Source organism: Mesorhizobium sp. M0815, from assembly GCF_040319995.1.
In the GTDB taxonomy this organism is placed as follows: domain Bacteria; phylum Pseudomonadota; class Alphaproteobacteria; order Rhizobiales; family Rhizobiaceae; genus Mesorhizobium.
In genome coordinates this window covers 335,292-445,151 of record NZ_JAMYOU010000002.1, presented here as the reverse complement: position 1 = coordinate 445,151, position 109,860 = coordinate 335,292, and the positions used below count along the sequence as shown (strand labels likewise).

The window sequence follows — 109,860 nt, the reverse complement described above, 5'->3', positions numbered from 1 at the left end:
AGAGGGCTTTGTCGAGGCGGGAGACTCATAACAACCGTCAGTTCTATCTGGCCCATGGCGGGATCGGCTCGTTCCCTGCAAGATATCCGCGACGATTTGCGGAGGACCCATGCGAAAACTGATCTCCACCGGTTCGCCCTTCGAAAAGACCGCCGGCTATTCGCGCGCCGTGGTGCAGGGCGACTGGTGTTTCGTGTCCGGAACGACCGGCTACGATTATGCGACCATGTCGATGCCGGAGACCGTGGAGGCACAAACGCGCAATTGCCTGACGACGATCGCCAAGGCGTTGCGAGATGGCGGCTTCGAAATGGCTGACGTGGTGCGGGCACATTACTACATCACCGATGCGGCTTTCGTAGATGTGGTGTTCCCGATCCTCGGCGAGGCGTTTGGCGAGATCAGGCCGGCAGCGACGATGATCGTGTGCCAGCTCAACAAGCCGGAAATGAAGATCGAGATCGAGGTGACGGCGCTGCGGCGCACAGCCTGATACCTGTCACGGTTGTGACAACGATACGGTTAGCACGAGGATCGGCCCATGGTGAAGGTCAGACGCATCGTTGCAAACATAGACACGCAGGATATCGCGGCGGCAAAACCCTTCTATCGGGATGTGCTCGGCCTCGATCTCAAGATGGATATGGGCTGGATCGCTACCTATGGCTCGCAAGAGACGATGTCCGTACAGGTCAGTTTCATGGCCGAAGGGGGATCAGGAACGCCGGTGCCGGACATCTCTATCGAAGTCGACGACGTCGATGCCGCGCTTGAAAGCATGAGGACGGCCGGCTTTGCCATCGAATACGGTCCGGCGGACGAACCCTGGGGCGTGCGGCGCTTCTTCGTGCGCGACCCGTTCGGCAGGCTGGTCAATATCCTTTCGCATCTGTAGGCGTTTTGTCTTGAGCATCGGATTTTCCCAAAACCGGTTTCCACTTTGAGTCCGATGCTCTGAACCGCAGGCTTGCGCGCCGGCTGCTTGGCGTTTAGCAAGGCCGCGGCTCACGACACAGGACGGTTCCACATGGCTTCGAAAAATCTTCTCCTGCTTGCCGGCGATGGCATCGGCCCCGAGGCGATGGCCGAGGTGAAGAAGCTGATCGCCGCTATGAACGACAAGCTCGGCAGCGATTTCGTCACCGATGAGGGCCTTGTCGGCGGCTGCGCTTACGACGCACATGGCGCGGCGATTTCCGATGCCGACATGGCCAAGGCAATGGCGGCGGACGCGGTGCTGTTTGGCGCCGTCGGCGGACCGAAATGGGATGCCGTGCCTTACGAGGTGCGCCCGGAGGCGGGTCTGCTGCGGCTGCGCAAGGACATGGAGCTGTTCGCCAATCTTCGACCCGCCATTTGCTATCCGGCGCTGGCGGCGTCCTCCTCGCTCAAGCAGGAGGTGGTCGAGGGGCTCGATATCCTCATCGTGCGCGAGCTCACCGGCGGCGTCTATTTCGGTGAGCCGAAGCAGATCATCGATCTCGGCAACGGCCAGAAGCGCGGTATCGACACCCAGGTCTACGATACTTTCGAGATCGAGCGCATTTCGGGCGTTGCCTTCGAATTGGCACGCACGCGCAAGAACCACGTCACCTCGATGGAAAAGCGCAATGTGATGAAATCGGGCGTGCTGTGGAACGAGGTCGTCAGCCAGACGCAAAAGGCCAGGTATGCCGACGTCAAGCTCGACCATATGCTCGCCGATGCCGGCGGCATGCAGCTGGTGCGCTGGCCCAAGCAGTTCGATGTCATCGTCACCGACAATCTGTTCGGCGACATGCTGTCCGACATCGCCGCCATGCTGACCGGCTCGATCGGCATGCTGCCGTCGGCCTCGCTCGGCGCGCCGGATGCCAAGACAAAAAAGCGCAAGGCGCTCTACGAGCCGGTGCATGGCTCGGCGCCCGACATCGCCGGCAAGGGCATCGCCAATCCGATCGCCATGATCGCCTCCTTCGCCATGTGCATGCGCTATTCCTTCGGCATGGTGACTGAAGCCGACAAGCTCGAAGGTGCGATCGCCGCCGTGCTCGACGACGGCCTGCGCACCAGGGATATTCATTCGCCGGGGATGACCGAGGTCGGCACCGCTGAGATGGGCGACGCGATCATCGCCAAGTTCCTGGGCTGATCCTGTGTAGGTCGACGTCCGCTGGGCGACTGCCGCCGATGCGGCGGCACTCCCGCGGTTAGATTTGGACACCCGCCGGCACCGGACCCCACTGGTTTTCACGCGGCTGGGTCGGGATCAGCGCAAAGATCAGGATGATCACGGTGCCGAAGGTCGGGATCAGGAAAAGCAGGAAGAGCCAGCCGGTCAGGCCGATATCGTGCAGGCGGCGCACGTTGAGCCCGAACCACGGCAGGGCTGTCGCCAGCAGGAAGAGGCCGCAAAGGCCGACCGTCACTGCCGGCAATTCACTGTTGTCGAGATTGCCCATGGCGTCGTCGATGAAGACGCCGAATCCTATCGCCACGATCAGCGCGATCGTCCAGAACAGGCAATAGCCCCAATATTCCTTGCGGCGGGCACGGCCGGCGAAGTTGAAATAATTTTCGGTCAGGCCACGCGAGAAGTAGCTCCACAGGCCGGTGGATTCGGCGGTTTGATTTTCAGCGGAACGGCCGAAATGTTGCGGCTGACGTGCCGCGGGCGCATTGCCGGCCTGAGATGGGGCGGCGGTTGCAGCGGAGGCACGGGCGGGTGCACTGGCAGGTTGGGCGTGGATCGAAAAAACATCGCGTGCCCGTCCGCCAGCCGGCTGGAATTCGACGGTCGTGCCTCCGGCAACCGACGCTTGGCGGCGCAAGTCCTCGCGCGCGAAGCTGTAGCGGTTGCCATCGGCCCCGGTAATGAAACCGAAGGCCTGGTCCTCGTCATAGTGAAGAACTTCGCCGCGCATGTCCTGCCCACCCCATTGCCCTGCCCCAGACTGTGCAAAGTTCCGGTAGACCGCAAGGGGCGTGCGCGAAATGGAAGGGGCAGGCTATTCACCCCGGCCGTTTCTTCGATTTCTTGTGTTTCGCCGGTCCGCCTTCGAATTTCGCCTTGGTCGGTTTGCCGGCCCAGGGCTTTGCCTCGAATGCCGGGCGCTGGTCAGCCGGTGCGCGCTTCTCGAATTTGGGCGCGTTCTGATCGAATGTCCGCTTGCCGCGGTGCGGCTTCTTGTCGGGGCGCGGCTCCTGATAGCCGGCCCGCGACAAATCCGGCGTGCCGTCCAGCCGCTTGACCGCGATGTTGCCCTGCAGCTTGCGGTCGGGGCCGATCGCGGCGAGGAAGCGCTCGGCCCAGTCCGCCGCGATCTGCACGAAGGTTTCTTCCGGCTGCATCTTGATGGCGCCGATCTCGCGCTTGGAGATGCCGCCTGTCCGGCACAGCATCGGGATCAGCCAGCGCGGCTCGGCATTCTGCCGGCGTCCGACCGACAGCGAGAACCAGACGCTGTCGCCGAAATCGTCGCGGCGGCTCGGTGCCTCGTCCCGGCGCGCAAATTTTTCGCCCGACGGCGTGAACGGTGCGACGTCGAGAAGATCCTCCGGCGCCGAGCGGCTGGAGCGGCACATCCGTACGAAGGCTGCGGCGACCTGTTCGGGTCCGTGCTGATCGAGAAGCGCCTGGACGAAGCCTCGCTCCTCATCCTTCATAGGCTCGCTGAGGACCGGGTCGGCGAGAATGCGCTCGTCATCGCGCCGGATCACGTCGTCGGCCGAGGGCGGGCTCGCCCAGGTCGCCGCAAGGCCGGCACTCTGCAGCAGCCGCTCGGTGCGTTTGCGGGCATTGTTGGGCACGATCAGCGCGCTGACGCCCTTGCGCCCCGCCCGTCCCGTTCGCCCGCTTCGGTGCAGAAGCGTCTCCGGGTTGGTCGGCAAGTCGGCATGGATCACCAGCTCGAGGTTGGGCAGGTCGATGCCACGCGCCGCGACGTCAGTGGCGATGCAGACCTTGGCGCGGCCGTCGCGCATCGCCTGCAGCGCGTGGCTGCGCTCGTTCTGGCTCAGCTCGCCGGACAGTGCCACGACGGAAAAGTTGCGGTTGTTGAAGCGCGCTGTCAGGTGATTGACGGCGGCACGCGTGTTGCAGAACACCAGCGCGTTCTTCGCCTCATAGTACCGCAGCACGTTGATGATGGCGTTTTCGCGGTCGGCCTGCGCGACGCCCAGCGCCCGGTATTCGATGTCGAGATGCTGCTTCTCCTCGCCCGAGGCCGAGATGCGCACGGCATCGCGCTGGTAGCCCTTGGCCAGCGTGGCGATGGAGCGCGGCACGGTCGCGGAAAACATCAACGTGCGGCGCTCGGCAGGGGCGGCGTCGAGGATGAATTCCAGGTCCTCGCGAAAGCCGAGATCGAGCATCTCGTCGGCCTCGTCGAGCACGACTGCCTTGAGCGCCGACATGTCGAGAGAATTGCGGGTGATGTGGTCGCGCAGGCGGCCGGGCGTGCCGACGACGATATGGGCGCCACGCTCCAGCGCGCGTCGCTCGGTGCGCATGTCCATGCCGCCGACGCAGGACGACACCGTGGCGCCTGTCAGCTCGTAGAGCCATTCCAGCTCGCGCGTCACCTGCAGGGCCAGCTCCCGTGTCGGCGCCACGGCCAGCGCCAGGGGTGCCGCCGCGTGGGAAAAGCGCTCGGCGCCGTCGAGCAGCGTCGGCGCCAAGGCCAGTCCGAAAGCGACGGTCTTGCCGGAGCCGGTCTGGGCTGAAACCAGCGCATCGGCCTGACCGAGCTCAAGAACCGCTTTCTGCACCGGTGTCAGCTCGACATAGCCGCGTTTTTCCAGCGCCTTTGCCAGCGCGGGGACAATAGCTTCGAAGTTGGACATATGCTTCTTTCGAAATTCGGATTCTTAAATGCCCGGCGACGGGTCTGATGTCGGCAAGCGCCACGACGGGCGCCACGAGCCAAACGATGCCCGTTCGTACTTCGTGCCGCCCTCATTGTACAGGGCGGGCGATCCGCCTGGTTGCGATTGACTCCTTACGCAAACCGCGTAAAAGCCGGCACCGAACGGGATAGTTTTCGATGCGCGGCCTTTTGATGGCGCTTCTTGCCTTCGACATCCCCGGCCCCAATGCGAACCATTGGGCCGGACGTCTCGGTGCGCCTTTCCGTTCCAGCAAAACCACGTTCTTGGTCAAAAAAACCGGTAAAACGACCACCAAAACGGTCTGATTCCCTTGGCCTAACCACCCTCTCCCGGGTCCGGCCCGGGGTGAAACCCGCATTGGCCGGCGGGTTTTCTCCAGAAACCGAGCGGAGAGGGACAGGAGATTTCGATGAGTTTCAAGGTTGCGATCGTCGGCGCCACGGGCAATGTGGGCCGGGAAATGCTCAACATACTGGAAGAGCGCGGCTTTCCGGTGAGCGAGGTGGTGGCGCTGGCCTCGCGGCGCAGCCAGGGCACGGAAGTGTCGTTCGGCGACCGCACGCTGAAGGTCCGGACGCTCGACCAATATGATTTTTCCGACACCGACATCTGCATCATGTCGGCCGGCGGCAACGTCTCCAAGGAATGGTCGCCGAAGATCGGCAAGCAGGGCTGCGTCGTCATCGATAATTCATCGGCCTTCCGCTACGACCAGGACGTGCCGCTGATCGTTCCCGAAGTGAACCCGGATGCGATTTCGCTGTTCACACGCAAGAACATCATTGCCAACCCGAACTGCTCGACGGCGCAGCTGGTCGTGGCGCTGAAGCCGCTGCATGACTTCGCCACCATAAAGCGCGTCGTCGTCGCCACCTACCAGTCGGTCTCCGGCGCCGGTAAGGAAGGCATGGACGAACTGTTCACGCAGACGCGGGCGGTGTTCGTCGCCGATTCCGTCGACGTCAAGAAGTTCACCAAGCGCATCGCCTTCAACGTCATCCCGCATATCGACGTCTTCCTCGACGACGGCTTCACCAAGGAAGAATGGAAGATGGTGGCCGAGACCAAGAAGATGCTCGATCCCAAGATCAAGCTGACGGCGACCTGCGTGCGGGTGCCGGTGTTCATCGGCCATTCGGAAGCGGTCAACATTGAGTTCGAGAAGCCGATCACCGCCGATGAGGCGCGCGAGATCCTGCGCGAGGCGCCGGGCTGCCAGGTCATCGACAAGCGCGAGGACGGCGGCTACATCACGCCGCTGGAATCGGCTGGCGAGGACGCCACCTTCATCTCGCGCATCCGCGAGGATTCGACCATCGACAACGGCCTGTCGATGTGGATCGTCTCCGACAATCTGCGCAAAGGCGCGGCACTCAACGCGGTTCAGATCGCGGAGCTGCTGGTCGAGCGCGGGCTGATCCAGCCAAAGAAGAAGGCGGCATAACTTCTCGCTCACGGGCCGCATCGCCGCTTCGCGGCTGGCCCTCCGCGGGGGCGCCGGACGGCCGGCGGCCCGCGGTCGCAGGCTTGTGAGATGAGCATTGCGACTAAAATCGCGCTGCGTCCGGCTAACGGGTCGGACGCAGGCGCAATTGCCAGGATCATGCGCGCAGCGCTTTCGTCGTTCGACTGGATGCCGGTCCTGCATACACCGGATGAGGAGATGGCCTTCATCAGCGGCACCGTGCTGGCGCAGCAGCACGTGACGGTCGCCGAAATCGACGCGGCCATTGTTGGCTTTGTCGCCGTTGCAGGAGAATGGGTCGAGCAGCTCTATCTGGATCCTGCCTGGACTGGCCAAGGCATCGGCGCCCGGCTGCTGACACAAGCAACCGCGAATTTGCCGGTTGTGAAATTGCATTGCTTTCAGTCGAACTCAGGCGCTCGGCGCTTCTACGAGCGCCATGGCTTTCGCGCGGAAGCTTTGGGCAACGGCACGAACAATGAAGAGCGATTGCCCGACATTTTGTACGTCCGAAGGCATTGATCCTTATCGTGCGGCGTCCGCAGCGAGTTTCTGCAAAACATCCAGCGCCTCCTCCGCCCGGTCGGCGGGCACGAACAGGTGATCGTGGTAGAAGGCCGAGACCGGATTGACGCCGATGCCGGCGGTGGCCAGCCGCGCGGTGATGGCGGCGAGGAAGCCGACCGCTTCCAGCGACGAATGGACGTTCAGCGTCAGCATCCGGCAGCGGAACACGGTTTTCAGGCCAGCGGTCTTGGCCTGGTCTTCAAGCACGATCAGCGTCATGCCCTCGTGCTCGCGAAACAGCATTACCGGATCGAGCTGGTCGGGAACGGCCGCATCAGGTGGCAACGTGGTGAAGACATGAACGCCGGCAAGCAACTCCGGCGTCATTGCCGCCAGCAACTTTTTCAGGTCGGTCTCTCCGGCCATCGCTTACTTTCGTTGTGCGATTAGGCGGCTGCTGCCGTCGAGCGCTCGGGAGATACCCTTACGGATTTCCAATAACGCCCTCCACCTCACCTCGCAAGGTGGACTTGGCCAGGTTGGTTGCTGGCTGAACTTGCACATCCAAGGTCGCCGTCCCCGGAGTGAAAAGCACTGGAGGCATGTCGGATGGCCGTCATGGGACGCGTCCTTGGTTCGAGCTGGCAGAAAAGCCAGTGCTCGCAACGACCGGAGGGAACATCAATGACCAAGTCTCAGGCAGCATCCGTCTCACCGCGCGCCCTCTGGGCCGGTCGCGTGCTCAGCGCCGTCATCGTGCTGTTCATGATCTTCGACGGCGTCATCAAGCTACCGCCGCTCGAAATCGTCACCCAGACCATGGTGCAGCTCGGCTGGCCAGCCGATGCCAATGTCTCGCGCATGCTCGGCATCATTGGATTGGTCTCGACAGCACTTTATGTACTGCCGCGCACCTCGGTGCTCGGCGCCATCCTGCTCACCGCCTATCTCGGCGGCGCCATCGCCACGCATGTGCGTATCGGCAGCCCTTTGTTCTCGCATATGCTGTTCGGCGTCTACCTCGGCGCCATCCTCTGGGGCGGCCTGTATCTGCGCGATCCAAGGGTGCGCGCGCTGATCCCGTTCAGCCAATAGCAGCGACTTCCAAAGCCGTTCGATGGCGGCCACGCCGCCAGAGAGGGCGCTGTCTGCCGCCGCCTTTCTTCTCTTTGGATCAAATCGAGCGCCGCCCGGTCTGCTGCCGATCTTCTTCTTTGGATCAAATTGGCTGGTTGCGAGTTAGGGGGCGCAGCGGCGAGGACGGCACCCTGTTGGAGAGGAACGACAATGAAAAAGGTGATGATCTTGATGGCCCTGCTGGTGCCGCTCGGTGCCTGCTCCCGTACTGAGCAAGGCGCGGCCGTTGGTGGCCTGGGCGGTGCGGCGGTCGGCGCCGCAGTGGCCGGCAACCCGACCAAGGGCGCGGTGATCGGCGGTGCGGCCGGCGCCTTGGCCGGTGCGCTGATCGGCCGTGCCAGCGAAAGCGGCCAGTGCCGTTATCGCGATCGCAATGGCCGTGTCTACGTTGCGAGTTGCCCGGAAGGCTATTGATCGGGCCGCATCATACGGATGGACAGCAAAACGGCGGGCAAAGGCCCGCCGTTTTGTGACTGGTCAGCCGTTTTGTGAAGGGCAATCGATGACTTATTCGGCGCTGGCGGCTTCCGCCTCGGCCGGCGCGGCGGAAGCGGCGGCAACAGCGGCTGCAGCTTCCTCCTGCGCCTTCTTCAGCAGGGCTGCGCGCTCTTGCGCCTTCTTGCCGGGCTCGGCCTTCTTCGGGTTGGCGCGGGCTTCGCGCTTGGCGAGGCCGGCCTCGTCGAGGAAGCGCAGCACGCGGTCGGTCGGCTGGGCGCCGTGCGACAGCCAATGCTTGACGCGCTCGGCGTCAACCTTGACGCGTTCGCCGTCCTTGGGCAGCAGCGGGTTCCACGAGCCAAGCGACTCGATGAAACGGCCGTCGCGCGGCGAACGGGCATCGGCGACGACGACGTGGTAATAGGGACGCTTCTTCGAGCCCGCACGGGCCAGTCGGATTTTCAGTGGCATTTCTTTTCTCCTAAAAAGCTCTGATTTGGTTGATCGGTTGGTGGCTGGTCCTCAGCCGTTTTTCGTTATGCCGTTGGATGCGGCGATCTGCTCGTGATGGCGGATCACTTCGCGGACGACGAAGTTCAGGAATTTTTCCGCGAAATCCGGGTCGAGATGGGCGTCCTTCGCCAGTTGGCGAAGACGGGCGATCTGCTGCTGCTCGCGTGCCGGATCGGCAGGCGGCAGGCCATGCTCCGCCTTCAGCACGCCGACCGCCTTGGTGCAGCGGAAGCGCTCGGCCAGCATGTGGATCAGCGCCGCGTCGATGTTGTCGATCGAGGCGCGATAATTGACCAGCGCCGCGCGCGCGTCAGCCATGTCCTTTTCTTCGTTCATGGCGCCCTCATTTCTTCTTGCCGAGGCCAGGCAGCCCGCCGCCGGATCCCGGCAAACCAGGGAGCTTCATGCCGCCGGGCAAGCCAGGCAGGCCACCGCCAGCGGGAAAGCCGCCGGGCAGGCCCTTCATGCCGCCGAGCCCGGCCGCCTGTGCCTGCTTCTGCAAGGCCTCGAGCTGCTTGGGGTCCATCTTGGACAGATCGGGCATGCCGCCGCCCATCATGCCGCCTTGGCCGCCCATGCCGGGCATCATGCCGCCGAGCCCCATCTTGGAAGCGAGGCCGCCCATCATGCCGCGCATCAGGCCGCTACCTTTGCCCTTGCCGCCCATCGCCTTCATCATGTCGGCCATGCCGCGATGCATCTTCAACAGCTTGTTGATTTCGGCCGCGTCGGTGCCCGAGCCGGCGGCGATGCGCTTCTTGCGCGAGTGCTTCAGAATATCGGGATTGGCGCGCTCGGCCTTGGTCATCGACGAGATGATGGCGAGCTGGCGGCCGAACATCTTGTCGTCGAGACCGGCGGCGGCCATCTGGTCCTTCATCTTGCCCATGCCCGGCATCATGCCCATGATGCCGCCCATGCCACCCATTTTCGACATTTGCTGAAGCTGGCCGGCGAGGTCGTTCAGGTCGAACTTGCCCGACTGCATCTTCTTGGCCATCGCCGCCGCCTGCTCGGCGTCGATGTTCTCGGCTGCCTTTTCGACGAGGCTGACGATGTCGCCCATGCCGAGGATGCGGTCGGCGATGCGCTTGGGGTGGAATTCCTCCAGCGCGTCCATTTTTTCGCCGATGCCGATCAGCTTGATCGGCTTGCCGGTGACGGCGCGCATCGAGAGTGCTGCGCCACCGCGACCGTCGCCGTCCATGCGGGTCAGCACGAGGCCGGTGATGCCAACACGCTCATCGAAGCTTTTCGCCAGATTGACGGCGTCCTGGCCGGTCAGCGAATCGGCAACCAGCAGGATCTCGTGCGGCGACGACACCTTCTTGATGTCGGCCATCTCGACCATCAACGGCTCGTCGATGTGCGTACGGCCGGCGGTGTCGAGGATGACGATGTCATGGCCGCCGAGCTTTGCCGCCTGCACGGCGCGGCGGGCGATGTCGACTGGCGTCTGGCCGGCGACGATCGGCAGCGTCGCGACCTTGACCTGCTCGCCGAGTTGACGGAGCTGCTCTTGCGCGGCGGGACGCCGCGTGTCGAGCGAGGCCATCAAGACCTTCTTGTTCTGGCGCTCGGCCAACCGCTTGGCGATCTTGGCCGAGGTCGTCGTCTTGCCGGAACCTTGCAGGCCGACCATCATGATGACGACCGGAGCCGGCGCATTGAGGTCGATGGCGACGCCCTCGGCGCCGAGCATCTCGACCAGCTCGTCATGGACGATCTTGACGACCATCTGGCCGGGCTTGATCGACTTGACCACGGCGGCGCCGACGGCCTTCTCGCGCACCTTGTCGGTGAAGGAACGCACCACTTCCAGCGCCACGTCGGCCTCGAGCAGCGCGCGGCGCACCTCGCGCAGCGCCGCCGAGACATCCGCCTCCGACAAGGCGCCGCGGCCGGTGAGGCCGTTCAGGATCGAACCAAGACGTTCCTGTAGCGATTCAAACATTCTTTTTCCTTTTCCCTGGCACCCGGATGATGCCCGAGAGGTAATGCGTTCGCGCCAGCTGTCCAAGCAAAAGCCGGTCCGGGCAAAAGCCCAAAGCCAAAAAGCACCCGGGGGCGCACAGCGCTGCCGGGTGTTGGCCTCCGGGATCGATTTACAGCACTTCACCTCAAAGAGGTTTCGGCGTCCCGGTCGGTTTGCTCGGAGGAATACTCGTCGCGGAATTTCGCGGCGTGTAGACAGGAAATCGGCCGCGGAGTCAAGCTTTGGTCAGGCTTTGCGCCAAATATGCTCAGGACAACCAGGCAAGGCGCATCAGCGCACGCTGCTGGCGCGCGCCATATCCGGCTCGACCTTCAGCGGGGAGCGCGGATGCAAAAGCAGCAGAACGGTCAACAGGCTGCTGACGATGCCGATCGCGGCGATGAGGACGGCGTCTGAAGTCGTCCAGCCGGCGGCTTCGAGCGGCTTGGCGTTGAACAGGGCGAAGGAATTATAGCTTTGCTGGTGCGAAATCAGCAGGAAGCCGGTCAGATTGTTGCCGAGATGGGCGCCGAAGCCGGCACCGAGATTGCCGGTTGCATAGACCAGAAGCGTCAGCAGCAGCGCAAAGGCGGCGATCGAGGCCAGCACGCAGGCATTGATCGCGGCGCTCGAGCCTGGGCTCCAATGTAGCGAGGTGAACAGCAATCCCGGCAGCAGCGCCCAGATGAAAGGGTTCTGGAACCGGCTCGCCAGGCCCCTGAGCAGATAACCGCGAAACAGCATCTCCTCCGACGAGGTCTGCAGAAAGGTCAGCGCAGCGATCGGGATCAGGAACAAAAGCCACGAAGACAGGCCGATCGTACCGCGCGCAATATCGGGCTGCAGGCCGTAAAGCAGGATCTCGGAAAGCAGCGAGGTGATCAGCACGGCGGCCAGCCCTTTCAGGAACCCCGACCATGAAATGCGCCGGCTGACGCCGATCAGGGCCGTCAACTTCTCGCGATGGATCCAGCGCATGGCAGCCCAAAGGCCGAGCCAGATTCCGGCAAACGAAGCCAGCGCCGCGAGGATGCCCGCTGGAGAGGCCATGAAATCCTGCACCGCTCCTCCACCTGGCGGGGCGGTGCCAGACGACGCCTGCCAAACGGCAAAGGCATAGGTGCCGCCGAACAGCACGGCGGCAGTGATTCCGAGCCAGAACAGGATGACGACGACCGTTCCAAGCAGAAGGCGCGGCAAAGTGGTCTTCTCGTAGGCGGTGTGCCGGTACTGTTGGAAGGCGGTCGGGTCGATCGTCACGCGGGCTCGCTGGCTGGTGCTTCGGCTCGCATGATCTAGAGCATCGGACGCAAAAGTGGAAACCGGTATTGCAGCGGCAATGCCGGCTTGTGGCAATGTCGGGGTGTGAGCGGCCGCCATTACAGGGCGACCGCCCTGTTTTGCGCGTCAGCGCACGACGTACACGATACGCCGGCTGCTCGGATCGACCAGCGCCGGCTGGCCGTTCACATAGACGTAGCGATAATCATAATCGGGTATCTCGCGCAGCTCGACGGTGTCGGGCAACATCGCGCCGGTAACCACCTCGCCTTCGAGATAGACGGGATCGAGCCGGTTCGTTTCGACATAGGTGCGGATTTCCGCCGGCGGCCGCCGGATGGGCTCGATCGCCTCGCCGGCAACGATCGCTCCGGTATAGCTGTCGGAATATTCGGCGCTATCGGCAGGCGGTGTCACGACGGCAATGTCGGCGCCGGCCGGACGCTGTGTCAGGACCACACGGCTGCCGCCGAAATCGGCCGTCACATAGTCGGAATAGACCCAGCCTTGGCCGTTGGCCTCGGCGATGGTGCACCATTTGCTGTTGGCGATGCAGCCGTCGAGCGTCGCCGACTGGCCGGCCGCGAGTACCCCGATGACCGGATATTGCGGGCCGGGGCCGGCGCGTACATTGAGATCGGTGATGGCCGAGACGGCGGTTTCGGCCAAAGCAGAGCCCGACATCGCTATGAGCGCTCCGGCCACCGCCGGAAACAATATGCGTTTCATGGTTTTCTCTCCGTTTCACAGTCCCTCGGGACCGAAAACGAAGCAAAGCGGCATGCGTTCCGGCTAAAAAGCCTCCGCCGGCTCACGATTTGTTCCAATAGTTTTCGGCAGGTCAGTCAAAAGCTCGTGAACAAAAGCAAGCTTTTGCGCCGCCACGTCGGAGATTACGAAGGGATACAGATCGGGCAGGCCCATGCAGCGGTTGATCGAGTTGGAAGCTTCCGACAGCACCAGCCAGCGGTCGAGGATCTTTTCGAAAGGCTCCGGCCTGGTGGCGGGTTCCGATGGTGCCGGCTGCAGCTCGCCGCCGGTATCGGCGCGCGGCAGCTCGTTGGCTTCGACGGTCTCCAGCCGGCCGAGCGGGAAATTCAGCGCATGCACCATCTCCAGCGTGTCGGTGATGTGCATGTGATGCGCCCATGTCTCGGCCCAGTCCTCCCACGGGTGCGACGTCGCATAGGCCGAGATATGGCGCTGCTGCCAGTCGGGCGGCGCGCCATCGGCGTAATAGGTCTTCAGCGCTTGTTCGTAGCCGGCGCGTTCGTCGCCGAACAAAGCGCGAAAACCGGCAAGCTTTTGCGGATCGTCACGGATCAGGCGGTCCCAATAGTAATGGCCGAGCTCATGGCGGAAATGGCCGAGCAGCGTGCGGTAGTTCTCGCCCATCTCGACGCGCCGCCGCTCGCGCTCAGCCGAGTCCGCCTCGGCGACGTTGAGCGTGATCAGGCCGTTGTCATGGCCGGTCAGGATACGCTCGCCACCGGGACCGCCACCGATAGGATCGGCAAGAAAATCGAAAGCGAGGCCGATCTCGTCGCCGGGATTCTGCTTGGATGCGACCGGCAGGCCGAAGGCGAGCAGCGAATAGACGGCACGCTTCTTTGCCGCCTCGACACGGATCCAGCGGCGGCGATTGCCGTCGACCGACAGATCCGGGATCAGCTGGTTCAGCGTGCAGGCGCGGCAGAAGGCGTGGCCAGGCTCCGCCATCCAGTTGCAGGCGCATTCGTCGGCGTTGGTGCATTGGAAGATGTCGTCGATGCCGGACAGCACAAAACGCGCATGCTCGGGATCATAGAGCACGAGGCTGGCGCAGTTCAGGCATTGCGCGTTCTCGAAATAGAGACGGTGGCCGCAATGCGGGCAGTCGAAAAGCTTCATTGGCGTCTCAAATCATTCGAAATGCGGAGGACGAGGCGAACAGGACAAGGCCAAACGCCTGTCACCGGCCCACGTTCCTGCCGGCCGATGCTATTTTGCCGCAAGCTGGGCCACGACCTCCCTGGCCACTGCCTCGCCCGACAATCTGGCGCCGCCGCAGGTCTGCATCAGCGGACCGGCCAAATGCTCGCCGGCGAAGAAGATCTTTTCCGCCACCGGCTGCATCAGCGTGGCGCGCGCTTGCGAGCGGCCGGGCCGCGCCGCCGCATAGGCGCCGCGCACAAACCGCTCAGCGCCCCAATTGGTCATCATTGCGCGTCCGACATGCTTTCGTACGTCGCCGCCAAAGATGCCGCAGAGCCGGTCGACGACGAAGTCGATGCCGGCCGCCTCGCCCGCCGCCGACATCTCCCAAGCGAAATCGCCGCCGACGAAACCGACCATCAAATCGAAGTCGAAGGGAAAGCAGAGGAAGTAGATGTCGTGCCGGGCCAGCCGCTCGATCAGCAAATCGTCGAACGGCTCCAAGCCAAGCCTCGTGCCGGATATTTCGACCGGCAGCTTGGTCAGCATGCCCATCGGCAGATCGAAGAAGGCAGCGAAATGCCCATCGGGGAGTGCGGGCGAGAACGCAATCTCCTCGAAGGCGAGCACTGCCGGCGAGGCGGTGACGATGACAGCCTTGGCGCGGATGGTACCGCGATCCGTGACGCAGGCTACGCCCGGCCCATCCCAGAGGATCTTGCGCACCGGCGTCGACAGCTCCACCGGCACGTCGGCGCCGAAGCGCGCAACCAGCGTGCCGAAGCCTTCCCTGGTGAAATAGTTCGGATCGAGATCGGCGGCGGCCTGAAAGTCGCGGATCGATATCTCGTCCTCGTCGGCGCCGAAATCCATCGGCCCCGCGAAGGTTGCGGCGGCGCGCGGCGCGTGGCCTTTGGCGAGCAATGCCGAAAGGCGGTCATCGTCGCCTTCCCTCACCTGACGTGCCGCCACCAGTTCGAGCAGTCTTGCGTCGGCCACCTTCATCGCGGCCTCTTCGGCTTCGCTTGCCTTTCGCTCGCGGTAGTAGAGATGATCGACATTCATGTCGTGGTGATGAAGCGTCCAGGCGGCGGCTTTCGCCTCGGGAAAGTAGGGATTGCGGTCTGCCGCATGCAGCCAGGCGCAGCCGATGTCGAACGGCACGCCGAAATGCTGGTCGCTGGTCCAGGCGCGGCCGCCGACGCGGTTCATCGCTTCTAACAATTTGAAGGAAAAACCGGCGGCGCGCAGGGTCTTGGCAGCCGAAAGTCCGGCCGAACCGGCGCCGACGATCACGACATCAACGTCTTTCATGCTTATTCTGTCCCCGCCACAATAATTACTTGATCGTAGGCAAATTCCCGGGCATCCGCCAGTGTGGTGGATTTGAAGTTCCTGCTGTATTGAGTGCATCGGCGCAGCGCCGGGACAGTGACAAGCAGGTGTTTCGCTGGCAAATTCGCAATTGGGAACGTGATTCAGGCAACCAGGAGAGCAGCATGGCATTTCTTGCCAAGGGGAAGATGTTTGTAGTGGCCACGGTGGTGGCGGTGCTTGCGCTGGCGACGGGCGCGCAGGCGGCGGCCAGTTGTGGCAAAAACGGCGCCGGCTTCGAGGCGTGGAAACCGGAGTTTGCCGCGGAGGCCAAGGCCGACGGTGTCGGCTCGAAGGGTCTGGCCGCTCTGGCTCGCGCAACCTACGCGACAAAGACGATCTCCGTCGACCGCGCCATCCATAAGGCTTTCAGCGGCTCGGTCGAAGCTTTCATGAAGCGCCGTGGCGCGTCCGCGATCATTGCCAGGGGCCGTGCGCTGAAGAAGGCCAATGCGGCGCTGTTCGACAAGATCGAACGGAATTACGGCGTGTCGCCGGGTGTGTTGATCGCCATCTGGGGTATGGAGACGGGCTTCGGTTCCGCCATGGGCAACCAGAATACGGTCTCTGCCATTTTAACGCTCGCCTATGATTGCCGCCGTCCGGAGTTCTTCTATCCCCATGCCATTGCAGCCCTGAAGCTGGTCGATCGCGGAGCGTTGAGCGCCTCGTCGGTCGGTGCCGCACATGGCGAGATCGGCCACACGCAGTTCCTGCCCGGAAATGTTTTGACGTATGGCGTCGGCAACAAAAATCTGCGCGACAAGAGCACTGCGTTGGCTTCCACGGCCAACTTCCTCAAGGGCCATGGTTGGCGGGCCGGAGCGAGCGCGCAGGCGAATATGGGCGCAATCGCTGGCTGGAATTCCGCTAGCGTCTATCAACAGGCCATCGCCCGCATGGCCACAGCCATCGATGCCGACTGACAGAAATCTCTATTCGATAGAATGATTCGACAGAAAGCCCGGCCATGCGCCGGGCTTTCTATTTCACGTCGAGCGCGTAGGAGCAGCCGGCGAGAACCTTGCCGGGATGTGAATTAACGGTTGAGACATTGAGCGCAATGTGCGTGGAAAATGTCATGCCGTCGGCTTCCTCGCTGCTTTCGACGAGCACCTTCTCGCCAAGGAATTTGTCCGGTGTCGAGATTTGCGCTGTGACGCCGAGCGCTCGAGCGAGATCGGGCGCGGAAACATCGTCAAACACCGCCATCGGCCCGGTCGCGGTAAGGACGACGGCCGCCGTTTCGCGCCCGAAGACGCCGACCGTGGCCGGCAGCTCGTATTGCCTGAGGAAAGGATTGCCGGCGGTGACTTCCTTCCAGCCAAGTTTTTCCGCCGCGCCGGGCTCACCGCTCAGCCACAAGGCGAATCCGTTATAGGCCGGCACGTCGGCCCTGCATTCAATCAGCGCGGCGAGGTCGAGCGAGGTGGGATCGAATTCCTCCGCTCCGGCTGCTGCCAGGCCCGCCAGCAACATCAGCGGAAGTCGCGTGGCGCGTCGCAAACTAACCATCGCCGACCTGTCACTTGCCTTTGATGACCTTCCAGATGTCGGTGGATTGGTCGAGCTGAAGGCTGTTTATGTCGGAGAAGCCAATTCGGCCGCTGCGCACCGCATCGCCCAAGCGCCGGCAGAAGAGGCTCGGCATGCGTTCCTGAGAAACGCCCATGAAGGCTGCGATCTCATGTTTGAACGTAATGGTCCATGTAGCGACAGCGGCGATGCATCCCGCCTGGGGATCCTTCTTCGTGATGTCCTGTCCGGTCTGGCAGCCCGCCAGAATGCCGATCATCGCCGTCAAAATCAAAAGACCAAGTCGCATTATTACAGCCCCATTGCCCAAAAAAACAATTGGACAATCCGGCCATGAGGTCAAGCAAGAAAAGCTCTGCAGCTGTCATTAGAAACAACTACATTAGCTCACTAAGAGTATGGATCCAGGCTAAGCAGGATTTTCATGAATATATACTTAGCCTTTACGACCACGCGCCGCCAGCGTGCGCAGCCTCAGCGCATTGAGGCGGATGAAACCTTCGGCATCTTTCTGGTCGTAGGCGCCGCGGTCGTCCTCGAAGGTGACCAGCGCGTCGGAATAGAGCGTCTTCCTCGACTTGCGGCCGGTGACAATGACGTTGCCCTTGTAGAGCTTCAGCCGCACGATGCCTTCGACGTCTTCCTGGCTGTTGTCGATCATCGCCTGCAGCATCAGCCGCTCGGGCGCGAACCAGAAGCCGTTATAGATCAGCTCGGCATAACGCGGCATGAACTCGTCCTTGAGATGGGCGGCACCGCGGTCCAGCGTGATCGATTCGATCGCCCGGTGGGCCGATATCAGGATGGTGCCGCCGGGGGTCTCGTAGACGCCGCGCGATTTCATGCCGACGAAACGGTTCTCGACCAGATCGAGCCGGCCGATGCCATTGTCGCGGCCGAGATCGTTCAGCGCCGCCAGCATCGTTGCCGGCGACAGTTTCTTGCCGTTGAGCGCGACGGGATCGCCCTTGAGGAATTCGATTTCGATCTCTGTGACCTCATCCGGCGCATCCATCGGCGAGATGGTGCGCTGGTGGACGAATTCCGGCGGCTCGCTCCACGGGTCTTCCAGCACCTTGCCCTCGGAGGAGGAATGCAGCAGGTTGGCGTCGACCGAGAACGGCGCATCGCCCTTCTTGTCCTTCGGCACCGGAATCTGGTGCTGCTCGGCGAAATTGATCAGATCGGTGCGCGACTTGAACGACCAGTCGCGCCAGGGCGCGATGACCTTGATGTCGGGGTTGAGCGCATAGGCCGAGAGTTCGAAACGCACCTGATCGTTGCCCTTGCCGGTGGCGCCATGGGCGATCGCATCGGCGCCGGTCTCCCTGGCGATCTCGACAAGATGTTTCGAGATCAGTGGCCGGGCGATCGAGGTGCCGAGCAGATAGGTGCCTTCATAGACAGCGTTGGCGCGGAACATCGGAAAGACGAAATCGGATACGAACTCCTCGCGGACATCGACGATGCGAATATCCTTGATGCCCATCATCTCGGCCTTGCGCCTAGCCGGCTCCAGTTCGCCACCCTGGCCTAGATCGGCGGTGAAGGTCACGACCTCGGCGCCGAGCTCGGTCTGCAGCCATTTCAGGATGATCGAGGTGTCAAGGCCGCCAGAATAGGCGAGCACGACTTTCTTGACGGCTTTTGCTTTCGACATGGTGGGCGGTTCCGCGACAGGATTCTTGCGGGCGAGGTATCACGGCGTTTCGGGGCTGCGCAAGGGAGGAACAGGCGCCTGGGAGCCGCAAGCGCTGGACCAGACGCCGTGGCGGCGAGATGCTGGCGTCGGCGAGGCGCCTGCGCTATAGGCTGCGCCTTCTTGTCCGAGGCCGCCAATGTCCTTCATTCCCGACAACGCTACGCTTATCCAATTCGCCATCGCGACGGTGATCCTGGCGATTACGCCTGGGCCGGACATGACGCTGTTCGTGTCGCGCACGCTGAGCCAGGGCCGCGCCACCGGCTTCGCCTCGATGGCCGGCGCGCTGTGCGGCACGCTGATCCACACCACGTTGGTGGTGGTCGGCGTCTCGGCGCTGATCGTCGCCTCGCCGATGGCGTTCTTCGTGCTGAAGATTTTCGGCGCCGGCTATCTGGTCTTCCTGGCCTGGCAGGCGATCACAAAAGGGTCGGCGTTTTCACCGGAGAAGAAGAGCGGGCCGCAGATATCGCTGGTTCGCAGCTGGGCGGCGGGGCTCGGCGTCAATCTGCTCAATCCGAAGATCATCCTGTTCTTCATGACCTTCCTGCCGCAATTCGTCTCCGCGCATGATCCCAATGCGCCGGGAAAGCTGTTCTTCCTCGGCGCGATGTTCGTCGTGCTGTCGGTCCCGGTGACAGCGCCGATGGTGCTGGCGGCGGAAAAATTCTCGGCGGCGATGAAAGCCAGCCCGCGCGTGACGCGCGTCGTCGACTATCTGTTTGCCGGAGTTTTTTCGGCCTTCGCGCTCAAGATCCTGACGGCCCAGGCGAAATAGGGCGTCCGATTTGACGCCAGCTCCCAGCCGAGCGGCCGGCGCTCAGCCAGTAGAAAATACCGCCGACCATGCCGCAGCCGATCACCGCCAGCATGACGCTTGTGTTGGTAACCTCGAAATTGGCGTCGTTCGTCTGGTGGACGAAGCCGAGGAAGACCGCCGCCACCGCCGCGCCCGCCAGTGCATAGAACAGCCAGTCGCGCCGGCCGAGGATTTCGGAAACCAGGATGGCGATCGCCGCCGGCATGAAAGCGAAATAGGCGACGAACAGCGCGACGAAGGGGACGGAAAAATAGAGGGAAGCCGTCGCCGCCGGCGGTGCCTGCTCCGGCGTGTAGCCCAGGGACGCCAGAAACATGATATTGAGAAATGCGCTGGCCGCCAGCGAGGCGACGCCATAACCGATCAGGATGACGGCGAAGCGGATCAGATAGGCGACGACGCGATTCACGCCTCGCCGTGCCCTGCGATCATCATCGCTTCCAGCGCCAGCCGGTCGACTTTGCGCATGCGCTCGGAGTCCGATTTGAGCTGGCCGCAGGCGGCGAGGATGTCGCGGCCGCGCGGCGTGCGGATCGGCGAGGCATAGCCGGCATTGTTGATGTAGTCGGCGAATTTCTCGATCGTCTCCCAGTGCGAGCACTGGTAGTTGGTGCCCGGCCACGGATTGAACGGGATCAGATTGATCTTGGCCGGGATGCCCTTGAGCAGCTTGATCAGCGCCTTGGCGTCCTCGATGGAATCATTGACGTCCTTTAGCATCACATATTCGAAGGTGATGCGCTTGGCGTTGGACAGGCCGGGATAGGCACGGCAGGCAGCGATCAGCTCGTTGAGCGGATACTTCTTGTTGATCGGTACCAAAAGGTCACGCAGATCGTCATTGGTAGCGTGCAGCGAGATTGCCAGCATGACGCCGATCTCTTCGCCGGTGCGGAAGATTTCGGGCACGACGCCCGAGGTCGACAGCGTGATGCGCCTCTTCGACAGGGAAAGCCCGTCGCCGTCGGATGCAATCAGCAGCGCCTTCTTCACCGCCTCGAAATTGTAGAGCGGCTCACCCATGCCCATCATGACGACGTTGGACACTTTCCGGCCCTCGGCCGGCACGATGGCGCCGTCGGGCGTGTCGCGGTCGGGGAAATCGCCGAGCCGGTCGCGAGCTGTCAAAAGCTGGGCGAGGATTTCTTCCGCCGTCAGGTTGCGCACCAGCTTTTGCGTGCCGGTGTGGCAGAAGGAGCAGGTCAGGGTGCAGCCGACCTGCGAGGAGATGCAGAGCGTGCCGCGGCCTTCTTCGGGAATGTAGACGGTCTCGATCTCGACCGGCCGGCCGGCGCCGCGCGGCGGAAAGCGGAACAGCCATTTGCGCGTGCCGTCGGAGGAAATCTGCTCCTCGACGATCTCGGGCCTGGCAACGGTGAAATGCCTGTCCAGTGCGGCGCGCAAATCCTTGGAGATGTTGAACATGCCGGCAAAATCGGAAACGCCGCGCACATAGATCCAGTGCCAGAGCTGCTGGGCGCGCATCTTCGCCTGGCGCTCCGGCACGATGCCGGCGGCGACGAGGGCGGCCCCGAGTTCGGCGCGCGTCAAGCCGATCAGCGACGGCTTTTCAGGCGTGCGGGTGCGCAACGCGTCACGCGCGCCTTCGGCGGTAAGATCGAATGAAAGGGTCATTGTTGCGCCAATATAAGCGATTTGCGGCCGATTACAGCATCGTGCCCGAAATGAAGCGCGGCGCATAGCACAGGTTGATGGCGGAGTCATGCAGGGGGTTCTTCCTTCTCCCCTTGTGGGAGAAGGTGGCCGAGCGAAGCTCGGTCGGATGAGGGGTGTTCCAGCTTGGCATCCCCTGCACTCCGTCCAGCACCCCTCAACCCTCTTGGCGCTGCGCGCCAATCCACCTTCTCCCACAAGGAGAGAAGGCAAGACCGCACGAACGCTGGTTCTTTACGTCGCTGTGTTAGGTGGTGAACGTCCCGGACGAGGACTTTACTTGCACTTGGCGATCGAGGCCAGCGCCGCCGAGATGCCCTTCAGCGAGAAGACGTAGGTGGTGGTATTGCCGCGGCCGGACTTGGCTGACACCTTCATGTCGGTGCCGGTCTTCATCGCGGCGATCAGCACCGGCTCCTCGGCGGCGTTCTCGACCCAGGCCGACTTGCCGCGCGTGAACATCGAAAAAGACTTCTTGTCGATGGTGACGGTGGCCTTGGAACCTTCCTGGAAGGTATAGCCGGCGATGAATTGCGGCTCGTAGGACACTTGCTGCCCCGGCCGCTGGCTGACGAAGAAGAACATGTCGCCATGATCGAGCGTCGGCGGCTGCTTGTCGGTTGGCACGGTCAGGACATAGCAGACCTTGCCGCCGCCCGACGCCTGGTAGCTGTAGGTGCCCCAGGCATTGTGCTGGCCGATCTTGGTTGCCGACTGCGCCAGCGCGGGCGCCGTCAAGGCCACCAGGGCCAGGCTGGAAACTATAGCAATCAATCCGCGCATCGCTTTTCCCGTATTCCACTGGTGCGGCGGCAGGCCGGCTCGGCGTCCTGCCCGTCGCTTCATTTTGATTTAATCTGGGTTACCAAACGGTGAATTTCCCCTGAGAAAAGGATGTTCACGCCAGGAAACCGCCGCCGTCTTCGCGCTGCCGCTTGAAAAAGCGGCTGGCGCAATGTCCCTGCCGCGACTTGGAGGCCACGAAAACGGCAAGAGTTTGACTTTTCAAGCAGCTAGGTCTTGCAGCGATTCTCGCTTTTCTGAGAGCTACGTGACGAATTTCCCGCCAGGCGGTATATGTCTGCGTTCGGCTCCACGGCACTCGGCCAGGGTGCCCTCCTTGGCGGCTTACGGGAGATTTGGCCATGGCCATTTCCGAGACAGTTCTGATCCTGGCGGGCGGCACAGTCGTCCTGGCGATCGTGTTCGGCATTCGTGTCGCCGTCCGCGCGGTGGCCAGCGGCGCGGTGCCCCGGTCGGATGGCGGAGAGGTGGCGGGCGGACCGGGCGCGCCCGACGTGGCGGGGGTCATTGCGCTGCCGCCTTTGATCTTCCTCGGCTTCCTGGCGGCGGCAACCGTGCTCGAGGTGCTCGCGCCGCTCTCGGTCATGGCCGGGCAGGCCCTCGCCCGCTATCTGGCCGGCGCCGTGCTCGCGGTGTGCGGCTTGGTGCTCATCTTTATGGCGGCGGGCCGCTTTCAGGCCGCTGGAACCAACATACCACCGACCTTGCCAACGACGGCGCTGGTCGTCGACGGTATCTATCGGTGGACCAGAAATCCGTTCTATCTGGGAGCGACCCTTATCTATCTGGGCCTCGGTGTCGCGGCCGGAAGTCTTTGGGGTATCGCGCTCGTCATTCCCTTGCTGTGGGTGATCAATACGGGCGTCATCGCGCCGGAAGAGCGTTATCTCGAGCGTAAGTTCGGAGACGCCTATCGCGCCTACAAGACGCGGGTGCGGCGGTGGCTTTGACGGCCGGAAAGTCGGATCCCGCGCGATTTTTTGCGCCGTACCGGCTCAGCTCTTGTCGGCGATGGCCTGCCTGGCGGCGAGCCGGTGCGCCGGCGTGATGTGGGCGCTGACGGTTGTGATCGCCGCGGTCAGCACAGCGATGTCGTCGGTGAAGCCAAGCCCAAAGATGAAATCGGGGATGACGTCCGTCGGCAGCACGAAATAGCCGAGCGCAGCCAGCAATGTGCCCTTGGCGCGCAGCGGCGTCTTCTTGTCCATGGCGCAGTAATAGGCGGCGACCACCTCCTCCATGAACGGGATCTGCCGGGCAGCCTTCTTCGCCGTACGCCAGAACTTTTCGCGTACTTCGCTCTCATTGCCCAGCTTGCTGCCGAGGCCGAAGAAATCAAAACCGGATTTTTGCGCCATCAACCTCTCCTTGCCGCCGTCGCGTGACTTCACGCGTGACCGCGAGGCAAAATGTGGTGAAAGCCGAACCTCGCTGCAAGGTGCAGATAACGTCAGGTGCCGAAATAGCGGTTCATCTTCCTGGCCAGATCGAAATCCAGCGCGGTCAGGCCGCCGACGTCGTGGGTGTTGAGGGTCACGTTTACCGTCTTGTAGACGTTCGACCAGTCGGGGTGGTGGTCCATCTTCTCCGCAGCCAGGGCAACGCGGGTCATGAAGGCAAAGGCTTCCGAGAAATTCTTGAAAGTGAAGCTGCGGCTGATCGAACCACCATCCTTGGCCAGCGACCAGCCGTCGAGGCCGGCAAGTTCGGCGCTGATCGCCTCTTTTGCTAGTTTCTCCCTGGCCATGTCCCGTCTACCGCATGATCCGCGAAGCGTCGGCGGCGCCGGCCAAACGGCTGGCGACGCGGTTGTCGGCACCTGAAAGCGGCCAAGCCTCCTCGACGACGTAAGGCCCGCCGCCGACCGAGTCGCGCGACGACATCAGCACGAAGCGGCCGACCCGGAACGGCAGCGTCGAAAAATTGCCGCGCGCCGACAGATACTGGGCGACGTCGAGCGGGCTCGCATTGCGCAGGCGGGCCAGCGTCACATGCGGCATGAACTTGCGCGGGTCGGCCGGGATGCCGAGCCGCTGGCAGATGCGCTCGATTTCGCTTTGCAGAGCGGAAAGATCGGGCGAAGCGGCGACCCCGGCCCACACCGCATGCGGCTTCTTCTGGCCGAAGGCGCCGACGCCGGACAGCGTCAGCGGGAAGGACGGGCGGTGAACGCGGTCGAGCGCGTTGGCGATTTCGTCGGCGACATGGCCCTCGACATCGCCAATGAAGCGCAGCGTCAGATGATAGTTTTCGACGTCGATCCAGCGGGCTCCGGGCAGGCCGCCCCTGAGCAGGGACAGCGAAAGAGCGGCATCACGCGGTATTTCGAGGGCGGTAAAAAGACGCGGCATGGCAAGCCTCCTGTCCTCGAATCGAACTCTTGCCCCTAGCGAATCATCGATATTCAAACGGGGCAAGGGGTTTGTTGGTCGCAGGCCTGCCTAAAAGCTTCCCCCGCGGAAGGTGTTGCGGCGGCGAACCCTCGCCTTCAGGAATTGCCCCGGATCGCTTCAATGGTCTTCTCCACGCTGGGCAGGATACCCTCGACGATGCGGTCGACGCCTCGGGCGTTTGGATGAAGACCGTCTTCGAGCTGCAGGACGGATTGGCCGGCGATGCCCTCGAGAAAGAAAGGATAGAGCGGCACGCCGTATTTTTCAGCCAGTCTCGGAAAGGTCGCGTCGAAGGCCCTCTGGTAATCGGCGCCGAGATTCGGCGCCGCGCGCATCCCGGCCAGCAACACGGCGATCTTGCGCTGCTTCAGCTTTGCCAGCATGGCGTCCAGGTTCTTTTCCGCTATGGCGGGCGAAACGCCGCGCAGCATGTCGTTGGCGCCGAGCTCCAGGATGACCAGCTGCGTGCCGTCCGGCACCGACCAGTCGAGCCGCGACAGGCCGCCGCTCGTCGTATCGCCGGAAACGCCGGCATTGGCGACCGTGACATCGTAGCCCTTGGCGCGAAGCGCGGCCTGCAGCTTTTCGGTGAACCCCTGACCCGGCCCAAGGCCATAACCCGCCATCAAGCTGTCGCCGAAGCCAACGATGGTGAAGGGCTCGGCGCGCGCCGACGAAATGGCGCTGCAGATCGCGAGGAAAAGGGCGAAGGCTGCGGCAAAAGTGTGTTTGAAAGCCATGCGGCAGGCCCCATATGACCAGGAACATCTGTTGGCGAAGGCAGGTTTTCGTCTTTGTCGAGCATCGGATGCTCTAGCCCTCTTTCCCCCATATAGGACGATTTGATTTTGGAAGAAGCCGTCATTTCGCTGAAAGACGTATCGCTGACGCTCGGCGAAGGCGCATCCTCGGTGCATGTGCTGAAGGGCGTCAGCCTTGATGTGGCGAGCGGCGAAGCGACAGGCATCGTTGGACCTTCGGGTTCGGGAAAGTCGACATTGCTGATGGTTTTGGCCGGGCTTGAAAGGGTCGATTCGGGTGCGGTACGAATTGCCGGCGAGCTGCTCAACGGCAAAAGCGAAGACCAGATCGCATCGTTTCGAGGGCGAAACATCGGCATCGTGTTCCAGTCGTTCCACCTCATCCCCAATATGACGGCGCTGGAAAACGTCGCCGTCCCGCTTGAGCTTGCCGGCCATGCCGATCCGTTCGGCGTGGCGGCGCGCGAACTGGCGGCGGTCGGCCTTAGCGATCGCATCACCCATTATCCCGGCGAATTGTCTGGCGGCGAGCAGCAGCGCGTGGCGATCGCCCGGGCGCTGGCGCCGTCGCCACGCATCCTGATCGCCGACGAGCCGACCGGCAATCTCGACCAGGCGACGGGACGGCACGTCGCCGACCTGCTGTTCGCCAAGGCGGCCGAACGCGGCATGACGCTGGTGCTGGTCACGCATGACCCGGTGCTCGCGGCGCGCTGCTCGCGCCAGGTGTCGATGCGGTCGGGGCTGATCGAGGACGCATCCAAGCCGGCCTCCAGGGCCGGCAAGGTGACCGCCTGATGCCGCTGTCGCAAACGCTGAGGCTGGCCTTCAAGTTCTCGCTGCGCGAAATGCGCGGCGGGCTGTCCGGTTTCCTGATCTTCCTTGCCTGCATTGCGCTCGGCGTCGCGGCAATCGGCGGCGTCAATTCGGTGGCGCAGGCGATTTCCGCCGGTGTTGCCGACCAGGGTCAGACGCTGCTCGGCGGCGATCTCCGCTTCCAGATCAACCAGCGCGATCCGACCAGAGCCGAACGCAGCTTCCTCGGCCGGCTTGGCACGGTTTCGCACAGCGCCAACATGCGCTCGATGGCGAGGCTCGAGGACGGCTCCGACCAGGCGCTGGTCGAGGCCAAGGCGGTCGACGGCGCCTATCCGCTCTATGGCGCGCTGGAGACCCAGCCGGTGCTGTCGCGAGAGGATTTGTTCGGCGAAAAATCCGGTGTCTTCGGCGCCGCCGCCCCGGACCTTCTGTTCGAGCGGCTGAACCTTGGCATCGGTGACCGGTTGAAGCTCGGCAGCGCGACATTCGAGCTGCGCGCCAAGCTGGTCAACGAGCCAGATGCGGTGTCGGATGGCTTCGGTTTTGCGCCGCGGCTGATGGTGTCGACCGACGGGCTTGCCGCTTCAGGCCTGATCCAGCCGGGCAGCCTGGTCGAGAACGCCTATAAGGTCCGCCTGCCCGGCGGCACCACTGAAGTACAGATCAAGGCGATCCAGGAGCAGGCCGCGAAAGAGTTCCCGCAGGCCGGCTGGTCGATCCGCACGCGCAGCAACGCAGCGCCGGCGCTGTCCTCGAACATCGAGCGGTTCTCGCAATTCCTGACGTTGGTCGGGCTGACGGCGCTGGTGGTCGGCGGCGTCGGCGTGGCCAATGCGGTGCGTGCCTATCTCGACGGCAAGCGCGGCGTCATCGCCACCTTCAAGAGCCTGGGGGCTTCGGGCGGGTTCGTCTTTGCCGTCTACCTGGTGCAGATCCTGATGATTGCCGCCCTCGGTATCACGCTGGGCCTTGTGCTTGGCGCGCTGATGCCGTTCGCGGCCAGCGCGGCACTCCAGTCGGTTATTCCGGTGCCGGCGGAAGGTGGGTTCTATCCCGGCGCCCTCGGCATGGCAGCGCTGTTCGGGCTGCTGGTGACGCTGGCCTTCGCCCTGCTGCCGCTCGGCCGTGCTCGCGACGTGCCAGCGACGGCGCTGTTTCGCGAAATGGGTTTTGAGGGCCGCGGTTTTCCCCGCCCGCTCTATGTCGCCGCGGCAATGGCCATCGCGCTGCTGCTCGCGGTGCTGGCGATCCTGTTTTCCGGCGACCGCCGTATTGCCTCGATCTTCGTCGGCGCCACGGTCTTTTCGTTCCTGGTGCTGCGTGTCGTCGGTACGCTGGTGCAGTGGGCGGCGAAGAGAAGTCCGCGTGTGCGCTCGACGGCGCTCAGGCTCGCCATCGGCAACATCCATCGGCCTGGCGCCTTGACGCCGTCCGTGGTGCTGTCGCTGGGTCTCGGGCTGACGCTCCTGGTGACGCTGGCGCTGATCGATGGCAATCTCAGGCGGCAGATTTCCGGCAGCCTGCCGGAACGGGCGCCGAACTTCTTCTTCGTCGATATCCAGAGCGGCGACGTCGATGCCTTCTCCGCGCTGGTCGGCAAAGAGGCGCCGCAGGGCACGCTGATCAAGGTGCCGATGCTGCGCGGCCGGGTGATGGCGCTCAACGGCGTCGATGTCGACAAGGTCAAGGTTCCGGCCGAAGGCGCCTGGGTGCTGCGCGGCGACCGTGGGCTGACCTATGACGCACAATTGCCGGAGAATGCAACGCTGACCGAGGGCAGCTGGTGGCCGGGGAATTATTCCGGCGAACCGCTGGTCTCGTTTTCCGCCGAGGAGGGCAAGGAGATCGGGCTGAAGCTCGGCGACACCATCACCGTCAACGTGCTCGGCCGCAATATCACGGCCAAGATCGCCAATTTCCGCCAGGTCGAATGGGAAACCATGGGCATCAATTTCGTCATGGTGTTCTCGCCCAGCACATTCGCCGGGGCGCCGCATGGCTGGTTGGCGACGCTGACCGAGACGAATGCGTCGGCGGCCGACGACGCGCATCTTCTCAATGCCGTCACCCGGGCTTTTCCCGCGGTGACGACGGTCAGGGTCAAGGACGCGCTCGACATCGTCAACCGGCTGGTGGTGCAGCTCGGCACCGCGATCAGGGCCGCGGCGGGCGTGGCGTTGATCGCCTCGGTGCTGGTGCTGGCCGGGGCGCTCGCCGCCGGCAACCGGGCCCGCATCCACGACGCGGTGGTGCTGAAGACCCTGGGTGCGACCAGGAAAACGCTGATCGCGGCCTTTTCGCTGGAATACATGCTGATCGGCCTTGCGACCGCGATCTTCGCGCTGGCGGCGGGCGGTGTGGCGGCGTGGTACGTCGTCGCGCGCATCATGACGCTGCCATCGCACTTCATGCCCGAGGTAGCGGTGGCGACCATCGGCTTTTCACTGGTGGTCACGGTGGGTATCGGCCTGGCCGGCACGTGGCGGGTGCTGGGCCACAAGGCGGCGCCGGTGCTGCGGAATCTTTGAGCCAGAGCCGGTTTTGATTAAATCTCGTTAATGTTTCGACCGGCAAGGCCAATAAAACCGGATCTCCGGCACTTCACGGAGCATTACGTCCGGTTACGGTCTTGTCCTTTACGCCAAGAACCATCATATTTCGGCGCAGGCATGCTGGAGCCCCGCCAGCGGCGCCTGGGTTCAAAAGGACCTGACACCGGACGGGGCAGAAGCAATATGAGGATTTCCATGGCTGATCCCGTTCGCAATTATCAGACGCGCGCCGTGCCCGGCGCCGGCGTCGATGCTGCCATCGACCAGGGCCTGCGCGCCTACATGATCAAAGTCTACAACCTGATGGGGCTTGGCCTCCTCATCACCGGCCTTGCCGCGGTCGGCACAATCATGCTGGCCACCACCAGCGATCCCGCCTCGGCGGTTGCCACGTTGCCAAGCGGCGAGATGCTGACCTCGTTCGGCTACGCGATCTTCGGCTCGCCGCTGAAATGGCTGGTGATCTTTGCCCCGCTGGCAGCGGTGATGTTCCTGTCGTTCCGGGTCCAATCGATGAGCGTTTCGGCGGCGCAGACGACGTTCTGGGTTTACGCCGGCCTTGTCGGCCTGTCGCTGTCGTCGATCTTCCTGGTCTACACCACCGCCAGTATCTCGCAGACCTTCTTCGCCACCGCCGCCGCGTTTGGCGGGCTGTCGCTCTACGGCTACACGACCAAGCGCGACCTTTCCGCGTTCGGCTCGTTCCTGGTCATGGGCCTGGTCGGCCTGATCATCGCGATGGTGATCAACATCTTCCTGCAGTCGTCGGCGCTTTCCTTCGCCGTTTCGGCGATCGGCGTGCTGATCTTCGCAGGCCTCACCGCCTATGACACGCAGAACATCAAGGAGATGTATTTCGAGGGTGACGAGACTGATGTCGCCGGCCGCAAGGCGATCATGGGCGCGCTGAGGCTCTATCTCGACTTCATCAACCTGTTCATGTTCCTGCTGCAGTTCATGGGCGACCGTCGCTAGTACGGCGTTCTTTGTTGACCATGATCTGTTCCGAAAACCGGTTTCCACTTTTCGGGATCATGGTCTGACTCCAGCGAGTTTGGAAAGGGCGGCCCAATGGCCGCCCTTTTCTTTTGTGCCGGCTTTTGCTGTGATATAGGGCAGATGAACGACGTGCATAAATTATGAGCAGCATCACCTTGCGGGCCGCGACGTCGGCCGATCTCGACCGGATCACGGAAATCTATGCCGACGCGGTGACAAACGGCACGGCGAGCTATGAACTCGACCCGCCAAGTCGTATCGAGATGGGAGCGCGCTTCGACAGTTTGGTAGCGGGTGGCTTTCCCTATCTCGTGGCGGAAAAAGGCGGCATTGTGCTCGGCTATGCCTATGCCGGCGCTTTCCGGCCGCGCCCGGCATACCGCTTCGTGGTTGAGGATTCCGTCTATGTCGCGCCCGACGCCAAGGGGCAGGGCGTCGGGCTGCTCCTGATGCAAAGGCTGATCGAGGCAGCCAAGGCGGCGGGCTTTCGCCAGATCATCGCGGTGATTGGCGATGGCCGGCCCGACAGCGCCTCGGTGCGGTTGCACGAGAAGCTCGGCTTTCACCATTCCGGCCGCCTGGAAGGCTCCGGCTACAAGCACGGACGCTGGCTGGACACGGTGTTCATGCAACTGCCGATCAACGGTGGAGCGTCGGTCCCGCCCGATCCGAAATCGCTGCCCGAGCGGAAGTTCCGCAAACAAAAATAAGGGGTTACGCCTCGACCAGCTTCAGCGTTCGGTCGAACACGCCAAGCACCCGGCCGAGTTCCTGGCCACGCTTGAGGATGCGTCCGCCGGCGGCGATGACGGCGAATGCGCCTTGCCGGCGCGCCAGCTTCGGATCCTTGACGATCTGGAAAAGCGGCACTTCGCTGGTGCGACGGAAGACGGAAAAAACGGCGCGGTCGGTGAGATGGTCAATAGCATAGTCGCGCCATTCATTGGCGGCGACCATACGGCCGTAGAGCCTGAGGATCTGGTCCAGTTCGCGGCGGTCGAACCGCACCGGCTGGTCGAGGCGTTCGTGTCTTGCCTCGTGCAGCGGGATCAATATTGCGGATGCGTCCCCATCCTCCGTCCCGCTGCTGCGATCAGTCATGCCTGGATCCTCGCAATGAATCGTACGCCGACCAAAGTTGGCGCTTTCGTTGCCGAATTGCAAGGCCCGGCCGGGCAACGGCAGCACCGCGCGGTTTCTCCAACGTCCAGTCACGTTTGCGAAACGCCTGTTGGAATTGGTGATGCTTCGCCACAATCCTGCCTTTTTTTATCCGTGCTCATGCCCCAATGTCCGACGAATTTACCGGCGTTGCCTGAGACGGTTCGGTCCGGCACCGGCTCGTAAACCCCAAGCCCCCCGCCCACGGGTCTGCGTCGGATCGAACCAACCTCGGTCTTTCCTTGGAAAGATCGGGTGCGACGATCCCAAAACCTAAATGACCGGCGTCAGAAGCAAGCTGACGCCGGTTTTTTATTGGCTGGAGCCGTGGCGGTGCGATCCATCCGGATAGGCTGTCGTCGGAGGCTTGAGCGCGGCTATCCCTTCTCCCCTCGTGGGAGAAGGTGGATCGGCGCGCAGCGCCGAGACAGATGAGGGGTGTTGGACGGAGTGAGGCGTTGGCGTTCCCTGGAACACCCTCATCCGTCGCCTTCGGCGACACCTTCTCCCACAAGGGAGAAGGGAGAGCGCTCCATCTAAGGCTTGCGGATAAAGGCTGCACCCAGGATCGGACCGGGCACGCCGTCCTTGCCGACCGACTGCAGCAGCACGGCGCAGCCGCCCTTCTTGGCGATCTCGCTCATCGGCAGTTCGTAGCGCTGCGCCTTGCCGTGCCACATGCCGGCGGTCTGGATGCTGGAGACGGCGTTCCAGTAGGTCATGCTGCGGCCGGTGTTTTCACCCTTGCCGATCTTGATCGTCTGCGGCGGGTTGAAATAGACGATGACGACATGCGCGTCGGCGGGGCCGGTCACGGCGTCGCCGGCATCGATCATGACGCGATCGCTGGTCCGGCTGACCTTGATGCCGACGCGCATGCCTTCGCCGACCCTCTCCATGCGGGCCAGCGCGCCGTCGACTTCCTTGCGGCTGGCGCCATTGACATGGCTGCGGCCGTTGATGACGGCTTGCGGGGTGTAGACGGAACGGCTGCCGAAGGCGCGCATATACTCATATTGCCGCTCGGTATTTTCCTTGCGGCTCAGCGTATCCTGCCAGCCGAGGTAATCCCAATAGTCGACATGATAGGCGAGCGCGACGATGTTCTCCTTGGCGGCGAGCTCGGCGAAGAATTCGTCGGCCGGCGGACAGGAATTACATCCCTGGCTGGTGAAGAGCTCGACGACGCCTAATGGCTTGTCGGCCTGCTCGGCGAAGGCGCTTCCGGCAAACGCCGAGAGAGCCAGCGCAACGGCCGCAAGCCGCAATGGTCTTCGAGATGACATGGCCGTTCCGATCCCGCCGGTGATGCCGGCTTTGTTCTGATTGTCGAAATATGTGGCAGAAGCGGCAGTCAACGGGAAGTCACGTTGCGGTGAAATTTTGCCGTTGCAACCGCTGGCAAGGGCGCAATAGGTGGACGCGCACTTCACGATGGAAGCGATTCGGGCGGCAATCAGCATGTGGCAATCTCTCCTGGCGCCGGTCGACCTCTATTGCGAACGGACGGGGCCGGAATTCTGGGCTGAACCGCTCAATGCGCTGAGCAATCTGGCTTTTTTTGCCGCCGGGCTATGGGGTGTCTGGCAGGTGCGCAAGCGCGGCACCGGCGCCTTCGCCGAAGTGCTGGCCTGGTGGGTGGTGGCGATCGGCGTCGGCTCGTCGCTGTTCCACACCTTTGCCACAAGGGGAATGATCCTGGCCGACGTGCTGCCGATTGCAGGGTTCACGCTGGCCTACACGCTGTTCAACCTGCGACGTTTTCTCGGCATGAAATGGGGCAAGGCGATCGTCATCTTCGTCGCCTTTTACGCCGTTGCCGGGCTGGTGACCTTTGCCGTGCCGGACTGGCTGCGCCAAGCGTCGAACGGCACGACCGGCTATCTGCCGCCCTTCCTGGCGCTTGCCTTCTTCGGCGCCTGGGTGGCGGCCAGCGGCAATCGTGCCGGCTGGTACAATCTGGCGGGTTCGGCGATCTTCGTCGTGTCGGTCGTCTGCCGGATGATCGATCCGCTGGTCTGCGGCGGCTTTCCGCTCGGCACGCATTTCCTGTGGCACATCCTCAACGGGCTGATGCTCGGCGTGCTGCTGGCGGCGACAGCGCGGTTTGGAAAGCCAAAGTAGGGCAGTTGGGCAGTAGGTGCTTGTCCTTGCTTCCCCTACTGCCCTACTCCCTTATTGCCCTACTCCCTTAAGCCGCAAGGTCGCGCAGCACGTATTGCAGGATGCCGCCATTCTTGAAGTAGTCGAGCTCGTCCAGCGTATCGATGCGGCAGATGATCGGAACCTCTTTGACGCTGTCGTCGCCATAGGTGATCCTGGCGATCATCTTCTGCCGCGGCTTGATGTTGCTCAGTCCGTCGATCTCGACCAGTTCGTCGCCCTTGAGGTTGAGCGAGGCCCACGAGGTGCCTTCCTCGAAGACGAAGGGGATTACGCCCATGCCGACCAGGTTGGAGCGGTGGATGCGCTCGAAGGACTGAGCGATGACCGCGCGGACACCGAGCAGATTCGTACCCTTGGCCGCCCAGTCGCGCGACGAGCCGTTGCCATATTCGACGCCGGCGAAGATGACCAGCGGCACGCCCTCCTTCTTGTAGTGCATGGCGGCGTCGTAGATCGATTCCTCTTCCTTCGACGGGTAATGGATGGTGTAGCCGCCCTCGCGGCCGTTCTCGCCCAGCATGTGGTTGCGGATGCGGATGTTGGCGAAGGTGCCGCGCATCATCACCTCGTGGTTGCCGCGGCGCGTGCCATACTGGTTGAAATCGGCGACGCCGACGCCGTGGTCGGTGAGGTACTTGCCGGCCGGGGAGGCCGCCTTGATCGAACCGGCCGGCGAAATGTGGTCGGTGGTGATCTTATCGCCGAACAGACCGAGCACACGCGCGCCCTTGATATCGCCGATCTTGCCGAAGCCTGATGTCATGCCGGCGAAATAGGGTGGGTTCTGCACATAGGTCGAATTGTCGTCCCAGGCATAGGTCTGGCCTTCCGGCGCCTTGACGTTCTGCCAGTACTCGTCGCCCTTGAAGACGTCGGCATATTTGCGGGCGAACAATTCGCGCGTGACATTCTTCTCGATGAATTCCTGGATCTCGACTGAACTCGGCCAGATGTCCTTGAGATAGACCGGATTGCCGTTGCGATCCTCGCCGAGCGGCTCGGTGGTCAGATCCTTGGTCACGGTCCCGGCCAGCGCGTGGGCGACGACCAGCGGCGGCGAGGCGAGATAGTTCGCCTGCACGTCGGGCGAGACGCGGCCTTCGAAATTGCGGTTGCCGGACAAGACTGCCGCAGCAATCAAGCCCTTATCGTTGATGGTCTTGGAGATCGGCGCCGGCAGCGGGCCGGAATTGCCGATACAGGTGGTGCAGCCGAAGCCGACCAGGTTGAAGCCGATCTGGTCGAGCTCCTTCTGCAGACCGGATTTCTCCAGATATTCGGCGACGACCTGGCTGCCCGGCGCCAGTGAGGTCTTGACCCACGGCTTCTGCTTGAGGCCGAGCCGGTTGGCGTTGCGCGCCAACAGCCCGGCGCCGATCAGCACGCTCGGGTTCGAGGTGTTGGTGCAGGAGGTAATGGCGGCGATGACGACATCGCCATGGCCAAGATCGTAGTCCGTGCCCTCGACGGCATAGCGCTTGTCGATTTCGGCGGCCTTCTTGTATTCGGTCTCCATGGCCTTGTCGAAGCCGGCCGGAATGTCTTCAAGTGCCACGCGGCCTTCCGGCCGCTTCGGGCCGGCCATCGACGGGACGACACTGCCGAGATCGAGCTCGAGCAGATCGGTGAAGACCGGATCGGCCGAGCCGACGTCGCGCCATAGGCCTTGCGCCTTCGAATAAGCCTCGACCAGGGCGATGCGGCTTTCGTCACGGCCGGACATGGTGAGGTAGCGGATGGTTTCGCTGTCGACCGGGAAGAAGCCGCAGGTGGCGCCATATTCCGGCGCCATGTTGCCGATGGTGGCACGATCGGCCAGCGTCATGTTGGACAGGCCCGGACCGAAGAATTCGACGAACTTGCCGACGACGCCCTTCTTGCGCAGCATCTGCGTGACGGTGAGCACCAGGTCGGTGGCGGTGACGCCCTCCCTCAGCCTGCCGGTGAGGCGAAAGCCGATCACTTCGGGCAACAGCATGGAGACGGGCTGGCCGAGCATCGCGGCCTCGGCCTCGATGCCACCGACGCCCCAGCCGAGAACACCAAGGCCGTTGATCATGGTGGTGTGCGAATCGGTGCCGACGCAGGTGTCGGGATAGGCGGTGGTCTCGCCATCTTCGCTGTTGGTCCACACGACCTGGCCGAGGTACTCAAGGTTGACCTGATGGCAGATGCCAGTGCCGGGCGGCACGACGCGGAAATTGCGGAACGCCTGCTGGCCCCATTTCAGGAATTTGTAGCGTTCCTCATTGCGCTCATACTCAAGCTCGACATTGCGGGCGAAAGCCAGCGGCGTGCCGAATTCGTCGACGATGACCGAATGGTCGATGACCAGATCGACCGGCACCAGCGGGTTGATCTTTTGCGGGTCGCCGCCGAGCGAGGCCATGGCGTCGCGCATGGCGGCAAGGTCGACCACAGCCGGAACGCCGGTGAAATCCTGCATCAGCACGCGGGCCGGGCGATAGGCGATCTCGACGCCGGCAGTGCCCCGGTCGGTCAGCCAGCCGGCGACCGCCTGGATGCTCTCCTTGGTGACGGAACGGCCGTCCTCGTTGCGCAGCAGGTTCTCCAGCAGCACCTTCATCGAATAGGGCAATTGAGCGATGCCGGTGAGGCCGTTCTTTTCGGCCTCGACAAGGTCATAGTAGATGTACTCGGTGCCGCCGGCGGTCAGCGTGCGGCGGCAATTGAAGCTGTCGAGTGATTTGGACACGTGCGATCCCTAACTGTCGGTTGCCGGGGAGGGAACGGACGCCAGTGGGCATGCAAATCACGCGCAAAGGTGCGGGTACGGCCATTTCCGCTATCCGTTCCCAAGCGTCCGGGCCGTTCAAGGCGGCACGCGCGCTGGTTCGGCGCAAATTCGGTTCCCGTGCCGACCGCTGGCACGGATGATGCGGATATAGAGAATTTTCTGGAATAGTTCTAGACACGGAATTGCCATTTTTGCTGCGGCGCACCGAAGCCGCGCTTGAACTTTCGGCGAAGGGGAACGGATGCGGCTGATCGCCGAAAATCTGGGCGGCGAACGCGGCGGCGAGACGGTATTTTCCGGCATCGAATTCGCGCTGGGGGATGGCCAGGCGCTGGTCGTCACCGGGGCGAACGGCGCCGGCAAATCGACGCTGCTCAGGATCATCGCCGGACTGTTGCCGGTGGCGGCAGGCCGTGTGCGGTTCGAAGGTGGTGGCGAAGACTTTCCGTCGGCCGCCTCGGCCTGTCACTATCTCGGCCACCTCGACGCAATGAAGAGCGCACTCACCGTTAAGGAGAATCTGTGCTTCTGGCGCGATTTTTCGGGCGCCGGTTCCAGGGGTGTTGAAGAGGCGCTGGAGACCGTCGGGTTGGGCGGCATCGGCCATCTGCCGTTCGGCTATCTCTCGACCGGCCAGCGCCGCCGCGCCGCGATCGCAAAACTGCTGGTCAGTCATCGGCCATTGTGGCTGCTCGATGAGCCGACGGCGGGACTGGACAAGGCTTCGGAGGAGAGATTCGGCGGGCTAATGCGGAAGCATCTCGATGGTGGGGGGATCGTGGTTGCGGCCACGCATTTGCCGCTGGGGCTGGAGGGAGCGAGGGAGCTTGTGATGGGGATGGTTGGGTGATGCCGGCGCTCTGTCGCACCCCCCTCTGTCCTGCCGGACATCTCCCCCGCAAGGGGGGAGATTGGCGGTTTCAACGACTCGCCCTCTCTTTCACGTTGAAGACTGACGAAAGCCGAGGCGACATCCAATCTCCCCCCTTGCGGGGGAGATGTCCGGCAGGACAGAGGGGGGTGCCTGGGCGAAAGCATCTCACATCATGCTAGCCCTCTTCCTGCGCGACATCCGCTTAAGTATCCGCGCCGGCGGCGGGGCGCTTACCGGCGTGATTTTCTTTCTCGCCGTTATCGCGACCATCCCCTTCGGCGTCGGTCCCGACCTGAAGCTGCTGGCCCGCATCGGCCCGGCGATCCTGTGGATCGCCGCCTTGCTGGCCTGCCTGCTCGGCCTCGACCGGCTGTTCCAGGCTGACCGCGAGGACGGCTCGCTCGATCTTCTGGTGCTTGGCAACGACCGGCACATGCTGGCCCTGACCGTGCTGACGAAATGCCTGGCGCATTGGGTGGGAAGCGTGCTGCCGCTGGTCGTCGCGGCTCCCCTGCTCGGCCTGTTCATGAACATGGAGCCGGCCGGCATCGGCGCCACGGCGCTGACGCTTCTGGTCGGCACGCCGGCGATCACCTTCATCGGTGCTGCCGGTGCCGCGGTGGCGGTAGCGTTGCCGCGCGGCGGACTGCTGATCTCGGTGCTGGTGCTGCCGCTGACCATTCCCGTACTGATCTTCGGCGTATCGGCAAGCTATGGCGCGGTGGCGGACCCCGATCCCTTCCTGCATCCCTTCCTCATTCTTACCGCGCTGACCCTGTTTCTTGCCGTGCTCGGGCCGGTGGCAGCGGCGCTGGCGCTGCGGCACGGAACGGATTGATGTGGCCGCTGCGCATAGAGAACCCGATCTTTCTCCAGACCATCTACGGCAACTACCCCGATCTGTCCTCCGTCGAGGTTACCGGGGCCAAGATGGACCGCAACGGGCCTAGCATGCACCTTTCCTTCATCTCGACCGTCCTTCCCTACCGGCCCCCCGCCAAATGGGCGGCGTTCAATGCCGTGTCTTTCGGGCTTGAGTTCATCGCGGTCGAATCCATTAGCCTTCGCAAGTTCCAGAGCCATGGCTCCAGTGCAATCAGGATGTGGGATGACGCCGGTAGAATCCTGCTTACCTGCGAAGGGGCTGTCAGGCTGTCCCTGACGTGCCAATACATGCGTATCAAAAACATATCAGGTGTTTTGCTTTCGCAGTGACCTTCGGCTTGCGATAACCGCAAATCTGCCGCAGACCCGTTCATTGCGACAAACAGCCGGTGAGGCTATGAATTTCGCCGTGAGAAGCCTTGGATCGGGAAAATGAGCATGCATGCCCTTTATGTCACCGCCGCCTATGCCATTACGGCCGTGGTGCTGGCCGGGCTGGTTGGCTGGATCCTGCTCGACCAGCGCGGCCGCAAGCGAGAGCTCGCCGAGCTGGAGGCGTCCGGCGTGCGCCGGCGCTCCGACAAGGCAGCAAAATCATGAGCACGGAAACGGAAACACCGGCGCGTCGCCGCCTGATCGTGCTGGTGCCGCTGCTGGTCTTTCTCGGGCTGGCGGGATTGTTCCTGGCGCAGCTGTTGTCCGGGCGCGACGTGTCGGAAGTGCCGTCGGCGCTGATCGGCTTGCCGGCGCCGCAGACCAACCTGCCGGCGCTCGAGGGCACCAATTTGCCGGGCCTCGATTCAAAACAGTTCGCCGGCAAAGTGACGCTGGTCAACGTCTTCGCGTCCTGGTGCGCGCCATGCCGCGACGAGCATCCGGTGCTGCTGGCGCTGTCGCAGGACAGACGCTTCGTCATGGCAGCGCTGAACTACAAGGACCAGCCGGAAAACGCCCGTCGGTTCCTTGGCGATCTCGGCAATCCGTTCCAGGCGATCGGCGTCGACCAGGCCGGGCGCACAGCGATCGACTGGGGTGTCTACGGCGTGCCGGAGACCTTCGTCATCGGCAAGGATGGCAAGATCGCCTACAAGCATGTCGGGCCGCTGACGCCGGACTCGGCGCAGACGCTGCTGCTGCCGGAGATCGAGAAGGCGCTGGCCGTGCCGGGCTGATGCCCGCCGATCGTGATAGGTCGACCGAAGACTCAGCCGTAGATCTGCTTGTGGACCTGATAGAGCATTTCTGAGCGGTCGGCGCGCATGTCGGCGAGGTCGCGGCTGCTGAAGCTGTCGATTTCGGCGACGAGGCGGTTGTAATGCCGGCGCTTGGCGATGCTGGCGCGAGCGCGGCTCATGAGGCTGTCGATGATCATAGCGAGTTTCCTTTTGCGCCGCATTTCGCGGCCAGTTGTTCCTCCCTTGATCGATACGAAGCATGACATAGTTATGGTGCGTTGCAAAAATAAGATGTTGCAATGCACCATTGCGCTGGGCGCATAGCCGGTTAACGGGATGTGACCTGCCGTCCGGCCCAGCATTCGCTCCCCTAATGCTTCTGACGCATCATCGATCTTGCCATATCGATCGCAGGCTGGCTTGATCGCGGCTCGCCAAGCGACTGATACCGGGAGGAACCATGACCAGCGAATTCTACGAAGTTCTCGATCCGCGCTTTTCGCGGCTGTTCAACGGCAACGCACAGGTCGACAGGCTGTTTACCGGCTGCCGATGGGCGGAGGGGCCGGCCTGGTTTGCGGCCGGGCGCTATGTGGTGTGGTCCGACATTCCGAACAATCGCATGCTGCGCTACGACGACACCGACGGCAGCGTCAGCGTGTTCCGTCAGCCGTCCGGCAATTCCAATGGCAACACCGTCGACCGGCAAGGCCGGATGGTCACTTGCGAGCACTCCGGCCGCCGCGTCAGCCGCACCGAGCATGACGGCTCGGTCATCACCATCGCCGACAAATGGCGCGGCAAGCGGCTGAACTCGCCCAATGACGCGGTGGTCACGTCCGACGGCTCGATCTGGTTCACCGACCCGAGCTACGGCATCGATACCGATTACGAGGGCGACAAGGCCGAAAGTGAGATCGGCGCCTGCCATGTCTACCGCGTCGATCCCGGCACCGGCGAGACCGAGGCGGTGATCACCGACATGGTCAGGCCCAACGGGCTCGCCTTCTCGCTCGACGAGAGCAAGCTCTACGTCGCCGACACCGGCCGCACGCATGGCGCCCAAAACCCGGCGCACATCCGGGTTTTCACTGTTGGCCAGGGCGGCAAGACGGTCTCCGGCGAAAAGGTCTTTGCCGACTGCACCGCCGGCCTGTTCGACGGTTTCAGGCTGGATGCGGACGGCCGCATCTGGACCAGTGCCGCCGACGGCATCCATTGCTACGATCCAGACGGGACGCTGATCGGCAAGGTCAAGGTACCGGAAGTCGTCGCCAATTGCGTGTTCGGCGGCAACAGGCTGAACTGCCTCTACATCGCCGGCACGACCTCGCTCTACATGGTCCGGCTCATGGTCAACGGCGCCAAAACCTATTGAACGGCCGCCAAGCATATCCAAGGGAGGGCACCATGCCATTCGTGAATATCCGCCTGGTCAAGGAGGTGATTGCCGATGACCCGGCCGGCAAAAAGGCCGCGATCGCCGCCCAGGTGACGGCGGCCATCACCGGCGCCACCGGCCTGACCAGCAACGATGTCTGGGTGGTGTTCGAGGAAGTCGCTGCACGCGACTGGTTCGTCGGCGAGACCGACGTCGAGACGCGGAGGGGCAAGGGCTGATTTCTCGACGAGCACAGCGGCAGTGCGGAAGTTTGCGAGAGACCTGCGGGACAGCGCCCCCCTCTGCCCTACCGGGCATCTCCCCCACTTGGGGGGAGATCGGCAGCTTCGCCGCATGGCCCTTCTTTCAACGTTGGAGATTGGCGAAAGCAGGGATGACGGCCAATCTCCCTCCTTGTGGGGGAGATGTCCGGCAGGACAGAGGGGGGCGCGAAGGATCGCCGACGCTCGCTTCGCGTTCGCTCTGCCCTGGGATACGACAGCACGATGGCCGCCACTTAACGCGAGCGGATGAAGCCCGCGAAGGCCGAAACGGCGCTGCGCATCGCCAGCCGGTTTTCCGGTTCCGCCAGGATTTTCTCCACCTCCGGCGGCTTCTTGCCGAGCAACGCGATTTCGAGCGCTGCTTCCTCATAGAGCGCGAAAGACATTGTCCGCATGATCTCGGCAAGTGCGGCGCGGGCAAACAGCGAGCGCGGCGAGGCATGTACCAGCATGGCCGGTTTGCCGACGGCTGCATCGCGCGACACCAGCCAGTCGAGCGCGTTCTTCAGGCCGCCTGGCACACCATGGGCATATTCCGGGCAGGAGACGATGACGCCGTCAGCGGCGGTGACCGCGTCGATCAGCGCCGCTGCTTGCGGTGGCGTTCGCTCGCCTTCGTCGTCGGGGTTGAAGATCGGCAGCCGCCCAAGCCCATCGTAGACGGCGACGTGACAGTCCGGCAGCGCGTTTTGCGCGAGTGCCGCGACCAGGGCCGAATTGGTCGAGGCGGCGCGCAGGCTGCCAGAGATGGCGAGGATGTTGAGCAAGGAAATGGAGACCGGCTCGAGCGATTCGTCGCCGGGCACACTACCACATGGTCTCTCTGTATTCCTCGTCCAGCCAGCGGTCGGTCGCCTCGGCCGAATCGGCGAGCGCCAACTGGTCGCGCAGGATCTGGCCGAGCGTCGGCAGCGTCGCGCGGTCGTACCAGCTCTCCGGCTTCCACAATTCGGAGCGCATGAAGGCCTTGGCGCAATGCATGTAGGCGGCCTTGACCGTCACCACGACGACGCTTTGCGGTGCCTTGCCGTCGACCGCCAGCCGCTCACGCAATGACGCATCGACGGTGATGCGGGCATCGCCATTGACACGCAGCGTTTCGTTCATGCCGGGAATGAGGAAGAGCAGCCCGATCGAGGGATTGAGAAGGATGTTCTCCAGCGTGTCGAGCCGGTTGTTGCCGGGCCGGTCGGGGATGGCGATGGTCTTCTCGTCAAGCACTGTTACGAAGCCCGGCCTGTCGCCCTTCGGCGTCACATCGGCATTGCCGGCGCCGTCGGACGAGCCGATCAGCACGAAGGGGCTCTTGCCGATGAAGGAACGGCAGTGGCCGTCCAATGCCTTCAGTTCCTTGCGGATCGAACCGTCGGTCGGCCGAGGCGTCTTGTAGATCGTCCTCAACTCGTCGCGCGTGGTGATGAATTCCATGCCCCTCTCCTCCTATTCTGACGCAATTCCCTAGGGAAAGCGCTACGCGCTTTTCCCCGGAAAACCGCTACACACTTTTCTTGGAATTGCTCTATTTGCCGGCTTTCTCTTCCTTGGCGGCCTTGTCCTCGAGCGAGTGGCGCAGGATCAACGGCATTTGGCTTAACGTGAAGACAAGGGTAATGGGAATCGTGCCCCAGACCTTGAAATAAAGCCAGGTTTCCTCAGAAAAATTGCGCCACACGACCTCGTTCAGCACAGCCAGAAAAAGGAAGAAAAGCCCCCATCGGAAAGTGAGCTTGCGCCAGCCTTCGGCGTCGAGATTGAAGGCGGAATCAAAGACATAGCCCAACAGCGATCTGCCAAACGCCAACCCGCCAAGCAGCGTGATGCCGAACAGGCTGTTGATGATTGTCGGCTTCATGAAAGCGAAGGTCTTGTCCTGCAGCCACAGCGCCAGCGCACCAAACACAAACACGACGATGGCCGAGACCAGCGGCATGATCGGCCAGCTGCGCGTCAAAATCCACGAAACGCTGAGCGACAGCGCCGTCGCCACCATAAAGAACGCTGTGGCAATCAGGATAGGCTCGCCGATATGGCTGAGGATCGGGAATTTCCCGACAAGCCACGCGCCGCGGATGGTGGTGAAAAAGAACACCAGACCAGGCCCGAGTTCGAGTAGGAATTTCAGGCCGGAGTTCAACGCCTTGCGTCGCGGATCGGACAGGTCGCGTTCGAGGATGGGTGGGTTCATGGGATCCTTCTTACGCACGATCCAATCCAAAAAGTCTGCAACTTTTCGGGATCATGCTCGTCAAGCCACGCCAGCGATCGCCCTGGCGAACTCGCTTGCGGAAAAGGGTTCGAGGTCGTCGACCTGTTCGCCGACGCCGATGAAGTAGACCGGCAATTTGTGCTTTGCCGCGATCGCCACCAGAATACCGCCGCGCGCCGTGCCGTCCAGCTTGGTCATCACCAGGCCGTTGACGCCGGCGACATTGCGGAAGATCTCGACCTGGTTGAGCGCATTCTGGCCGGTGGTGGCATCGACCGTCTGCAGCACGGTGTGCGGCGCTTCCGGATCGAGCTTGCCCAGCACGCGGACGATCTTTTCCAGTTCCGCCATCAGTTCGGTCTTGTTCTGCAGCCGCCCGGCGGTGTCGATGATCAGCACGTCGGAGCCGGCCTCCTTCGCCCGCTCGAAGGCGTCGTAAGCGAGGCCGGCGGCGTCGGCGCCGAGCTTCGAGGCAATGACCGGCGAGTTGGTGCGCTCGCCCCAGATCTTCAACTGCTCGATCGCGGCGGCGCGGAAAGTGTCGCCGGCGGCGAGCATCACCGAGAGGCCGCCATCGGTCAGCTTTGCGGCGAGCTTGCCGATGGTCGTGGTTTTCCCCGTGCCGTTGACGCCGACGACCAGGATGACATGCGGCTTGTGGCTGAGGTCGAGTTCCAGCGGCATGGCGACATGGGTCAGCACCTTCTCCACCTCCGCCGCCATGATGGCGCGGACTTCCGTCTCGGAGACATCCTTGCCGTAGCGGCTGGCGGAGAGCGCGTCGGTAACGCGCAAAGCCGTCTCCATGCCGAGATCGGCGCGGATCAGCACATCCTCCAGGTCCTGCAGCGTGTCCTCGTCGAGCTTGCGCTTGGTGAAGACGCCGGCGATGTTGCCGGACAACTCCCTGGAAGAGCGGGCAAGCCCGTCTCGCATGCGCTGGAACCAGGAGCGCCTCGGCGCCGGTTCGGGCGCTCTTTGCGGCTCGGCCTTCTGCTCGACCTTCTTGGTTACGGTCACCTTGCCGGGGGCAGGTTTTGGCTCCGGCGATGGTTGCGGAATGGCCTCTGGTTCGGGCGCAATCTCGGTCAAGACCGGTTTCGTTTCGACCGGGGCGGGCTGGCGGAGCGGAGGCGGGATTTCGGCCGGCGGCGCTTCGGGCGCTGCGGAGGGGCTCTCGGCGGGCGGTGCGGTATCTTGCAGAGGTTCGCGCTGCCCCTCACCCTTTCCCGTTCCGGGGCGAGCCGCTTGTCTCGCCGGTCCTCCGGACCCCCGTGAAGGACGGAGAGAGGGGGACGTCAGCGTTGCAGCTTCTTCTTCATCGCTTTCAAAAGGAGGCTCGGCCTGCCGATCAGCCCCCTTCTCCCCGTCACCATACGGGGAGAAGGTGCCGGCAGGCGGATGAGGGGCAGCGCCAGCTTCCGATGACCGAGGCTCAGTCTGGACAATCTCCGGCTGCTCCGGCTCGGGAATAACAAGCTCGGCCGGGATTTCTTCCGGCTCCTCAGCAGGCGTTTCCGACTCCGGCTGGATCTCTGGCTCGGGCGGAATGGTTGGTGCGGGTTCGAGCGGTGGCTGCGGCGCGGGCGGCGCTTCCGTCTCGACAGACGGCGGAGGCGCAGTGTCTGCCTCGGGCCGCGACTCTTCGCGTTTCAAAAACTCCGGGACGGCCTGCTCGGCCGCCGGCTTCAGCGCCTCCAGTTCGTCCCATTTGATCGGCGGCAGCGGTGCGGTCTCGTCGGGCCGCTCCTCGACAACTTCCTTCTTGCCGAACGAAAATATCTTCTTGAAAAACCCGGCCATGTCTTGCGCTCTCAGGCGGCGCGGGCGGCAAGCGGCGCGGCGATCAGTCTGATACCGTCATTGCCGGCGATATCAGCCTCGACGATGTCGCCCGGCGCCCCGGCTGACAACACGGCCAGCGTAAACCCTTCGGTGCGGCCGAGCCCATCGCGCTCGACCAGGATCGACTGGCGTGTGCCAGCGAGCGAGGAAAGGTGACGGCGGTAGGCGACCTCGCCGGCGGCGCGCAACCGTGCGGCGCGCTGCTTGACCATTTCGCGGCGAAGCTGCGGTATGCGCGCGGCGGGCGTGCCCTGGCGCGGCGAAAACGGGAAGACATGGAGATGCGTCAGGCCGCATTCCTCGACGATCTCCAGCGAGTTTTCGAACATGGCATCCGTCTCCGTCGGGAAGCCGGCGATGATGTCGGCGCCGAAAACGATGCCGTGGCGCAGTTTGCGCACATCCTCGCAAAAGCGGATCGACTGGTCGCGGCTGTGCCGGCGCTTCATCCGCTTCAGGATCATGTCGTCACCCGATTGCAGCGACAGGTGCAGATGCGGCATCAGCCTCGGCTCGGTGGCGATGGCGTCCAGCAGATCGTCGTCGGCCTCGATCGAATCGATGGAAGAAAGCCGCAGGCGTTTCACGTCTGGCACCTGCTTCAGGATGGTCTTGACCAATTTGCCGAGCTTCGGTGCGCCCGGCAGATCGGCGCCAAAACTGGTCATGTCGACGCCCGTCAGCACGATCTCGGCATAACCATTGCCGGCGAGTCGCTTGACCTGCTCAACCACGGCGCCCATCGGGACCGAGCGCGAATTTCCGCGACCGTAGGGAATGATGCAGAAGGTGCAGCGGTGGTCGCAGCCGTTCTGCACCTGGACAAAAGCGCGCGCCCGGCCCTCGATGGCGTCGACCATGTGGGTGGCCGTTTCGCGCACCGAAAAGATATCGTTGACGCGCGCCTTTTCGGTGTCGTTGACGCCGAAATCCGGCAGCGCGCGATATGAATGCGCCTTCAGCTTCTCCTCATTGCCGAGGACGAGATCGACCTCGTCCATGGCGACGAAATCCTTCGGGCCGGTCTGCGCGGCGCAGCCGGTGACGATGATGCGGGCGGCCGGGTTCTCACGGCGGGCTTTTCTGATCGACTGCTTGGCCTGGCGCACCGCCTCGCCGGTGACGGCGCAGGTGTTGAAGATGATAGCGCCGCCTTCGAGCCCGCCGAGGCCCGCACTTTCGGCTTCACGCCGCATCACCTCGGATTCATAGGTGTTCAGCCGGCAGCCGAAGGTGACGACGTCGATACCCCTGTTGCCACGAGGAGCCATCAGGCGGCGCTTTCGGTGTCGCGCGCCCACGCCCCGGTCGACGGATCGAAGCTGCCGGAAAATTCCCATTCGGCGGCACCGGTCAGGATGACGTGGTCGTCGTCGCGCCACAGGACGTGCAGCGAGCCGCCGCCGGGCGTCATCAGCGTGACGCTGCGGCCGGTGCGCCGGGTGCGGGCCGCGGCGACCACGGCGGCGCAAGCAGCCGAGCCGCAGGCCTTGGTCAGTCCGGCGCCGCGCTCCCAGGTGCGGATGGCCATGGTCTCCGGCGAAGTCACTTGCGCGATGGTGACGTTGGCGCGCTCAGGGAAGATCGGGTGGTTTTCGAGCAGCGGGCCGAAGCGCTCGAGTTCATAGGACCGGACGTCGCGGTCGACCCAGAAGATGGCGTGCGGATTGCCCATCGAGACGACCGACGGCGAATGCAGTACCGGCGCATCGATCGGGCCGATCTGCAGTTCGATCATGCGGGTGTCGCGAAACTCCTCGGCCAGCGGGATGTCCCGCCAGCCAAAGCGCGGCTTGCCCATGTCGACCGAGATCATTCCGTCGGCATGTTCCTCGGCATTGAGGATGCCGGCGACTGTTTCAAAGGCAAATGTCTTCTGGCCCGTCTCGGCGGCGAGCGCCTGGACGACACAGCGCATGCCGTTGCCGCAGGCTTGCGCACTGGTTCCGTCGGAATTCAAGATGTCGATGAAAAAGGCGGTGCCCGGCGTCCTGGGATCGTGGATCGCCATGATCTGGTCGAACCTGGTCGCGGCGTCGGCATTAAGCGCGACGGCTGCCGCAGGCGTTACGCGATCGGCACGGCCACGCATATCGGCAACGATGATTTCGTTGCCGATACCGTTCATCTTGGCGAAAGGGGCCGCGCTTGCCATGGATCGAAAGGTCTCTTGCCGATTTGGCGCCTATATGGCGGATACCGGCCGAAATTACCAGTGCGGCATGCTTTTCAGGTCACCGCGAATACGCCAAGCACGATCAGCAGGAAGATGATCAGCACGATGCCGATGAGGATGCGGGCGCCGGTTGCGGCGGCTCCAGCCAGTGCCGGCATGCCGAGCAGGCTTGCCGCGGCCGCGATAATCAAAAGAATGATGATCCACCTGATCATGAGAGACACCTCGCAGCCGGCAGGTTTGAACACCTACAAACGCTTCTGCGAGGGCTTGGGTTCCCTGCGGTGGCTGGGCGGGTCGAGGACCTGGCTGTGATATGCAGCTACGGATGCAATGTTGTCATGGTGTTGAATGAACGCTACCGTTGTGTCGATTTGACGTCCGGGAATGGATATTTCGCTGCTAAGCAATCTTGGATCCGTTTTTTCGTCTTACCCATGATCTTCACCGCACCGAGACCGTAAGCTGACGACGTGTTTGGCGGGCCGGCGATAGAGTTTTCCAATGACTGAGCGTTGGGACACGATCATTATTGGTGGCGGCCAGGCGGGGCTCGCCATGAGTTACTATCTTCACCAACATGAACGTGAGCATGTCGTGTTGGAACGCGCGCGTATTGCCGGACGCTGGCGGACTGAGCGTTGGGATTCGCTTCGGTTTCAATTCATCAACCAGGCAATAGAGCTTCCTGGGGTTTCTTATCAGGACCCTGAACCGGAAGGATTCGCCCACCACACCGCCATCACGCGGTTCATCGAGCACTATGCGGCAAAAATTGCAGCTCCGGTTCGCGAGGGTGTGGAGGTCACGAAGCTCCGACACAGGGATACCGGCGATTATGCGTTGGAGACAAACGCCGGCAGCATGACGGCCCGCAATGTCGTTGTGGCGACGGGCCCTTTCCAGCGTTCGATGGTACCGGCGGCGGCCAAGGATTTGCCTCGATCCGTTTACCAGGTTTACGCTTCGAGGTACCGCAACCCCGACGAGCTTCCCCCCGGAGTGGTGCTGGTGGTGGGCAGTGGTGCATCCGGCAGCCAGATTGCGGATGAACTCCAGCAATCCGGGCGCGATGTCTATCTTTCGGTCAGTCCGCATCGTCGGGTGCCGCGGCGCTATCGCGGCCAGGATGTTTTGTGGTGGTTCGACAAAATGGGACGTTTCGAGATCACTATCGATAGTTTCCCGGAGCGGCGGTATCCCCCCTCGACCGTCGTAACCGGTGTCAACGGCGGTTACGATATGAACGTCCGCCGTTTTGCACGCGATGGTGGAGTGGTGCTGGGACGTGTGCTCGGATGCGCCGATGGAAAACTGTTGGTGGCCGGGGATGCCTCGCAGATATTGGCTGAAGCCGATAGGTCCTATGACGATTTTGTCTCCGCGGCAGAGGCGCTGGCAGAGAAACCTGAAGTCGCGGACCACATCAGCGATGGCAATGAACGCTCAGCAACGCCAATCCTGGCGGAAGTCGGCGGCGCCCGGTCAGTGGATATCTCCGGCGAGAACGTCGGCTCGGTCATCTGGGGAACGGGATATCGCTTCGACTATAACTGGATCGATTTACCAATTTTCGATTCGCGCAACGCACCTATTCAACAGCGTGGCGTGACAGCCTTTCCCGGCCTGTACTTTCTTGGCCTTCATTGGATGCATACCTTCGGCTCCGGCCTTCTTTCATATGTGGGCCGCGACGCCGCCCATATAGCCAGGCATATGGAAGCTTTGCAGCCGCCTTCGCCGTCAGGCCAGCCGCCGCGCTAAACCTCTGGCACGTCCCAGACTTCGCCCGGCTGCAAGGCACGGAAACGATCCCGCGGCAGACCGGCGGCTCCAAGCGCTTCGCCGAGCTTTCTGGCCGGCTCGTCGATCGGCTCGTTGGTGAGCCGGAATGTGCCCCAGTGGCAGCCGGCGGCATAGCCAGCGTTGCACAAAAGCATGCCTTGCACCGCCTCCTCCGGATCCTGGTGATGCGGCGCCATGAACCAGCGCGGCTCGTAGGCGCCGATCGGCAGGATGGCGAGGCGGAAGCCGCCATGCTTTTCAGCCATCAGCCGGTAGTTGATACCGCCGTGGAAGCCGGTATCGCCGGCAAAATAGATCTTTGCACTTGGCGTTTCGACGACGAAACCCGCCCACAGCGCCATGCGCCGGTCGCGAGTACCGCGGGCCGACCAGTGGTGCACCGGCTCGACATGCACGGCGACGTCATCGCCGATATCGACCCGATCGCCCCAGTCATGCGCGGAAAGCCGCATACCGGGAACGGCAGCGCCGATGATGGCGTCGTTGCCGAGCGGCGTCAGCAGTAGCGGGTCGTGCGTTGCCTTCAGGCGCTTCAGCGTGGCGAGGTCGAGATGGTCGTAATGGTTGTGGCTGACCAGCACGAGGTCGATCGGCGGCAGATGGGAAAAGGCGATGCCCGGCGGATTGACGCGTTTCGGCCCGGCGAACGAGATTGGCGAGACACGCCGCGACCAGACCGGATCGGTAAGGATGTTCAGGCCGGCTGTCTGGACGAGCAGCGAGGAATGGCCGACCATGGTGAGGCGGAGCGCTGCACCATCGATCCGCTCGACCGGTCTTGCCGGTGGAAACGGACTCGGATTCGCCGCCGGCCATTTCGAGCGCTCGCCGCTCAATTGCCATTTCAACAGATCGGCAAAGCGACCCGGCGGCCGGCCGTCGGGATTGAAGAACAAGGTGCCGTCGAAATGATCGCTGGGCGGGCCGCTGTAATAGCGGTTGGCGGCTCTCTTTCTCGCGGCCAAGAAATCGGCTCCCTGCAGTTTGCTGATCGCCAAGAGATAATGCCGGAGCCAGCTGGCGCAAGCATTTGAGGTGAACGTCAAGGATTTGGAGCCGGCGCGCCGTATCGCACCGACCCGGAGGTATCAGCCAGGCAATGTGCATTTTGCGATAAATTTGCAACATTAGCGGCGCAAACCGTATTTTAACCATATCGGGTTGAAATTTCGCCACCTTCTCCATCTTGGTGAGAGGGACATTGCGCGGACGGCACCCCCCAGCCGGATCCGACGGAGGTTGAAGAATGAGATTTTCGAAAACCGGCCTGCTGGCCGTATCGCTGGCCGCGCTCGTTGCGAGCGGCTGTTCAACCTCGCGGTTCTCATCAATGGACGAGCAGCAGCCGGCGCCGCTGGAAGCTGCGCCCGCCGGCAAGGTGACTGCAAACCAGCTGCCGCCCCCGGCGACACCCGGCCCGGCCGATCCGTCGAAATTTCCAACCGCGCCGCAGAACACCCAGGTCGCCTCGTTGCCGCCCGACGGGACGGCGCCGGCCGGCGCGGCCGACCTGACCGCCTCCAGCGTCGCCGGCGTGTGGAAGGCAAGCGTGTCCGGCCAGAGCTGTCAGGTGGCGACGCCGCAGACCAAATTCGGCTCGGGCTATCGCGCCGGACCGCTGCATTGCCCGGCGCCGCTCGACGGCATCAAATCCTGGAACGTCGCCGGCAAACAGCTGACGCTCTTTGACGAGAACGGCGGCACGCTGGCACGGCTGTATTCCTCGGGCGGCGAGAAATTCGACGGCCAGACTTCCAACGGCCTGCCGATCTCGCTAACAAGGTAATCGAACCGCCCCTATTGTTACGCAAATTCCGGACGGAAAACCGTTATACACTTTCCTGGAATTGCCCTCTTTTGTTTTTTACGCAATTCCGGACAGAAAACCGCTACACACTTTTCTTGGAATTGCTCCGGAACGACGTGACCGATGCATCTGCGTGACGGCCTCCAGACCCATGCGACCGTCAAGCAGCGCTACGACCATCTGGTCGAGACGGGCGCCATCGGGCGCGACCCGGCGCAGGAGCGGATCGCCGCTGCGCTCGACCGGATGATCGACGAAATATCGGCAAAGCGGCTGGCGCATAAATCAAGCGCACTTGGGTGGCTGTTCGCCCGCAAGCGCGAAGTGCACGAGGCAGTCAAGGGCCTCTACATCCATGGCGGCGTCGGCCGCGGCAAAACCATGCTGATGGATATGTTCTTCGAGCTGCTGCCGGTGCGGCGCAAGCGCCGCGTGCATTTCAACGATTTCATGGCCGACGTGCAGGATCGCATCCAGAAGCACCGGCAGGCTCGCAAGAACGGCACGGCCAAGGAGGACGATCCGATCCCACCGGTGGCGCGCGCGCTGGCCGAGGAAGCCTGGGTGCTGTGCTTCGACGAGTTTTCGGTCACCGACATCGCCGATGCGATGATCCTGTCCAGGTTGTTTTCGGCGTTGTTTGCCAATGGCGTGGTGCTGGTCGCCACTTCCAATGTCGCGCCGCAGGAGCTCTACCGTGACGGCCTGAACCGTCAGTTGTTCTTGCCGTTTGTTGCTATCTTGGAGCGCCACGCGCAGGTGCTGGCGCTGGACGCCGACAAGGATTACCGCCTCGACAAGCTCAGCCGCATGCCGGTCTACGTCACCCCGGCCGATGCCGCCGCCGACCATGCGCTCGACGACGCCTGGGCGGTGATGACGCATGGCAGGCCGACGGCCGAGACGATGCTGATGGTGAAGGGCCGGCATGTCGTAGTGCCGCGTGCTGCCGGCGAGGCGGCGCGGTTTTCCTTCGCTGATCTCTGCGAGAGGCCGCTCGGCGCCCGTGACTATCTTGCCATCGCCGGCCGTTTCTCGACCATCTTCATCGACCATGTGCCGGTGCTCGGCGAAGGCAAGCGCAACGAAGCCAAGCGCTTCATCCTGCTGGTCGATACGCTCTACGATCATCATGTGCGGCTGGTGATGAGCGCCGCAGCACCGCCGCCGCAGCTCTATACGGCCAAGCGCGGCAACGAGGTCTTCGAGTTCGAGCGCACCGCATCGCGGCTGATCGAGATGCAGAGCCACGACTGGCTGGAGGATTGGGTGGAAAGGCAGAAGGCGCGGGGATCATCGACAGAGGCGCGGCAGGCTTAGGGCTAGGAGCCCGATGCCCAGCAGGCTGATCTGCAGCGCTCCTTCACACCTGTCCAGCCATCGTTAAAAGGGTCCGGCCCGCCGCGTCTATAATCGATAAACATACATCACAAAATCCTCCGCCGGCCCATGCGGCACCTTTCGCGACTCGTAAAGTGCGCGAGCAGCAACATTGTCCGGCTCGGTGCCGACCCAGGCCTCCTCACAACCATGCTCGCGACCGAGTGCGAACATGGCGTCGAGCATCCTCGTCGCAATGCCCTGGCGTTGAAAGGCCGGCGCCACGCCGACCTCGTCTATGTAGAGTTCGCTCACCTTGTCCGGGTGCCGGTGGACGATCGCGGCGCATTGGCCGATAACGACGCCGTCGGCGAGGGCCACGATCATGAAATGGCCGGGCGCCGCGAGATAGGCAGAGAGTCGATCCGGCCTGACCGGCTCATCGAAAACCTCGTCGGCAACCCACATCACAAGGGCGTCATCGCCCGGAAATAGCCTTCTGATTTCAGATGCCATTGTGTAGAATTCCTCTAGCCGGCTTCAGAACTTTTACGTTTACGTAAGTCCCATTGTTTCTAACCGATTGAAATTACTCACTCCAAAATAATCGTTTGAATTTTTGCACGGCCGGGGCTATTGCGTGCGGCGAATTTCGCGGTTCCGCAGCATTCCGGCCTCTTCCTCCGACGCCGTCATCAAATCGCCAAGGATTTGGGCGCCGTCATAGTCAAAGGGAAAACATCCTGACATGGCACGCAACAAGATAGCGCTCATCGGCTCGGGCATGATCGGCGGCACCCTCGCCCACATGGTCGGCCTCAAGGATCTCGGCGACGTCGTGCTGTTCGATATCGCCGAAGGCATCCCGCAAGGCAAGGGGCTGGACATCGCGCAGTCGTCGCCGGTCGATGGGTTCGACTCCAGGCTGACCGGCGTCAACGACTATGCCGGCATCGAGGGCGCCGACGTCTGCATCGTCACCGCCGGCGTGCCGCGCAAGCCCGGCATGAGCCGCGACGATCTTCTGGGCATCAATCTGAAGGTGATGGAGCAGGTCGGCGCCGGCCTCAAGAAATACGCGCCGAAGGCCTTCGTCATCTGCATCACCAATCCGCTCGACGCCATGGTCTGGGCGCTGCAGAAGTTTTCCGGCCTGCCGAAGAGCCATGTCGTCGGCATGGCCGGCGTGCTCGACAGTTCGCGCTTCCGTTATTTCCTGGCCGAGGAATTCAAGGTCTCGGTCGAGGATGTCACCGCCTTCGTGCTCGGTGGCCACGGCGATTCCATGGTGCCGATGATCCGCTATTCCACCGTTGCCGGCATCCCGCTGCCCGACCTCATCAAGATGGGCTGGACCTCGAAGGAGCGGCTCGACCAGATCGTGCAGCGCACCCGCGACGGCGGCGCCGAGATCGTCGGCCTGCTCAAGACCGGTTCGGCCTTCTACGCGCCCGCCGCCTCGGCCATCGCCATGGCCGAAGCCTATCTCAAGGACAAGAAGCGGGTGCTGCCCTGTGCTGCCTTTCTTTCCGGCCAATATGGCGTCAAGAACACCTATGTCGGCGTTCCCGTGGTGATCGGCGCCGGCGGCGTCGAGCGTATCATCGAGATCGAACTGGCGAAAAGCGAACAGAAGATGTTCGACAGTTCGGTCGCCGCGGTGCAGGGTCTGTGCGACGCCTGCGTCAAGATCGCTCCGCATCTCGCGGCCAAATAAGCCGGCAACCAAGCCCGCCAAACAGCTGGAGACATAGCGCATGAACATCCATGAGTATCAGGGCAAGGCGCTGCTGAAAGGTTTTGGCGCACCGGTGGCCGAGGGCGTGCCGGTGTTCAAGGCGAGCGAGGCGGAAGCCGCCGCCAAGGCGCTGCCCGGCCCGCTCTATGTGGTCAAGAGCCAGATCCATGCCGGCGGCCGCGGCAAGGGCAAGTTCACGGAGCTCGGCGCCGATGCGAAGGGCGGCGTCAGGCTGGCGAAGTCGGTGGCCGAGGTCGTCGCCAACGCCAAGGAGATGCTCGGCCATACGCTGGTCACCAAGCAGACCGGCCCGGCCGGCAAGCAGGTCAACCGGCTCTACATCGAGGACGGCGCTGACATCGAGCGCGAGCTCTATCTGTCGATCCTGGTCGACCGCTCGGTCGGGCGCGTCGCCTTCGTCGTCTCGACCGAGGGCGGCATGGACATCGAGGCGGTCGCCCACGACACGCCGGAAAAGATCATCACCGTCGCCATCGACCCGGAAAAGGGCGTGACGGCCGACGATGTGAACACGCTCAACGCCGCACTGAGGCTCGACGGCGACGCCGCCAAAGATGGTGGCACGCTGTTTCCGATCCTCTACAAGGCATTTGTCGAGAAGGACATGAGCCTGCTCGAGATCAACCCGCTGATCGTCATGAAGAGCGGCCGGCTGCGCGTGCTCGACGCAAAAGTGTCGTTCGACAACAATGCGCTGTTCCGCCACCCGGACGTGCTCGAATTGCGCGACACCACCGAAGAGGACGAGAAGGAGATCGAGGCGTCGAAATACGACCTCGCCTATGTCGCGCTCGACGGCAATATCGGCTGCATGGTCAACGGCGCCGGCCTTGCCATGGCGACGATGGACATCATCAAGCTCTACGGCGCCGAGCCGGCCAACTTCCTCGATGTCGGCGGCGGCGCGTCTAAGGAAAAAGTGACGGCGGCGTTCAAGATCATCACCAAGGATCCAGCGGTCAAAGGCATTCTGATCAATATCTTCGGCGGCATCATGAAGTGCGACATCATCGCTGAGGGCGTCATCGCCGCGGTCAAGGAGGTCGGCCTGCAAGTGCCGCTGGTTGTGCGGCTGGAAGGAACCAATGCCGAGCTCGGCAAGAAGATCATCAACGACAGCGGGCTGAACGTAGTGTCGGCCGATGATCTCGACGATGCGGCCAAGAAGATCGTGGCGGCGGTGAAACACTGAGAAACTAGGAGCGTTGCGTTGGGTAGCTTCCCCATTCACTGGGAAGAAGAGGTTCAGAGCTTGGACCAGCTGCCCGACCGCAGCCCCTATTCGGTCGAGGAAATCGAACAATACCTTTGGGAGTGCCACTATCATTGGAAGCTGGACGAAAAACCGATGCACTACAAAGTGCGGGGCGTAGTCGCTGAGGAGACCGATAATTATCGACGTTTCTGGCTTTATCAGGTGTCAGATGAGATTGGGCGCGAGTGGTACGTCGTCGTCGGAGCAGGAAAGAGCCCGTTCAAACCTACGATGAAAATGAGAGCCTGGATGTATGGCAAAGAGAATGATCTCGGACATGCACCTGACCGTTTCCTGCGGGATGAGATTGATGAACAGCACGCTGCCGATGCCCGATGACGGAAAAGGAATGAGCCTGTGCCTCCGCACAAGATAAACCTCGTCGAGGCGGCGGATACGAAGATCAAGAAGGTCTTCGATCCGCATATTGCCGGCGACGTGAACGACAGCCAGGTCAAGATCGCCAAGTTCGGCGACGTCTTCGACTGGCACGCGCACGACAATGAAGACGAGGCCTTCCTGGTGCTGCGCGGCCGCATCGCCATCGATTTCCGCGACGGCACGGTGGAGCTTTCCAGCGGCGAGTTCATCGTCGTGCCGCGCGCCGTCGAGCACCGGCCGCGCTCGCTGAGCGAAGAACCTGTGGTGCTGATGTTCGAGCCGGCGACGACGCTCAACACCGGCAACGCCAAGAGCGACCTGACCGTCGCCGAGCTGAAGCGGTTGTGACGATGAGCGCGCGGCCTTCCCCGATCAACGGTTTTTGAAAAGGACCACCATGTCCATTCTCGTCGACAAGAACACCAAGGTGCTGGTGCAGGGCCTGACCGGCAAGACCGGCACGTTCCACACCGAACAGGCGCTGGCCTATCACGGCACGAAAATGGTCGGCGGCATCCATCCCAAGAAGGGCGGCGAGATCTGGACCGGCGCCAAGGGCGAGGCACTGCCGATCTTCGCCACCGTAGCCGAAGGCAAGGCGAAGACCGGCGCCAACGCTTCGGTCGTCTACGTGCCGCCGGCGGGTGCCGCCGAAGCGATCCTGGAAGCGATCCAGGCCGAGATCCCGCTGATCGTCTGCATCACCGAGGGCATACCGGTGATGGACATGATCAAGGTCAAGGCGAGGCTCGACCGCTCGAAATCGCGGCTGATCGGGCCGAACTGCCCCGGCGTGCTGACCCCCGACCAATGCAAGATCGGTATCATGCCCGGCAACATCTTCCGCAAGGGCTCGGTCGGCGTTGTTTCGCGCTCGGGAACGCTTACCTATGAGGCGGTGTTCCAGACCACCAATGTCGGTCTCGGCCAGACCACCGCCGTCGGCATTGGCGGCGATCCGGTCAAAGGCACGGAGTTCATCGACGTGCTGGAGATGTTCCTTGCCGACGATGAGACCAAGTCGATCATCATGATCGGTGAGATCGGCGGCTCGGCCGAGGAAGACGCCGCGCAGTTCCTCAAGGATGAGGCAAAGCGTGGCCGCAGCAAGCCGATGGCGGGCTTCATCGCCGGGCGCACGGCGCCGGCGGGCCGCACCATGGGCCATGCGGGCGCGGTCATCTCGGGCGGCAAGGGCGGCGCGGAAGACAAGATCGCGGCGATGGAATCGGCCGGCATCAAGGTATCGCCGTCGCCAGCACGGCTCGGTACGACGCTGGTCGAGGCGATCAAGGGTTAAGAAAGTGAGCAGTCGAGCTTTCGAATGTCGATGAGCAGGACATGGAAGACGAGAAGCGCATCATCCTATGCATACCCGGCCCTTGGGAAGGCAGGTCGGCCTTTGTGCGCGCCGTTGCAGAGGCGTCGATGCCTTCAGCTGATTATGTGGCTGCGGGGATGATCGTGATGCACGGCCCGAGCAAAGCTGCGTTCGAGTTTGATTTCTGCGACCGCGACGAGGACATGACGAGAGCCTTCGCTAGCGCTGGCCTCGTCAACGAGCTCGGTAAGGATGTCATCGACAAAATCGCCTCGCATAGGAGCGTCGTCTACCTGCTTTCCACATCCCCACAAACGAAGGAAACGTCGATTTCCGTCGCAAAAGCGGCAGCCCATCTGATCAAGGCCGGCGGTCTTGGCGTGAAGGTCGAAACGGCCGGCAAGGCATTCTCAGCCGATCAATGGCTTGAACGCACAAGCGGTGATTTTGTTGAGATCTATGGACTGATGGTTCTGGATTCTGTCTCGGATGGCACGACGACCTACAGCTGCGGCATGCGTAATTTGGGGCTTTGGGATTCTATCGTTTCAGGTGACGAATTTCAGTCTGCCGTCAAGCTGCTTCGCGGCTTCAACATGTATCAACTTTACGAAAGCCCCGAGCTTTTGGCCGGTCAGACGTTTGGACTGGAAGCAGGCGCACCGCGATATCGTTTGAGTGTGGAGACGCAGCAGCCAGACGGGGAACACAATCTGTATACGAACCCTTTTGGCATGTGGCGGCTTAGCCGCGTGGTAGCGCATTAGGGATAGGGAGAACGGAGTAGCACTCCGCTAGGCAAAATGGCACGACAAGATCAAACCAACGACCAGTTTTCGCTTACCTCGTTTCTCTATGGCGGCAATGCCGACTATATCGACGCGCTTTATGCCGCTTATGAGGACGATCCCGCGTCGGTCGATCCCGAATGGCAGGACTTTTTCGCGGCGCTGAAGGACGACGCTGGCGACGTGCGCAAGAATGCCAAGGGCGCCTCATGGGCCAAGCCCTCCTGGCCGATGCAGGCCAATGGCGAGCTTGTCTCGGCGCTGGACGGCAATTGGGGCCTGGTCGAAAAGCACATCGAAAAGAAGGTGAAGGACCGAGCAGCCGGCAACGGCGCAGCGCTTTCCGACGCCGACGTGCATCAGGCGACGCGCGATTCCGTCCGCGCCATCATGATGATCCGCGCCTTTCGCATGCGCGGCCACCTGCATGCCAATCTCGATCCGCTCGGCATTGCCAAGCCGCTCGAGGATTATAACGAGCTGTCGCCGGAGAATTACGGCTTCACCGAAGCCGATTACGACCGGCCGATCTTCCTCGACAATGTGCTCGGGCTGGAATTCGGCACCATCCGGCAGATGCTCGACATCCTGACCCGGACCTATTGCTCGACGCTCGGCGTCGAATTCATGCATATCTCCGATCCCGAGGAGAAGGCCTGGATCCAGGCGCGCATCGAGGGCGCCGACAAGGAGATCTCCTTCACCGCCACCGGCAAGAAGGCGATCCTGCAAAAGCTGGTCGAGGCCGAAGGCTTCGAGCAGTTCATCGACGTCAAGTACAAGGGAACCAAGCGCTTCGGCCTCGATGGCGGCGAGTCGCTGATCCCGGCGCTGGAGCAGATCGTCAAGCGCGGCGGCCAGCTCGGCATGAAGGAGATCGTGCTCGGCATGGCGCATCGCGGCCGGCTGAACGTTTTGTCGCAGGTGATGGCCAAGCCGCACCGCGCCATTTTCCACGAGTTCAAGGGCGGCTCGGCCGCGCCCGACGAGGTCGAAGGCTCGGGCGACGTGAAGTACCATCTCGGTGCCTCATCCGACCGCGAGTTCGACGGCAACAAGGTGCATCTGTCGCTGACCGCCAACCCATCGCATCTGGAAATCGTCGATCCGGTGGTTATGGGCAAGGCGCGCGCCAAGCAGGACTATCTGTTTGGCCGCAGCCGCGAGGAGATCGTGCCGCTGGAAGAGCGCGCCAAGGTGCTGCCGCTGCTGCTGCATGGCGATGCGGCCTTTGCCGGCCAGGGCGTGATTGCCGAAATCCTCGGCCTGTCTGGCCTGCGTGGCCACCGCGTCGCCGGCACGCTGCATTTCATCATCAACAACCAGATCGGCTTCACCACCAACCCGCGCTTTTCGCGTTCGTCGCCCTATCCGTCCGACGTGGCCAAGATGATCGAGGCGCCGATCTTCCACGTCAATGGCGACGATCCGGAAGCTGTGGTCCATGCCACCAAGGTGGCGATCGAATTCCGCATGAAGTTCCACAAGCCGGTGGTGGTGGACATGTTCTGCTATCGCCGCTTCGGCCATAACGAGGGCGACGAGCCGGCCTTCACCCAGCCGATCATGTATCGCAAGATCCGCAACCAGAAGACGACCATGCAGATCTATGCCGACCGGCTGATCGCCGAAGGCCACATCAGCCAGGCCGAGCTCGAAAAGATGAAGGCCGACTGGCGGGCGCATCTCGAGCAGGAATTCGAGGTCGGCCAGCACTATAAGCCGAACAAGGCGGACTGGCTGGACGGCGCCTGGTCCGGCCTGCGCTCGGCCGACAACCAGGACGAACAGCGGCGCGGCAAGACCGCGGTACCGGTCAAGACGCTGAAGGAGATCGGCAAGAAGCTGACCGAGGTGCCGAAGGATTTCGAGGCACACAAGACGATCATCCGCTTCCTCGACAACCGCCGCCAGGCGATCGAGTCGGGCGAAGGCATCGACTGGTCGACGGCCGAGGCGCTGGCCTTCGGCGCCATCCTGCTCGACGGCAATCCGATCCGGCTGTCCGGACAGGATTCGGAGCGCGGTACCTTCTCGCAGCGCCATTCAGTGCTCTACGACCAGCGCGATGAGACCCGCTACATCCCACTCAACAATCTGTCGGCGGCGCAGGCCGGCTTCGAGGTCATCAACTCGATGCTGTCGGAAGAGGCCGTGCTCGGCTTCGAATATGGCTACTCGCTGGCTGAGCCGAAGGCGCTGACGCTGTGGGAAGCGCAGTTCGGCGACTTCGCCAATGGCGCCCAAGTGGTGTTCGACCAGTTCATCTCGTCGGGCGAGCGCAAGTGGCTCAGAATGTCGGGCCTCGTCTGCCTGCTGCCGCACGGCTATGAAGGCCAGGGGCCGGAGCATTCGTCGGCCCGGCTCGAGCGCTTCCTGCAGCTTTGCGCGGAAGACAACATGCAGGTCGCCAACGTCACGACGCCGGCCAACTACTTCCACATCTTGCGCCGGCAATTGAAGCGGGACTTCCGCAAGCCGCTGATCCTGATGACGCCGAAGTCGCTGCTGCGCCACAAGCGGGCGGTGTCGACGCTGCCGGAAATGTCGGGCGAAAGCGCCTTTCACCGGCTGTTGTGGGACGACGCCCAGCTGCTGTCGGGCCAGGCCATCAAGCTCACCAAGGATTCGAAGATCCGCCGTGTCGTGCTCTGTTCGGGCAAGGTCTACTACGACCTCTACGAAGAGCGCGAGAAGCGCGGCATCAACGACATCTACCTGCTGCGCGTCGAGCAGCTCTATCCGTTCCCGGCCAAGGCGCTGATCACCGAACTGTCGCGCTTCCGCAATGCCGAGATGGTGTGGTGCCAGGAGGAGCCCAAGAACATGGGCGCCTGGTCGTTCATCGATCCGTATCTCGAATGGGTGCTGGCGCATATCGACGCCAAGCACCAGCGGGTGCGCTATACCGGCCGGCCGGCCGCCGCCTCGCCGGCGACCGGATTGATGTCGAAGCATCTCGCCCAGCTTGCCGCCTTGCTCGACGACGCGCTTGGTGAATAGAACAGAACTGGGCGGATAAAATAGAACCGAAAGAAACGGACAGGCACAATGGCAACCGAAATCCGCGTCCCGACACTTGGTGAATCCGTCACCGAGGCGACCATCGGCAAATGGTTCAAGAAGGTCGGCGACGCGATCGCCGCCGATGAGCCGCTGGTCGAACTCGAAACCGACAAGGTGACGGTGGAAGTGCCGGCCGCCGCCGCGGGCACGCTCAGCGAGATCGCCGTCAAGGAAGGCGAGACGGTTGGCGTCGGGGCGCTGCTCGGCACGATTTCGGCAGGCGCCGGCGCAGCAGCCAATGCTGCCGCCGCTCCGGCAGCGAAGCCGGACGCGGTGTCGCAGGCCTCGGCTCCGACCGCGGCCTCGAGCGTCCAGCAGGCCGCGGCCGAGACGGCCAAGATCGCCGGCGACGCCGGCGCGATTGAGACACGCACAATGCCGCCGGCGCCGTCGGCGGCAAAGCTGCTGGCCGAGCACAATCTTGCGGTCGACCAGGTCTCGGGCTCGGGCAAGCGCGGCCAGGTGCTGAAAGGCGACGTGCTCGACCTGATCGCCAGGGGCGCGCCGTCGCAGCCGGCCGAAATGCCAAAGGCAGCACCTGTGTCGGCACCTGTCGCCGCGCGCGCGCCGTCCTCGGCCGACGATGCGTCGCGCGAGGAGCGCGTGCGCATGACCAAGCTGCGCCAGACCATCGCGCGCCGCCTCAAGGAAGCGCAATCGACCGCCGCGATGCTGACCACCTTCAACGAGGTCGACATGAGCGCGGTGATGGCGCTGAGGAGCAAATACAAGGACGTGTTCGAGAAGAAGCACGGCGTGAAGCTCGGCTTCATGGGTTTCTTCACCAAGGCCGTCACCCATGCGCTGAAGGAGATCCCGTCCGTCAACGCCGAGATCGACGGCACCGACATCATCTTCAAGAACTACGCCCATATCGGCGTCGCCGTTGGTACCGAAAAAGGCCTTGTCGTGCCGGTCGTGCGCAATGCCGACCAGATGTCCATCGCCGAAATCGAGAAGGACATCGGCAGGCTCGGGCTTGCGGCGCGCGACGGCAAGCTATCGGTTGCGGATATGCAAGGCGGCACGTTTACGATTTCCAACGGTGGCGTTTACGGGTCGCTGATGTCGACGCCGATCCTCAATGCGCCGCAGTCGGGCATTTTGGGCATGCACAAGATCCAGGAGCGGCCGGTGGTGGTCGGCGGCCAGATCGTCATCCGGCCGATGATGTATCTGGCGCTGTCCTACGATCACCGCATCGTCGACGGCAAGGAAGCGGTGACGTTCCTGGTGCGGGTCAAGGAAAGCCTGGAGGATCCCGAGCGGCTGGTGCTCGACCTCTAGGGGCGGCCCGAGTGAGCCGGAGAATGGATCTGCGCCACCGGATTGGTTCCTCTCGTTTCCGGTCCGGTTTGTTTGTCACGATCTCCGCACTCGGCGTGCAGACGGTCTCCGCTGCGCTTGCCGCCTGCCCGCTCGAACTGGCCGTCTACGGCGACACTGAAAACGCAGCCGAGATCGATTTCAGGCCAACCGGCGAATCGGCCGCCGTCACCAACAGTTTCAAGATGGTGCTCGACAAGGGCGTCGTTCTCGACGGAATCGTCATGTGGACGGAGGGCGTGGCGCGGCCGCATGGCTCACTGATGTACAAATGCCCGGCCGGCGACGTCACCGGCGACGAGCTCGCCGCCTGCACTGTGTGGGAGGGGGTCATCTATACGGCCGACGACCAGGGCAATATCGCGTTGCTGCCGGGCGAAGGAAAGGATGCGCCGAAGAAGCTGATCCTGCCCGATCTGGGGGCGTCGTTGCAGATGTCGGCGGCCTATGGCGCCAACGGCTTTTCCAAGGTGCCCTGGGACGTCTTTGCCCTGAAAGGATGTCAGGAATGAGCGGAAAAATCCTGCTGGTGACCGGCGGCAGCCGCGGCATTGGCGCCGCTACATGCAGGCTTGCCGCCGAGGCCGGCTGCCGCGTTGCGGTCAATTACGCGTCGAATGCAAAAGCGGCCGAAACGGTGGTCGCCGACATCGAGGCCGGCGGCGGAGAAGCCTTTGCCCTCAAGGCCGATGTCGGCAGCGAGACGGATGTGCTGGCCATGTTCGAGGCGGTCGAAGACCGCTTCGGCGGGCTTGATGCGCTGGTCAACAATGCCGGTGTCGTCGACAGCCTGTCACGGGTCGACGAGATGTCGTTCGCGCGGCTCGAGCGCATGATGCGGATCAATGTGATTGGGCCGATGCTTTGCGCACGCGAAGCGGTGAAGCGCATGTCGACCAGAAATGGCGGCAAGGGCGGCGCCATCGTCAATTTGTCTTCGATCGCGGCAAGGCTTGGCGGGGCAGGTCAATATATCGACTACGCAGCCTCCAAGAACGCGATCAACGCCTTCACTGTCGGCCTGGCGCGGGAAGTGGCCGAGGAAGGCGTCCGTGTCAACGCGGTCAGCCCGGGCATCATCGACACGGAAATTCATGCCTCCGGCGGGCAGCCGGATCGCGCCGAGAAAATGGGCCGGGTGGTGCCGATGCAGCGCGCAGGCACTGCCGAGGAAGTCGCGGCCGCAATTCTCTGGCTGCTGTCGGACGAGGCCTCCTATACGACAGGCGCCAATCTGGAAGTCGGCGGCGGCCGCTAAAGCAAAGGGACAGTATCATGGCCTATGACGTCGTTATCATCGGATCGGGACCGGGCGGCTATGTCTGCGCCATCAAGGCGGCACAGCTCGGCCTGAAGACGGCGGTGGTCGAAAAGAACCCGACCTTCGGCGGTACCTGCCTCAACATCGGCTGCATCCCGTCAAAGGCGCTGCTGCATGCGTCCGAGATGTTTGCCGAGGCCGGCCATTCCTTCGACGCGCTCGGCGTCGAGATCGGCGCGCCCAAGCTCAATCTCGGCAAGATGATGGCACACAAGGATGCGACGGTGACGGCCAACGTCAATGGCGTCGCCTTCCTGTTCAAGAAGAACAAGATCGACAGTTTTCGTGGCACCGGCAAGGTAGTTGCGGCCGGCAAGGTGTCGGTGACCTCCGATGACGGCAAGGTCGAGGAGATCGAGACCAAGAACATCGTCATCGCCACCGGCTCCGACGTCGCCGGCATTCCCGGCGTCAAGGTCGATTTCGACGAGAAGGTGATCATCTCGTCGACCGGCGCGCTGTCGCTGGACAAGGTGCCGGGCCATCTGGTGGTGGTCGGCGGCGGTGTCATCGGGCTGGAGCTCGGCTCGGTATGGGCGCGGCTCGGCGCCAAGGTCACCGTGGTCGAGTTCCTCGACACCATCCTGGGCGGCATGGATGGCGAGGTCTCCAAGCAGTTCCAGCGCCTGCTGTCGAAGCAGGGCTTTGAGTTCAGGCTGGGCGCCAAGGTGACCGGCGTCGCCAAGGCCAAGAAGGGAGCGACGGTCACCTTCGAGCCAGTCAAAGGCGGGGCGGCCGAGACGATCGAGGCCGACGCCGTGCTGATCGCGACGGGACGACGGGCCTATTCGGACGCTCTCGGGCTTAAGGAGGCAGGCGTCGACGTCGACGAGCGCGGCTGGGTCAAGACCGACGGCCATCTCAGGACCAACGTCCCCGGTATCTACGCCATCGGCGATGTCATCGCCGGCCCGATGCTCGCCCACAAGGCCGAGGACGAGGGCGTGGCGGTGGCCGAAACCATTGCCGGCCAGGCCGGGCATGTGAACTATGACGTGATTCCGAGCGTCGTCTACACCACGCCGGAAATCGCTTCGGTCGGCAAGACCGAAGAAGAATTGAAGAAGGCCGGCGTCGACTACAAGGCGGGAAAATTCCCGTTCAGCGCCAATGGCCGGGCGCGCGCCATGCTGCACACCGACGGCTTTGTGAAAATCCTGGCCGACAAGGCCAGCGACCGCGTGCTCGGCGTCCACATCGTCGGCTTCGGCGCCGGCGAGATGATCCACGAGGCGGCGGTGCTGATGGAATTTGGCGGCTCGTCGGAAGACCTAGCCCGCACCTGTCACGCCCATCCGACAATGTCGGAGGCGGTCAAGGAGGCGGCATTGGCGACGTTCTTCAAGCCCATCCATATCTGAGCAAACGCGGTGAATCGCAAAGCTTAGAGATTGGCTGAAACATCCGCGATTCGTCATCCCAGGGCGGAGCAGGAGCGGAGCGATGTCGCGGAGACCCTGGGATCCATGCCGTTACCTAAGCGGCAGTGTTCCGGCGAACCAGAATCGAGTGCCTCTTCGCATCGGCTGGTAACCGGTGATTCTGCACCACCGCATTCTTCGGCGGATGTCACGGCATGGATCCCAGGGTCTGCGCTCCGCTTCGCGTTCGCTCCGCCCTGGGATGACGAAGCCATCGACGGCTGTTCCCAAAAACAAAACGGCCCGCCTTTCAGCGGGCCGTTCATATATTAAGTCGGCAGTCTGATTACTGAGGGGCCGGTGCTGGTGCCGGGGCCGGGGCTGGGGCTGGCGCGGGTGCAGGTTCTGCCGGAGCGGGAGCCGGAGCGGGTGTTGCCGGAGCTGGCGCAGGAGCCGGTTCGGCTGGCTTCATCGGCTCGGCAGGTGCTGGAGCCGGAGCCGGTGTGCTGGCTGCGGGCGGTTCGGCAGGCGCAGGTGCCTCGCTACGTCTTCCAAAAACATAATAGGCGACAATTGCCAGGATAACGACGACCAGGGCAATCAGCCAGCCGCTGCCGCCGCCGCGTGGCCGTGCGGTACCCGGTGAGGTGAATGGGTCGTTCGGATTGGGTGTGTTCGCCATAAAAGTGTCCTCCGTGGATGAAAAACATCAAGTAATAGCCATCAACGTACAATCGTTGAATCGGTTTCACATTAGGCGTTGAAAACGCCGAAAACAGGGCAATTCTGATCCGGAATCGCTTGCAGGCATGCATTTCCACCGCAAAATGGGTTCGATCGAGCCAAACCGAACCTTTTTCAGTTTCTTGGCACGAAGCGCGGGTGGTCCGCCGTCGCGCCACAGCAATGATTCGGTGTGCAACTCCGCCGTGTTGTTCAGTTGACGGCGGTCACCGTGTAGCCGGTCTTGCGGAAACCCTCGACCAAGCCTTGCGCTCCGGGAAGGTGCATGGCGCCTACCGCCATGAAGACATTGCCGTGGGCGAGGATCGGCGCTGCCCGATCGACCATCACCTTGTTGCGGCTGGTGATCATGGTCTGCTCGAATTCGGCGTAACCCGATTGGTCGTCGACCTGTTCGGGAATGACGGTCCGAAACAGCGGTACGTACATGCCAGTGTCGCCACGCCGGTAAAGCACGATCATGGTTTCGTTGACGTCGTTCACCTTGTCGCCAAGCTTCAGCGTATCGACCAGCCCCTTCAGGTGAAAGGCGATCGGCAGCGAAGCCATGGCGCGCAACTGGTCGGCGATTGTCTCCAGCCCCTCGACTGATTTGCCCGAAGCCTCGGCGTCCTTGGCAAGCTTGACGTCGAGCACCGGTGCGCCGCCAGCTTGGCGGGCGACTTCGCATGCAGGCAGCGCCACCATCGCCGACAGCAACCAGGGCTTCATCTTGGCGACGGTCGCTGGCGGGATGCCACGCGCATCGAGCGCCTTGTTGACCACCGCCGCATCCTGCGGCGACAGCAGCGACGAAAGCGTCGTCTTGTCGGTGAACATCATCAGATCCGGCTCTTTCAGCAGTGCGGCCATCATCTTCTGCTTGTCGAGCACTTCGGTGGTCTCGATGATGACGGTGCCAGCCGCATCGAATGCCTTCTGCGCGGCGGGCGGCAGCGTGGTGACGCGCGGGTCGGTAACGTGCATGGTGCCGAACAGGAAAGACGGTTTTTCGCCTGATTTTTCGAGCTTCCACAGCAGGCCCTTGCCGTTCGGCGTCACTGCCGCGTCCGCCTCGATCTTGCGGTAGGTGGCCGGGTCGTCCTTTTGCAGCGCGCCCAGCATATCGGTACCGGCGCAGACCGGGATCTCGGCGCGTGCCTTGCCTGCGGCGAGCAGCGCGATGATGAGGAAGGAGAGGAAAAACAGGGCGTTGAGCGCGACAAGCAGCTTCAGCGACACATGGGTCGCGCGGTCGGCGATGGCGATGAGGCGTTTCATGCTGCGGTTCTAGGCGCAAAAAGCGGCAAAACGGTTAATCGGCGCATCAAAATTGTTGCGAGATGGCCACCAATCAAGCATCCATCACGCACGCGGATGAGCTGCTTCGTAAATCTCGAGCAGCCTGGCGGTGTCGACACCGGTGTATATCTGGGTTGTCGACAGGCTGGCGTGGCCGAGCAACTCCTGGATGGTGCGCAGGTCGCCGCCGCGCCCAAGCAGATGCGTTGCAAAGGAATGGCGCAGCGCATGCGGCGTCGCCGTGTCGGGCAGGTTGAGCGCCGAGCGCAGCTTGGCCATGTCGCGCTGAACGATTGCCGGGTTCAGCGGGCCGCCGCGGGCACCGCGAAACAGCACGCCCTTGGGATCGAGATGATAGGGACACAAGCGGCGGTATTCGGCAATCGCCCGCAGCGCCACCGGCAGCACCGGCACCAACCGCGTCTTGCCGCCCTTGCCGGTGACGCGCAGCACGGTCTCACCAGGCGAGGACAGATCGGCGCCCGACAGGCCGAGCGCCTCGGAAATGCGCAAGCCGGACCCATAGAGCAGGGTCAGCACGGCGGCGTTGCGCGCGGCGATCCACGGCTCCTCCGCCAGTTGGCCTTCCACCGAGACGACGTGTTTTGCATCGCTTGCGGTCAGCGGCTTGGGCAGCGATTTCGGCTGCCGCGGCGCGCGCAAGGCTGCCGCACCTGCCGCATTGGCGAGGCCGCGCCGTTCCAGGAAACGCAGCAGCGAGCGGATGCCGGCTAGGCCGCGCCCGAGCGTGCGGGCGCCGGCGCCCTCGGTACGGCGGGCAGCGAGAAAGCCGCGCAGATCGGCGGGGCGCAGATCGGCGATGTCGGAAATGCCGGGCGAGCCGCCGCAATGGCCGGTCAGGAAATGCAGGAACTGGCGCGTGTCGCGCTCATAGGCCTCGACGGTTTCGGGCGACAGCCGTCGTTCGCGCGCCAGCATCTTCAGCCAGGCCTCGCGCGCCGCCTGTAGATCGGGTTTTGCCGGTATGAGGAATTCCTGCATTGCGCTCTTCCAGTTCTCCGCCATCTTCCGGCACGCGGGTTAGGAAGCGGTGAAGAGCGGCATCATTGAAATGACGACGGGCTGGGGTTAGAGCAAGGCAAAGGATTTTCCGCAGATGAGCAAGCCGCAAAACCCCGTCCAGATGGCCGTGATCGGTGCCGCGCATGGCATCAAGGGCGAATTGCGCGTCAAGAGCTTTACCGGCGACCCGCTGGCGCTGGCCGATTACGGTCCGCTCTACGCCAGGGATGGCCGCGCCTTCCAGATCGTCGATATCAGGCCTGCCAACACGGTGGTGGTGGTGCGTTTCAAAGGCGTCAGCGATCGCAATGCCGCGGAGGCGCTTGCCGGCACCGAATTGTTCGTCGACCGTTCGGTGTTGCCGGATGAGGGCGAAGAGGATGAATTCTACCATGCCGACCTCGTCGGGCTGGAGGTCAAGGATGACACTGGTGCGGTCATCGGAAAGGTCGTCGCCGTGCATAATTTCGGCGGCGGCGACATTCTCGACGTGACGCTGGCGGGGCGCAAAGGCGTGCTCATCCCGTTCACGCAGGCCGCCGTTCCGGAAGTGTCGATCGCCGGCGGCTTTGTCCGCATCGATCCGGCCGCCGCAGGGTTGGTCGAGGACGAGGACGGCGAGCCTGCCGGCCGCGACAGCTTCGACCCCAAAGGCAGGCCGCGCGGGCCGCGGGACGCCGGAGGCAACCGGTGAGTTTTTCCGCTTCGGTGCTGACGCTCTATCCCGAGATGTTTCCCGGCGCGCTCGGCCTGTCGCTGGCCGGACGCGCGCTGGAGACCGGCATTTGGTCGCTCAAGGCGATCCAGATCCGCGACTTTGCCAGCGATCGTCACCGTACTGTCGATGACACACCGGCCGGCGGTGGCGCCGGGATGGTGATGCGGGCGGACGTGCTGGCCAGCGCCATCGACCATGCCTCGCCGCCGGGCGATCTGCGTCCAAAACTGCTAATGAGCCCGCGCGGCAAGCCGCTGACGCAGCGCCGTGTGCGCGAGCTCGCCGGCGGGCCGGGTGCGGTGATTGTCTGCGGCCGCTTCGAAGGCGTCGACCAGCGGGTCATCGAATCGCGAGGCCTCGAGGAAGTCTCGATCGGCGACTTCATCCTGTCCGGCGGCGAGCCGGCGGCACTTGTGCTGTTAGACGCCGTGGTGCGGCTGCTGCCCGGTGTCATGGGCAATGCGGTGTCGGGCGACGAAGAGAGCTTTGAGAACGGCCTGCTCGAACATCCGCACTACACGCGGCCGCAGGAGTTCGAGGGCCGGCCGATCCCCGAAGTGCTGATTTCTGGCAATCACAAGAAGATCGCCGCCTGGCGGCGGGCCGAGGCGGAAAAGCTGACGAAAGAGCGAAGGCCGGATCTTTTGGCCGCTCAGCCCTTGTCGAAATAGTAAAACGCCAGGAACAGGCCGACCGCGATGACGAAGCCGCGCACCGCGTTCTGTGGCACGCGCCTGGCGATCCAGACGCCGGCATAGCCGCCCAGCGCGCCGCCTGGGATCATGATGATCGCCTGCAGCCAGGCGATGACGCCGCCGGAGACAAAGACCAGGATGGCGACCGCAGCTATGACAACGGCCAGCATGTTCTTCAGTGCGTTCAGCCGGTGATAGTCGCCGGACTGGGTGAGGCCGAGCGTCGCCAGCATCATGACGCCCATGCCGGCGCCGAAGAAGCCGCCATAGACGGCGGTGGCGAACTGCGCCAGCGATCCGACCAGCGAACCCACCGCGGCCTCATGCTCCGGCTTGGGCGCCGGCTTCAGCCATGGCCCGGCAGCGAACAACGCCGTCGCCGCCAGCAGCAGCCACGGCACCAAGGCGCGGAACGCCGGGTTGTCGAGCCCTAGAAGGATGAGCGCGCCAGACAGCGCACCGAAAGCCGAAATGAGGCTGAGCAGCAGTGCGCCGCGCCAGAAATGCTTGATGTCGTGCCAATAGGCGAGCGTCGAGGTGATGTAGCCAGGAAATTGCGTCACCGACGATGTCGCATTGGCGACGATCGGCGGCAGGCCGGCCAGGGTCATGGCGCCAAAGGTTATGAACGTGCCGCCGCCGGCAACTGCGTTGACCGCGCCTGATAGAAAGCCGGCGAGAAAGAGCAGAACCGCGTCCAAGATTGGCATGAGGGGTGTCGTCGCTGGAGGAAAATGCTTATCTTCCGGCTTAGAAAGCTTGACGCGCGGGCGCAACCCCTGGACCACAAGCGATCATGGGATTGCCACAGCGGGCGCCAGTCAAAAGAAGCAGCGCCAAAAAAGAAACAGCGAAGGCGTGACAAAGCGCCGAAATAGCTGTATGTGCGCGCCGAACCGGAAGAAAATCTGCCAAGAGCGATCTTCTGGCCCGTCAACAATGACGGTGTAGTCGCCCCTGCCCGATGTTCTCGAACAGACGTTCTCGAACGAAGGGCATAGCCGAGCGGTCGATGCGACTGCAAGGCGAGTGTCGGACGCTCTGACTGTCGGAAGAACAAGAAGTGGATTTATGAGATGGATATCCTCCGTCAGCTCGAGGCCGAGCAGGCCGCCAAGATCGAAGCCAAGCGCAAGCTTCCCGAATTCCAGCCCGGCGACACCGTGCGCGTCCAGGTCCGCGTGACCGAAGGCACCCGCACCCGTGTCCAAGCCTATGAGGGCGTCGTCATCGCCCGCGCCGGCGCCGGTTTCCAGGAGAGCTTCACCGTTCGCAAGATCTCCTACGGCGAAGGCGTGGAGCGTGTGTTCCCGGTCTATTCGCCGATGGTCGAGGGCGTCGAGATCGTGCGCCGCGGCAAGGTGCGTCGCGCCAAGCTGTATTACCTGCGCGATCGTCGCGGCAAATCGGCCCGTATTTCGGAAAACACCGGCGTGCGCGCCCGCAAGCTGAACGACGAAGAGCGCGATGCGCTGAACGCCGAGAAGGCGCGCATCGAGGCCGAGAAGGTGGCCGCCGCCCAGGCGCTGGCCGCCGAGAAGGCAGCGCAGGACGCCGCCGAGAAGAAGGCCGCCGACGAGGCAGCCAAGGCCGCGGAAACAGCTGCCGCCGAATAAGGCGTCTTCAAAACCCATGTTTTCGGAAAGGCGGCTTCGGCCGCCTTTTTGTTTCGCGAGGTGGATTCGATTTTGCCAGTCCCGCAATCGATACGGATCGTTCCGTAATGCCGTCGTTGAAAGCATCGGAAATCCATTTTCGTGCCGAGCGGCGCATCGGAGCGGCTTGCAAGGCGCCTGCGGAAAGCTAAAGTCGGCGCCGGATTTTCCTGCATGCCTCGGCCGATCGAGGCGGTTCAGTTCCTGGGGAGCATAGTCATGATCAATTCGAAACTGCTGCTGGCCGGCCTGCTGGCTTGCCTTCTTGTGCCTGTCGCGGCTATGGCGCAGGCGTTGCCCGACCTCGGCGGCAAGAAAGTGGTGGTGGTGACGGAAAACGCCTATCCGCCGCTGCAGTTCATCGATGCCAAGACCGGCAAGCAGATCGGCTGGGAATATGACGCGATGAACGAGATCGCCAAGCGGCTGAATTTCAAGGTCGAGTACCAGAATACTTCCTGGGACGCGATGATCCAGGCGGTTTCCGACAACCAGTACAACATTGGCATGACCGGCATCACCATCAAGGACGACCGCAAGCAGAAGGTCGATTTCTCCGACCCGTATATGCGCTCGGAACAGTTCATGCTGGTGCGCGGCGACGAGAAGCGCTTCAGCGATGCCAAGACGTTCGCTGCCTTCAAGGACGGGCTGATCGGCGCGCAGGCCGGTACCACGCCGTTCTACACCGCGGTCTACAGCGTCCTCGACGGCAATGAACAGAATCCGCGCATCAAGCTGTTCGAGACATTCGGCGCGACGGTGCAGGCGCTGAAGTCCGGCGACGTCGACGTCGTGCTCACCGACGGCACTGCCGGCAAGGGCTATGTCGATGCGTCCAATGGCGGCCTTAAGCTGATCGGCGGCCCACTCGGCACCGAGGATTTCGGCTTCATTTTCCCCAAGGGCTCCGACCTGGTGAAGCCGGTCAACGCGGCAATCGCCGCGCTCAAGGCCGACGGCACGCTCGACGCGCTCAACAAGAAGTGGTTCCTCGACTACAAGATGGGGCAGTAGGACTTTTGTCGCGGGTGCCCGGTGATGCGCGGGAACTCGTGCTGACTCTGGGCGACTCTGTCACCGGTATTGCTTGATGCCGCCGGCGCCCCCAGCCTCCGCCAAATCCGACTTCCCGTGGTGGCTTGCCGTGGCCGTGACGATCGCCTTGGCCGCCGCCATCTTCATCGCCGCCAGCGACCTCTATGCCCAGGTGTTCGCGACCGTCGCCAAGGGCATCGGCGTCACCATCTTCGTCACCGTGGTCGCCTTCACGCTGGCTTGCGCCATCGGGCTTGGCGTGGCGCTGATGGGGCTGTCGGGCTCACGCTGGCTCAGCCAGATCGCCCGCTTCTACGTCGAGATCATCCGCGGCGTGCCGATCCTGGTGCTGTTGTTCTGGATCGCCTTTGCTGGCGCGCCGGCCTTCGTCGCGGCATGGAACGCGCTGACGGCGCCGCTGCAAAGCGCCGGCCTGTTCGGTGAGCTGCTGGTACGCGACGTGTCGCTGCTATGGCGCGCCATCATGGCGCTGACCATCGGCTATTCCGCTTTCATCTCGGAGGTCTTCCGCGCCGGCATCCAGGCGGTCGAGAAGGGTCAGATCGAGGCGGCGAAGGCGCTCGGGCTGACGCGCACGCAGCGCTTCCGGCTGATCGTCTTGCCGCAGGCGATCCGCACCATCCTGCCGCCACTCGGCAATGATTTCGTCGCCATGGTCAAGGATTCCTCGCTGGTCTCGGTGCTCGGCGTCGCCGACATCACCCAGATGGGCAAGATCTACGCCGCCGGCTCGTTCCGCTTCTTCGAGACCTATTCGATCGTCGCCTATATCTATCTCATCCTGACCGTCGGCCTGTCGCTGGCGTTGCGGGCGCTGGAGAAGCGGCTGCGCCACCAGCATGGGGAATAGAAGACAGGTGAAAACGGCGCTACCATCGAGCGGACGCGACCGGGGAGAACCATGATCATCGACAAAGCCAATGCGGCGCTAGAAGCAGTCTACACGGCCGACACGCCTGAGGCGCTCGCCAAAGCCTATGCGCAATGGGCTGCGACCTATGACAGCGAAACCGCGGCGCTCGGCTATCTCCTGCCGTTCCTGATCGCCGCCTGGGTGACGCGCCACGTGCCGTCAGGCGAAGGGCCGCTGCTGGACGCCGGCTGCGGCACCGGCCTGTCGGGGCCGTCCCTGAAGGCACTCGGCTACCACGACATTGCCGGGCTCGACCTGTCGCAGGACATGCTGAAAATCGCCGGCAGCCGGCAGGCCTACAGCGAGCTGAAACAGGCGATGCTCGGCGGGCCATTGCCTTGGCCGGACGGGTATTTCCGCGCCTTTTTCTCGACCGGCGTGTTCACCATCAGCCACGCGCCGGCGTCGGGCCTGCATGAACTGGTACGCATCACCAGGACGGGCGGCCACGCCATCTTCACCGTCCGTGACCAGGTATTTGAAAGCGGCGGGTTTCAAGCCGTGTTTGACGAACTGGAGCAGGCGAAAAAATGGCGGCCGGTCGAGGAGAGCCCATGGTTCCGCTGCTATGCGATCGCCGAGCCCGACGCGCTGGTGAAGACGTTTGTGTTCGAGGTGCTGTGAACGCGGAGGACCCAGGTCCTGCGAAGGCAGCCACGATTGCTGAAAAGCCAAAACATTGATAAGAGCAGCGCCATGGAAGAGCTTTTTGGCGATCCGGCCTATAAGGGTTTCGTGCTGCAGGACAGAAAACGCCTGCCGTCGCGATTTTCGGCCCGCGTCTGCGGGGCGCTGACCAGCCGACTTAGCTAAGGCAGACTCGCCAGGCTGTTTCGCCGGGCCGACCGGCGTCCTTTTCCTTTTTTTAAATCGACGGATTTACGCAAATGAGCGCACCGCGCACCCTCTACGACAAGATTTTCGACGACCATGTGGTCGACCGCCAGGACGACGGCACCTGCCTGCTCTACATCGACCGCCACCTCGTCCACGAAGTCACCAGCCCGCAGGCTTTCGAAGGCCTGCGCATGACCGGCCGCAAGGTTCGGCATCCGGAAAAGACGCTGGCCGTGGTCGATCACAATGTGTCGACCTCGCCGGAACGCAAGTTTGGAATCAAGAACGAGGAAAGCCGCATCCAGGTCGAGGCGTTGGCCAAAAACGCCAAGGATTTCGGTATCGAATACTATTCCGAGAAGGACATCCGCCAGGGCATCGTCCACATCATCGGGCCGGAGCAAGGCTTTACGCTGCCCGGCATGACCATCGTCTGCGGCGACAGCCACACCTCGACGCATGGCGCGTTCGGCGCGCTGGCGCATGGCATCGGCACCTCGGAAGTCGAGCATGTGCTGGCGACGCAGACGCTGATCCAGCGCAAGGCCAAGAACATGCTGGTGCGTGTCGACGGCGCGCTGCCGGAAGGCGTCACCGCCAAGGACATCATCCTTGCCATCATCGGCGAAATCGGCACGGCCGGCGGCACCGGCTATGTCATCGAATATGCCGGCGAAGCGATCCGTGCGCTGTCGATGGAAGGCCGCATGACGATCTGCAACATGTCGATCGAAGCCGGCGCCCGCGCCGGCCTGATCGCGCCCGACGAGACCACCTTCGCCTATGTCAAGGACAAGCCGCGCGCCCCCAAGGGCGAAGCCTGGGATGCCGCGCTCGCCTATTGGAAGACGCTGCAGTCCGACGAAGGCGCGCATTTCGACAAGGTGGTCGTGCTCGACGCGGCAAAGCTGCCGCCGATCGTCTCCTGGGGCTCCTCGCCCGAGGACGTCGTTTCGGTCCAGGGCATCGTGCCGAACCCGGACGACATCACTGATGAGAACAAGCGCACCTCCAAGCAACGCGCGCTCGACTATATGGGCCTGACGCCGGGCACCAAGATCACCGATATCGAACTCGATCGCGTCTTCATCGGCTCCTGCACCAATGGCCGCATCGAGGATCTGCGCGCCGCCGCCAAGGTGATCGATGGCAAAAAGGTCAATCCGCGGGTCAGTGCGATGATCGTGCCGGGCTCCGGCCTGGTCAAGGAACAGGCCGAGGCCGAAGGTCTCGACAAGATCTTTGTCGCCGCCGGTTTCGACTGGCGCGAGCCGGGCTGCTCGATGTGCCTTGCCATGAACGACGACCGGCTGAAGCCGCATGAGCGCTGCGCCTCGACCTCGAACCGCAATTTCGAGGGCCGCCAAGGCTTCAAGGGCCGCACCCATCTGGTGTCGCCGGCAATGGCGGCAGCAGCAGCGATCGCCGGCCATTTCGTCGATATCCGCGAGTGGAAATAGCGCAGGGCACGCAGTCGGATATGAGTTGCCCGAGCCGCAGTGCGGTTCGGGCATTTCTTCAGCTGGGGCGCCTGACGAATTCGTGGAATCCCTCACGGCGGCCGGGTTGGTCCTTTGCGACGACCAGCGCCAGTTGGCGCTCGTCGAAGAGCTTGAACCATTCGTCCCATTCGACCAGTTCATAGCCGCCGGCATTGATCGGGCGTTCGGCCTCGTCCTGATCCTGGTAGGCGTGCTGGCCGAAGACCAGCCTCAGCATGGCCTGGGTTCCGGCTTCAGGCGACACGTCGACGATCGCCGGAAAGCCGGCGCGCGCCGCGGCCCATGAGCGAATTGCATCGTGATCGGTCAGCATGATCGTGTCGGCCATCAGAGCGTCTCCTGGTTGCCGTCGTGAAACGCCGCCCGCCGTTCCCGGTTCCGTCCAGCAGCTTCACCGATGCATCCGTCGTATATTCGCCTTCGCTTAACCGCTTGTTTGGGCTTCCGCTCTAAGGTCTCCTCAGGGGAAGCGAGGGGAACTTACAGCGCTTGGACACCGGCCTGCTCATAGCGCTGCTCAATCCAGGCATCGCCCTCACACTCGGCGCGGCATTTCTCGTGCTGTGGTTCTATCAGCGCCACCGTCCCTATCTGATCGTGCTGGCGGCGGGCTACTCGGCCTCGGCCGCAGGCTTCCTGCTCCAGTATTTCACGCTGCCGGTCGGTATGGCGCCGACCAAGCTCATGTCCATCCTATGCTTCACCTTCGCGACCTGCTGTCTCGCCGGCGCGGTCATCGCGCGCTACGGGCGGCGCGTGCCGTATCCAGCGATCGGCATTCTGGCGGGCGGCGGCCTGGCCGCGGTCTCATGGTTTCTCTTTGCCCGGCCGGATATCACGTGGCGGATCCTTGCCATCAATTTCAGCTTCGGCGGCATCAGCCTGGTTGTCGCCGCCGAGTTGCGCGTGGTGCGCAACAACGGCCCGACGGAGATGATCCTGTTCGTGCTGTCGCTGCTTTCCGGTCTGAACTTCCTGGTGCGGACCCTTGCCGTCGTCATCGCGCATGGTCCATTTACCAGCTATGAAGGGCTTTACTCGTCGTCCTATTGGACGACGGCACTGCTGTCGCATGCATTGCTGTCGCTGCTTATCGCGCTTTGCCTGTTCGGCGCCGCCGCGCTCGATGTGATGAAGGCCCTGAAGACCGAAACCCTGACGGACCCACTATCGGGCCTGCTCAACCGCCGCGGCTTCGAGGAGCGCGCCATGCTTGTCCTGCAGCACTGTTCAACGGCGCAATTGCCGGTTGCGCTGGTGCTTGCCGATCTCGATCATTTCAAGGCGCTGAACGATCAGCATGGCCACGCGGCCGGGGATCGCGTCATCGCCGACTTCGCTGCCAAGCTTCTATCGGCTGCAGGTACGGGCGGCGTTGCCGGCCGTATCGGCGGCGAAGAGTTCGCCGTGCTGTTGCCGCTCAACGACCTTGGCGCGGCAAGATTGTTTGCCGAAGCCATTCGCACGCTCTATTCGGCGGGCAGAATCGACGGACTTCCGCCCGACACAAGAGTGACCGCGAGCTTCGGCGTGGCCGCCCGCACCAGCGACGAAGGGCTGGACCCGCTGATGCGCCGCGCCGACGAAGCGCTCTACAAAGCCAAAAGGAGTGGCCGCGACAGCATATGCCTGTCCTATCAGCGGCCTGAAACGGTCGTCCTTCCCAATCGGACCAGTGCTGGCTGAGCGTCAGCGGCGGCTTCGAATTAACGTCTTTTTCGCGCTTGGTGATTTGCTGTTCGGGGGGAGTGCCAAAAACGCAATGGGCAGCGCCAATTTCATCCTGGTGATCAACCTGTTCGTTGCCGGGCTGCTGGCGGCGGCCTTCATGACGATCGCCGTCTATGACGCAGGACGGGTGTCGGCACGCTGGCTTGCGTTCGGCTATGTACTGGGCATGGCCTATTTCGCCATCGAATTCAGCATCCCTGCCTTCGACAATGCACGACCCGTGGTTGTCGCAGCCTTTGCCGCTTTCCTTGGCGCTACCGTCGCCTTCAATGGCGGGCTTGCCCATAAATACGGCGTTTCGCGCCCTTGGCCGCCGATGCTCTTCTTCCTGGTCTTCGCCACCGTGGCGGTCTACTTCGTACAGGACCTGCCACGTCAATCCTTTGTGCGAATGGCGGCCTACCAGCTTCCCTATGCGGCTATGCAATTCACCGGGCTGACGATCGTCTTGTCGTCCAGGCAAAGACGCGAGCGGCTCGACTATATGCTGATGGCCGTCCTGGCGGCCAGCACCTTGCAGTTCGCCAGCAAACCCTTCATCGCCGATGCGCTTGGCGGCTGGGGCGCCAACCCGCAATCTTATGCGCAGACCAGCTACGCGTTGGTGTCGCAGTCTATCGGCACCGTGTTCGGCCTGGCGCTTGCGCTGGTGACGTTGGCTATCCTGGTCCGCGACGTGCTCGCCGAGGCGACGTCGAAATCGGAAACCGATACGCTTTCACGGCTGCTCAACCGTGGCGGCTTCGAGCGCCATGCCGAGATCGCACTGCGCGACGCCATGCGGCGGGCTGTCCCGGCGGCACTGGTCATTGCCGATCTCGACCATTTCAAGCGCATCAACGATACTTACGGCCACGCGTCCGGCGATCGGGTCATCGAGACCTTTGCCGGTTTTCTCCGCGATGCCGCGGCCGACCATCATGTCGCCGGCCGGATCGGCGGCGAGGAATTCGCTATTTTCCTGCCGGGGACCAACCTCGCCGCCGCCCGGCTCTTCGCCGAGGGCACGCGTACCGCCTTCGGTGCCACGCCCATCGACTGCCTGCCGGCGGATCATCGCTGCAGCGCCAGTTTCGGCGTTGCCGAGCTTGGTTCGGGCGAAAGCTTTTCCGACCTGCTGCGGCGCGCCGACAAAGCGCTCTATCAGGCGAAGGGCAGCGGCCGCGATTGCGTGCGTGTCTCGGCCGGGCCGGCTGCTGCCCAGCCGGCGCCGGCGACAAACGGCAGCGCGGCCGTCAGCGGCACGGGCTGAGCTCCGGCATCTCGCCGTCGGAGAGGCCGTACATATAGCTGCGGCCCTTCACGAAAACCGGCGGCCTGTAGCAGTCGCCGTTTCGGACATCGTCCGCTTCGTTTTCATAGATCACGTCGGGCTGGCCGGCGCCGGTGTAGTCGGACAATTCCTTGGCCAACTTGCCCTCGCCGACGAGGATACGCTTGTAGCCAGCGGCGCTTTCGATGACCAGATTGCCGAAGGAATCGGCATAGACGCGGTCGTGGTGGCGCGTCCCGGCGAATGCCGGTGCGGCGATGCCGAGGGCGAGCGCCGCCACTAGGAACCAGGGAAGGCGCGATCCTGCTGAATTCGAATGCATGGCGTGCTGCTCCATTGCTGAGAGGCTAGCCTCCTCGAATCAGAAATTAACCTTTTATTAACCTTTGTTAAGAGGGCAACGGCAGCCGGGGCGAGGTCTCGGAAAACATGGTTAATACTCGAGCGCCCACCGGCCATCATTCGGCCATGCCTTGTTCCGACCATCGCCGGCATCGAGCGCGACTCAAAAAGCATGAAATCCGGTGGCCTGCCGAAGCATCGCGGCGGGCTCGATGCGCGCGGGGGAAAGCAGCATATGAGGTTACGCCGCACGTTTCGGATAGCGCTGGCCGTCTCCTCGCTGCTGGCTGCCGCCGCCTGCGCGCCGCAGACCAGTGGGCCTAAGCTCGAAAATACCGCCGTCGCTCCCGCTGTCGGCGAGTCGTCGGCGCCACAGCCGCGCAAGGCCACCTACAAATGCGCCGACGGGAGCATGATGGCCATCGAGAACCTCGGCACGTCGGTGCGCGTGCTCGGCCCGGACGGCAGCAGCTCCGAGCTGCCGGCCTCACCTGCCAATCAGACCAGCCGTTACGGCGAGGCGCATGACGCGATCGTGATCGACGGCCGCGACGCGCTGGTGATGAAGGGCGGTGCCTCACCGCTGGCCTGTAAACGCTGATCCGTCCGGTGCGGCAGCCATATTTTGCAGTGCAGCGACATTGTGCCGGCTCAAGGCGACAGTCCTAATCGATTGAAGCTGGAAGCCTCGCTTTCATAAGACTAAATTACGTTTTCAAAACGATTTTCCGGCTTTGACGCGGTGCAAAAAGAGCATTAGAAACCGGCTGTCCGAAGTCGCAACCGGAAGCGGCAATGCCGCATTTCCACCTGAGGCTCCAGAGACGCCGAACTGGGGGAGCCATGAGCAAATCACCAGCCACCCGCGAATTTACCAGACGTGAACGGCCGCTTTCACCGCATCTGACCGTCTATCGGCCGCCGATCACGATGACAATGTCGATCATCCACCGCATCACTGGCGGGGCGCTCTATTTCGGGACGCTGCTGGTCGCACTGTGGCTGATGGCGGCGGCGAGCTCGGAGGCGACCTTTAATGCCGTCAACTGGGCCTTCGGCTCGTGGCTCGGGCGGCTGGTGCTGTTCGGCTACAGCTGGGCGCTGATGCACCACATGCTGGGCGGCGTGCGCCATCTTATCTGGGACACGGGGGCCGGGCTGGAAAAGCATACGGCCTCGAGGATCGCCTGGGCGACGCTGGCCGGCTCGGTCACGCTGACGCTGCTGATCTGGATCGCCGGCTACATGGCGCGGGGGAGCCTGACATGACCGGCAAAAACACCGATATGCGCACGCCGCTGGCCAGGGTCCGCGGCCTCGGTTCGGCCCGCGAGGGCACCGGCCATTTCTGGCGCCAGCGGCTGACGGCGATCTCCAACATCCCGCTGGTCCTGTTCTTCGTCGGCTTCCTGATCGCACTCAACGGCGCCAGCTATCTCGAGGTGCGCGCCGCACTTGCCAATCCGTTCGTGGCACTGGTGCTGGCGCTGGTGCTGCTGTCGGTGCTCTACCACATGCGGCTCGGCATGCAGGCGATCATCGAAGACTATGTGCATGGCGAGGGCACCAGGCTGGCGTTGCTCGCGCTCAACACATTCTTTCCCGTAGTCGTCGGCGTCGCCTCGGTCTTCGCCCTGCTTAAACTGGCATTTGGAGGCTGATTTTTGGCCAAGGACGCGAAGAACGCCAATACGGCTTCCGCCTATAGCTATGTCGACCACAAATTCGACGTCGTGGTCGTCGGCGCCGGCGGTGCCGGCCTGCGCGCCACGCTCGGCATGGCCGAGCAGGGCCTGCGCACCGCCTGTATCACCAAGGTGTTCCCGACGCGCTCGCACACGGTCGCCGCTCAGGGCGGCATCGCCGCCTCGCTCGCCAATATGGGCCCCGACAACTGGCAGTGGCATCTCTTCGACACGGTCAAGGGCTCGGATTGGCTGGGCGATACCGACGCGCAGGAATACATGGTGCGCGAGGCGCCGGCGGCGGTCTACGAACTCGAACATTACGGTGTGCCCTTCAGCCGCACCGAGGACGGGAAAATCTACCAGCGCCCGTTCGGCGGCATGATGATGAATTTCGGCGAGGGGCCGCCGGTGCAGCGCACCTGTGCGGCCGCCGACCGCACCGGCCATGCCATGCTGCACACGCTCTACGGCCAGTCGCTGAAGCACAATGCGCAGTTCTTCATCGAGTATTTCGCGCTCGACCTGATCATGGAGCCGGACGGCACCTGCACCGGCGTCGTCGCCTGGAACCTCGACGACGGCACCATCCACCGTTTTTCGGCCAAGATGGTGGTGCTGGCGACCGGCGGCTATGGCCGCGCCTATTTCTCGGCCACCTCGGCGCATACCTGCACCGGCGATGGCGGCGGCATGGCCGCACGCGCCGGCCTGGCGCTGCAGGACATGGAGTTCGTGCAGTTCCACCCGACCGGCATCTACGGCGCCGGCTGCCTGATCACCGAGGGCGCGCGCGGCGAGGGCGGCTATCTCGTCAATTCCGAAGGCGAGCGCTTCATGGAGCGCTATGCGCCGTCGGCTAAGGACCTTGCTTCGCGCGACGTGGTCTCACGTTGCATGACGCTGGAGATCCGCGAAGGCCGTGGTGTCGGCCCGAAGAAGGACCACATCTTCCTGCATCTCGACCATCTCGATCCGGCCGTGCTGCACGAGCGGCTGCCTGGCATTTCGGAATCGGCAAAGATCTTTGCCGGCGTCGACCTGACCAAGGAACCGATCCCGGTGCTGCCGACCGTCCATTACAATATGGGCGGCGTGCCGACTAATTACTGGGGCGAGGTGCTCAACCCGACCGCCCTGAACCCGGACCAGGTGTTGCCCGGGCTGATGGCCGTCGGCGAGGCCGGCTGCGCCTCGGTGCACGGCGCCAACCGGCTGGGTTCGAATTCGCTGATCGACCTGGTGGTGTTCGGCCGTGCGGCGGCGATCCGGGCCGGCCAGGTGATCGACCGCAACGTCGCGATCCCGTCGCCCAACGAAGCCTCGGTCGAAAAGATCATGGACCGCTTCGACCGGCTGCGCCACGCCAACGGTTCGACGCCGACAGCGGTTTTGCGCGAAAAGATGCAGAAGGCGATGCAGGAGGACGCGGCGGTGTTCCGCACCCAGGAATCGTTGGAAAGCGGCTGCAGGCGCATTTCGCAGATCTGGGGTGAACTCGGCGACGTCAAGGTGTTCGACCGCTCGATGATCTGGAACTCCGACCTGGTCGAGACGCTGGAGCTGGAAAACCTGATGGCCAACGCCATCACCACCGTCTATGGCGCCGAAGCGCGCAAGGAAAGCCGCGGGGCGCACGCGCGGGAGGACTTTTCGGCCCGCGACGACGCGAACTGGCGCAAGCATACGCTGGCCCGGCTCAACGAGGCCGGCGAGGTAGCGCTCAGCTACCGGCCGGTGCACACCGAGACGCTGCTTAAGGAAGCAGACGGCGGCATCAACCCGGCCAAGATTGCGCCGAAGGCCAGGGTGTATTGATCATGGCGCTGGCGGCAGCTGGATATTCCGGCACGCCCCTTCCGGCCAAGCTCGGCCTGAAGGACGGGATGATTGCCGCCTTCGTCGCCCTGCCGCCCGAACTCGACGATCTGACCGACGCCGTCGACTTTGCCCACGTCGACCGGCTGGCTGACTGGTCGGCGATCTCTGGCGTTCATGAGAAATACGATGCCGTGCATGCTTTCGCCCGGCGGCGTGTCGAAATCGAGGACCGTCTTGGCGACGTAGAAGCGGCGATTAAGCGGCACGGCATGGTTTGGGTGTCGTGGCCAAAGAAGGCATCGAAAGTGCCGACCGACGTCACCGAGGACGTTATCCGCCCCGAGGCGCTGAAGCTCGACCTCGTCGACGTCAAGGTCGCCGCCATAAACGGGATCTGGTCCGGGCTGAAGCTCGTCATCCGAAAGGACCTGAGATAATGGTCGAACTCACGCTTCCGAAAAACTCGAAGATCATGGCCGGAAAAACCTGGCCGAAGCCGGAGGGCGCGACCAACCTGCGCGAATACCGCATCTATCGCTGGTCGCCGGACGATGACGAGAACCCGCGCATGGACACGTATTTCGTCGACATGGACGATTGCGGGCCGATGGTGCTCGACGCGCTGCTCTGGATCAAGAACAAGATCGACCCGACGCTGACGCTGCGCCGTTCCTGCCGCGAAGGCATTTGCGGCTCCTGCGCCATGAACATCGACGGGTCGAACACGCTGGCCTGCACCAAGGGCTGCGACGACATTTCCGGCGCGATCAAGGTCTACCCGCTGCCGCACATGCAAGTGGTCAAGGACCTTGTGCCCGACCTCACCAATTTCTACGCCCAGCACGCCTCGATCGAGCCGTGGTTGAAGACGGTGTCGCCCGAGCCGGCCAAGGAATGGCTGCAGAGCCATGAGGACCGCGAAAAGCTCGACGGGCTCTACGAGTGCATATTGTGCGCCTGCTGCTCGACCTCCTGCCCGAGCTACTGGTGGAACGGCGAGCGCTATCTCGGCCCGGCGACGCTGCTGCAGGCCTATCGCTGGCTGATCGATTCCAGGGACGAGGCAACGGGCGAGCGGCTCGACAATCTCGAAGACCCGTTCCGGCTCTATCGCTGTCACACGATCATGAACTGCGCCCAGACCTGCCCCAAGGGGCTCAACCCGGCCAAGGCGATCGCCGAGATCAAGAAGATGATGGTGGAGCGACGGGTTTAGCAGCAGATGAAGCAGCTACCTGCCGATTTTTCATCTGACGCCGTCGCGGCGATCCGGGCGCGACTCGATGTCGTGCGAACGCAAGGCGTGACGATCCTGTTCGCCATCGAAAGCGGCAGCCGCGCCTGGGGGGTTCCCGTCTCCCGACAGCGACTATGACTGCCGTTTCGTCTATGTCAGGCCGGCATCGGATCACCTTGTGTTGGAACAGGCACGCGACGTGATCGAATTTCCCATCGAAGGCGAGATCGATGCCGGCGGCTGGGATCTGCGCAAGGCCTTGCTGCTCGGGCTCGGCGGCAATGCCGTCATCGTCGAATGGGCAAAATCATCAATCGTCTACGAAGAGGTCACGGGATTTCGGCGGCGCCTTCTCGACCTGCTTACCGAGATCGTCGATCCGGCAAAAGTAGCGCGTCACTATCTCGGCCTGGCGCGTTCACATGTTGCCAAGATCGGCAGCTTTTCCGGCGAGGTGAAGCTGAAGAAGCTGTTCTATCTCATTCGACCACTGGTCGCGTTGGACTGGATGGAGCAGCGCGGCCTCGCCGGCCTACCGCCGATGAACCTTGGCGAGTGCATCGACCAGATCGAGATGCCAGTGCAGGCAAGCGATGAAATCCGCAGCCTGATCGACCGCAAAAGCCAGACGCGGGAAATGGGGACCGGTCTCATCCCGACGGCGATCGCGCGCTATCTTGAGGCGCGCTATGGTCACCACGAAATGAACCTTGCCGGCGTGATCCGGGATGAAGCCCGCCAGGCGCGAAACCGTGTCCTTGCAACCGACTTTTACCGCCGGGAGGCTGAACTTCAATGAGCGATGAGCTTCCCATCCTCTCCCCCATCGAGGCGCGTGTGCTCGGCTGCCTGATCGAGAAGAAGGAGCTGACGCCCGACGTCTATCCGCTGACGCTCAATGCGGCACTTGCCGCGGCCAACCAGAAGACGGCGCGCGAGCCGGTAATGTCGGTCGAGCTTGCCGAGGTTAGAAGGGCGCTTGGCCAGCTCGAGCAGAAGGGCCTGGTCAGGCAGGTGTTCGCGTCGCGCGTCGAGCGCTATGAGCATGTCGTGGCGCAGCGCTTTTCCCTGACCTCGGCGCAGATCGCGCTGCTCGGCCTGTTGCTGCTGCGCGGCCCGCAGACGGCCTATGAATTGCTGGCGCGAAGCGAGCGCATGGCACGGTTGCCGTCGATCGACGAGCTTCGCGGCAATCTCGATCTGCTGATCGGCCGCAGGCCGCCGCTGGTGCAGCAGATCGACCGCGGCCCGGGCCAGCGCGAGGACCGTTATGTCCAACTGCTCAGCGGGCCGGTGCAGCTGTCGGCTGCCGCGGCGCCCCAGCAATCGCCCTTGCCGGCCTCGAATCTGGAAATGCGCGTGCAGGCCCTCGAGCAGGAGGTCGCGGCATTGCGCGCCCGCCTCGACGCGCTGACCGGCGAGGGGCACTGAATCGCGACCTCATCTCCTGCTGTGGACGCCGCTCGCCTCGCCTCCCGGATCGACCAGCCGCAACTGCCGGCCATTCAACTGCCAGCTCAGCGAGACCGGCTTCAGGTCGCCGGCGCCGAACTTCCAGGTGCCGGTCAGATCGGGCCGGCAGCCATTGACGGATTTGTAGGTTCCGGCCTTAGGCGTGAAGACCAGCGTCGAGCCGTGCACGGTCGTCGTGCCCGTCTTCAGCGTCAGCGACTGGATCTGGCCGCAGCCGTCGACCAGCGAGGATTCGAACAGCGCATATTGCGTGCGCCCGTTGGCGCCGAAGGTGAAGGAGATGCTGCCGCCGCTGCCCGGCGCACAGTGGCCGAGCGTCGTGCAATAATCGCCGCTGGCGACTGCAAAGCCCCATTTGCACCCCATTTGCCGACAAGTGCTGGTGGTATCGAGCCCTGGCGCGAACGGGCTGTCTGCCCTTGCCTTGGCCGGCGGCATCGGCCGGGCCGACGGCCAGGCAACCGGTCAGGCCCGCCAGTGTGACAAAAACCGCCAGGCGCGCGGGTGAGGAGCCGGTCAGCATCCCTTGCTCGCGATAAGCTTGTGCAGATGGGCAAGCCGCGTGGCTATGACATTGTTGACGATCGCTGTTTTGCCAGGCGGTGCCATGCCGCCATATTTCTTCGGCGAAGGCCCATGGTTCCTGGCCTCCTCGTAGCCGGCGGCCTGTTGCCGCAACTCGGCACAGGACATGCCGGCATATTTCGCCTGCTCCTGCGGGCTGATGACACCCGATTGCGCCATGCCGATGGAGTTTGCCGCCGCCATGCCGCCGAGGCCGACAGCCGCGGAAATCGGATTGAGGCCGACGCAGCCGGAAAGGCCAAGGCACAGCATCGGCGCCGCCAAAAAGGCATATCGCAGGCTCATGGCTGACGCTCCCTGATGCGCGGCGGCAGCTTCAGGTCGCGATGATCGGTGGCGGTTTTTCCGAGCGCAAGCGACAGGAGATAGACGCGCGGATTGAAGCCCGCCGAGGCGAGCGCCGACAGCGTCCTGAGCAGTTGCAGGTGATACATCGAACCCCCTTGTGGTGGTCATTGCCGATGGATTTCCGGTTTTGGAAACGGGCTGCAAACTACGTCCGATGAGACAAGCCGGCTTGGACGAGACGGCCCTAAAAACGGCCTAAACGGCCCTGTATTGACGTTTCAGGGGGCTCGGCGCATATCAGCGCGCTCTCGGGCTGGGGGATGCCGATGAATGCGACGACCTCGTTCAGGCTGATGACGGACGCGTTTCCGGAGCAAGATCGCGTCGAGGTGATGCGCGAGGTCTACGGCCGCACGGTCCTCAAGGTCGAGCTCGATCCGCTCGCACCGACGCGTGTCGACATGAAAGTGCGTGCGCTGCCCGGCCTCGGCATTGCCACCGGCACTTCCTCGGAATTCCGGGCGCATCACTCGATGCCGCTGATCGACAGCGACGACCTCATCCTGTTGGCGGCGCTCGATGGCGCGAGCGTCATGAAGCATCGCGGCCGCGAGGAACCGATCGGCAACGGCCGGGCGCTGATGATGAGCGGCGAAGAGGTCGGCCTCAACCTCATCCAGCCCGGCGGCATGCGCTTCGTCAATATGAGCTTCTCGCTGAGGCAGCTTTCGCCGCTGATCGGCGATCCGGCTTCGGTGCTTATGCAGCCGTTGCCGACCACGAGCGGGGCGATGCGGCTGCTGCTCGACTATGTCCAGTCGATCCAGGATGCAGACGATGCGCTGACGCCGGAAACCTGGCAGCTGGCCGCGACTCACATTTTCGACCTTGCCGCGCTTGCCATGGGGGCGACCAGGGATGCCGCCGAAATTGCGCGTGGCCGCGGCGTGCGGGTGGCGCGACTGCGCGCCATCAAGGCCGATATCCTCGCCCATGGCGGGCACGGCGAGCTGTCGGCCGAAGACATCGCCGCCCGCCACCATCTCTGCGCCCGCTATGTGCGAAAACTGTTCGAGAGCGAAGGCACGTCGCTGTCGGACTTCATGCTGCGCCAGCGGCTAGTGCGCGCGCATCGCATGCTGGGCGATCCTTCTCATGCCGACCGCAGCATCACGGCAATCGCCTTCGATGCCGGCTTCAACGACCTTTCCTATTTCAACCGGGCGTTCCGCCGGCGCTATGACGCGACGCCGTCGGACGTGCGCGCTGCGGCCTTAAAGAACTGACATTGGGTTACGCCCGGGCATGATGGGAGCCCGTGGGGCCCCCGACTCTCAAGACTGGGTTCCTCGCCCACCGCGAAGCGGGGGAGAGGTGGGCGCGAAGCGGCCGGAGAGGGGGCTTCATAGAGCGCGGTTCCCCTCTCCGTCTCGGCTTCGCCGAGACACCTCTCCCCACTGTCGTGGGGCGAGCAACCCAAGCTGGAATAAAGCCGCGATCTTCCCTCTATCCTGCCAGCCCCCCGCAAGGGAGATCGGATGGCCGCTATGCTGTCGCCAATCATCGACCGGCTGTTCGATGCAGGTTTGCTTACGGCTCACCCGAGACTGGCGTCGAGCGATACTTTGATGGCGCCGAGCGCTTTCGAGACTGGGCATTCGGCCTTGGCCTTTTCGGCCAGTTCCTTGAACTTGGCGGCATCGATGCCCGGCACCTTGCCGACCAGCGTGATCGCGCTGCCGGTGATGCCGGTGCCGGGGACCAGCGTTACCACGGCCTTGGCGTCGAGCTCGGCAGCCGGAGTGCCGTTCTCGGCGAGGAAATGCGAAAGCTGCATGGCGTAGCAGCCGGCATGGGCGGCGGCGATCAGCTCTTCCGGGTTGGTGCCGGATTTGCCGCTCTCGTCCTCGAAACGCATCTTGGCAGAATAGGGCGTACCTTTCAGCGTCCCGCTCTGGGTTTCGAGCGTGCCTTTGCCTTCCTTGAAACTGCCTTTCCAAACGGCGTTGGCGGTGCGGTCCATCAATTCCTCCTTGATTGTCGTGATTGAGCCCGTGATCGGCATCCAGTCGACTATAGCGCGCGCTGGAGCGAAGGCCACCCGCGCTTTCGTATCGGCGGCAGCGTGACACATCATGGTCAAGCAAAAAATCGCTCGGGAAAAAATCGCGAAAAAAATATGCGTGCAAAAATGTCGACTTCCATCTGCCCCGACCGTCCTGCGGGCGGCCATGGAATTGGTGGCCGGATGGAGGACCACATGAACAATCTGTTTTCTGCTCACTGGACAAACACCAGCCACAGGGCCGGTGAACAACAAGCCGACTGGTCGCGCGTGCCGCCTTCCGGCTTCGGCCGGCTGCTTGCGGCGATTGCCATTATCGGGATTGCGGTGTCCTTTCTGGATTATGCAGCGGGGCTCGATCATACAGCGGGCAAAGGCCCGGCCGAGATTTCCCTAGCCTCGGCTGCCGCTTCAACCCAGGAATGGAGGTAAAGATGAAATACGTTTGCCTGGTCTACGGCGAAGAAAAAGATCTCTACGCAATGACGCCTGCGAGGCTGGCCAAGCTCGACGCCGATTCGCTGGCCTATGACAGGTCGGTGGCACAAAGCGGCCGGCTGATCATCGCGCAGGCGCTGCAATCGGTGCAGACGTCGAAAACCGTGCGCCGGCGCAAAGGCAAGCGGCTGGTCACGGACGGCCCCTTCGCCGAGACCAAGGAGCAGTTGCTCGGTTTCGTCATGATCGAGGCCGGGGACGTCGACGAGGCGCTGGAGATCGCCGGCGGCATTCCGCTGGCAGAAATCGGCACGATCGAGGTGCGGGCGATCTACAATGTGCCGGGGTCGTAGAGATGTCGGCGGCCGGCGACTGGCGCAGGCTTTCGTTTTCTTCAATTGGCGCAACTTTTGCGTGTTGAAGCGAAACGACACTTCTCTTATCGTCGCCTGAGATTGGGGATCTTGGGCATGCATATATTGATTGCTGCAATCGGCCTGCTGGGGGCAGCGGCGTTCTGGTGGTACCGGCTGAAGACCATGAACGACGCGGCGCGTGAGGTTGCCGACGTCGTTGGCCGCGTCCAGGGCAATGTCCGCCGCAAGAAACTGCGCAAGCAGGCGGCGCTCTCGCCGTTGACGGCGATCGACGATCCGGTCGTGGCGGCGGCGACGCTGATCACCGCCATTGTTTCCGAGCATGGTCCGGTGCTGCCGCAACGCGAAGCTGCCATTCGATCGGTGATCTCGGAGATTGCCGACAAAAAGCAGACCGATGAAGCGGTGATCTACGCCAAATGGGCGGCCTCGCAAATCGACGATGCCACGGTCGTCATCGACAAGCTGGCACCGTTCCTGCGCGAACGCCTCGACGCGGCTGAAAGGAACGATCTGCTACAGATGGTCAGCCGTGTCACGGAAGTCGGCGGGCAAAGCCAGCAGATTTCCGACCAGCGCATGCTCCGGCTGCGCCAGAAGCTCGGTTTCGAGGTCAATTAGGGTGTGCTGATATTCAGGTGATGCCGGCCTGCAAAGGGTGGCTTCCTGCGCTTCCTATTCTCACGTACCCAAACGCACGCTCCGCTCCGGTTCTCGGAAGCCACTGTTGGTCGCTTCGCGCCCCGTCTTCGACTCCGGCTCGGCCTGACCTGAATCTCAACACATCCTGGCATGTCTGTGAGATGGATCAGATCGCCTCGCCCTTCAACAGCTTCGGCGTGTCGCCGGACAGACCTGACGCCTGGCGGATGAAGAACCCCTTCAGCCGCGGCATGCGTTCGACAAGGCCAAGACCGACGTCGCGCAACGTACGCAGCGGGCCGAAATCGTTGGAAAACAGCCGGTTCAGCACATCGGTGGTGATGCCCATCTGCACCGTGTCGAAGCGCCGCCATTGCTGGTAGCGCTCAAGCACGTCGAGCGCGCCGATGTCCTGGCCGAGCCGGTCGGCCTCGACCACCACCTCAGCAAGTGCCGCCACGTCCTTGAAGCCCAGATTGAGGCCCTGGCCGGCGATCGGGTGGATGCCGTGGGCGGCGTCGCCGGCCAAGGCGATGCGCGGCGCGACGAAGGCGCGCGCAATGGTCAGCCCGAGCGGCCAGGCGCGGGGCTTGTCGGCGATATGGATTTCGCCGAGCTTGAGGCCAAAGCGGTGCTCGAGCTCATACTCCAGGATCAGGGTGTCGCCTGCGACCAGCTTTTCGGCATCCTGCGACCGTTCGACCCAGACGATCGACGAACGGTTGGTGCCGTCCTTGCCCGGCTTGAGTGGCAGCGTGGCAAAGGGGCCGGCCGGAAGAAAATGCTCTTCGGCGCGGCCGTTGTGCGGCCGCTCATGCGCCACCGTGCAGACGATGCCGGACTGGCCATACTCCCATTTCACCGTTTTGATGCCGGCCATGTCGCGCAGCTTCGAGTTGACGCCGTCGGCGGCGACCAGCAGCCGCGCCTTAAGCGTCGCGCCATCGGCAAGATGCACGGTGATGCCGGCGCCGTTGGTATCGAAGGCGCGGACGGCGACGCCCTCGATGATGCCGATGCCGAGCTGTTCGGCGCGCCGGCGCAAGGCGCCGTTCAAATCCTTGTTGGCGACCATATGCGCAAAGGGTTCGCCGGGCGCGACCTCGCCGTCGAAGGTGAGGAACACCGGACGGACCGGATCCGTTGTGCGCGAATCGGTGACGGTCATTTCGGTGATCGCCTGCGCCTCCGGCGCTATCTCGTTCCAGACGCCGAGCTGGTCGAGCATGCGGCACGCGGCGGCTGCAATCGCCGAGGCGCGGCCGTCCTTCTGCCAGACGCCGGCGGGTGCTGCGTCGACGACGGCAACGGCGAGGCTCGGCCGCGCCTGCTTCAGCGACACGGCGGCGGCCAGGCCGATATAGCCGGCGCCGGCGACCAGAACGTCGAGCGAATTCTTGCTGTCGACCATGGCAATTCCTTTCGCAGCTGACTGTCGCCGGGCATTCCGCCCTTGACTGCCCGCTGTTCCTGTCGGAAACCGCCATGGTAATTTTGCGGCGAGGTCAAGATGACGGCAGCCATGGACGAGCTTCTCGGCATTCTCGACCTCGAGCAGCTGGAACACAACCTGTATCGCGGTCGCAGCCCCAAGCTCGACTGGCAGCGCATCTTCGGCGGCCAGACCATCGCCCAGGCGCTTGTCGCCGCGCAGCGAACGGTCGAGGCCGAGCGCCATGTGCACTCGCTGCATGGCTATTTCATGCGACCGGGCGACACCAAGGTGCCGATCATCTACGAGGTCGACCGCATCCGTGACGGCGGCTCCTTCACCACGCGCCGCGTCGTCGCGATCCAGCACGGCCAGGCGATCTTTTCGCTGGAAGCCTCATTCCAGCAGGATGAGGTCGGCCTGGAACATCAGGTGCCGATGCCGCAGGACGTGCCGGCGCCCGACACATTGCTGTCGCAGCGCGAATTGCTGGGCAAGTTCGGCGAAGCCGTGCCCGACGGCATCAAGCGCTATTGGGAGCGCGACCGGCCGATCGAGATGAAGCCGGTGATGCTGAAGCATTACACCAGCCGGGAAAAGCTCGAGCCGAAGCAGAACATCTGGATCCGCACCACCGGCCCGGTGCCGGCCGACCGCGCCACGCAGGCGGCCGTGCTCGCTTACCTCTCCGATATGACGTTGCTCGACACCTCGACTTTTGCCCACGGCCGCGCCATTTTCGATCGCGACATCCAGGCAGCGAGCCTCGACCACGCCATGTGGTTCCATCGCAGCCACCCGCTCGACGACTGGATGCTGTACACGCAGGACAGCCCGTCGACGCAAGGATCGCGTGGCTTTACCCGCGGCTCGCTGTTTGCCCGCGACGGCACGTTGATCGCCTCGGTTGCCCAAGAAGGACTCATCCGGCTGAAGCGGCCGCCTGCCGAGTAGGCATTTTTCGAATTTTGCCTATTTTTTAATCATTTGCATTGACGCGACTGTGAACAGGCAGCCGACAAACCTTCCCGATTTCGTTGTTTAACAACAACTTCACACCCTGCTTCGGCAATTGGCACGGAGCTTGAATCCTAGCGGGCACTCTCCGGCTCTCATGGGGATCGGCGAAGTCGTGCAAACGCGGGGACCCGCAACAGCAAAGGGTGAAACCTTATGAAGATCGTGATGGCAATCATAAAGCCGTTCAAGCTCGACGAGGTGCGCGAGGCGCTCACCGCAGTCGGCATCCAAGGCCTGACCGTCACCGAAGTAAAAGGCTACGGACGTCAGAAGGGGCACACGGAAATCTATCGCGGGGCGGAATACGCGGTCAGCTTCCTGCCGAAGATCAAGATCGAAGTCGCGGTCGCCGTCGACATGGTCGACAAGGCCGTCGAAGCCATCACCGCGGCGGCCAAGACCGGTCAGATCGGCGACGGCAAGATCTTCGTCTTCGGCATCGACCAGGCGGTGCGCATTCGCACCGGCGAAACAGACACCGACGCGCTTTGAGCCGCGGACACGTATTCCAATGGAGAGTTCAATGAATATTCCTTCCACCTTGAAGATAACGGGACGCGCGGCCGTTTTGGGTTCGCTCGCTCTCGCTGCACTGGGCACGGTTGCTGCGTTCGCTCAGGAAGCGGCTCCGGCAGCACCGGCAGCGGCGCCGGCATTCACCATCGACAAGGGCGACACGACGTGGATGATGATCTCCACTATTCTGGTGCTGCTGATGACCATTCCCGGCCTTGCCCTTTTCTACGGTGGCCTGGTTCGCGCCAAGAATATGCTGTCGGTGCTGATGCAGGTCTTCACCATCACCAGCGTGGTCATGATCGTCTGGGTTTTCTACGGCTACAGCCTGGCCTTCACCCCCGGCAACGCCTTCGTCGGTGGCCTTTCCAAGATGTTTCTGGCCGGCGTCGACGTGACGACGGTGTCCGAAACCTTCACCAAGGGCGTGGCCATTCCCGAACTGGTGTTCGTTCTCTTCCAGATGACCTTCGCCTGCATCACGCCTGCCCTGATCGTCGGCGCTTTCGCCGAACGCATCAAGTTCTCCGCCGTGATCCTTTTCACCATCCTCTGGGTCACCTTCGTATATTTCCCGATCGCGCACATGGTGTGGTTCTGGGGCGGCCCGAGCGCTTATAGCGATCCGTCGGGTCTCATCTTCGGCTTCGGCGCCATCGACTTCGCCGGCGGCACCGTCGTTCACATCAATGCAGGCATTGCCGGCCTTGTCGGCGCGCTGATGATCGGCAAGCGTATCGGCTATCAGAAGGACGTCATGGCGCCGCACTCGATGACGCTGACCATGGTCGGCGCCTCGCTGCTGTGGGTCGGCTGGTTCGGCTTCAATGCCGGTTCGAACCTGGAAGCGAACGCCTATGCCGTGCTGGCCATGGTCAATACGTTTGTCGCCACGGCGGCGGCGGCAGTGACCTGGATCGTGCTTGAAACGCTGCTGCGCGGCAAAGCATCCATGCTTGGCGCCGTTTCGGGTGCTGTCACCGGCCTCGTCGCCGTGACACCTGCCGCCGGCTTTGCCGGACCGATGGGCGCCATCGTGCTCGGTCTCGTCGCCACTTGCGTCTGCTACTTCTTCGTCTCGGTGGTGAAGAACAAGTTCGGCTACGACGACAGCCTCGATGTTTTCGGCATCCACTGCATCGGCGGCATCATCGGCGCGCTCGGCACCGGTATCCTGGTCAATCCCGCTCTCGGCGGCGCCGGCATCGTCGATTACTCGACAGCCGACTTCGCCGCCGGCTACGCCGGCACGGCCACCCAGCTGATGTCGCAGTTCAAGGGTGTGCTGGTGACAATCCTCTGGTCGGGTATCGGCAGCGCGATCCTCTACAAGATCGTCGACCTGATCGTCGGCCTGCGTCCGACAGCCGATGCAGAGCGCGAGGGGCTCGATCTCACCTCGCACGGCGAAGTGGCCTATCACCCGTAAGCTCGTCCGGGGCGGCCTCGGCCGCCTCGCGACGTCCCATCCCGTCGTGATGCTCCCGCAAGGGCTCACGCCTTGAGGCCCGGAAATCTTCCGGGCCTCTTTTTGTGCGCGGATGGCCGTGACGGCTCGATCACGATCGCTTGATCAAGGTGCTCGATCCGTCGGCGGCGTGAAACATCTGCCGCAGCGGCTCCAGCGTGCCCGCCATTTTCGCCGAGTCAGCGTGGTTGCCAATGCCTGTCGCAGGATCACCGCCGCGTTTGAACAGGAAGTCAGGCATGACATCCTGCGCCCGTTCCGCAGACGCAGGCTGCCCATGGTTAATGCGCCCTTAACCTTCCCGCCGCTAGTCTGACAGCCGAATCTGCCGTGTTGCGCGTCCGCGCCCGGCCGGGCAACGACAGACGAGGAAGAGCATGCGTTCAGGGGCTTCAGCACCGTTTGCGCTGGCCGATACGGGGCACGGCATCCGGGCGTTCGCGAGGCGCCAGGTCGGGCGGCTGGTCGGTGCCGGGCTGTTTGCTCTGGTTGGCTTCGGCGTCGCCGCCCTTGCCACCTGGAACGTCGCCGATCCGAGCTTCTCGCACGCCACCGATAATATCGTCACCAATGCAATGGGTTATGCCGGCGCCGTCTTTTCCGACATTGCCATGCAGTTCTTCGGACTCGCCGCCGTTGCGGCGCTGGTGCCGGCGGTGATCTGGGGATTTCTGCTGTTTACCGCGCGCGGCGTCGACCGGCTGCCGAAACGGGCGCTGGCCTGGTTCGGGTTTTCGCTGCTTGGCGCGGCAATTGCCGGCTGCGTGGTGCCGCCCAAGACCTGGCCGCTGCCGACCGGCCTCGGCGGCGTCTTTGGCGACATGGTGCTCAACATTCCCGGCCTGGTCATCGGCGGCTATCCGACCGGCCGCGTCGCCAGCGTGCTTGCCGTGCTCCTTGCAGCACCGGCGCTGGGGCTGTTTCTGTATGGTTCGGCGCTGATTTCACGCAAGAACGGCTTTGCCGTGCTTGATCAGCACACTGCTGCCGATCCGCAGGACGACCTGCTTTTCGACAATGAAGAGGACGAGGGCGACGAAGGCATATTGGCGCTTGGCGCCATCACCCATTGGTGGCTGTCGCTGCGGGCCTATCTGCGTCGCCGCGCCGCGCGCCGGCGCGAGCGCGACGATTTCGAGCCGGAGATGGAGCCGCGGGCCAGCGCCTGGCGGCGGGCGGCAGAACGGGTCGAATCGGCCGAGTTCGCCGAGGCGCGGATGAGCCCGGGCGGGCGCGCCCGCGTCGAGCCGGAATTCTTCGCCGCCATGGTCAACGACCGCAGTGCCTCGATCGACCCCGACGATGCCGATGTCTTCGATAACGACGACAATGACGACGACATGGATTTCGCGCCCGAGCCGGCCGGCCAACGCCGCGCCGCGCCGACGGCGAAGGTGCAGAACTTCCGTTCCGATGCGGCGACACGCGTCGAGGCGCCGGCGCCGCGGCCGGCACCCGGCGCCCGGGTCCAGCGCGAGGCGCAGACCTCGCTGATCGGCTCGGAAAAATTCGAGATGCCGTCACTGCATTTCCTGTCGGAACCGAAGAACGTGGTGCGCGACGCCAGCCTGTCGAAGGACGCGCTGGAGCAGAACGCCCGCCTGCTCGAGGGCGTGCTGGAGGATTTCGGCGTCAAGGGCGAAATCATCCATGTGCGCCCGGGTCCGGTCGTCACGCTTTACGAGCTGGAACCCGCGCCCGGCATCAAATCGTCGCGGGTGATCGGCCTGTCCGACGACATCGCCCGCTCGATGAGCGCCATCGCCTGCCGTGTCGCCGTGGTGCCTGGCCGCAACGCCATCGGCATCGAATTGCCGAACGCCAGGCGCGAGACCGTCTATTTGCGCGAGATCATGGCCAGCCGCGATTTCGAGACCACCAAGGCCAAGCTGGCGCTGGCGCTGGGCAAGACCATCAATGGCGAGGCGGTCATCGTCGACATCGCCAAGATGCCGCACGTGCTGGTCGCCGGCACCACCGGCTCGGGCAAGTCCGTCGCCATCAACACCATGATCCTGTCGCTGCTCTATCGGCTGACGCCGCAGGACTGCCGGCTGATCATGATCGATCCGAAAATGCTGGAACTCTCGGTCTATGACGGCATCCCGCATCTTCTGACGCCGGTGGTCACCGATCCGAAGAAGGCGGTGGTGGCGCTGAAATGGACCGTGCGAGAGATGGAGGACCGCTACCGCAAAATGTCGAAGGTCGGCGTCCGCAACATCGACGGTTTCAACGCGCGCGTGCAGCAGGCCGAGAAAAAAGGCGAAAGAATCTCGCGCACCGTGCAGACCGGCTTCGACCGCCAGACCGGTGAAGCGATCTACGAGACGGAGAACCTCGACCTCGAGCCGATGCCCTACATCGTCGTCATCATCGACGAGATGGCCGATCTGATGATGGTCGCCGGCAAGGACATCGAAGGCGCAGTGCAGCGCCTGGCGCAGATGGCGCGCGCCGCCGGCATCCATGTCATCATGGCAACGCAGCGGCCGTCGGTCGACGTCATCACCGGCACCATCAAGGCCAACTTCCCGACCCGCATCTCCTTCCAGGTGACATCGAAGATCGACAGCCGCACCATCCTGGGCGAGCAGGGCGCCGAACAGCTGCTCGGAATGGGCGATATGCTCTACATGGCCGGCGGCGGCCGCATCCAGCGCGTGCACGGTCCCTTCGTTTCCGACGACGAGGTGGAGAGGATCGTCGCGCATCTGAAATTGCAAGGCGTGCCGGAATATCTCGACGCCATCACCGAGGACGACGACAAGGATGATGATGAGCCGTCGGGCAAAGGCAATGGCGGCAGTGGCGATGGCGGTAATTTCGAGGATTCCGACGATCCCTACGACCAGGCGGTCGCGGTGGTGCTGCGCGACGGTAAGGCCTCGACCAGCTACATCCAGCGCCGGCTCGGCATCGGCTACAACCGCGCCGCCTCGATCATCGAGAAGATGGAGAAGGAAGGCATTGTCGGCCCGGCCAACCATGCCGGAAAACGCGAAATCCTGGTGCCGACGGAGGACGACAAGTTCTAGAGCGCATCCGCGCCGGCAACTTTGAACCTCTCGGCGCGTTGCAACGGATGAGCGCTGCGCGCCCGCCAAACTTAAGCCCAACTGGGGGGGCAGACCAATATAACGAGCAAGCAATCAGATGATGGTGACCGGCATGAAAAACGCATCTTTCGCCCCAAGCAGGGATTTCGCCCCAACCCGCCGACAGGTGCTCGGCCTCGGTCTGGTCCTGGCCGGTGCCGCGGCCGTCAACGTCGTGCCCGGCTTCCAGCTGCTGGCGTCGGCGCAAGCAGCGGTTCCGGCGACGGCGCAGAAGATCGCCGATCATTTCTCCTCGGTCAAATCGATGAGCGGCGAGTTCGTGCAGTTCGGGCCCAAGGGCGAGCAGACCGGCGGCAAGTTCTTTCTGGAACGGCCGGGCAAGATCCGCTTCAACTATGACGGCGCCTCGAATTTCAGGGTGATTTCCGACGGCAAGTCGGTGGTCATCCTCAACAAGAAGCTGCGGACCTCCGACCTCTACCCGCTGTCGAAGACACCGCTGAAGCTGCTGCTCGACGACAAGATCGATCTGTCGGGCGGACGCGTCAGAAGCGTCAAGGAAGAAAACGATCTCACCACCATCCAGCTTGCCGACAAATCGGTGTTCGGCAATTCGAAGATCACCATGATGTTCGATCCGAAATCCTATGAATTGCGGCAGTGGACCATCACCGATGCGCAAGGCAAGGACACGACGGTGATGATCTTCAACACCAAGGAGGGCGTCAGTTTCGCGCCCGACACCTTTGCCATCGACTATACGGCCAACCGGGAACTGAACACCAAGTCGCGCTAAGGTGTGTCGATATTCAGGTGATGCCGGCCTGCAACGGCGGTTTCCTGCGCTTCCGGCCTTCGCCGGCCAAAGCACTCATGAGCGGTCGTGGCAGTTAAGGCTACGGCCGGCGTAGGCCGGTGCTCACGTACCCAAAAGTACGCTCCGCTCCGGTTCTCGGAATCCACCATTCTGGTCGCTTCGCGCCCGTCTTCGACTCCGACTCGGCCTGACCTGAATCTCAGCACACCTTGGGCTTGGTTCCTGTATTGATATTTCTGGAAAGTCATGGGCCGCGCCCCCCAAGGCGCGGCCGGCTTGTTTTTGCGGTGCGCGGCTGGCAGTAGTTTCCGCGATTGACTTCCGTCGGGCCATCCGGCGGATCTTGCGTTGTCCGGAACCCCACATGCCGTTTTCCGTCGCTACCTGGAACATCAACTCCGTCCGGCTGCGCATGCCGATCGTCGAGCGTCTGCTGGTCGAGCAGGCGCCGGACGTGCTCTGCCTGCAGGAAACCAAGGTTCCTGACGAATTGTTTCCGGAGAAGGCGTTCCGCAAGCTTGGCTACGAGCACATCGCCTTCCATGGCCAGAAGGGCTACCACGGCGTTGCGACGGTGGCACGGCGGCCGATCGAGGTGGTCGAAAAGCGCCGCTTCTGCGAGATCGACGACAGCCGGCATCTGTCGGTCACCGTCAAGGCTGGCGGCAAGGCGATCCTGCTGCACAATTTCTACGTGCCGGCCGGCGGCGACGAGCCCGACCCGGCCGTCAACCGGAAGTTCAAGCACAAGCTCGATTTTGTTGCCGAGATGAACGCCGTCCGCGCCGAGCATGACGAGGTTTCCGGCTCGATCCTGGTCGGCGATCTTAACATCGCGCCGCTCGAGCACGATGTCTGGTCTCACAAGCAGCTGCTCAACGTCGTCAGCCATACGCCGGTCGAGACGGAAAATTTCGAAGCGATGCGGCTCGCCGGCGACTGGGTCGACCTGATGCGGCTCAATGTGCCTTACGAGGAGAAGCTCTACACCTGGTGGAGCTATCGTGCACAGGATTGGCAGGCGTCAAATCGCGGCCGCCGCCTCGACCATATCTGGTCGTCGCCAAACCTGGTGCCGCAGTTTGCCGGCTATGAAATCCTGCGGCCGGCGCGCGGCTGGGAGCGGCCCTCCGACCATGTGCCGGTGATCGGGCGTTTCAACCTCGATTAGCTTTGTCTCGCCTTAACAATTCAGCGAAACCTGAAGCTATCCGCGATGTAGTCGGGGCGGGCGTTCAGCGTGGCGAAAACAGTCTCCAGATCAGGTGTCTCCGCCAATATGCCGGACAGGACCAGCGTCGTCGCGACGCCGACGCCGTTGCCGCCGGCGATGTCGTGCTCGACGCTGTCGCCGACGCAGACCACGTTGCTGCGCTCCGGGTTGCCCGCCAGCGCCAGCGCTGCCTCGAATATCTGCGGATAGGGCTTGCCGATGCGGGTGACGCTGCCGCCGAGGTTCTCATAGAGATCGGCTAGCCGGCCGGCGCCGAAGCGAGGCCCGACGGCAGTCAGCATGATGTTGTCGGGGTTGGTGCAGAAGCACGGCACCTGGCGCGCCGCTGCCGGACCAAGAAGCCGGCGATAATGATCGAGGTCGTAGCGATCGCCCTCGCTGGCGGAAATCAGTACCAGTTCTGCATCGTCGCCGTCCTTGGCCAGGACAAGGGGAAGGCCGTCGACAGCCGAACGGTCATTGTCGCGGCTGATCAGCAGGCATTTTGTCTGCGGGCGCAGGGTCCTCGATGCCGCCATTTCGTGGAAGGAGCGCCACGCCACCTCGCCGGAGGAGACAAAATGGTCCCAGCTTCCCGGTGCGAAGCCGAGCTTCAGCAGGCGGCGCTCATTGGGTTGCGCCCGCTTGCCGGAATTCGAGATCAGCACGATGGTCTTGCCGGCGCGCTTGAGTGCCGACAAGGCTTCGATAGCGCCTGGATAGGCGCTGGTGCCGTCGTGCAGCACACCAAATTGGTCGAGCAGGAACACCTGATAGCGCTCGGCCAGCGCGGCGATGCCGTCGAGGTGCTGAATTATCTTGGCCGTCATAAAAGCCCCGCTGCGCCTGCGCCCATCAGCGCCAGCCGCGCCGTGCCGGCGGCGGCCTCCTCCGAAAGAGCCGGCACGAGAGCGACGCCAAGCTTGCGCTGCCGGATCGCCGTCCAGGCCGGATTGGCCGCACCGCCGCCGACGCTCCTGACCGATGTAAGCCGAGGTGCGCCGAGTTCGGCAAGCCGGCGATAGCCGAGCGCTTCGATCGCCGCAATACCCTCGAACATCGCTTTCAGATAATCGGCGTCGTCGGCGGGCCGCGGCTCGAGGCGGGGCGGCAGCGCCGGATCGGCTATGGGGAAGCGTTCGCCCGGCGCCGGCAGCGGGTAATAATCGAGGCCGGTCTCGGTCGCCGGGTCGATCTTTTTGCTGAGCTCGACAATGCGGGCGACGGGGAAATGCTGGGCCAGCACCTTGCCGCCGGAGTTCGAGGCGCCGCCCGCCAGATAGGTGTCTCCCAGCCTATGGCTGTAGATGCCGAATTGCGGCGCCGAGATCGGCCGGTCGGAGAGGATCTTGATGGTCAGCGATGAGCCGAGCGCGGTGACGCCGGCGCCCGCGGCAGTCGCACCGGTCGCCAGGAACGACGCGCATCCATCGGTGGTGCCGGCGACGACAACCACGTCGCGCGGCAGGCCGAACATTTTCGCAGCGCTGGCGGTGAGCGTGCCCGTGACATCGCCCGGCCGCACGATTCGGGGCAGGAATTCCATGCGCATGCCGGTCGCCGCGATCCAGTCCGGCCAGCGCCGGGCCTCGACGTCGTAGCCGGTTTTCAGCGCGTTGTTCTCGTCACTGACATCGAAGCGGCCGGAAAACTGTCCGGCGATCCAGTCGGCCTGGTGCAGCACAGTGGCGACGCCGGGCAGGTGCTGGAAAGACAGCGCCTTGGCGAGACCGGACGTCGCCCCAAGTGCAGCGCTCGTTGCCGGTGCCGCGCCGGCTATTGCAGTCAGAATAATGTCGTCAGCGACCTTGTCGTTGTACATCAGCGGTTCGGCCAGCGGCCGCCCGGAGCCGTCGACCGGCAGCAGCGTGCCCGACGTACCGTCGACGGCGATCGAGAGCACTGCCGCGCGATCGATACATTTGAGCACTTCCGCCAACGTCGCGCCGACCGCCTCCCACCATACGGCGGGGTCGCGGCCGTTCAGCCCAAATCGCTCAAGGGCAATTGCGGAATGCGCGGCGATGGAAAAGTCCGGGCGCAATGCGACGGCGCGCGCGCCGGATGTGCCGATGTCGATGCCGATGGCAAGCGGGCCAGTTGATAGCGGGCTTGACGAACGCGGCATGTCAGCTGCCTCCGGCATTGAGTTTCTGGCGATATTTTTCGGCGTCCCAGTTGATCAGTTCGTCATTCTCCGCCGCTGTCAGATAATTCAGCTTCGCTGCGACATCGACCCGCGCCGTCACGTCGGCGAGGCAGCGCTGCATGGCGTCGGCGCCGGCGCCGGCGTCGCCGCGCATCAGCACGCCAAGGCCGGGAAACAGGATCGCCACGGGTGCGGCGCCGCAGCGCTCGATCACGCGCTTCACATCCTCGCCCGGTCCCGCCACGACCGAACCCTCGCCGAGAAAGATGACGTGGTCGGGGTAGAGGCTGCCACCCGAAGCCATGCGGCAGCTTTCGGGGTCGATCGCCACCGCATGCGCCTCCACGTCGGCTGGCAGTCTGTAGCCGCTGCCGCCGGCGCGCGCCGTCAGTGCGGCAATGTCCGGCTCAGCCACCTGGCGCGGCGGCCGCGCCAGGAGCCGGGTTACGCGGCGCAGCAGCATGTCGGCCGCGGCGACGGTCTCGGCTGCAACGACCAGACCGTGATTGCCGAGGATCAGGATGTCTACGCCTGGCCGCAAGCGCTCGGCGATCCCTTGGGCAAGCGGCAGCCCCGGCCGGCGATAAGGAACATAGGTCCATTGGTGGCCATCGAGCCGCCTGGCGACCTCGGCCTCGCAATCGGCCTGCACGGCCAGCGAAATGGTCTCGACGCAGTGGACATGCAGGACGATACGCTGCGGCATCAGCGCATGCACCGTGGTCTCGATCGACGGGCGCAAGCCGCGTGGATTGAGGGCGCCGATGGCAAAGGCCTGCGGCTGTTCGGCGGCCGGGTCGCGCCGTTCGATGGCTTCAAGCAATGGCGGGATGCTGACCGGCACCATGATGTCTGCGGTAAGCGCGTCCTTCAGCCAGGTACCGGAGGCCTTGATCCAGAGCGTGTCGCCGGCTTTCAGCGAGGTATTGCCGCCGGCGGCCTGGGTCAGATGCGGGTCGCTGCCGATGACGGCCGAAAGCGACCGCAGCGCTGCCAATTCCTGCGCATCCGCACTGATCGTCATCGAAATTCCTCTACAAACCGGCCGCGTGGCCACGGCTTTGGACGGCCCGTTGCCGGGACTAAGACCGACGCTGGTATCGCAGATGCGAGTAAGTTACGTCAACAGTGATGTTATCGCGTCAAATCACGCTTGCAATCCGAGGCCCGTTGAGTAAGTTGCACCAATTGCCGTGCAAAATGGCAATGCCGTGCAAAATGGCTTGGGAGGCAAGCGCATTGGGAGGTAAGGGTTGAGCGACTCCGGCCGCCAGCGCCAGATTGTCGAGCTTTTGCGAGACCGGCCTTTCGCATCGGTGCGCGAGCTGCAGGAGCGGCTTGGCGTGTCGGCGGCGACGGTGCGGCGCGACATCGACAAGATCGACGAGGCCGGCGAAGCGCGCAAGGTCTATGGCGGCATCTCGGCGCTCGATGGCGCTTCGCAAGTTGGCGTCGCCTATGCCAGGCCCTATGACGAGAACCGCGACCTCGCCGTCGAGGCCAAGCGGCAGATCGCCGCTCTCGCCGCCACCATGGTGCGCGACGGCGACGCGGTCATCGTGCATGGCGGTTCGACCTGCTTCCATCTCGGCGTCAAGCTCGCCGACCGCAACATCCGGCTCTACACCAACTCGATGCCGCTCGCGGCCTATCTCAGCGATCACGGCCATTGCAGCCTGACCGTCGCCGGCGGCGAACTGCACCGCGAGCCGGGTATCATCCATTCGCTGACCCAGACGGTGCCGTTCTACGCCTCGAAGTTCTTTCTCGGCGCGCAAGGCATCGGCCAGGAAGGCCTTCTGGAATCGCACCCGCTGCTGGTCCGCTCGATCGTCGAGCTCAGCCTCTGCGCCGACCAGATCGTCGTGCTGGCCGACAGCCGCAAACTGTCGATCCACGCCCGCAACGTGGCGCTGCCGCTGTCGCGGATCGGTACGCTGGTCACCGATGAGGGCCTGTCCGACACCGACGCGCGCATGCTCGAAGATGCCGGCGTCATGGTGCGCATCGCCGCTTCCTCGGGAGGCGCCCAGTGAAAGTAGCCGTCCTCGATTTCGGCAAGACCAATTCGAAGCTGTTCGTCTTCGGCCAGGACGGACGCATCCTCGACGAGCGCCGCACCCAGCCGAGCTGGATCCGCAAAAACGGCTTCAGCGTGCTCGACGAGGCAACGCTGCACGACTGGGCGGCCCGCGCCATCGATGACGCCGTCGACACGCATGGCGTGGAAGGGCTGATGGTATCCGGCCATGGCTGCACCTTCGCGTTGGTCGACGACGCCGCGCTGACGCATCCGATCCTCGATTACGAGCAGGAACCGCCGGCCGAGATCGCCGCGCAAATCGATCGCCGCATTCCGGATTTTGCCGAGACCTTTTCGCCGCGCCTGCCGCTTGGCTTCAACTACGGCCGCCACATGTTGTGGCTGAAGGAGGTGGAGCCCGGTGCCTTCGCCGCAGCGAAATCGATCCTCGGCTACCCCCAATACTGGAGCTGGCGCCTTGGTGGCCGGCCGGTATCGGAAGTGTCCTATCTCGGCTGCCACTCGCATTTATGGGCGCCGCGCAAACGCGATTTCAGCTCGCTGGTCGATGGCGAGGGCTGGCGCGGCCAGATGCCCGCCTTCGAGCGTGCCGGCGCGGTGATCGGCGAGCAGCGCTTCGGCCGAGCCGCGAAGCCGGTCGCCATCCATAATGGCGTCCACGACAGCAATGCCGCGCTCCATGCCTACCGCCGGCAGCAGCTCGGGCCGGTGACCGTGGTCTCGACCGGCACCTGGGTCGTCGTTCTCAATCCGGACTGCCCGCTCGACGCACTCGACGGCGAGCGCGACATGCTGGTCAACGTCGATGTCGATGGCGGCCCGGTGCCAACCATCCGCTTCATGGGCGGCCGCGAATTCGCGACGATCAGCGCCGGCTGGCAGGGCGCCATCGCGCCGTCATCGATACAGCGGGTGATCGACGCCGGCATCATGGCGCTGCCGAGCTTCGCGCCCGGCGGCCCGATGGCACACCGGCGCGGCGAACTGGTCGGGCGCACGCCCAACGCCGACGAACGCGCGGCCATGGCGCTGCTCTATGTCGCGCTGATGGTCGATTTGTGCCTCGAGCTGATCCATTCCGATAATACCGTCATCGTCGACGGCGGCCTGAACAATGGCGGGCTGCTTGCCGCGCTGCTGGCGCAAGTGCGTCCCGGGCAGGCCTTCCTGCAGGGCGCAACGCTGGAGGGCAGCGCCACCGGTGCCGCAGCACTTGCCTTCGAAAGCGTCGGACGCGAGTTTGCCATCGAGGCGCCGGAGGCGGTGCATGCGGCAAGCTTCAGCGGCCTTGCCGGCTACCGCAACGACTGGCGCGGCCTTGCCGCCGATCGGGGTGCCCCCAGAGCAGCTGCGGGAGGTGCGCGATGAGCGCCATCGCCCGGATCGAGACGGTGCGCCAGCCGGTGCTGGAGATGCGCCACATCTCGAAGACATTCGGCCCGATCCGCGCCCTGCACGATGTGTCGCTGACCGTCCATGCCGGCGAGCTGCACGCGCTGATGGGTGAGAACGGTGCCGGCAAGTCGACGCTGATGAAGGTGCTGTCCGGTGCCTACCGGCCGGATCCCGGCGGCGAAATCCTGATCGACGGCATGCCGGCCGCCACCGGCGACCCGATCAAGGCACGCGCCGCCGGCATTGCGGTCATCTACCAGGAGCTGTCGCTGGCGCCCAATCTGTCGGTGGCGCAGAACATTTTCCTCGGCAACGAGCCGCGACGGTTCGGCATCGTCGATCGCGAGCAGTGTAACCGGCGCGCCAGCGACATCATCGCGCGGCTCGGCGTGACTTTTTCAGCGCGCACCCCGGTCAGCAGCCTGTCGCTCGGCGAACGCCAGTTGGTCGAAATCGCCCGCGCGCTGTCGACCAATGCGCGCATCATCGTCATGGACGAGCCGACCACCTCGCTGACCTCGCGTGAGACCGACCGGCTGTTCGAGGTGATCGCGACGCTGAAGTCGCAAGGTATCGCCATCATCTACATCAGCCACCGCATGGAAGAGGTCTACCAGCTCGCCGACCGCGTCAGCGTGCTGCGCGACAGCGGCTATGTCGGCACGCTCGACCGCGCCGATCTGAACGCCTCGCGCCTGGTATCGATGATGGTCGGACGCGATCTGTCGACGTTCTACAAGAAGGATCACCGCCCGCCGGACAGCAAGCGCGCCGTCGCGCTGTCGGTGCGCGGCATGTCGGACGGCAATTTCATAAGGAATTGCTCCTTCGACCTCCACAAAGGCGAGGTGCTGGCGCTGGCCGGCCTGGTCGGCTCGGGCCGCACCGAACTGGCACGACTGATCTTCGGCGCCGACAGGCACATATCGGGCACGCTGGAGCTCGGCGGCAAACCGATATCCATCGGTTCGCCAAGCGAGGCGCTGGATGCCGGCATCGCCTACCTGACCGAGGACCGCAAGCAACTTGGCCTGTTCCTCGACATGTCGATCTCCGACAACATCAGCATGGGCGTGCTGGCAAGGGACGCGAAGGCCGGCGGTCTGCGCGACTTCGCGGCCGCCGAAAAGCGCGCCGCCAAAGCGATGTCAGACCTCTCCATCCGCACCAGCTCGGTGCAGGCCAATGCCGGCTCGCTGTCAGGCGGCAACCAGCAGAAGGTGCTGCTCGCCCGCCTGCTGGAAACAGAGCCGCAGGTCGTCATCCTCGACGAGCCGACCCGCGGCGTCGATGTCGGGGCCAAGTCGGAAATCTACCGGCTGATCGACAATCTGGCCAAGAAAGGCATCGCCATCCTGATGATCTCCAGCGAACTGCCGGAGGTGATCGGCATCGCCGACCGCGTGCTGGTGATGCGCGACGGCACAATTGCCGGCGAGGTGACGGCGTCGGAGGGCGAGCCACTGCGGCAGGAAGCGATCATGGAACTTGCAACGGGAGCGGCTCAGCGATGACCGACAAGGTGGCCGACACGATGAAAGCGGACGACCGGGCGGTGGGCAGGAGCACAAGGTGGCGCACCGCCATCGCTGCGCTCGGCATGCTGCCGATCCTGATTCTGCTGGCGGTCGGCTTCCAGTTCATCAACCCGCGCTTTTTCACCCAGACCAATCTGCTGATCGTCATGCAGCAATCGTCGATCAACATCGTGTTGGCGGCCGGCATGACCTTCGTCATCCTGACCGGCGGCATCGACCTGTCCGTCGGCTCGATCCTTGCCGCCTCGGCGATGGTGGCGGTGATGGTGTCGCTGGTGCCCGATTGGGGACTGCTGGGCGTGCCGGCGGCCATTCTCGTCGGGCTCGGCTTCGGCGTCATCAACGGCCTGCTGATCGCCTACATCAAGCTGCCGCCCTTCATCGTCACGCTGGGATCACTGACCGCCGTGCGCGGCGTCGCCCGGTTGCTTGGCCAGGACACGACGGTGTTCAACTCGGACCTGCCGTTCGACTTCATCGGCAACGGTTCGCTGTTCGGCGTTCCATGGCTGGTCATCATCGCGCTGGCGGTCGTGGTGCTGTCCTGGCTGGTGCTCAAGCGCACCGTGCTTGGCACCTGGATCTACGCCGTCGGCGGCAACGCCGAGGCCGCCAGACTGACCGGCATCAAGGTGCCGCTGGTGCTGCTCTTCGTCTACGGCGTTTCCGGCCTTCTGGCCGGCCTTGGCGGCGCCATGTCGGCGGCCCGGCTCTATGCCGCCAACGGGCTGCAGCTCGGCCAGTCCTACGAACTCGACGCCATTGCCGCGGTCATCCTCGGCGGCACCAGCTTCGTCGGCGGCGTCGGCTCGATCTGGGGCACGCTGATCGGCGGCCTGATCATCGCCGTGCTGTCAAATGGGCTCATCCTCGCCGGTGTTTCCGACATCTGGCAGTACATCATCAAGGGATTGGTCATCATCGTGGCGGTCGCCCTCGACCGTTACCGGCTCCAGGCAGGAGCAAGAACGTGATGGCCCTTAGTCGCCGGCGTCCATCGAGCCGGTTTCATGTGTAACGCACCGTGAGAGGCGCGGGCATCAGGAGGAAAATAAAACAATGAAGATCATCGCTAAACTGCTCTGCGGCGTCGCCCTTGCAGCCGCCGTCATCGCGCCGGCATCGGCCAAGGACCTGAACAAGGTCGGCATCTCGGTCGGCCTGCTCGGCAACCCGTTCTTCGTCGCCACCATCAAGGGCATCGAGGACGCGGCCAAGAAAATCAACCCGAATGTGCAGGTGACATCGGTATCGGCCGACTACGATCTCAACAAGCAGGTCTCGCAGGTCGATTCCTTCATCGCCGCCGGCGTCGACGTCATCATGCTCAATGCCGTCGATGCCAAGGCGATCGCACCGGCGGTGAAGAAGGCACAGGCGGCCGGCATCGTCGTTGCCGCTTTTGACGTTTCGGCGCCGGGCGCCGACGTCACCGTGATGACCAACAATGTCAAGGCCGGCGAAGAGGCGTGCCAGTATCTGGTCGACCATACCGGCGGCAAGGGCGACTACGTCATCCTCAACGGCCCGGCCTCGTCGTCGATCCTGGAGAGGGTCAAGGGCTGCAAGGACGTGCTGGCAAAACACCCCGACATCAAGGTCCTTTCAGACGACCAGAACGCCGAAGGCTCACGTGACGGCGGCTTGAAAGTGTTCCAGTCGCTGCTGACCCGTTTCGACAAGATCGACGCGGTGTTCGCCATCAACGATCCGACGGCGATCGGCGCCCAGCTTGCGGCCAAGCAGCTCAACCGCTCGGAGTTCATCTTCACGGCGGTCGACGGCGCGCCCGATATCGAGAAGGAACTCGCTTCCGGCACGTCGATGATCAAAGCCTCGGCCTCGCAGGATCCCTATGTGATGGCCGGCCAGTCGCTGACGATGGCGGCTGACCTGCTTGCCGGCAAGAAGCCGGCCGAGCCGACGGTGCTGCTCGACCCGAAGCTGATCACGGCCGACAATTTGAAGGATTACAAGGGCTGGACCGCAGCTCGCTAAACCTCCCACGCCTGGTGCGGCCGGTTTGACCGGCCGCACCTTTTTTGTCTGAGCAACGGATTGCCAAACACCGATTTGGACTTGGGTCCGCTACTGCTGGAATAACCGGAGACAATCATGTCGCGCATCGGAATCCACTCATTCGTCTGGTCGGCGAGCTCGACGCAGAGCGATCTCGAGCGGACGCTGGCCAACACCAGCGAAGCCGGCTTCGACCTGATCGAATTCTCCTATCTCGACCCCGCCAATGTCGACATTGACGGCTTGGCCAAGCGGATAGCCGATCTCGGCCTCGGCGTCGCGATCAGCATCGGACTGCCGGCCGACGGCGATATTTCGAGCGCCGACAAAACGATTGCGGCGCACGGCGTCGAAATCCTGAAACGTACGATCGCGCTGACTCGCGATCTCGGCGGCCAGAAGGTTGCCGGCATCCTCAGCACCAGCCACGGCTTGCAGAGCGAGGCGCCGACGCGCGACCAGTGGAACCGCAGCGCCGGCACGCTTGCCGAGGTGGCGGAGACGGCAAAGTCAGCCGGCGTCACCCTCAACCTCGAGATCGTCAACCGCTTCGAAAGCAACCTGCTCAACACCGCCGCGCAAGGCATGGCCTTTATCGAGGACAGCGGCTCCGACAACATCTTCCTGCATCTCGACACGTTCCACATGAACATCGAGGAGGCCGATGTCGGATTGGCCATCCGCAACGCCGCAAAGAAAATCGGCTATGTCCATATCGGCGAGAGCCATCGCGGCTTCCTCGGCACCGGCAATATCGATTTCGCCGGGATATTCGATGCGCTGACCGCTATCGGCTACAGCGACGACCTCAGCTTCGAATCCTTCTCGTCGGAAATCGTCGACGAGAACCTGTCGCGGAAAACCGCGATCTGGCGCAATCTGTGGACCGACAATATGGAGCTGGCCAAACATGCGCGCCGCTTCATTGCGCTCGGACTGGAGACGGCGCGGCGCAAGGCCGAGCTTGTTTCCGCAACGCACCGGCCTTGAGAACTCGCAAATTCCGAAATCTGGTTAAACCAGAGGCGCTACATTAGCCGGCAAAACGCGGCCCAAGTTCCTCGATCCGGCGGATCATCGCCTGGAAATCCTCCAATATGCGCTGGTGCAAGTGAACCGCCAGCTCCGGGTATTCCTCGAGGATGCGGCGGAACATCTTGCGGCTGAGCCGCAGCACTTCCGAATCGATTTCGGCGGAGGCGCTGGTCAGCCGGTTGGTGTCGGCGATCAGCGCCAGTTCGCTGAGTATGGTGCCGGGACCGGCGGTGCCGATCGGGATGCGCTCCCCGTCGTGCTCGCGATAGAGCACGATGCGGCCGCTGACCACGATGTAGGCCGAATCAGCTTCGTCGTCCTCGCGATAAAGCTTGTGGTCGGCTTTCAGCATGGTGGTTTCGGCGCCGAAGGCGAGCAGACGCAGCTGTTCCTGCGTAAAGCCCTCGAAGAGCCTCACGGTGGACAGGATGCGGATGTCGTCATCCAGCGCCATCTAGCTATGTCCCCGAACCGTCAGTCCCACTCCTCCCTAGAGCGCCGCGCGGCCCCCGGACGCGCAAGGCGTTTCAAAAATCGGTTCCGCTCCTTGGACCCGATGCCTCCGCGAGTTCGATCCAGACCAACCTCCAGCTCAGGACCGTACCCGAAAAGCGCCCCGCCCGGATCGCTTATTTGAATAATGAAATGTTTAAGGAACCAGCTTGTAGCCGCCGCTTTCTGTCACGAGAATTTCCGCGTTGGAAGGATCGCGCTCGATCTTCTGGCGCAGCCGGTAGACGTGGGTTTCGAGCGTATGCGTGGTGACGCCGGAATTGTAGCCCCAGACTTCCTCCAGCAGCACGTCGCGGGTCACCACCTTCTGGTCGGCGCGGTAGAGATATTTGATGATCGAGGCTTCCTTTTCGGTCAGCCGCACCTTGGCGCCGCGCGGGTCGATCAGAAGCTTCTGGCTGGGCTTGAACGTGTAGGGGCCGACCGAGAAAGTGGCGTCCTCGCTCTGCTCGTGCTGGCGCAGCTGGGCGCGAATGCGGGCCAGCAGCACGGCAAAGCGGAACGGCTTCGTCACATAGTCGTTGGCGCCGGCCTCGAGACCAAGGATCGTGTCGGAATCGGTGTCGTGGCCGGTCAGCATGATGATCGGCGCCTTGTAGCCGCCCTTGCGCAATATCTTCACCGCCTCGCGGCCATCCATGTCGGGCAGGCCGACATCCATGATGAGCAGGTCGATGAGCCCGCCGCGCGCCGCGGCGACGCCTTTGGCGGCGGTCGCTTCCTGCAGGACATCGAATTCCTCATAAAGCGACAATTGCTCGACAAGGGTGCCGCGCAGGTCGTCATCGTCGTCGACGATCAGAATGGTGCGTGAAGTCATGGATCAATCCGTTGTTTTGAAAAGAGATTTCAGTTGACCGCTGCCTGTTTATGCGGAAGCTGACCGGCACAACAGCCGTTCACAGTGATTTGTTCCGTGGCACGATCATACAAGAAAAAACACGATCGCAATGCAGTCGGCGCAATTTTGCCGAAAGGGCTCACCGTGCTCACCGTGCGCGCGCGGCCCGGCCATGCCAGCCAGGGCTTTCTACAGGCCGGCAAACTCGTGTTTCCATGTGCGCTGGGGCATGGCGGCATCTCGGCCGGCAAGCGCGAGGGCGATGGCGCCACGCCGCTCGCCTCGATGCGGATATTGTCGGGATATTTTCGCGGCGACCGTTTTTCCAGCGGCCGCCGGACGCGGCTGGCGATGACGCCGATCGGCCGCGACGTCGGCTGGTGCGAAGTGCCTGGGGACCGCAACTACAACCGCCCGGTCAAAATCCCCTATGGCGCCAGCCATGAGCGGATGCAGCGGGCC

Annotated in this window: 121 protein-coding genes (1 of these 121 cut by a window edge); 73 read left to right on the top strand and 48 right to left on the bottom strand. The window is 63.4% G+C overall.

The genetic code is table 11. From position 1 onward, the window contains the following. Positions 1–109 precede the first annotated feature (109 nt). The 3 genes from NKI01_RS04870 (at position 110) to leuB (ending at position 2,131) form a co-directional block, all read left to right on the top strand. The gene (locus tag NKI01_RS04870; RefSeq protein ID WP_352495997.1) at positions 110–493 is read left to right on the top strand and encodes a RidA family protein; all 384 of its coding nucleotides are present in this window, start codon (positions 110–112) and stop codon (positions 491–493) included. Positions 494–544: 51 nt separating this feature from the next. Continuing rightward, positions 545–895 (top strand): VOC family protein, encoded by a 351-nt coding sequence (locus tag NKI01_RS04865; RefSeq protein WP_352496012.1) that lies wholly within the window; start codon positions 545–547, stop codon positions 893–895. 132 nt (positions 896–1,027) lie between these two features. Continuing rightward, entirely contained in the window at positions 1,028–2,131 is a 1,104-nt protein-coding gene (gene leuB, locus NKI01_RS04860) for a 3-isopropylmalate dehydrogenase (RefSeq protein WP_352495996.1), read from the top strand. A gap of 58 nt (positions 2,132–2,189) precedes the next feature. Here the strand turns inward: leuB and NKI01_RS04855 are convergent, their stop codons facing one another. Beyond that, on the bottom strand, positions 2,190–2,903 hold the full coding sequence (locus NKI01_RS04855) for a DUF805 domain-containing protein (protein ID WP_352481083.1): 714 nt from the start codon (positions 2,901–2,903) through the stop codon (positions 2,190–2,192). Positions 2,904–2,991: 88 nt separating this feature from the next. Further along, on the bottom strand, positions 2,992–4,824 hold the full coding sequence (locus tag NKI01_RS04850) for a DEAD/DEAH box helicase (RefSeq protein WP_352962062.1): 1,833 nt from the start codon (positions 4,822–4,824) through the stop codon (positions 2,992–2,994). A 200-nt stretch (positions 4,825–5,024) separates the two neighbouring features. Here NKI01_RS04850 and NKI01_RS04845 point away from each other — a divergent pair, with 200 nt between their 5' ends. The 3 genes from NKI01_RS04845 to NKI01_RS04835 all read left to right on the top strand — a co-directional run bounded on the left by NKI01_RS04845 (position 5,025) and on the right by NKI01_RS04835 (position 6,856). Further along, positions 5,025–5,174: a hypothetical protein gene (locus NKI01_RS04845; RefSeq protein WP_023721917.1), complete on the top strand. Its 150-nt coding sequence runs from the start codon at positions 5,025–5,027 to the stop codon at positions 5,172–5,174. 104 nt (positions 5,175–5,278) lie between these two features. Continuing rightward, positions 5,279–6,313, top strand: coding sequence for an aspartate-semialdehyde dehydrogenase (locus NKI01_RS04840; RefSeq protein ID WP_023721916.1), 1,035 nt, complete (start codon positions 5,279–5,281; stop codon positions 6,311–6,313). A gap of 159 nt (positions 6,314–6,472) precedes the next feature. After that, positions 6,473–6,856: a GNAT family N-acetyltransferase gene (locus tag NKI01_RS04835; RefSeq protein WP_352548521.1), complete on the top strand. Its 384-nt coding sequence runs from the start codon at positions 6,473–6,475 to the stop codon at positions 6,854–6,856. Positions 6,857–6,859: 3 nt separating this feature from the next. Here the strand turns inward: NKI01_RS04835 and NKI01_RS04830 are convergent, their stop codons facing one another. Beyond that, the gene (locus NKI01_RS04830) at positions 6,860–7,267 is read right to left on the bottom strand and encodes an ACT domain-containing protein (protein ID WP_352481080.1); all 408 of its coding nucleotides are present in this window, start codon (positions 7,265–7,267) and stop codon (positions 6,860–6,862) included. 258 nt (positions 7,268–7,525) lie between these two features. Here NKI01_RS04830 and NKI01_RS04825 point away from each other — a divergent pair, with 258 nt between their 5' ends. Both NKI01_RS04825 and NKI01_RS04820 read left to right on the top strand, forming a co-directional pair. Next, entirely contained in the window at positions 7,526–7,936 is a 411-nt protein-coding gene (locus NKI01_RS04825) for a DoxX family protein (protein ID WP_023721914.1), read from the top strand. Between the two features lie 192 nt (positions 7,937–8,128). Next, positions 8,129–8,392, top strand: coding sequence for a YMGG-like glycine zipper-containing protein (locus NKI01_RS04820; protein ID WP_023680734.1), 264 nt, complete (start codon positions 8,129–8,131; stop codon positions 8,390–8,392). Positions 8,393–8,485: 93 nt separating this feature from the next. On the opposite strand, the gene rpsP is transcribed toward NKI01_RS04820, so the two are convergent. The 7 genes from rpsP to NKI01_RS04785 all read right to left on the bottom strand — a co-directional run bounded on the left by rpsP (position 8,486) and on the right by NKI01_RS04785 (position 15,413). After that, the gene (gene rpsP, locus NKI01_RS04815) at positions 8,486–8,887 is read right to left on the bottom strand and encodes a 30S ribosomal protein S16 (RefSeq protein ID WP_023721913.1); all 402 of its coding nucleotides are present in this window, start codon (positions 8,885–8,887) and stop codon (positions 8,486–8,488) included. Positions 8,888–8,938: 51 nt separating this feature from the next. Then, positions 8,939–9,265 (bottom strand): chorismate mutase, encoded by a 327-nt coding sequence (locus tag NKI01_RS04810; protein WP_352962059.1) that lies wholly within the window; start codon positions 9,263–9,265, stop codon positions 8,939–8,941. A gap of 7 nt (positions 9,266–9,272) precedes the next feature. Next, entirely contained in the window at positions 9,273–10,883 is a 1,611-nt protein-coding gene (gene ffh / locus NKI01_RS04805) for a signal recognition particle protein (protein ID WP_352481079.1), read from the bottom strand. A 312-nt stretch (positions 10,884–11,195) separates the two neighbouring features. Then, positions 11,196–12,164, bottom strand: coding sequence for a CPBP family intramembrane glutamic endopeptidase (locus tag NKI01_RS04800; RefSeq protein ID WP_352962056.1), 969 nt, complete (start codon positions 12,162–12,164; stop codon positions 11,196–11,198). Positions 12,165–12,311: 147 nt separating this feature from the next. Further along, complete coding sequence (locus tag NKI01_RS04795) at positions 12,312–12,914, bottom strand: DUF1236 domain-containing protein (RefSeq protein ID WP_023721909.1); 603 nt, start codon at positions 12,912–12,914, stop codon at positions 12,312–12,314. 63 nt (positions 12,915–12,977) lie between these two features. Beyond that, complete coding sequence (locus NKI01_RS04790) at positions 12,978–14,075, bottom strand: zinc-binding metallopeptidase family protein (RefSeq protein WP_352481078.1); 1,098 nt, start codon at positions 14,073–14,075, stop codon at positions 12,978–12,980. A gap of 90 nt (positions 14,076–14,165) precedes the next feature. Continuing rightward, positions 14,166–15,413, bottom strand: a complete 1,248-nt coding sequence (locus NKI01_RS04785) for a flavin monoamine oxidase family protein (protein ID WP_352495992.1) — start codon at positions 15,411–15,413, stop codon at positions 14,166–14,168. 185 nt (positions 15,414–15,598) lie between these two features. Between NKI01_RS04785 and NKI01_RS04780 the strand changes: the two genes are divergently transcribed. Then, on the top strand, positions 15,599–16,399 hold the full coding sequence (locus tag NKI01_RS04780; RefSeq protein ID WP_023721906.1) for a lytic murein transglycosylase: 801 nt from the start codon (positions 15,599–15,601) through the stop codon (positions 16,397–16,399). Between the two features lie 58 nt (positions 16,400–16,457). Here the strand turns inward: NKI01_RS04780 and NKI01_RS04775 are convergent, their stop codons facing one another. Further along, on the bottom strand, positions 16,458–16,952 hold the full coding sequence (locus NKI01_RS04775) for a hypothetical protein (protein WP_352495991.1): 495 nt from the start codon (positions 16,950–16,952) through the stop codon (positions 16,458–16,460). 13 nt (positions 16,953–16,965) lie between these two features. On the opposite strand from NKI01_RS04775, the gene NKI01_RS04770 reads away from it, so the two are divergent. Further along, complete coding sequence (locus NKI01_RS04770) at positions 16,966–17,346, top strand: hypothetical protein (RefSeq protein ID WP_352516116.1); 381 nt, start codon at positions 16,966–16,968, stop codon at positions 17,344–17,346. A 99-nt stretch (positions 17,347–17,445) separates the two neighbouring features. Here NKI01_RS04770 and NKI01_RS04765 read toward each other — a convergent pair whose 3' ends face one another. Then, entirely contained in the window at positions 17,446–18,669 is a 1,224-nt protein-coding gene (locus tag NKI01_RS04765; protein WP_352481074.1) for an argininosuccinate synthase, read from the bottom strand. A gap of 178 nt (positions 18,670–18,847) precedes the next feature. Between NKI01_RS04765 and NKI01_RS04760 the strand changes: the two genes are divergently transcribed. Further along, a complete protein-coding gene (locus tag NKI01_RS04760; protein WP_023721902.1) occupies positions 18,848–19,489 on the top strand; it encodes a LysE family translocator in 642 nt (213 codons plus the stop codon). On the opposite strand, the gene NKI01_RS04755 is transcribed toward NKI01_RS04760, so the two are convergent. The 3 genes from NKI01_RS04755 to NKI01_RS04745 form a co-directional block, all read right to left on the bottom strand. Then, positions 19,461–19,940: a hypothetical protein gene (locus tag NKI01_RS04755; RefSeq protein ID WP_023721901.1), complete on the bottom strand. Its 480-nt coding sequence runs from the start codon at positions 19,938–19,940 to the stop codon at positions 19,461–19,463. The two genes, NKI01_RS04760 and NKI01_RS04755, sit on opposite strands and share 29 nt — an antisense overlap. Continuing rightward, positions 19,937–21,166: a dual-specificity RNA methyltransferase RlmN gene (gene rlmN, locus NKI01_RS04750; protein WP_352588001.1), complete on the bottom strand. Its 1,230-nt coding sequence runs from the start codon at positions 21,164–21,166 to the stop codon at positions 19,937–19,939. Before rlmN ends, NKI01_RS04755 begins: the two co-directional genes overlap by 4 nt. Before the next feature lie 315 nt (positions 21,167–21,481). Beyond that, positions 21,482–21,988 (bottom strand): invasion associated locus B family protein, encoded by a 507-nt coding sequence (locus tag NKI01_RS04745; protein ID WP_023721899.1) that lies wholly within the window; start codon positions 21,986–21,988, stop codon positions 21,482–21,484. A 362-nt stretch (positions 21,989–22,350) separates the two neighbouring features. Between NKI01_RS04745 and NKI01_RS04740 the strand changes: the two genes are divergently transcribed. Continuing rightward, entirely contained in the window at positions 22,351–22,959 is a 609-nt protein-coding gene (locus NKI01_RS04740; protein WP_352481072.1) for a methyltransferase family protein, read from the top strand. Between the two features lie 45 nt (positions 22,960–23,004). On the opposite strand, the gene NKI01_RS04735 is transcribed toward NKI01_RS04740, so the two are convergent. From NKI01_RS04735 to NKI01_RS04720, 4 genes are all read right to left on the bottom strand, one after another. After that, positions 23,005–23,367, bottom strand: coding sequence for a YkvA family protein (locus tag NKI01_RS04735; protein WP_023721897.1), 363 nt, complete (start codon positions 23,365–23,367; stop codon positions 23,005–23,007). A 92-nt stretch (positions 23,368–23,459) separates the two neighbouring features. Further along, positions 23,460–23,756, bottom strand: coding sequence for a 4a-hydroxytetrahydrobiopterin dehydratase (locus NKI01_RS04730; RefSeq protein WP_352481071.1), 297 nt, complete (start codon positions 23,754–23,756; stop codon positions 23,460–23,462). Positions 23,757–23,763: 7 nt separating this feature from the next. Further along, entirely contained in the window at positions 23,764–24,360 is a 597-nt protein-coding gene (gene thpR / locus NKI01_RS04725) for an RNA 2',3'-cyclic phosphodiesterase (protein WP_352481070.1), read from the bottom strand. Positions 24,361–24,497: 137 nt separating this feature from the next. Continuing rightward, positions 24,498–25,142, bottom strand: coding sequence for an arylesterase (locus NKI01_RS04720; protein ID WP_023721894.1), 645 nt, complete (start codon positions 25,140–25,142; stop codon positions 24,498–24,500). Between the two features lie 108 nt (positions 25,143–25,250). Between NKI01_RS04720 and NKI01_RS04715 the strand changes: the two genes are divergently transcribed. From NKI01_RS04715 to NKI01_RS04700, 4 genes are all read left to right on the top strand, one after another. After that, positions 25,251–25,961 carry an ABC transporter ATP-binding protein gene (locus NKI01_RS04715; protein WP_023721893.1) on the top strand — a complete coding sequence of 237 codons (711 nt, stop codon included), beginning with the start codon at positions 25,251–25,253 and terminating at the stop codon, positions 25,959–25,961. Beyond that, entirely contained in the window at positions 25,961–28,510 is a 2,550-nt protein-coding gene (locus NKI01_RS04710; protein WP_352962051.1) for an ABC transporter permease, read from the top strand. The genes NKI01_RS04715 and NKI01_RS04710 overlap by 1 nt, the downstream gene beginning before the upstream one ends. A 219-nt stretch (positions 28,511–28,729) precedes the next feature. After that, the gene (locus NKI01_RS04705) at positions 28,730–29,509 is read left to right on the top strand and encodes a Bax inhibitor-1/YccA family protein (protein ID WP_254817871.1); all 780 of its coding nucleotides are present in this window, start codon (positions 28,730–28,732) and stop codon (positions 29,507–29,509) included. 164 nt (positions 29,510–29,673) lie between these two features. Continuing rightward, positions 29,674–30,243, top strand: a complete 570-nt coding sequence (locus NKI01_RS04700; RefSeq protein WP_352481068.1) for a GNAT family N-acetyltransferase — start codon at positions 29,674–29,676, stop codon at positions 30,241–30,243. Between the two features lie 4 nt (positions 30,244–30,247). On the opposite strand, the gene NKI01_RS04695 is transcribed toward NKI01_RS04700, so the two are convergent. Both NKI01_RS04695 and NKI01_RS04690 read right to left on the bottom strand, forming a co-directional pair. Then, complete coding sequence (locus NKI01_RS04695) at positions 30,248–30,634, bottom strand: DUF2794 domain-containing protein (protein ID WP_023721889.1); 387 nt, start codon at positions 30,632–30,634, stop codon at positions 30,248–30,250. Between the two features lie 596 nt (positions 30,635–31,230). Beyond that, entirely contained in the window at positions 31,231–31,980 is a 750-nt protein-coding gene (locus tag NKI01_RS04690) for a DUF1223 domain-containing protein (RefSeq protein WP_023721888.1), read from the bottom strand. Positions 31,981–32,155: 175 nt separating this feature from the next. Here NKI01_RS04690 and NKI01_RS04685 point away from each other — a divergent pair, with 175 nt between their 5' ends. Further along, positions 32,156–32,818, top strand: coding sequence for a ceramidase domain-containing protein (locus NKI01_RS04685; RefSeq protein ID WP_023721887.1), 663 nt, complete (start codon positions 32,156–32,158; stop codon positions 32,816–32,818). Between the two features lie 67 nt (positions 32,819–32,885). Here the strand turns inward: NKI01_RS04685 and acnA are convergent, their stop codons facing one another. Further along, positions 32,886–35,576 carry an aconitate hydratase AcnA gene (gene acnA / locus NKI01_RS04680; RefSeq protein WP_023721886.1) on the bottom strand — a complete coding sequence of 897 codons (2,691 nt, stop codon included), beginning with the start codon at positions 35,574–35,576 and terminating at the stop codon, positions 32,886–32,888. Between the two features lie 283 nt (positions 35,577–35,859). Here acnA and ccmA point away from each other — a divergent pair, with 283 nt between their 5' ends. The 5 genes from ccmA to NKI01_RS04655 all read left to right on the top strand — a co-directional run bounded on the left by ccmA (position 35,860) and on the right by NKI01_RS04655 (position 38,549). After that, a complete protein-coding gene (ccmA, locus tag NKI01_RS04675; RefSeq protein WP_023721885.1) occupies positions 35,860–36,468 on the top strand; it encodes a heme ABC exporter ATP-binding protein CcmA in 609 nt (202 codons plus the stop codon). Positions 36,469–36,664: 196 nt separating this feature from the next. Then, complete coding sequence (gene ccmB / locus NKI01_RS04670; RefSeq protein ID WP_352962046.1) at positions 36,665–37,330, top strand: heme exporter protein CcmB; 666 nt, start codon at positions 36,665–36,667, stop codon at positions 37,328–37,330. Continuing rightward, positions 37,330–37,707 carry an Imm50 family immunity protein gene (locus NKI01_RS04665; RefSeq protein WP_352481064.1) on the top strand — a complete coding sequence of 126 codons (378 nt, stop codon included), beginning with the start codon at positions 37,330–37,332 and terminating at the stop codon, positions 37,705–37,707. Before ccmB ends, NKI01_RS04665 begins: the two co-directional genes overlap by 1 nt. Positions 37,708–37,809: 102 nt before the next feature. Continuing rightward, positions 37,810–37,977 (top strand): heme exporter protein CcmD, encoded by a 168-nt coding sequence (ccmD, locus tag NKI01_RS04660; protein WP_023721882.1) that lies wholly within the window; start codon positions 37,810–37,812, stop codon positions 37,975–37,977. Continuing rightward, positions 37,974–38,549 carry a DsbE family thiol:disulfide interchange protein gene (locus NKI01_RS04655; RefSeq protein ID WP_352790086.1) on the top strand — a complete coding sequence of 192 codons (576 nt, stop codon included), beginning with the start codon at positions 37,974–37,976 and terminating at the stop codon, positions 38,547–38,549. The genes ccmD and NKI01_RS04655 overlap by 4 nt, the downstream gene beginning before the upstream one ends. Positions 38,550–38,581: 32 nt before the next feature. Here the strand turns inward: NKI01_RS04655 and NKI01_RS04650 are convergent, their stop codons facing one another. Next, a complete protein-coding gene (locus NKI01_RS04650; RefSeq protein WP_023721879.1) occupies positions 38,582–38,749 on the bottom strand; it encodes a hypothetical protein in 168 nt (55 codons plus the stop codon). Positions 38,750–39,012: 263 nt separating this feature from the next. Between NKI01_RS04650 and NKI01_RS04645 the strand changes: the two genes are divergently transcribed. Beyond that, positions 39,013–39,930, top strand: coding sequence for an SMP-30/gluconolactonase/LRE family protein (locus tag NKI01_RS04645; RefSeq protein ID WP_352962043.1), 918 nt, complete (start codon positions 39,013–39,015; stop codon positions 39,928–39,930). Positions 39,931–39,962: 32 nt separating this feature from the next. Then, the gene (locus tag NKI01_RS04640; protein WP_352481061.1) at positions 39,963–40,172 is read left to right on the top strand and encodes a tautomerase family protein; all 210 of its coding nucleotides are present in this window, start codon (positions 39,963–39,965) and stop codon (positions 40,170–40,172) included. Positions 40,173–40,450: 278 nt separating this feature from the next. Here the strand turns inward: NKI01_RS04640 and NKI01_RS04635 are convergent, their stop codons facing one another. The 7 genes from NKI01_RS04635 to NKI01_RS04605 form a co-directional block, all read right to left on the bottom strand. Next, entirely contained in the window at positions 40,451–40,984 is a 534-nt protein-coding gene (locus NKI01_RS04635) for an NADPH-dependent FMN reductase (RefSeq protein WP_352481121.1), read from the bottom strand. A 40-nt stretch (positions 40,985–41,024) separates the two neighbouring features. Beyond that, positions 41,025–41,645 (bottom strand): pyridoxamine 5'-phosphate oxidase family protein, encoded by a 621-nt coding sequence (locus tag NKI01_RS04630; protein ID WP_352481060.1) that lies wholly within the window; start codon positions 41,643–41,645, stop codon positions 41,025–41,027. A gap of 91 nt (positions 41,646–41,736) precedes the next feature. Continuing rightward, positions 41,737–42,402, bottom strand: a complete 666-nt coding sequence (locus NKI01_RS04625; RefSeq protein ID WP_023721875.1) for a septation protein A — start codon at positions 42,400–42,402, stop codon at positions 41,737–41,739. 60 nt (positions 42,403–42,462) lie between these two features. After that, positions 42,463–44,226 (bottom strand): signal recognition particle-docking protein FtsY, encoded by a 1,764-nt coding sequence (gene ftsY / locus NKI01_RS04620; protein ID WP_352494044.1) that lies wholly within the window; start codon positions 44,224–44,226, stop codon positions 42,463–42,465. Positions 44,227–44,237: 11 nt separating this feature from the next. After that, a complete protein-coding gene (gene mtaB, locus NKI01_RS04615) occupies positions 44,238–45,539 on the bottom strand; it encodes a tRNA (N(6)-L-threonylcarbamoyladenosine(37)-C(2))-methylthiotransferase MtaB (RefSeq protein ID WP_352962039.1) in 1,302 nt (433 codons plus the stop codon). Further along, a complete protein-coding gene (gene dapF / locus NKI01_RS04610) occupies positions 45,539–46,423 on the bottom strand; it encodes a diaminopimelate epimerase (protein WP_352481057.1) in 885 nt (294 codons plus the stop codon). Before dapF ends, mtaB begins: the two co-directional genes overlap by 1 nt. Before the next feature lie 74 nt (positions 46,424–46,497). Continuing rightward, positions 46,498–46,659, bottom strand: a complete 162-nt coding sequence (locus NKI01_RS04605) for a DUF1328 family protein (protein WP_031195454.1) — start codon at positions 46,657–46,659, stop codon at positions 46,498–46,500. A gap of 289 nt (positions 46,660–46,948) precedes the next feature. Here NKI01_RS04605 and NKI01_RS04600 point away from each other — a divergent pair, with 289 nt between their 5' ends. After that, positions 46,949–48,208, top strand: a complete 1,260-nt coding sequence (locus NKI01_RS04600; RefSeq protein WP_352962036.1) for a flavin-containing monooxygenase — start codon at positions 46,949–46,951, stop codon at positions 48,206–48,208. Here the strand turns inward: NKI01_RS04600 and NKI01_RS04595 are convergent. Next, positions 48,205–49,215 (bottom strand): MBL fold metallo-hydrolase, encoded by a 1,011-nt coding sequence (locus NKI01_RS04595; RefSeq protein ID WP_352588018.1) that lies wholly within the window; start codon positions 49,213–49,215, stop codon positions 48,205–48,207. The two genes, NKI01_RS04600 and NKI01_RS04595, sit on opposite strands and share 4 nt — an antisense overlap. A 281-nt stretch (positions 49,216–49,496) precedes the next feature. Here NKI01_RS04595 and NKI01_RS04590 point away from each other — a divergent pair, with 281 nt between their 5' ends. Continuing rightward, positions 49,497–50,036 (top strand): protease inhibitor Inh/omp19 family protein, encoded by a 540-nt coding sequence (locus tag NKI01_RS04590; RefSeq protein WP_023723103.1) that lies wholly within the window; start codon positions 49,497–49,499, stop codon positions 50,034–50,036. A gap of 144 nt (positions 50,037–50,180) precedes the next feature. Beyond that, on the top strand, positions 50,181–51,377 hold the full coding sequence (gene zapE / locus NKI01_RS04585; protein WP_352962032.1) for a cell division protein ZapE: 1,197 nt from the start codon (positions 50,181–50,183) through the stop codon (positions 51,375–51,377). An 87-nt stretch (positions 51,378–51,464) separates the two neighbouring features. Here the strand turns inward: zapE and NKI01_RS04580 are convergent, their stop codons facing one another. Beyond that, on the bottom strand, positions 51,465–51,893 hold the full coding sequence (locus NKI01_RS04580) for a GNAT family N-acetyltransferase (protein WP_352845364.1): 429 nt from the start codon (positions 51,891–51,893) through the stop codon (positions 51,465–51,467). A gap of 232 nt (positions 51,894–52,125) precedes the next feature. Between NKI01_RS04580 and mdh the strand changes: the two genes are divergently transcribed. From mdh to lpdA, 11 genes are read left to right on the top strand one after another with little or no spacing between them, the layout of a single operon-like run. Further along, complete coding sequence (mdh, locus tag NKI01_RS04575; protein WP_023723107.1) at positions 52,126–53,094, top strand: malate dehydrogenase; 969 nt, start codon at positions 52,126–52,128, stop codon at positions 53,092–53,094. Between the two features lie 40 nt (positions 53,095–53,134). Continuing rightward, positions 53,135–54,328, top strand: a complete 1,194-nt coding sequence (gene sucC, locus NKI01_RS04570) for an ADP-forming succinate--CoA ligase subunit beta (protein WP_023723108.1) — start codon at positions 53,135–53,137, stop codon at positions 54,326–54,328. 18 nt (positions 54,329–54,346) lie between these two features. Beyond that, positions 54,347–54,730 (top strand): hypothetical protein, encoded by a 384-nt coding sequence (locus tag NKI01_RS04565; RefSeq protein WP_023723109.1) that lies wholly within the window; start codon positions 54,347–54,349, stop codon positions 54,728–54,730. 18 nt (positions 54,731–54,748) lie between these two features. Beyond that, entirely contained in the window at positions 54,749–55,120 is a 372-nt protein-coding gene (locus NKI01_RS04560; protein ID WP_023723110.1) for a cupin domain-containing protein, read from the top strand. 49 nt (positions 55,121–55,169) lie between these two features. Further along, positions 55,170–56,072 carry a succinate--CoA ligase subunit alpha gene (gene sucD / locus NKI01_RS04555; RefSeq protein ID WP_023723111.1) on the top strand — a complete coding sequence of 301 codons (903 nt, stop codon included), beginning with the start codon at positions 55,170–55,172 and terminating at the stop codon, positions 56,070–56,072. A gap of 41 nt (positions 56,073–56,113) precedes the next feature. After that, positions 56,114–56,860 (top strand): hypothetical protein, encoded by a 747-nt coding sequence (locus tag NKI01_RS04550; RefSeq protein WP_023723112.1) that lies wholly within the window; start codon positions 56,114–56,116, stop codon positions 56,858–56,860. Positions 56,861–56,896: 36 nt separating this feature from the next. Beyond that, positions 56,897–59,884: a 2-oxoglutarate dehydrogenase E1 component gene (locus NKI01_RS04545; RefSeq protein WP_352588022.1), complete on the top strand. Its 2,988-nt coding sequence runs from the start codon at positions 56,897–56,899 to the stop codon at positions 59,882–59,884. 48 nt (positions 59,885–59,932) lie between these two features. After that, positions 59,933–61,234, top strand: coding sequence for a 2-oxoglutarate dehydrogenase complex dihydrolipoyllysine-residue succinyltransferase (gene odhB / locus NKI01_RS04540; RefSeq protein WP_352481049.1), 1,302 nt, complete (start codon positions 59,933–59,935; stop codon positions 61,232–61,234). 23 nt (positions 61,235–61,257) lie between these two features. Continuing rightward, positions 61,258–61,785, top strand: coding sequence for a hypothetical protein (locus NKI01_RS04535; RefSeq protein WP_352481048.1), 528 nt, complete (start codon positions 61,258–61,260; stop codon positions 61,783–61,785). Continuing rightward, complete coding sequence (locus tag NKI01_RS04530) at positions 61,782–62,531, top strand: SDR family oxidoreductase (RefSeq protein WP_502899419.1); 750 nt, start codon at positions 61,782–61,784, stop codon at positions 62,529–62,531. Before NKI01_RS04535 ends, NKI01_RS04530 begins: the two co-directional genes overlap by 4 nt. A gap of 17 nt (positions 62,532–62,548) precedes the next feature. Continuing rightward, the gene (lpdA, locus tag NKI01_RS04525) at positions 62,549–63,955 is read left to right on the top strand and encodes a dihydrolipoyl dehydrogenase (protein WP_352910344.1); all 1,407 of its coding nucleotides are present in this window, start codon (positions 62,549–62,551) and stop codon (positions 63,953–63,955) included. A 936-nt stretch (positions 63,956–64,891) separates the two neighbouring features. On the opposite strand, the gene NKI01_RS04520 is transcribed toward lpdA, so the two are convergent. Beyond that, positions 64,892–65,959 (bottom strand): TraB/GumN family protein, encoded by a 1,068-nt coding sequence (locus NKI01_RS04520; protein ID WP_023722719.1) that lies wholly within the window; start codon positions 65,957–65,959, stop codon positions 64,892–64,894. Positions 65,960–66,043: 84 nt separating this feature from the next. Then, on the bottom strand, positions 66,044–66,982 hold the full coding sequence (locus NKI01_RS04515) for a tyrosine recombinase XerC (RefSeq protein ID WP_036245843.1): 939 nt from the start codon (positions 66,980–66,982) through the stop codon (positions 66,044–66,046). A gap of 115 nt (positions 66,983–67,097) precedes the next feature. Here NKI01_RS04515 and rimM point away from each other — a divergent pair, with 115 nt between their 5' ends. Next, positions 67,098–67,697: a ribosome maturation factor RimM gene (rimM, locus tag NKI01_RS04510; RefSeq protein WP_023722717.1), complete on the top strand. Its 600-nt coding sequence runs from the start codon at positions 67,098–67,100 to the stop codon at positions 67,695–67,697. Beyond that, positions 67,694–68,392, top strand: coding sequence for a tRNA (guanosine(37)-N1)-methyltransferase TrmD (gene trmD, locus NKI01_RS04505; RefSeq protein WP_031195242.1), 699 nt, complete (start codon positions 67,694–67,696; stop codon positions 68,390–68,392). The genes rimM and trmD overlap by 4 nt, the downstream gene beginning before the upstream one ends. Here the strand turns inward: trmD and NKI01_RS04500 are convergent. Beyond that, positions 68,374–69,126, bottom strand: a complete 753-nt coding sequence (locus NKI01_RS04500; protein WP_352481045.1) for a sulfite exporter TauE/SafE family protein — start codon at positions 69,124–69,126, stop codon at positions 68,374–68,376. The two genes, trmD and NKI01_RS04500, sit on opposite strands and share 19 nt — an antisense overlap. Positions 69,127–69,492: 366 nt before the next feature. Here NKI01_RS04500 and rplS point away from each other — a divergent pair, with 366 nt between their 5' ends. The 5 genes from rplS (at position 69,493) to leuC (ending at position 74,340) form a co-directional block, all read left to right on the top strand. After that, complete coding sequence (gene rplS / locus NKI01_RS04495; RefSeq protein ID WP_023722714.1) at positions 69,493–70,032, top strand: 50S ribosomal protein L19; 540 nt, start codon at positions 69,493–69,495, stop codon at positions 70,030–70,032. Positions 70,033–70,290: 258 nt separating this feature from the next. Next, positions 70,291–71,088, top strand: coding sequence for a transporter substrate-binding domain-containing protein (locus tag NKI01_RS04490; RefSeq protein ID WP_352845355.1), 798 nt, complete (start codon positions 70,291–70,293; stop codon positions 71,086–71,088). 76 nt (positions 71,089–71,164) lie between these two features. Continuing rightward, positions 71,165–71,980 (top strand): amino acid ABC transporter permease, encoded by an 816-nt coding sequence (locus NKI01_RS04485; RefSeq protein WP_352481043.1) that lies wholly within the window; start codon positions 71,165–71,167, stop codon positions 71,978–71,980. A 51-nt stretch (positions 71,981–72,031) separates the two neighbouring features. Further along, complete coding sequence (locus NKI01_RS04480) at positions 72,032–72,667, top strand: class I SAM-dependent DNA methyltransferase (protein ID WP_352481042.1); 636 nt, start codon at positions 72,032–72,034, stop codon at positions 72,665–72,667. A 263-nt stretch (positions 72,668–72,930) separates the two neighbouring features. Next, positions 72,931–74,340: a 3-isopropylmalate dehydratase large subunit gene (gene leuC / locus NKI01_RS04475; protein WP_352962022.1), complete on the top strand. Its 1,410-nt coding sequence runs from the start codon at positions 72,931–72,933 to the stop codon at positions 74,338–74,340. Positions 74,341–74,398: 58 nt separating this feature from the next. Here the strand turns inward: leuC and NKI01_RS04470 are convergent, their stop codons facing one another. Then, entirely contained in the window at positions 74,399–74,710 is a 312-nt protein-coding gene (locus tag NKI01_RS04470) for a hypothetical protein (protein ID WP_023722708.1), read from the bottom strand. Between the two features lie 161 nt (positions 74,711–74,871). On the opposite strand from NKI01_RS04470, the gene NKI01_RS04465 reads away from it, so the two are divergent. After that, positions 74,872–76,068: a GGDEF domain-containing protein gene (locus NKI01_RS04465; protein WP_352962019.1), complete on the top strand. Its 1,197-nt coding sequence runs from the start codon at positions 74,872–74,874 to the stop codon at positions 76,066–76,068. A gap of 76 nt (positions 76,069–76,144) precedes the next feature. Beyond that, positions 76,145–77,365: a GGDEF domain-containing protein gene (locus tag NKI01_RS04460; protein WP_352790114.1), complete on the top strand. Its 1,221-nt coding sequence runs from the start codon at positions 76,145–76,147 to the stop codon at positions 77,363–77,365. On the opposite strand, the gene NKI01_RS04455 is transcribed toward NKI01_RS04460, so the two are convergent. Next, positions 77,349–77,708 (bottom strand): hypothetical protein, encoded by a 360-nt coding sequence (locus NKI01_RS04455; RefSeq protein WP_352790116.1) that lies wholly within the window; start codon positions 77,706–77,708, stop codon positions 77,349–77,351. The two genes, NKI01_RS04460 and NKI01_RS04455, sit on opposite strands and share 17 nt — an antisense overlap. Before the next feature lie 192 nt (positions 77,709–77,900). Between NKI01_RS04455 and NKI01_RS04450 the strand changes: the two genes are divergently transcribed. The 9 genes from NKI01_RS04450 to NKI01_RS04410 all read left to right on the top strand — a co-directional run bounded on the left by NKI01_RS04450 (position 77,901) and on the right by NKI01_RS04410 (position 83,902). Next, positions 77,901–78,329 carry a hypothetical protein gene (locus NKI01_RS04450; RefSeq protein ID WP_352494062.1) on the top strand — a complete coding sequence of 143 codons (429 nt, stop codon included), beginning with the start codon at positions 77,901–77,903 and terminating at the stop codon, positions 78,327–78,329. A 242-nt stretch (positions 78,330–78,571) separates the two neighbouring features. Beyond that, entirely contained in the window at positions 78,572–78,997 is a 426-nt protein-coding gene (gene sdhC, locus NKI01_RS04445) for a succinate dehydrogenase, cytochrome b556 subunit (protein WP_352962014.1), read from the top strand. Then, positions 78,994–79,389 carry a succinate dehydrogenase, hydrophobic membrane anchor protein gene (gene sdhD / locus NKI01_RS04440; RefSeq protein ID WP_352481038.1) on the top strand — a complete coding sequence of 132 codons (396 nt, stop codon included), beginning with the start codon at positions 78,994–78,996 and terminating at the stop codon, positions 79,387–79,389. Before sdhC ends, sdhD begins: the two co-directional genes overlap by 4 nt. A gap of 3 nt (positions 79,390–79,392) precedes the next feature. Next, positions 79,393–81,231, top strand: coding sequence for a succinate dehydrogenase flavoprotein subunit (sdhA, locus tag NKI01_RS04435; protein ID WP_352481037.1), 1,839 nt, complete (start codon positions 79,393–79,395; stop codon positions 81,229–81,231). Positions 81,232–81,233: 2 nt separating this feature from the next. Then, positions 81,234–81,671, top strand: a complete 438-nt coding sequence (locus tag NKI01_RS04430) for a DUF3052 domain-containing protein (protein WP_352494065.1) — start codon at positions 81,234–81,236, stop codon at positions 81,669–81,671. Next, positions 81,671–82,450: a succinate dehydrogenase iron-sulfur subunit gene (locus NKI01_RS04425; protein WP_023722699.1), complete on the top strand. Its 780-nt coding sequence runs from the start codon at positions 81,671–81,673 to the stop codon at positions 82,448–82,450. Before NKI01_RS04430 ends, NKI01_RS04425 begins: the two co-directional genes overlap by 1 nt. Before the next feature lie 6 nt (positions 82,451–82,456). After that, positions 82,457–82,609, top strand: a complete 153-nt coding sequence (locus tag NKI01_RS04420) for a DNA polymerase beta superfamily protein (protein ID WP_352588046.1) — start codon at positions 82,457–82,459, stop codon at positions 82,607–82,609. A gap of 40 nt (positions 82,610–82,649) precedes the next feature. Continuing rightward, positions 82,650–83,270 (top strand): nucleotidyltransferase domain-containing protein, encoded by a 621-nt coding sequence (locus NKI01_RS04415; protein WP_352962010.1) that lies wholly within the window; start codon positions 82,650–82,652, stop codon positions 83,268–83,270. Beyond that, positions 83,267–83,902 carry a YceH family protein gene (locus NKI01_RS04410; RefSeq protein ID WP_352588049.1) on the top strand — a complete coding sequence of 212 codons (636 nt, stop codon included), beginning with the start codon at positions 83,267–83,269 and terminating at the stop codon, positions 83,900–83,902. The genes NKI01_RS04415 and NKI01_RS04410 overlap by 4 nt, the downstream gene beginning before the upstream one ends. 9 nt (positions 83,903–83,911) lie before the next feature. Here the strand turns inward: NKI01_RS04410 and NKI01_RS04405 are convergent, their stop codons facing one another. The 3 genes from NKI01_RS04405 to NKI01_RS04395 all read right to left on the bottom strand — a co-directional run bounded on the left by NKI01_RS04405 (position 83,912) and on the right by NKI01_RS04395 (position 84,963). Beyond that, positions 83,912–84,382 (bottom strand): hypothetical protein, encoded by a 471-nt coding sequence (locus tag NKI01_RS04405; protein ID WP_352962007.1) that lies wholly within the window; start codon positions 84,380–84,382, stop codon positions 83,912–83,914. Positions 84,383–84,460: 78 nt separating this feature from the next. Then, positions 84,461–84,814: a hypothetical protein gene (locus tag NKI01_RS04400; protein ID WP_352481033.1), complete on the bottom strand. Its 354-nt coding sequence runs from the start codon at positions 84,812–84,814 to the stop codon at positions 84,461–84,463. Next, on the bottom strand, positions 84,811–84,963 hold the full coding sequence (locus NKI01_RS04395) for a hypothetical protein (RefSeq protein ID WP_352494070.1): 153 nt from the start codon (positions 84,961–84,963) through the stop codon (positions 84,811–84,813). The genes NKI01_RS04400 and NKI01_RS04395 overlap by 4 nt, the downstream gene beginning before the upstream one ends. Before the next feature lie 180 nt (positions 84,964–85,143). On the opposite strand from NKI01_RS04395, the gene NKI01_RS04390 reads away from it, so the two are divergent. Further along, entirely contained in the window at positions 85,144–86,103 is a 960-nt protein-coding gene (locus tag NKI01_RS04390; protein ID WP_352494071.1) for a helix-turn-helix transcriptional regulator, read from the top strand. Between the two features lie 311 nt (positions 86,104–86,414). On the opposite strand, the gene NKI01_RS04385 is transcribed toward NKI01_RS04390, so the two are convergent. Continuing rightward, positions 86,415–86,840, bottom strand: a complete 426-nt coding sequence (locus NKI01_RS04385; RefSeq protein ID WP_352494072.1) for an OsmC family protein — start codon at positions 86,838–86,840, stop codon at positions 86,415–86,417. Between the two features lie 237 nt (positions 86,841–87,077). Between NKI01_RS04385 and NKI01_RS04380 the strand changes: the two genes are divergently transcribed. From NKI01_RS04380 to NKI01_RS04370, 3 genes are all read left to right on the top strand, one after another. After that, positions 87,078–87,314: a hypothetical protein gene (locus tag NKI01_RS04380; RefSeq protein ID WP_031195231.1), complete on the top strand. Its 237-nt coding sequence runs from the start codon at positions 87,078–87,080 to the stop codon at positions 87,312–87,314. Between the two features lie 2 nt (positions 87,315–87,316). Then, on the top strand, positions 87,317–87,673 hold the full coding sequence (locus tag NKI01_RS04375) for a YciI family protein (RefSeq protein WP_031195230.1): 357 nt from the start codon (positions 87,317–87,319) through the stop codon (positions 87,671–87,673). Positions 87,674–87,790: 117 nt separating this feature from the next. After that, positions 87,791–88,318 (top strand): hypothetical protein, encoded by a 528-nt coding sequence (locus NKI01_RS04370; protein ID WP_023722688.1) that lies wholly within the window; start codon positions 87,791–87,793, stop codon positions 88,316–88,318. Positions 88,319–88,505: 187 nt separating this feature from the next. Here the strand turns inward: NKI01_RS04370 and NKI01_RS04365 are convergent, their stop codons facing one another. Beyond that, a complete protein-coding gene (locus NKI01_RS04365) occupies positions 88,506–89,750 on the bottom strand; it encodes a ubiquinone biosynthesis hydroxylase (RefSeq protein WP_023722687.1) in 1,245 nt (414 codons plus the stop codon). A gap of 99 nt (positions 89,751–89,849) precedes the next feature. Between NKI01_RS04365 and tesB the strand changes: the two genes are divergently transcribed. The 3 genes from tesB (at position 89,850) to NKI01_RS04350 (ending at position 92,736) form a co-directional block, all read left to right on the top strand. Continuing rightward, positions 89,850–90,725: an acyl-CoA thioesterase II gene (gene tesB / locus NKI01_RS04360; RefSeq protein ID WP_023722686.1), complete on the top strand. Its 876-nt coding sequence runs from the start codon at positions 89,850–89,852 to the stop codon at positions 90,723–90,725. Positions 90,726–90,944: 219 nt separating this feature from the next. Beyond that, complete coding sequence (locus NKI01_RS04355; RefSeq protein WP_023679755.1) at positions 90,945–91,283, top strand: P-II family nitrogen regulator; 339 nt, start codon at positions 90,945–90,947, stop codon at positions 91,281–91,283. A 31-nt stretch (positions 91,284–91,314) separates the two neighbouring features. Beyond that, entirely contained in the window at positions 91,315–92,736 is a 1,422-nt protein-coding gene (locus tag NKI01_RS04350; protein WP_023722685.1) for an ammonium transporter, read from the top strand. A gap of 130 nt (positions 92,737–92,866) precedes the next feature. Here NKI01_RS04350 and NKI01_RS04345 read toward each other — a convergent pair whose 3' ends face one another. Next, on the bottom strand, positions 92,867–93,016 hold the full coding sequence (locus tag NKI01_RS04345) for a hypothetical protein (protein WP_023722684.1): 150 nt from the start codon (positions 93,014–93,016) through the stop codon (positions 92,867–92,869). 136 nt (positions 93,017–93,152) lie between these two features. On the opposite strand from NKI01_RS04345, the gene NKI01_RS04340 reads away from it, so the two are divergent. From NKI01_RS04340 to NKI01_RS04330, 3 genes are all read left to right on the top strand, one after another. Beyond that, on the top strand, positions 93,153–95,813 hold the full coding sequence (locus NKI01_RS04340; protein WP_352962003.1) for an FtsK/SpoIIIE family DNA translocase: 2,661 nt from the start codon (positions 93,153–93,155) through the stop codon (positions 95,811–95,813). A gap of 133 nt (positions 95,814–95,946) precedes the next feature. Then, positions 95,947–96,630 carry an outer membrane lipoprotein carrier protein LolA gene (locus NKI01_RS04335; RefSeq protein ID WP_352481025.1) on the top strand — a complete coding sequence of 228 codons (684 nt, stop codon included), beginning with the start codon at positions 95,947–95,949 and terminating at the stop codon, positions 96,628–96,630. 385 nt (positions 96,631–97,015) lie between these two features. Next, positions 97,016–97,822 carry an exodeoxyribonuclease III gene (locus NKI01_RS04330; protein WP_023721396.1) on the top strand — a complete coding sequence of 269 codons (807 nt, stop codon included), beginning with the start codon at positions 97,016–97,018 and terminating at the stop codon, positions 97,820–97,822. 20 nt (positions 97,823–97,842) lie between these two features. Here the strand turns inward: NKI01_RS04330 and NKI01_RS04325 are convergent, their stop codons facing one another. From NKI01_RS04325 to NKI01_RS04315, 3 genes are read right to left on the bottom strand one after another with little or no spacing between them, the layout of a single operon-like run. Then, positions 97,843–98,694 carry a TIGR01459 family HAD-type hydrolase gene (locus tag NKI01_RS04325; RefSeq protein WP_352910323.1) on the bottom strand — a complete coding sequence of 284 codons (852 nt, stop codon included), beginning with the start codon at positions 98,692–98,694 and terminating at the stop codon, positions 97,843–97,845. Next, on the bottom strand, positions 98,691–99,992 hold the full coding sequence (locus tag NKI01_RS04320; protein WP_352962000.1) for an FGGY-family carbohydrate kinase: 1,302 nt from the start codon (positions 99,990–99,992) through the stop codon (positions 98,691–98,693). The genes NKI01_RS04325 and NKI01_RS04320 overlap by 4 nt, the downstream gene beginning before the upstream one ends. A gap of 1 nt (position 99,993) precedes the next feature. Continuing rightward, positions 99,994–101,037 (bottom strand): class II aldolase/adducin family protein, encoded by a 1,044-nt coding sequence (locus NKI01_RS04315; protein ID WP_352961997.1) that lies wholly within the window; start codon positions 101,035–101,037, stop codon positions 99,994–99,996. A gap of 229 nt (positions 101,038–101,266) precedes the next feature. On the opposite strand from NKI01_RS04315, the gene NKI01_RS04310 reads away from it, so the two are divergent. The 6 genes from NKI01_RS04310 (at position 101,267) to NKI01_RS04285 (ending at position 107,999) form a co-directional block, all read left to right on the top strand. Continuing rightward, on the top strand, positions 101,267–102,049 hold the full coding sequence (locus NKI01_RS04310; protein ID WP_023721392.1) for a DeoR/GlpR family DNA-binding transcription regulator: 783 nt from the start codon (positions 101,267–101,269) through the stop codon (positions 102,047–102,049). After that, complete coding sequence (locus NKI01_RS04305; RefSeq protein ID WP_352961994.1) at positions 102,046–103,425, top strand: FGGY-family carbohydrate kinase; 1,380 nt, start codon at positions 102,046–102,048, stop codon at positions 103,423–103,425. Before NKI01_RS04310 ends, NKI01_RS04305 begins: the two co-directional genes overlap by 4 nt. After that, a complete protein-coding gene (locus NKI01_RS04300; protein ID WP_352961992.1) occupies positions 103,422–104,966 on the top strand; it encodes a sugar ABC transporter ATP-binding protein in 1,545 nt (514 codons plus the stop codon). Before NKI01_RS04305 ends, NKI01_RS04300 begins: the two co-directional genes overlap by 4 nt. A 20-nt stretch (positions 104,967–104,986) precedes the next feature. Further along, positions 104,987–105,964, top strand: a complete 978-nt coding sequence (locus NKI01_RS04295) for an ABC transporter permease subunit (protein ID WP_502896313.1) — start codon at positions 104,987–104,989, stop codon at positions 105,962–105,964. A gap of 85 nt (positions 105,965–106,049) precedes the next feature. Next, on the top strand, positions 106,050–106,988 hold the full coding sequence (locus NKI01_RS04290; RefSeq protein ID WP_023721388.1) for an ABC transporter substrate-binding protein: 939 nt from the start codon (positions 106,050–106,052) through the stop codon (positions 106,986–106,988). A 117-nt stretch (positions 106,989–107,105) separates the two neighbouring features. Further along, positions 107,106–107,999 carry a sugar phosphate isomerase/epimerase family protein gene (locus NKI01_RS04285; protein ID WP_352494078.1) on the top strand — a complete coding sequence of 298 codons (894 nt, stop codon included), beginning with the start codon at positions 107,106–107,108 and terminating at the stop codon, positions 107,997–107,999. 43 nt (positions 108,000–108,042) lie between these two features. Here the strand turns inward: NKI01_RS04285 and NKI01_RS04280 are convergent, their stop codons facing one another. Together NKI01_RS04280 and NKI01_RS04275 are read right to left on the bottom strand one after the other, a co-directional pair. Continuing rightward, the gene (locus NKI01_RS04280; RefSeq protein ID WP_023680480.1) at positions 108,043–108,498 is read right to left on the bottom strand and encodes a Crp/Fnr family transcriptional regulator; all 456 of its coding nucleotides are present in this window, start codon (positions 108,496–108,498) and stop codon (positions 108,043–108,045) included. Positions 108,499–108,693: 195 nt separating this feature from the next. After that, positions 108,694–109,377 carry a response regulator transcription factor gene (locus NKI01_RS04275; RefSeq protein WP_023721386.1) on the bottom strand — a complete coding sequence of 228 codons (684 nt, stop codon included), beginning with the start codon at positions 109,375–109,377 and terminating at the stop codon, positions 108,694–108,696. A 144-nt stretch (positions 109,378–109,521) separates the two neighbouring features. On the opposite strand from NKI01_RS04275, the gene NKI01_RS04270 reads away from it, so the two are divergent. After that, positions 109,522–109,860, top strand: the 5' portion of a protein-coding gene (locus tag NKI01_RS04270; RefSeq protein ID WP_352962098.1) for a L,D-transpeptidase family protein. 198 nt of this gene lie beyond the right edge of the window; the window shows 339 of its 537 coding nt (coding positions 1–339); the start codon lies at positions 109,522–109,524; the stop codon falls past the right edge of the window.

Bases quoted from the DNA above. Each gene is read 5' to 3' on its own strand.
- mdh (WP_023723107.1), top strand. From the start codon at position 52,126: ATGGCACGCAACAAGATAGCGCTCATCGGCTCGGGCATGATCGGCGGC.
- NKI01_RS04335 (WP_352481025.1), top strand. From the start codon at position 95,947: ATGAAAAACGCATCTTTCGCCCCAAGCAGGGATTTCGCCCCAACCCGC.
- dapF (WP_352481057.1), bottom strand. From the start codon at position 46,423: ATGGCAAGCGCGGCCCCTTTCGCCAAGATGAACGGTATCGGCAACGAA.
- NKI01_RS04500 (WP_352481045.1), bottom strand. From the start codon at position 69,126: ATGCCAATCTTGGACGCGGTTCTGCTCTTTCTCGCCGGCTTTCTATCA.
- ccmA (WP_023721885.1), top strand. From the start codon at position 35,860: ATGCGGCTGATCGCCGAAAATCTGGGCGGCGAACGCGGCGGCGAGACG.
- NKI01_RS04845 (WP_023721917.1), top strand. From the start codon at position 5,025: ATGCGCGGCCTTTTGATGGCGCTTCTTGCCTTCGACATCCCCGGCCCC.
- zapE (WP_352962032.1), top strand. From the start codon at position 50,181: ATGCATCTGCGTGACGGCCTCCAGACCCATGCGACCGTCAAGCAGCGC.
- NKI01_RS04710 (WP_352962051.1), top strand. From the start codon at position 25,961: ATGCCGCTGTCGCAAACGCTGAGGCTGGCCTTCAAGTTCTCGCTGCGC.
- NKI01_RS04345 (WP_023722684.1), bottom strand. From the start codon at position 93,016: ATGCCTGACTTCCTGTTCAAACGCGGCGGTGATCCTGCGACAGGCATT.
- lpdA (WP_352910344.1), top strand. From the start codon at position 62,549: ATGGCCTATGACGTCGTTATCATCGGATCGGGACCGGGCGGCTATGTC.
- NKI01_RS04625 (WP_023721875.1), bottom strand. From the start codon at position 42,402: ATGAACCCACCCATCCTCGAACGCGACCTGTCCGATCCGCGACGCAAG.
- NKI01_RS04590 (WP_023723103.1), top strand. From the start codon at position 49,497: ATGAGATTTTCGAAAACCGGCCTGCTGGCCGTATCGCTGGCCGCGCTC.
- NKI01_RS04760 (WP_023721902.1), top strand. From the start codon at position 18,848: ATGTCCTTCATTCCCGACAACGCTACGCTTATCCAATTCGCCATCGCG.
- NKI01_RS04385 (WP_352494072.1), bottom strand. From the start codon at position 86,840: ATGGACCGCACCGCCAACGCCGTTTGGAAAGGCAGTTTCAAGGAAGGC.
- NKI01_RS04380 (WP_031195231.1), top strand. From the start codon at position 87,078: ATGAACAATCTGTTTTCTGCTCACTGGACAAACACCAGCCACAGGGCC.
- leuC (WP_352962022.1), top strand. From the start codon at position 72,931: ATGAGCGCACCGCGCACCCTCTACGACAAGATTTTCGACGACCATGTG.
- NKI01_RS04580 (WP_352845364.1), bottom strand. From the start codon at position 51,893: ATGGCATCTGAAATCAGAAGGCTATTTCCGGGCGATGACGCCCTTGTG.
- rimM (WP_023722717.1), top strand. From the start codon at position 67,098: ATGAGCAAGCCGCAAAACCCCGTCCAGATGGCCGTGATCGGTGCCGCG.
- NKI01_RS04455 (WP_352790116.1), bottom strand. From the start codon at position 77,708: ATGCATTCGAATTCAGCAGGATCGCGCCTTCCCTGGTTCCTAGTGGCG.
- NKI01_RS04290 (WP_023721388.1), top strand. From the start codon at position 106,050: ATGAAGATCATCGCTAAACTGCTCTGCGGCGTCGCCCTTGCAGCCGCC.
- NKI01_RS04295 (WP_502896313.1), top strand. From the start codon at position 104,987: ATGAAAGCGGACGACCGGGCGGTGGGCAGGAGCACAAGGTGGCGCACC.
- NKI01_RS04490 (WP_352845355.1), top strand. From the start codon at position 70,291: ATGATCAATTCGAAACTGCTGCTGGCCGGCCTGCTGGCTTGCCTTCTT.
- NKI01_RS04355 (WP_023679755.1), top strand. From the start codon at position 90,945: ATGAAGATCGTGATGGCAATCATAAAGCCGTTCAAGCTCGACGAGGTG.
- NKI01_RS04825 (WP_023721914.1), top strand. From the start codon at position 7,526: ATGACCAAGTCTCAGGCAGCATCCGTCTCACCGCGCGCCCTCTGGGCC.
- mtaB (WP_352962039.1), bottom strand. From the start codon at position 45,539: ATGGCTCCTCGTGGCAACAGGGGTATCGACGTCGTCACCTTCGGCTGC.
- NKI01_RS04520 (WP_023722719.1), bottom strand. From the start codon at position 65,959: ATGAAACGCCTCATCGCCATCGCCGACCGCGCGACCCATGTGTCGCTG.
- ccmD (WP_023721882.1), top strand. From the start codon at position 37,810: ATGAGCATGCATGCCCTTTATGTCACCGCCGCCTATGCCATTACGGCC.
- NKI01_RS04705 (WP_254817871.1), top strand. From the start codon at position 28,730: ATGGCTGATCCCGTTCGCAATTATCAGACGCGCGCCGTGCCCGGCGCC.
- ftsY (WP_352494044.1), bottom strand. From the start codon at position 44,226: ATGGCCGGGTTTTTCAAGAAGATATTTTCGTTCGGCAAGAAGGAAGTT.
- sucC (WP_023723108.1), top strand. From the start codon at position 53,135: ATGAACATCCATGAGTATCAGGGCAAGGCGCTGCTGAAAGGTTTTGGC.
- ccmB (WP_352962046.1), top strand. From the start codon at position 36,665: ATGCTAGCCCTCTTCCTGCGCGACATCCGCTTAAGTATCCGCGCCGGC.
- NKI01_RS04780 (WP_023721906.1), top strand. From the start codon at position 15,599: ATGGCATTTCTTGCCAAGGGGAAGATGTTTGTAGTGGCCACGGTGGTG.
- NKI01_RS04830 (WP_352481080.1), bottom strand. From the start codon at position 7,267: ATGGCCGGAGAGACCGACCTGAAAAAGTTGCTGGCGGCAATGACGCCG.
- NKI01_RS04850 (WP_352962062.1), bottom strand. From the start codon at position 4,824: ATGTCCAACTTCGAAGCTATTGTCCCCGCGCTGGCAAAGGCGCTGGAA.
- NKI01_RS04775 (WP_352495991.1), bottom strand. From the start codon at position 16,952: ATGTTGCTGGCGGGCCTGGCAGCAGCCGGAGCGGAGGAATTCGATCCC.
- NKI01_RS04630 (WP_352481060.1), bottom strand. From the start codon at position 41,645: ATGGAATTCATCACCACGCGCGACGAGTTGAGGACGATCTACAAGACG.
- NKI01_RS04280 (WP_023680480.1), bottom strand. From the start codon at position 108,498: ATGGCGCTGGATGACGACATCCGCATCCTGTCCACCGTGAGGCTCTTC.
- NKI01_RS04460 (WP_352790114.1), top strand. From the start codon at position 76,145: ATGGGCAGCGCCAATTTCATCCTGGTGATCAACCTGTTCGTTGCCGGG.
- NKI01_RS04400 (WP_352481033.1), bottom strand. From the start codon at position 84,814: ATGAGCCTGCGATATGCCTTTTTGGCGGCGCCGATGCTGTGCCTTGGC.
- NKI01_RS04740 (WP_352481072.1), top strand. From the start codon at position 22,351: ATGGCCATTTCCGAGACAGTTCTGATCCTGGCGGGCGGCACAGTCGTC.
- NKI01_RS04425 (WP_023722699.1), top strand. From the start codon at position 81,671: ATGGTCGAACTCACGCTTCCGAAAAACTCGAAGATCATGGCCGGAAAA.
- NKI01_RS04300 (WP_352961992.1), top strand. From the start codon at position 103,422: ATGAGCGCCATCGCCCGGATCGAGACGGTGCGCCAGCCGGTGCTGGAG.
- sdhD (WP_352481038.1), top strand. From the start codon at position 78,994: ATGACCGGCAAAAACACCGATATGCGCACGCCGCTGGCCAGGGTCCGC.
- NKI01_RS04395 (WP_352494070.1), bottom strand. From the start codon at position 84,963: ATGTATCACCTGCAACTGCTCAGGACGCTGTCGGCGCTCGCCTCGGCG.
- NKI01_RS04365 (WP_023722687.1), bottom strand. From the start codon at position 89,750: ATGGTCGACAGCAAGAATTCGCTCGACGTTCTGGTCGCCGGCGCCGGC.
- NKI01_RS04640 (WP_352481061.1), top strand. From the start codon at position 39,963: ATGCCATTCGTGAATATCCGCCTGGTCAAGGAGGTGATTGCCGATGAC.
- NKI01_RS04855 (WP_352481083.1), bottom strand. From the start codon at position 2,903: ATGCGCGGCGAAGTTCTTCACTATGACGAGGACCAGGCCTTCGGTTTC.
- NKI01_RS04795 (WP_023721909.1), bottom strand. From the start codon at position 12,914: ATGAAACGCATATTGTTTCCGGCGGTGGCCGGAGCGCTCATAGCGATG.
- rplS (WP_023722714.1), top strand. From the start codon at position 69,493: ATGGATATCCTCCGTCAGCTCGAGGCCGAGCAGGCCGCCAAGATCGAA.
- NKI01_RS04485 (WP_352481043.1), top strand. From the start codon at position 71,165: ATGCCGCCGGCGCCCCCAGCCTCCGCCAAATCCGACTTCCCGTGGTGG.
- NKI01_RS04765 (WP_352481074.1), bottom strand. From the start codon at position 18,669: ATGTCGAAAGCAAAAGCCGTCAAGAAAGTCGTGCTCGCCTATTCTGGC.
- NKI01_RS04470 (WP_023722708.1), bottom strand. From the start codon at position 74,710: ATGGCCGACACGATCATGCTGACCGATCACGATGCAATTCGCTCATGG.
- sucD (WP_023723111.1), top strand. From the start codon at position 55,170: ATGTCCATTCTCGTCGACAAGAACACCAAGGTGCTGGTGCAGGGCCTG.
- NKI01_RS04405 (WP_352962007.1), bottom strand. From the start codon at position 84,382: ATGCCGCCGGCCAAGGCAAGGGCAGACAGCCCGTTCGCGCCAGGGCTC.
- NKI01_RS04720 (WP_023721894.1), bottom strand. From the start codon at position 25,142: ATGGCTTTCAAACACACTTTTGCCGCAGCCTTCGCCCTTTTCCTCGCG.
- NKI01_RS04600 (WP_352962036.1), top strand. From the start codon at position 46,949: ATGACTGAGCGTTGGGACACGATCATTATTGGTGGCGGCCAGGCGGGG.
- NKI01_RS04535 (WP_352481048.1), top strand. From the start codon at position 61,258: ATGGATCTGCGCCACCGGATTGGTTCCTCTCGTTTCCGGTCCGGTTTG.
- NKI01_RS04350 (WP_023722685.1), top strand. From the start codon at position 91,315: ATGAATATTCCTTCCACCTTGAAGATAACGGGACGCGCGGCCGTTTTG.
- NKI01_RS04480 (WP_352481042.1), top strand. From the start codon at position 72,032: ATGATCATCGACAAAGCCAATGCGGCGCTAGAAGCAGTCTACACGGCC.
- NKI01_RS04730 (WP_352481071.1), bottom strand. From the start codon at position 23,756: ATGGCCAGGGAGAAACTAGCAAAAGAGGCGATCAGCGCCGAACTTGCC.
- NKI01_RS04840 (WP_023721916.1), top strand. From the start codon at position 5,279: ATGAGTTTCAAGGTTGCGATCGTCGGCGCCACGGGCAATGTGGGCCGG.
- NKI01_RS04735 (WP_023721897.1), bottom strand. From the start codon at position 23,367: ATGGCGCAAAAATCCGGTTTTGATTTCTTCGGCCTCGGCAGCAAGCTG.
- NKI01_RS04515 (WP_036245843.1), bottom strand. From the start codon at position 66,982: ATGCAGGAATTCCTCATACCGGCAAAACCCGATCTACAGGCGGCGCGC.
- NKI01_RS04390 (WP_352494071.1), top strand. From the start codon at position 85,144: ATGAATGCGACGACCTCGTTCAGGCTGATGACGGACGCGTTTCCGGAG.
- NKI01_RS04835 (WP_352548521.1), top strand. From the start codon at position 6,473: ATGCGCGCAGCGCTTTCGTCGTTCGACTGGATGCCGGTCCTGCATACA.
- rpsP (WP_023721913.1), bottom strand. From the start codon at position 8,887: ATGCCACTGAAAATCCGACTGGCCCGTGCGGGCTCGAAGAAGCGTCCC.
- NKI01_RS04450 (WP_352494062.1), top strand. From the start codon at position 77,901: ATGAAATCCGGTGGCCTGCCGAAGCATCGCGGCGGGCTCGATGCGCGC.
- NKI01_RS04605 (WP_031195454.1), bottom strand. From the start codon at position 46,659: ATGATCAGGTGGATCATCATTCTTTTGATTATCGCGGCCGCGGCAAGC.
- NKI01_RS04785 (WP_352495992.1), bottom strand. From the start codon at position 15,413: ATGAAAGACGTTGATGTCGTGATCGTCGGCGCCGGTTCGGCCGGACTT.
- NKI01_RS04330 (WP_023721396.1), top strand. From the start codon at position 97,016: ATGCCGTTTTCCGTCGCTACCTGGAACATCAACTCCGTCCGGCTGCGC.
- NKI01_RS04695 (WP_023721889.1), bottom strand. From the start codon at position 30,634: ATGACTGATCGCAGCAGCGGGACGGAGGATGGGGACGCATCCGCAATA.
- odhB (WP_352481049.1), top strand. From the start codon at position 59,933: ATGGCAACCGAAATCCGCGTCCCGACACTTGGTGAATCCGTCACCGAG.
- NKI01_RS04810 (WP_352962059.1), bottom strand. From the start codon at position 9,265: ATGAACGAAGAAAAGGACATGGCTGACGCGCGCGCGGCGCTGGTCAAT.
- NKI01_RS04745 (WP_023721899.1), bottom strand. From the start codon at position 21,988: ATGCGCGGATTGATTGCTATAGTTTCCAGCCTGGCCCTGGTGGCCTTG.
- NKI01_RS04700 (WP_352481068.1), top strand. From the start codon at position 29,674: ATGAGCAGCATCACCTTGCGGGCCGCGACGTCGGCCGATCTCGACCGG.
- NKI01_RS04320 (WP_352962000.1), bottom strand. From the start codon at position 99,992: ATGCCGCGTTCGTCAAGCCCGCTATCAACTGGCCCGCTTGCCATCGGC.
- NKI01_RS04790 (WP_352481078.1), bottom strand. From the start codon at position 14,075: ATGAAGCTTTTCGACTGCCCGCATTGCGGCCACCGTCTCTATTTCGAG.
- ffh (WP_352481079.1), bottom strand. From the start codon at position 10,883: ATGTTTGAATCGCTACAGGAACGTCTTGGTTCGATCCTGAACGGCCTC.
- NKI01_RS04820 (WP_023680734.1), top strand. From the start codon at position 8,129: ATGAAAAAGGTGATGATCTTGATGGCCCTGCTGGTGCCGCTCGGTGCC.
- rlmN (WP_352588001.1), bottom strand. From the start codon at position 21,166: ATGACCCTTTCATTCGATCTTACCGCCGAAGGCGCGCGTGACGCGTTG.
- NKI01_RS04870 (WP_352495997.1), top strand. From the start codon at position 110: ATGCGAAAACTGATCTCCACCGGTTCGCCCTTCGAAAAGACCGCCGGC.
- NKI01_RS04690 (WP_023721888.1), bottom strand. From the start codon at position 31,980: ATGTCATCTCGAAGACCATTGCGGCTTGCGGCCGTTGCGCTGGCTCTC.
- NKI01_RS04655 (WP_352790086.1), top strand. From the start codon at position 37,974: ATGAGCACGGAAACGGAAACACCGGCGCGTCGCCGCCTGATCGTGCTG.
- sdhC (WP_352962014.1), top strand. From the start codon at position 78,572: ATGAGCAAATCACCAGCCACCCGCGAATTTACCAGACGTGAACGGCCG.
- NKI01_RS04545 (WP_352588022.1), top strand. From the start codon at position 56,897: ATGGCACGACAAGATCAAACCAACGACCAGTTTTCGCTTACCTCGTTT.
- NKI01_RS04665 (WP_352481064.1), top strand. From the start codon at position 37,330: ATGTGGCCGCTGCGCATAGAGAACCCGATCTTTCTCCAGACCATCTAC.
- NKI01_RS04340 (WP_352962003.1), top strand. From the start codon at position 93,153: ATGCGTTCAGGGGCTTCAGCACCGTTTGCGCTGGCCGATACGGGGCAC.
- thpR (WP_352481070.1), bottom strand. From the start codon at position 24,360: ATGCCGCGTCTTTTTACCGCCCTCGAAATACCGCGTGATGCCGCTCTT.
- NKI01_RS04375 (WP_031195230.1), top strand. From the start codon at position 87,317: ATGAAATACGTTTGCCTGGTCTACGGCGAAGAAAAAGATCTCTACGCA.
- NKI01_RS04645 (WP_352962043.1), top strand. From the start codon at position 39,013: ATGACCAGCGAATTCTACGAAGTTCTCGATCCGCGCTTTTCGCGGCTG.
- NKI01_RS04650 (WP_023721879.1), bottom strand. From the start codon at position 38,749: ATGATCATCGACAGCCTCATGAGCCGCGCTCGCGCCAGCATCGCCAAG.
- NKI01_RS04325 (WP_352910323.1), bottom strand. From the start codon at position 98,694: ATGACGGCCAAGATAATTCAGCACCTCGACGGCATCGCCGCGCTGGCC.
- NKI01_RS04430 (WP_352494065.1), top strand. From the start codon at position 81,234: ATGGCGCTGGCGGCAGCTGGATATTCCGGCACGCCCCTTCCGGCCAAG.
- NKI01_RS04550 (WP_023723112.1), top strand. From the start codon at position 56,114: ATGGAAGACGAGAAGCGCATCATCCTATGCATACCCGGCCCTTGGGAA.
- tesB (WP_023722686.1), top strand. From the start codon at position 89,850: ATGACGGCAGCCATGGACGAGCTTCTCGGCATTCTCGACCTCGAGCAG.
- NKI01_RS04370 (WP_023722688.1), top strand. From the start codon at position 87,791: ATGCATATATTGATTGCTGCAATCGGCCTGCTGGGGGCAGCGGCGTTC.
- NKI01_RS04410 (WP_352588049.1), top strand. From the start codon at position 83,267: ATGAGCGATGAGCTTCCCATCCTCTCCCCCATCGAGGCGCGTGTGCTC.
- NKI01_RS04315 (WP_352961997.1), bottom strand. From the start codon at position 101,037: ATGACGATCAGTGCGGATGCGCAGGAATTGGCAGCGCTGCGGTCGCTT.
- NKI01_RS04530 (WP_502899419.1), top strand. From the start codon at position 61,782: ATGAGCGGAAAAATCCTGCTGGTGACCGGCGGCAGCCGCGGCATTGGC.
- NKI01_RS04285 (WP_352494078.1), top strand. From the start codon at position 107,106: ATGTCGCGCATCGGAATCCACTCATTCGTCTGGTCGGCGAGCTCGACG.
- NKI01_RS04420 (WP_352588046.1), top strand. From the start codon at position 82,457: ATGAAGCAGCTACCTGCCGATTTTTCATCTGACGCCGTCGCGGCGATC.
- NKI01_RS04685 (WP_023721887.1), top strand. From the start codon at position 32,156: ATGTGGCAATCTCTCCTGGCGCCGGTCGACCTCTATTGCGAACGGACG.
- leuB (WP_352495996.1), top strand. From the start codon at position 1,028: ATGGCTTCGAAAAATCTTCTCCTGCTTGCCGGCGATGGCATCGGCCCC.
- NKI01_RS04275 (WP_023721386.1), bottom strand. From the start codon at position 109,377: ATGACTTCACGCACCATTCTGATCGTCGACGACGATGACGACCTGCGC.